Below are 113,497 nucleotides of genomic sequence, written 5' to 3'. Positions count from 1 at the left end.
GTGCGAATGCGCGTGTGCAGGAACTGATCGGCGACATCGGCAGCGAGCCGGCGGCTATGCGCGCGAGCAATCATGTCGAGCATCAGATCGATGGCGGCCGTGCCGCCGCCGCACGTGAGCCGGTCGCCGTCGATGCAATAGAGGTCGCGCGTCACCGTCAATGACGGAAACTCGTCGGCGAGCGCTTTCAACGCCTCCCAATGGATCGTGCAGCGGCGTTTGTCGAGCAGCCCCGCGCGCGCGAGGATCATCGTGCCGAGACTGATGCCGCCTAGCGGCCGGCCACTCGCCGCATAGCGGCGCAGAAAATCGAACACCGACGCGTTGCGGTAGTTCTCGACATCGATGCTTGCCACCACGAATAGCTGATCGACGGCAATCGACGACGTCATCGCCGATTCCGGCAGAAGCGAAAAACCCGAACTCGACGACACGGGCTCACCGTCCGCGCTGATCAGATGCCAGCTATAGAGCGGCTTGCCGCTCATCCGGTTGGCGGCGCGCAGAGGTTCGGTTGCCGAGCTGAGCGCCATCATCGAAAAGTTCGGCACTAGAAAAAAGCCGATACGTTGCGTGACGACGGGCCGCTCATGCGCACCGCGCGCGATGCCTTCCGCGCCCGCGTCCGCCGTCCGCCGTTCCAGATGCAGCGCCGCAGCCAGCTTCGGCGCCTCGTTGCTTTTCCTGCGCATGTCCATGGTGGATGAACCGAGATAGGGAGACTGTCGCATATCGCGCTGCGCGGGTCCATCGCGTCATGCGTGCCGTTCGGCGCTCAGGCCGGCGCCGGCATCATTCGCCCGTATAGTTGGGCGCGCGCTTCTCGAAGGTCGCGGCGATCGCCTCGCGGTGATCCGCCGTGCGATGCGCGATGCCCTGAAACGCAGCCGACAGTTCCAGCAGACTCGGCAGATCCATCCGCTGACCTTCGCGTATCAGGCGCTTGCTCATGCGCAGCACGTTGGGCGGATTGCTCGCGATCCGTTGCGCCAGTTCCTGTGCGGCGGGCAGCAACTGCGCATCGGGCACGACGCGCGACACGAGGCCCCATTCGAACGCGCATTGCGCGTCGATGGGCGTGCCCGTGAAAATCATTTCGGCGGCGCGCGACAGGCCGATCACACGCGGCAGCAGCCACGCGCCGCCGTCCCCGGGAATAATGCCGACTTTCGCGAAACTTTCCGCGAACAGCGCGCTTTGCGCGGCGATGCGGATATCGCACATCAACGCGAGATCGCAGCCCGCGCCATGCGCCGGGCCATTGACGGCGGCAATGCAGGGCACGTCCAGTTCATGAAACGCACGCGGGATGCGCTGGATGCCGCGCCGGTAGTTCTCCCGTATCTGCGCCGGGTTGCCGCCGAAGGTGCCGACCTCGTCGCGCATGTGCTTGATGTTGCCGCCCGACGAAAATGCCGGGCCTGCTCCCGTCAGCACGATCGCGCGCACGGACAGATCGGCTTGCGCGCGCTCGAGGCTCGCGACGAGCGCATCGACCACTTCCATCTCCGTCAACGCATTGCGCGTTTCCGGACGGTTCAGCGTGATGGTCGCCACGCCGCCGTCGAATTCGTACAGTACCGGTTCATTCATGATCACGTTCCCGTTTGCAAGAGGTCCTGAGCCGCGGAAGCCGCGAGCTCGCGCCGAAGCACCTTGCCGCTCGGATTCAGCGGCAACCGGTCGACGAACACGACTTTCTTCGGCCGCTTGTACGGCGCAAGGTCGTCGCTGGCCTTGCAGAATGCGATGACTGCGTCCTCCGTCAACTGCGTGTCACTACGCACGACGAACGCCGTCACGGCCTGCCCCCACTTCGCATCCGGCATGCCGATCACCGCGGCCTCCTGCACGCCGGGGCAGTGATACAGCACTTCCTCGACTTCGCGCGGATAGATGTTTTCGCCGCCTGAGACGATCATGTCGTCGGCGCGGCCGTGAAAGTGGAAGTACCCGCCCGCGTCGACGCTGAAGAGATCGCCCGTATAGAGCCAGCCGTCACGAAACTTCTTCGCGGTCTCGACGGGGTTGTTCCAGTATGCGCGCGCCAGTTGCGGGCCGCGCACGATCAACTGGCCGACTTCGCCCGCATCGACGCATTCGGTCGGAGGCACGGCGCGCTCCGGGTCGTTGGTCACGATGCGGCAGGTGCTGATCAACGTCGGCTTGCCGCACGAGCCGAGGCGCGACAGCGCATCGCGCGGATGGAGCAGCAACGTGAGGCTCGCTTCCGTCATTCCGTAACCGTTAAAGATGTTCGGACAGAACTCGTCGATCACGCGCTGCATCGTCGCGGCGGGAATGGCCGCGCCGCCCGTCGTGATCATGCGCAGGCTGCGGTGATCCGTCTGCGCGAACGTGGGGTGAAACAACATATCCTGAATCTGCGTCGGCACAGCGAAGAGCGTGGTGATGCGATGCCGTGCGATCGCGGCCAGCGTGCGCTGCGGGTCGTAGCGGGGCAGCACGATGTTCGCCGCGCCCACCATCAGATGCGGCATGAAATACGCCTGCATGCCGCCGACGTGATAGAGCGGGGCGATATGCAACGCGGCATCGGTGCTCGTCAGGCTGTACTCCATCACGCAGTTCGTGGCGATCGCGACATCGTTGCCATGCGTGTGGATCGCGCCTTTCGGGCGGCCCGTCGTGCCCGACGTGTAGACGAGCGCCGAGATGTCGTCGGGCGTGAGCGTGGGCAGCGGCGCGTCGCGGTGACGCGTGCTGTCGATCAACGCGTCGAAGTTGTGATGATGCAGGGGCGCGTACGCATCGACGGCTTCTTCGCCGTGTCCCGTCACGCAGATGTAGATGCGCAAATCGGGGAGCGCCTGCTCCGTTTTGGCAATGACGGGCAGCATCGATTCGTCGTAGATCAGCGCGCGTGCGCTGGAATCGCGAATGATGAACGCCGCTTCGTTCGCGGACAAACGATAGTTCATCGGCACGGCAATCGCACCGAGCAACTGGCACGCGAAATAAGCGGTTGCCGTTGCGTCCGAGGTCTTCTGGAAGATCGCGACGCGGTCCGTCTGCCGCACGCCCAGATCGAACAGTGCTTGCGCGAATCCGCGCACGCGCACGTCCCATTGCGCGTACGTGAGGCACGTGTCGCCGCAGACCAGCGCGAGACGCTCCGGGTACTTCGCGACCGTATTGTCGAACAGCGAGGTAATAGTCAGCATGATGGAAATGGAATACGGTCAAAGGTTGATCTTGAGTTCCGGCAGATCGCGCGAGGCGATCAGGTACTTCACCATTTCCGATGTGCCGCCGACGATCGTCAGCGCACGCGCGTCGCGATAGAGTTGCTCGGTGCGGCCGTATTCTTTCGTCAGGCCGTCGCCGCCAAGAATCTGCACCGCTTCGTTCACGCAGAAATTCGCGGTCTCGGTCGCGACGAGCTTGGCCATTGCCGCTTCCTTCATCAGCGCCTTGCCGTCCGTGCCCGCGTCGTACATCTTCGTTGCGCGATAGGTGATGAGCTCGGCTGCGTCGATGCGCCAGCTCATCTGCGCAATCTTGTCCCAGATGAGCTGCTTGCAACCGAGGAACTGGCCGAACGTTTTGCGGCTTTGCGCATGCCGGCGCGCAACCTCGAACGCGCTGCGCGCGACGCCGAGACCGGAGCCGCCGAGAATCGCGCGCTCGAAGTTGAACATGCCGCGCATGATCGCAAAGCCTTCGCCTTCGTTGCCCAGCAGATGATCGGCGCTGACGCGGCAATCGTCGAACTTCACTTCGCCGACGATGCAGCCGCGTCGTCCCATGAACGTGTAGTTACGCGGAAAGCCGATGCCCGGCGCGTCCTTCGGCACGGCGACGGCGGTGACGCGAGGCTCCGCGCCGTCATCGCGCGGCGTGACGCCGTACACGATATACACGTCCGCGACCGATGCGTTCGAGATGTAGCGCTTGAACCCGTTGATCACCCATTCGTTGGTGCGCGCATCGTATTCGACGCGTGTTTGCATGTCTGCCGAATCGCTGCCCGTGCCAGGCTCCGTCACGCAGATTGCGCCGATCGCATGGCCATCGAGGATCGGCTCGAGATACGCGTCTCGCAGCGGGGCGCTCGCATGGCGATGCAACGGATACGCGCAGCTCAATGCCGTCGCGATCGTCGTTTCGAAGGCGTAGTTGATCGCCGATGCTTCTTCGGAAAGAATCGTTGCGTGCGTGAGGCCCGGCTTCTTCAGCGAGCCTCGATAGAGATCCGCAAACATCAGCCGCAAGTAGCCTGCTTCGCCCAATGCGCGCACGACATGCCTGACGGCATTCCAGTCCTGGCGGTCTTCGATATCGGCGGCGCGCGGCGAAAGCTCGCGTTGCAGGAAGGCGCGCACTTCGCTGCGAAACGCGCAGTCTTCTTCGGTGAGGAGAAAGTCTCGCATGGCTGACGACGCTTCAGTTTGTGGCAGGTTGACGTGTGGTGCGAATGCCGCGCTCGGCGAATACGCGCGAGTCGCGTACGGTCGGCAGCAGAAAACGTGCCTCGCGTAGCGACGCGAAGTCGAGTTCGCCGACAACCAGTTCTTCTTCGGTGGTGGACCCCGTCGCGACAGTGTTGCCGAACGGATCGAGAATCCGTGAGCCGCCCCAGAAGCCGAGCATGCCTTCCGTGCCGATGCGGTTCGCCATCACGACGGCGACGCCGTACGTCACCGCGTAGAAGCGCAGGTTCAGTTCCCATGACGACGGATTGTCGAACCCTCCGCCCACGGCCTCGCGTGCCGAGCTGATCGGAGCCGCGAGCAGCGTGACGCCGTCGCACATCAGGTCGTGCACGAGGCCGGGGTTCCACAGGTCGTTGCAGATCGGCGTGGCGACGCGCCAGCGGCTGTCGATATCGAATGCGCCGAGCTCCGAGCCTGGCGCGTAATAGAGGCCGTCGCGCAGCTTGCCGTACGTCGCGAGTTGCACTTTGCGATGCACATGCACGATCCGTCCGCGCGTCACGGTTGCCTGGCTGTTGTAGAACTGGCCGCCGGGCGCTTCTTCGATAAAGCCGAACGACGTGTGCAGATCGACGCTCGCTTCGGCAAGCGCGGCGAGCGCCGGGTGGTCGAGTCGCATCGCGAGCCGCAATGCGTCTTTTCCCGCGCTATGGCCGCATAGCGACAGCTCGGGGAAAAGCAGCATCGAGACGCCGCGCTTGCGTGCATCGTCGATCATGCGCAGATGCTTCGCGAGATTCGCATCGAGATCGCCGTATGAACTGTCGATCTGCGCGGCGGCAATGGTCAACGTGCCGTCGCGCGCCGTATCGAATGAAGGGTAAGGCATGTTGTTGTCTCTCAGGTTTGCGTGTTCGCGATGCTTTAGAGCAGACCCGCTTCCTTCAGGAAGTCATGCGAGACCTCGCTGAACGACTTCTTTTGAACGTCGACCGAGGCGTTGAGACGCGCCATGGTCGGTGCGTCGAGCTTTGCCGAGAGCGCGTTCAGGATCGGGCCGAGCTTCGGGTTGGCATCGAGCGTTGCCTTGCGGATCACGGGCGTCAGCGCATACGACGGGAAAAAGCCCTTGTCGTCTTTGAGAATCACGAAGTTGAACGCGGGCACGCGACCATCGGTGGCGAACACGAGCGCGATGTCCACTTGACGGTCCTTGAGCGCCTGATACGTGAGGCCCGAATCCATCCGCTTGATTTCGTCCTGCGAGAAGTCGAAGCCATAGAGCTTTTGCAGCGGACGCAGACCGTCCGGGCGCGCATAGAACTCCGAGTTGCACGCGAAGGTGAGCGTCTTGCCCGCCTTGATCGCTTTCGCGAGATCGCTGAGTGTCGCAATGCCGAGCTTCTTCGCTTCGTCCTGATTCATCGCGAACGAGTACGTGTTATTCGCGCGCGACGGATCGAGCCATACGAGACCTTTCGCGGCATCGAGTTCTTTCACCTTCCTGTAGGTATCTTCCGGCGAAAGGCGGTCGTTGATCTTGTTGTACGTGATCAGCGACGTGCCCGTGTATTCCCAGTACACGTCGACCTGCCCGTTTTCCTGGGCCTGACGCAGCACGGCGCTGCCCATGCCGTCTTTTTTCGTGACGTTGAAGCCTTTGGCCTGCAAAAGCTCGGTCGTCATTTCGGCGAGCAGTTGCTGTTCGGTGAAGTTCTTGCCGCCGACGACGACATTCGCCGCCGCGCACGTGATGGCCCAGGAGGAGGCAAAAGAAAGGGCGACGAGCGCGCAGGCTCGCTTGAAAAAGGCAGTCTTCATGATGTCCTCGAAGAAACGCGTTAGCGTGTGGTTGAACTAGCGTTGCGGATTGACGCCGCGCGACACGAGATGCGCCTGCATCTGGCCGACGAGCAAGTCAGTGAGAATCGCGAGCAGCGCAGTGGGAATCGCGCCCGCCAACAGCATCGAAAAGTCGTTCATGTCGATGCCGGTGAAGATCAGTTCGCCAAGCCCGCCGCCGCCGACGAGAAAGGCGAGCGGCGCCGTGCCGACCGTGATCGCGAGCGCCGTGCGGATGCCCGCGAAGATCACATACAGCGCGTTCGGCAATTCGACGCGCAGCAGGATCTGCGTGGGCGTCATGCCCATGCCCGTCGCCGCTTCGATCAGCGCGGGAGGCACGGCGCGCAAACCTTCGAGCGTGTTCAGCACGATCGGCAGCAAGGTCGCCACCCAGAGCCCGAAGATCGACGGCCAGCGGCCGATGCCGAGTACGCTCATCGCGAGCGCGAGCAACGCGAGCTTCGGCACCGCCTGGCCCACGTTGATCGTCTGCAGGACGGCTTGCGCGACGCGCGCATGCTTGCCCGACGCGCGGCTCAGGTAGATGCCGAGCGGCACGGCGACGACAATCGCAAGGCCGCCTGCAATCGCGACCATCGTCATTTGCTGAATCGACTGGTAGACGATGTCGCCGCGATACTGGCCGATCGAGGCGAGCAGGTTGTCCGCGCGCGCGAGCGCGGGTGCGATGCATGCCGCGAGCGCGACGCAGCGTGAAAAGAGCGCTTTCTTGCAGGTGTTCATGCGCGTGTCTCCGAGGGCAGCCGCAGCATGTCGACGATATGCGCCTGATTCACGTAGCCGACAAAGCGGCCGTCGTCGTCGACAGTGGGCAGCCATGACTGGCCGAGCGCGAACATCGACGAAATCACGCTGCGCAGATCGTCGCTCTGACGCGCGAAGCCCTGCACGGGATTCGCGTGCGCGGCCAACAGATTGCCGTCGATCGTGCGCAGCCTGGCGGCGCTCAGATAGCCTTGCGGCTTGTCGGTGGCATCGAGCAATATGATCTGCTCGATGCCGTGCTGTTCGAGCAACGCACGCGCGCGATCGCTGCTTTCGCCGACGCGCGCCGCGCAATCGCACGCCGACAACGCATCCCTTGCACGCACGAGGCGCAGCCGCTTCAACGCGCGATCCGCGCCGACGAAGCCCGCGATGAACTGGCTCGCGGGCCGCGCGAGGATGGTATCCGGCGTATCGAACTGTTCGAGCCTGCCACTGCTGAAGATCGCGATGCGGTCGGCCATCTTCACCGCTTCGTCGATGTCGTGGCTCACGAACATGATCGTTTTCTTCACCTGTTGCTGGATACGCAGAAACTCGTCCTGGATCAGCTCACGGTTGATTGGGTCGATCGCGCCGAACGGTTCGTCCATCAGCATCACAGGCGGGTCGATGGCCAGCGCGCGCGCCACGCCGACGCGTTGCTGCTGCCCGCCCGACAGGTCCTTCGGGTAGCGCGACAGGTAGATCGACGGATCGAGCGCGACGATCTCCAGCAACTCGGCTGCGCGGCGCTTCGCCTTCGCCTTGTCCCAGCCGAGCAGACGCGGCACGACGCCGATGTTCTCCTCGACCGTCATGTTCGGAAAGAGACCGATCTGCTGGATCACATAGCCGATCTGCCGGCGCAGTTCGACGACATCGAACTCGTCGGTATCGCGGCCGTCGATGAAGATCTTGCCCGAGGTCGGCTGGATCAGACGGTTGATCATCTTCAGCGTGGTCGTCTTGCCGCAGCCGGAAGGGCCGAGCAGCACGCAGATTTCGCCCGCGCCGACTTCCATGTCGATGCCGTCGACCACCGGGGCGCTTGCGCCTTCATAGCGCTTCGTGATGTTGGAGAGCTTGATCATGGTTATTGCGCGTGACGAGGAGATTTACGGAGGGAAGCCCATGCGCCGAGACGCAGCGCGAGCGTGGCGGTGCGCGACGGTCCGCGCAGGCCTTTCGGCGTCAGCAGGCGCTGCACCCAGGCGAGGCCGTAGTCGGCGGCGATGGCGAGCAGGCTGACGAGAATCGCGCCGGCAATCAACTGGCGCGGGTCCGATTGCGAAATGCCGCGGCTGATCAGCTTGCCGAGCCCTCCCGCGCCGATGTACGCGGCGACGGCTGCAATGCCGACGTTGATCACGACGGCCATCCGCACGCCCGCCATGATGATGGGCAGCGCGATCGGGATCTCGACTTTCCACAGACGCTCACGCGTCGTCATGCCGATGCCGCGTGCAGCCTCGCGCAACGCAGGATCGATGTTCGTGATCGCCGTGTACGTGTTGCGCACGATGGGCAGTTGCGAATACAGGAAGAGCGCGATGACTGTCGGCAGAAAGCCGATGCCCTGGCCGATCACGGAAAGAATCGGGATCATCACGCCGAACAGCGCGACGGATGGAATCGTCATCACGATGGCGGCCGTGTACAGCACGATCTTCGCGGCGCGCGGACTGGCCGTGATCGCGATGCCGAGCGGCACGCCAGTGAGGATCGCGAACCCGACACCGACGCCGACGATCTCGATGTGCTCGATGGTGAGCCGGACGATCGACGCGAAGTTGTCGACGATAAAAGCAAGCGTTTCCACGTTGTCTCCTGTGTCGACCAGAGTTGGCGCTTTAGCGCCTTACTCTGGTCCCATGCAAAGCGGTCGACCAGAGTTGGCGCTTTAGCTGTCGGCGGGAGTTAGTGCTTTAGCACTTACTCGCGCCCCATGCAGAGCACTTACTCTGGTCCCATGCAAGGCTGTGGAACAGAGTTGGTGCTGAGCACCGGCTCTGGTCCCATGCAAGGCGGCGTATTCATCCGCTTCTTGTTCTGTTTGCGTTGAGCAAAAGATAGCCGGACAAAATGGACAGGCTCTCATCTGTAGTCGACCTTGTTTGTCACAAATGCGACATCGCGATTTTGCTGCGGTGCGATTCCCTTATAGGGAAAGGGGCAACAGCCCAGATGATTACGGGTTATCCCTTGCTTGAAAGCGACAGGGTGTTGAACGTTTGCATTTGCGCGGGAAACGTCTCACGTTGGCATTCGGGATTGGCGATCAACGCGTCTATTTCTTTTCTCTCAGGCGTTCTTTCAATCGCAAAGCAAACAAACCCTATAATTCGTTCTTTTAAATCGCGCGCTTGCCCCGCCGTGCTTATTCGGCACGTAACGGAAGGCAATGACGATGATGCGGGCGGCGAACGGGGTAGAACATCAAATGAAAATCGCAGAGATCATGACCCGTCGCGTCGTGACGGTTGGTTTTGACGACACATTGGCCACCGTAAAGGAGATCTTCGACTCAGTCGCTTTTCACCATTTGCTGGTGGTGGAAGACGGTCAACTGCAAGGCGTCGTCTCGGATCGGGATTTGTTGCGCGCGATGAGCCCGTTCATCGATAGCGTCGTCGAGTCGCCGCGAGACATCGCGACGCTCAACAAGCGGGTGCATCAGATCATGAGTCGCAAGCCTGTCACGCTTACGCCCGATGCCGAGGTTTCAGCGGCGATCAGCCTGTTTCTCGACAAGCCGATCTCGTGCATTCCCATTGTCGATGGCGAATTCAGGCCGGTCGGGATTGTCAGCTGGCGGGATATTTTCAAGGCCTGGCCAGCGGCAGATACGATCGAGGCGGGCGAAGGGGAATGAAGCCACGGCCGACGGGCGGTCGATGCCCGCAGCCGGCGCTCGTAGATGCACATGCAAGCGTTCCGGACCGGCGGCCGAAGCATCCGTCCGCCGACCCGTTCCACACCATCGTTATCCTGCGGCGACGGCCCCCGCGTCTTCGCAGGCGTAGCTCAATGCCGTCGCAACCTCCGGGCACGTCACCTTGCCGAAGGCCACGTTGAGGCCACGGCGCAAATGCTCGTCGTCGGTGAGCGCTGTACGCCAGCCCTTGTCCGCGATCTGGAGCACGAAGGGCAGCGTCGCGTTGTTCAGCGCGTACGTAGACGTGCGCGGCACGCCGCCGGGCATATTGGCGACGCAGTAGTGAACCACTTCGCCGACCTTGTACGTCGGTTCCGCGTGGGTCGTAGGCTTTGCTGTCTCGCAGCATCCGCCCTGGTCGATCGCGACGTCGACGATTGCCGAGCCCGGACGCATCGCTTCGACCATCTTGCGCGTCACGAGCCTGGGCGCGGCCGCGCCGGGAACCAGTACGCCGCCTATCACGAGATCGGCGTCGAGCACGTGTTGTTCGATGTTGTCCTGGTTCGAATACACGGTGACCACGCGCGCACCGAGCAGCCGGTCCATGCGCCGCAACACGTCGACGTTCCGGTCGATGACGACGACCTGCGCGCCCGTGCCGACGGCGATCTGCGCGGCGTTGGAGCCGACCACGCCGCCGCCGAGGATCACGATCTTCGCGGACGGAACGCCTGCCACGCCGCCGAGCAGAATGCCCTTGCCACCGTGCGCGCGCTCCAGGCAAAAGGCGCCCGCCTGAATCGACATGCGTCCCGCGACCTCGGACATCGGTGCGAGCAACGGCAGTCCGCCGCCCGGCTGCGTGACCGTCTCGTAGGCGATGCAGACGGCGTTGCTCGCCACGAGATCGGCGCATTGCTGCGGATCGGGCGCGAGGTGCAGGTAGGTGAAGAGAATCTGCCCTTCGCGCAGCATCGCGCGCTCGCGCGCTTGCGGCTCCTTCACCTTGACGATCATGTCGGCTGCGGAAAATATCGCGGCGGCGCTTGGCGCCACTTGCGCGCCGGCTGCACGGTAGGCGTCGTCGGATGCGCCGATGCCCGCGCCCGCGCCTGTTTCGACGCTCACTGTATGTCCGTGCGCAACGATCTCGCGCACGGACGACGGCGTGAGGCCGACGCGATATTCGTGGTTCTTGATTTCCTTCGGAACGCCTATGTGCATATAGCCTCCTGTGTGGAACTTCACGCTGGCCGCAAAGCCATCTGATTCGTCAGATGTTCACCACGGCAGCGAATAGGTCTTGGTATTGGTGAAGCTCTTCATCGCCTCCTGCACGCCTTCCTTATAGCCTAATCCCGAATCCTTCACGCCGCCGAACGGAGTGAGTTCGAGCCGGTATCCGGGCACCTCGCGCACGTTGACGCTGCCCACTTCCAGTTCCGAAATGAAGCGCGTGATGTAGTCGAAGCGATTCGTGCACACGGAAGACGATAGCGCATAGTCGGTGCTGTTCGACATGCGGATCGCTTCGTCGATATTGCGGAAACGCATGATCGGCGATACGGGACCGAACGTTTCATATTTGACGAGCGGCATATCCGGCGTGATACGGTCGACGACCGTCGGCGAGTAGAGCGCGCCGTCGCGCTGATTGCCGGCGAGCAGGCGCGCGCCGCGTGCGATCGCATCGTCGACCTGGCGTTCGCAGAAGCGCGCAGCGGCTTCGTCGATCACGGTGCCCATGTCGACCGATGTGTCGGCGGGATTGCCGTATTTCCACGCGCGCGTCTTGTCGACGACGAGATCGGTGAAGCGGTCGGCGACGGCTTCGTGCACCAGCATCCGCTTGATCGCAGTGCAGCGCTGTCCCGAGTTCTTGTACGAGCCCGAGACGGCGAGCGTGCTGGCTTCGTCGAGATCGGCGTCTTCCATCACGATGATGGGATCGTTGCCGCCCAGTTCGAGCACCGCGCGCCGGTAGCCCATGCGCGACGCGATCGATTTGCCGATCGATACGCCGCCCGTGAACGTGATCAGATCGATCGCGCGGTTCGTAATGAGTTCATCGGCGATCACGGTGGGGTCCCCCGTGATCACTTGCAGCATCTGAACGGGCAAGCCGGCTTCGTACAGGATGTCGGCGAGCAGATAGCACGACAGCGGCACTTTCTCCGAAGGCTTCACGACGATCCGGTTGTTCGTCGCGATGGACGGCACGATCTTGTGCGCGACCTGGTTCATCGGGTGATTGAACGGCGTGATGGCCGAAATCACGCCGAGCAGCGGATCGCGCTGCGTATAGACACGGCGCTTCTTGCCGTGAGGCGTGAGATCGCACGAGAAGATCTGCCCGTCGTCCTTCAGCACCTCACCCGCGCCGAACACGAGCACGTCCGCGACGCGGCCCGCTTCGTATGTCGAGTCCTTCATGCACAAGCCGGCTTCCGCCGTGATCAGCGCGGCGATTTCATGCGTGCGCGAACGCACGGCATCGGCCGCGCGCCGCAGGATCGCCGAGCGCTCGTAGCGCGTGAGCGTCGGACGATACGCGCGCGCAACGTCGAACGCGCGGCGCACGTCGTCGAGCGTCGCTTTTGGCACGGTGCCGACCAGCGTGCCGTCATACGGGTTGCGCACATCGATCACCTCGTCGCGATAAATCTTTTCGCCGTCGATCCGCAGCGCCTCGTGGCGAACCTGCGATTGTCCCTTCGTCGTGTCTGCAATGGCGTTCATGGGCGTGTCCTCGTTACTGAAGATGATTGAGCGCGATGTCGATGATGTCGAAGTTGCGCAGCCGTTCGCGTTGCGCAGCCGACTTTGCGACGGGCTTGCTGAAGATCAGCGGAACGGTCTGCTCGGCAAGACCGCCGTGCGAACGCAGCGGCGCGTCGAGCCCCGAAAGATCGTGTTTGATGCGCCGCGTGCCGAGCACGACGTCGCGCTTCGAGATCACGATCAGATCGCCCATTCGCGCGGGCGGCAATTCGAAGCGCGCGCATCCCTCGGCGCCCGTGAGGACCAGTTCAATGCCGGGCTCGGCGGCAAGCTTGCGGCGCAACGCATCGATATCGGTATCGGCGAGCGCGGGCAGATAGACGGTCGCGAACGATCCGAGCGCGCCGTGATGCACGACGTACGGGTCGGTGATCGGCAGGATCACGCGCGCCTTGTCCTCGCCGAGCCATTCGTCGAAGCGTTCCTGTAGATAGATCACGTTGGGTTCGCCGTCTTCGTTGTGCTTCGCGTTCATGCCGTGGTCGGCCGTGATCGCGACGATGGCGCCCAGTTCGTCCAGCCGCTGCAGATAGCCGTCCATCATCTGATAGAACGCGTTTGCGCCGGGCGTGCCGGGCGCGCACTTGTGCTGCACGTAGTCGGTGGTCGACAGATACATCAGGTCGATGTCGCGCGTCTCCAGCAGGCGCACGCCCGCCGCGAAAACGAACTCCGACAGGTCCGCGCTGTACACGCTCGGCACCGGCTTGCCGACCAGTTCGATCACATCGTCGATGCCGTTCTCGTCGAGCGTGGCTTCGTCCGCTTTCTCCGACGAGAAGCAGATGCCCTTCAAGCCTTTGCCGAGCAGGCGGCGCAGCTTGTCCTTGGCGGTGACGACGGCGACCTTCGCGCCCGCGTCGGCGAAACGCGCGAGCACCGTGGGCGCGACGAGGTACTTCGGATCGTTCATCAACACTTCCGTGCCGCTCTCGCGATCGAAGAAGTAGTTGCCGCTGATGCCGTGCACGGCGGGTGGCACACCCGTCACGATCGACAGGTTGTTCGGGTTCGTGAAGCTCGGCACGACGCAGTCGCCCTTGAGGGCGGTCGCCGGCTTCAACAGCTTCTTGATGAAGGGCGCGACGCCCGCCGCGGCGGCCATCTCCAGATATTCGTACGCGCAACCGTCGACGCAGACCACAACGACGGGGCGGCGCATCCAGTTGTAGCGACGGCCGTTCACTTCGATGGATACAGGGGATTCGCTCATGGGGCTTCTCCTTTTGATCAGGGTAATCCGGGGATCGGGGATGAGGCGTTGTGTGGCAAAGTGTGGCAATACTTGACATTAAAATTGAGCTTTTGTAGATTGTCAACAACAGACAACAACAAAGCAGTCGACGAGGGTTGCAGCATCGAGCCGCAGCAGAACCACCGCAGCGGAACTACAGCAGTGGAACCGCCGCAGTAGAAACGCATATCGCAGCACTGGCCGTTTCCGTCGCTAGCCGCGACGCCACTTATCAAGGGGTCTGGAGATGAAGCAACAAGCGGGATTCAACGGTAGCAAGGGTCTTCTGAACGTGGCCGCGCGCTGTGTCGTGGCGGCGTCGCTGGCGTTCGGCGCGGTGCAGCTGGCGCACGCGAAGACGCAATTGCTGGTCTACACGGCGCTCGAAGACGAGGCGATGAAGCCGTATAAGGATGCGTTCGAGAAAGCGAATCCGGACATCGAGATTCGTTGGGTGCGCGACTCGACGGGCGCCGTCACGGCGAAGCTGCTCGCCGAAAAGAACAATCCGCGCGCCGATGTCGTACTAGGTCTCGCCGCATCGAGCCTGACGCTGCTCGACCTGCAAGGCATGCTGATGCCGTATGCGCCGAAGGGCTTCGACAGCCTCACGCGCAAGTACAGCGACAGCAACAATCCGCCGCATTGGGTCGGCATGGACGTGTGGGGCGCAACCATCTGCTACAACCGCGTCGAGGCGGAGAAGCGCCACCTGCCGAAGCCGACCTCATGGGAAGACCTCGCGAAGCCCGTCTATAAAGGGATGATCGTGATGCCGAGCCCGGTGTCGTCGGGCACGGGCTATCTGGACGTCACCTCGTGGCTGCAGACCTTCGGCGAAGAGAAGGGCTGGCAGTACATGGATGCGCTCGACAAGAACGTCGCGCAATACGTGCATTCGGGTTCGAAGCCTTGCACGCTGGCGGGCACGGGCGAATTCCCGATCGGCATTTCATTCGAGTTCCGCGGGCATGAATTGCAGGCGCAAGGCGCGCCGATCGATCTGATCTTCCCGAAAGAAGGGCTCGGCTGGGACATGGAAGCGACGGGCGTGATGAAAACGACAAAGCACCCCGAGGAAGCGAAGAAGCTCGCGGACTTCATGGCAAGCCGGCAGGCGAATGAAATCACCGCGCAATGGTGGGCGATCGTCGCCTATCCGGGCGTCGCGAAGAAGCTCTCCGGTATCCCCGACAACTATTCGCAAATGCTCGTGAAAAACGACTTCGTGTGGTCCGCGAAGAACCGCCAGACCATTCTCGACGACTGGCAAAAGCGCTACGGCAGCAAGGAGCAGAAGTAACACCGGGTCTCGTGTGATGCGCGCGTAAATCGTGAGTGATTCGCGCGCTTCGACCGACGCAGCGGCGCGTGCCGCTGCGATGCAGGCAGAAGAAGCGAAGGCGGAGGAACAGATGACAGCCTATTTGAGCGTGCAGCAGGTTTCCAAGCGGTTCAACGACACGCCCGTTCTGACGGATATCGATCTCGGCGTGAAGAAGGGCGAGATGCTTTGTTTTCTGGGGCCATCGGGATGCGGCAAGACGACGTTGCTGCGCATCATCGCGGGACTGGAGACGCAGAGCACCGGCCGCATCATGCAGGACGGCCGCGACATCTCGCGTCTGCCGCCGCAGCTTCGCGACTACGGCATCGTGTTCCAGTCGTACGCGTTGTTTCCGAACCTCACGATATTCGACAACGTCGCGTACGGCCTCGTGAATCGCAAGATGAAGCGCGCGGCGATCGCCGAGCGGGTGCATGAACTGCTCGCGCTCGTTGGCTTGCCCGACGCGCATCGAAAGCATCCGAACCAGTTGTCGGGCGGCCAGCAGCAGCGCATCGCGCTCGCACGTGCGCTTGCAACTTCACCGGGGCTGTTGCTGCTCGACGAGCCGCTGTCCGCGCTCGATGCGCGCGTGCGCGTGCGGCTGCGCCAGGAGATTCGCCAGTTGCAGCAGCGCCTAGGCGTCACGACGATCATGGTCACGCACGATCAGGAAGAGGCGCTGTCGATGGCCGATCGCATCGTCGTGATGAACCATGGCGTGATCGAGCAGATCGGCACGCCGCATGAAATCTATCGCGAGCCCGCGTCGCCTTTCGTCGCGGATTTCATCGGCAAGGTCAACATGATTCCCGCCGAGGTGATGAACGACGGCACGCTGAAGGCGGGCGAGATCGGCTTGCGCTATGGATGCGGCACGGCGCAGCCCGTGCCGGGGTCGAAGGTTTCCGCATTCGTGCGTCCCGAAGACATTCACATCCGCATGCCAGGCGGCGCACCGGACAACCTGCTGGCCGCTCGCGTCGAAAAGCTCGAGTTCCTCGGCGCATTCTGCCGTGTGAGCTTCAAGATCGACGGACTGGCCGGGCAGGAGATCGTCGCGGATCTGTCGTTTCATGAGATGCGCCGCACGGGTCTGGAAACGGGCGCGCGCTTCGATCTCGCCATCAACCGCGAAAACGTGTGCGTGTTCACGGCCGCGAAGGAGCGTCTGCAATGAGCGCCGTTCTGATCGAACGCCGCGCCGGCGAACAAGCGCACGCCGAAGTGCGGCAAATCACGCATTGGCATGACCGGATCGGGCAGCTTGCGCTTCTGCTGATGTGCGCGCTGCTCGCCATGTTCCTGCTGTTGCCGCTTGCGCTCGTGATCGGCAAATGCTTCGTCGATGCGGACGGGCGCTTCATAGGGCTCGCGAACTTCAGCGGCTATCTGGCGAACAGTGCCGTGTGGACGTCGGCGGCCCATTCGGTCGCCGTCGCCTGCACGGTCACATCGATCGTCATTCCGATGGCGTTCACCTTTGCGTATGCGCTCACGCGCTCGTGCATGCCGATGAAAAACGCGGTGCGCACGGTCGCGTTGCTGCCGTTGCTCGCGCCGACGTTGCTATCCGCCGTGTCCTTCATCTACTGGTTCGGCAATTCGGGCATCCTGAAGCCGCTGCTGCACGGACACTCGATCTACGGTTTCGGGGGCATCGTATGCAGCCTCGTCTATGCAGCGTTTCCGCACGTGCTGATGATTCTCGTGACGGCGCTGTCGCTATCCGACGGACGCCTGTATGAAGCCGCCGACGCGATGGGCACGAGCCGTCTGCGCAAGTTCATGACGATCACGCTGCCGGGCGCGAAGTACGGCCTGATCAGCGCGACGATGGTGTCGTTCACGATCTGCATCAACGACTTCGGCGTTCCCGTCGTGATCGGCGGACCGTACACGGTGCTGTCGACGGATATCTACAAGCTCATCATCGGCTTGCAGGATTTCAATCGCAGCGCGGTGGTGAGCCTGCTTTTGCTGTGTCCCGCGCTGGTTGCATTCGCCGTCGACTTCTTCATTCGCCGCAAGCAGCAGTCGCGGCTCGGCGCGCGCTCGACGCCATTCCAGCCCAAGCCGTCGCGCGGCTTCGACACGGCGATGCTCGCGTATTGCGCCGTCGTGTGCCTGTTGATGATGGCCGTGGTGGGCATTTCGGTGTTCGCATCGTTCGTCAAGTTCTGGCCGTATCAGATGAGCCTCGGCTTGCAGCACTACAAGATGGGCCTGATCGCAGCCGCCATTTTCGATGCGTACAAGAACAGCCTCAAGATGGCGGCGTGCGTGGCGATCGGCGGCACGGCGATCGTGTTCGGCGGTGCGTATCTCGTGGAAAAAACGCGCGGTCCGCGCTGGCTGCGCGGCTTCATCAATCTCTGCGCGATTTTGCCGATGGGCGTGCCGGGGCTCGTGCTCGGCATCAGCTACATCTTTCTCTTCAATGCGCCCGCCAACCCGCTCAACGGCCTCTATGGGACGCTTGCGCTGCTCGCGATCGTGACGGTCGTGCACTACTACTCGTCGAGTCATCTGACGGCCGTGACTGCGTTGCGGCAAATCGACAACGAGTTCGAAGCCGTTTCGGCATCGCTGAAAGTGCCGTTCTACAAGACGTTCTGGCGCGTCACGGTGCCCGTGTGCCTGCCGTCGATCCTGCAGATCGCGCGCTATCTGTTCGTCAACGGCATGACGACGGTGTCGGCTGTCGCGTTCCTCTATTCACCCGACACGCAGCCTGCATCCGTTGCGATTTTGAATCTCGACGACGCCGGACAGATCGGACCGGCCGCCGCGATGGCGACGCTCGTGCTCGTGACGGCTTCGTTTGCATGTCTGCTGTTCGCCGGCGTCTCGCACGGCGTGTTGCGTAGAACCCAGGCATGGCGCACTACGCGCCGTGGCTGAATCGTACTTTCACCGCGTCTATCAAGGAGCTCACGTGAACCTGTCCAGCCAACCGATTCTGCTCACTCCCGGTCCGCTCACGACATCCGACCGCACGCGCGAGGCAATGCTGCGCGACTGGGGCTCGTGGGATGGCGATTTCAACGAGATCACCGCGCGCATTCGCCGCGAGACGCTGCGCATCGTGCACGGCGAAGGGACGCACGAGTGCGTGCCGTTGCAGGGCAGCGGCACGTTCTCCGTCGAAGCGGCGATCGGCACGATCGTTCCGCGCGACGGTCATGTGCTGGTGCCGAACAATGGCGCCTATTGCCAGCGCATCGCGAAGATCTGCCGCGCACTGGGGCGGCGTCACCAGACGATCGACTATCCGGAAGACACGCAGGTCAAGCCCGCCGACATCGACCGCGCGCTCGCGGCCGATCCGGGCATCACGCACGTTGCGCTGGTCCACTGCGAAACAGGCGCGGGCGTGCTCAATCCGCTGCACGAGATCGCGATGGTGGTCGCGAAGCACGGACGCAGTCTGATCGTCGACGCGATGAGTTCCTTCGGCGCGATCGATATCGACGCGCGGCAGACGCCGTTCGATGCCGTCGTCGCCGCGTCGGGAAAATGCCTGGAAGGCGTGCCCGGCATGGGCTTCGTGATCGTGAGGCGCAGCACGCTGGAGCGCTGCGAAGGCAATAGTCACTCGCTCGCAATGGACCTGTACGATCAATGGGTCTACATGAATCGCACGATGCAATGGCGCTTCACGCCGCCGACGCATGTCGTCGCCGCGCTCGATCAGGCCATCGCACAGTACAACGAGGAGGGCGGTCTCGAAGCGAGGGGCGCGCGTTATGCTGCCAACTGCCGCGCGCTGATCGAAGGCATGGGCAAACTGGGCTTCCGGCCATTTCTCGACCAGTCGATTCAGGCGCCCATCATCGTGACGTTCCATGCGCCCGACGATCCCGCCTACGACTTCAAGACCTTCTATCAGGAGGTGAAGAAGCGCGGATACATCCTCTATCCGGGCAAGCTGACGCAGATCGAAACGTTCCGCGTAGGATGCATCGGGCACTTCGGCAAAACGGGCATTCCCGGCGCGGTCGCCGCGATCGCCGATACGCTGAAGGCAATGGGCATCACGCAGGTGTCGCCGAAAGCGCTTGCGTGACACACGCGGCCACGCTCGAAGATTTCGTGCGCGTCATGGCGGCGAAATCTTCGAAGCGTCGATGTGGTTCGATCTCGCGACTTTCCGGTGAGCACTCGTGCGGCCAGTTCTATGGCCGCACGTAACGGGGCCATCAAGATCCGGTGACGGATGCGCGATCCTGACTGGGCGTAGTCTCGGCCCAGCGCTCATGCGCTCGCTGCATCCTTGCAAGACCGTGCGCGACATGTTCGCGCACGAGCGCGACTGCATGTTCTTCTTCGCCGCGAGCCAGCGCATTGACGATCTTCTCGTGTTCGGTGACGGATTCGCCGAGTGCGCTGTCATCCGTTTCGATCGCAGCCTGCCGCAACAGGCCCAGTTGGCGCACGAGATGCCGATAAGTCGAGATCAGATGCTGATTGCCGACGCCCGCGACCATCGCATCGTGCAACTGGATGTTCAGCTCGGTATAGCGCGCGAGATCGCGCGTTTTCTTCGCGGCCTTCATCGCAGCGATGATGCTTTTCAGCGTGTCGAGCGTTTCGGGCGTCATGTGATTCGCGAGCCAGCGCGCGACGGACTCGTCGAGCATTGCGCGGACCTGGTAGATCTCTTGCGCTTCGCGCAGCGAAACGACCCGCACCGTCACGCCACGGTTCTTTTCCGTTTTGAGCAGGCCTGCCTGTTCGAGCGCGCGAAAAGCTTCGCGTATGGGTCCCCGCGACACGTTCAGCCGCGTGGCGACTTCCACTTCATTGAGCTTTTCGCCGGGCGCAAGCTCGCCCGAAAGAATGCTGTGCTCGAGACTCTCCTGCACGAGCATCGCGAGCGAATGTCGTTGCAAGAGTTCAAAGGCGCCGGGCAGGTTAGAACTGGTCATGGCAGTCGATGGAAGCGAAGAGCGACGAATGAACGTCAGACCTGTCAAACACTAACGTACGCGTTTGTTTATTGTCAACAATGCCGAAGGCCGGATTTAACCGGGATCGCCTTGCAAGCCAGCATCGTCGTGCGGTTTGTTAGATGTGGGTCGACTCTTACGCTCTCGCATCGTGCCCAGGTCGCACGGCGCGTTCGCGCTGCGGCGGACGCGCCATGTGAAAACCGGGGAAAGCTGCATTCGCTCGGGCCTTGCATCATATGACGGCAGCGAGGCCCTGATGCCGCTGACTGCGTTATTTGTCCGGCTGCGGCGTATAGCGCAGATAGGGACGTTCCGCACGATAGCCCTTCGGAAACTTCTTCGCGATGACATTCTCGTCCTGGAACGTGAGCGGAATGATCACGTCGTCTCCGTTCTTCCAGTTGCCGGGCGTGGCGACCTGGTGAGCATCGCTCAGTTGCAGCGCGTCGACGACACGCAGGATTTCGTCGAAGTTCCGGCCGATGCTGAGCGGATAGGTGAGCGTCAAACGCAGCGTCTTCTGCGGATCGATGATGAAGACGGAGCGCACCGTTGCCGTTCCGGACTGGTTGGGGTGGATCATGTCGTACAGCGCGGCAACTCTTTTATTCTTGTCGGCGATGATCGGAAATCCGACCACGGTCTTTTGCGTATCCTCGATATCCTTCGCCCATGCCTTGTGCGATGCGACGTCATCCACCGAAAGGGCAATCGCCTTGACGTTGCGTTTCTCGAACTCCGGCTGCAATTTTCCCGTCAGCCCCAGTTCCGTCGTGCAGACGGGTGTGAAGTCGGCGGGATGGGAAAACAGAACGACCCATGCGTCACCCGCCCACTCATGAAAACGGATGTGGCCAATCGATGTTTCCTGCTCGAAGTCGGGCACGGTATCGCCCAGATGAAGGCTGCTCATTGCGTTGACCTCTCAAGTAAATTCGCCGGTTCAGTCATCTCTCGTGTCGGCTCCCGATGTGCGCGCCGCGCTGGCCCATGCCAGTACGAATCCACGCGCGTCTGCACAGTGCAGCATGCGTCGTTCCATGGTCATTTTCCGGCAGCCGTTCTCATTGAGCAAATTCATTGTCATTGCAAATGAATGCAAAAAAATTGATATGAAAGGATGGCTTTCTGGAGGTTCGTCGAGTGGGGCTTTATATAGGCCGCGCAGGCGCGCCGGCTTCGAATGCCGTATTCGTTCGCATCACGGCACTCCATGCAGGTGTCGCTGCGCCGCAGGAAACGGGACGCCATACCGCGCGCCGCATGCTTCGAGCGGCGCGATGATGGTGGCGTGCAGACACACGCCATGCGCGAGCTGCTGCGCGCGTTGGGACATCGCACGGTCGCCAGGCAGGCGGATGGGGGCATCGGCGACGCGCGGCGGATTACTTCGGCAAGCATCGCCTAGCCAGTCCATTTGCCGTCGCAACGCGTCGATGCCGCCCAACGCGCCCGGATCGTACAGTGTCATGAACACGGTGGCGCCCCAACCCTCGGCAGGGTCGGCGCGGCCGAAGCCGGCGAGTCCGCCCGTGAGCGCCTCGATCAGCAACGCGAGACCGAATCCCTTATGACCGGCCGACAGTCCGCCAAGCGGCAGGATCGTGCCGGGCGGGTCGGCGAACAGCACGCCCGGTTCGCGTGTCGCCTCGCCGTGCGCGTCGAGCATCCATGGTTCGTCGAACAGTTGGCCGCTCTGGTAGCGGCGCGCACACATGCCATTCGTCGTTGTGGATGACGAAATATCGATCAGGATCGGCGTGGTCGAAGTCGGCACGCCGAGTGCAATTGGATTAGGCGTAAACAATGGGCGCGTGCCGCCGAAGGGCGCGACGCTCTGCACGCTCGGATCGGAACTTGCCAGCATCATCACGAGATTCGACTCGGTGGCGCGCAACAGATAAGCGGCAAGGCACGCGATGTGATGACTGCGGCGGATGACGAGCGTCGCGCTGCCGAACTCGCGCGCCCGAGGGGCCAGCGTATCGATGCCGGCATGAACAAGTGCCGGTCCGGGTAGACGGCGGCCGTCCCACAGCAACGTCGAGAGGCGATCGGAGACGACTTCGGGCTTGCCGTCGCGCGTCATCGTGCCCGCTTCGAGTTGACTGAGGTAAGCGGGCAGCAGCGCGAGTCCGTGCGTATCGTGGCCCATCAGATCGCCTTCGACGAGCGTGCGCGCAACGTCCCCGGCATATCCATTGTCGAGGCCCGCTTTGCACAGCACGTTGCGCGCATAGTCACGCAGCGCGCTCGCGTCGTAGCGCATTCGTTCCATCGCGATCTCTCCCTTCGTCAATGTGATGCAGCGGCTCGCACACGAAGGCGGCCATTGCGGCATGAGACGGACGATAGTCGATCGAACGAATCGTGAGAAGACGTTGATTCAACGATCAAGTATTGTGCGCTGCACGGATGCTCACCTAGACTGGCCTCGCCGATGCAGCACGGTGCCCGCTGCATTTTCTCGCTGTCGACGGCCGGGATAGAGGAGAGACAACTGTGAGCAACGAGTACATCACCGACAAGGTCAAAGCCATCATCGGCGCGAAGACCGAGTGGGTTGCTTCGACACATCCGGTCGAAGCGAGCGAGGTGCGCCGCTTCCATCACGCGACGATGGACGACGCGCGTCGCTACTGGGACGAAGACTGGGCCGCGACGAGCCGCTACGGCAACGTGGTCGCGCCGCCGGGCTATCCGGTGCATGCGTTTCGCAGGCAGCCGGACTCGCCCGATCCCCTCGACGACATGAACAAGCCGGACTACGACGGACTGAGCCGCAGCTTCAGCGGCCTGCCCGCCGTCGAAGTGGAATTGCCGCGCGACCTCAACGGCGGCTACGAATACGAGCTGTATCGCTATGCGAGAGTCGGCGAGAAGGTGCTGCGCCAGGCGCGCTACAAGGACATCGTGCAGCGCGACGGCAAGAGCGGTCCGATGGTGTTCGTCATCATCGAGGAGACCTACACGACCGAGGCCGGCGAAAAGCTGCTCAAGGTCACCAATACGCAGATCATGCGCTAGGCGAGGACTGTCATGGCCGCACCATGTTTCGAAGATGTCGAAACCGGAATGGAGATTCCGCAGATCGTCAAGGGACCGATGACCACGGCGCACATCATGCGTTGGTCCGCGTCGATGGAGAACTGGCATCGCATCCACTACGACTGGCGATTCGCGACCGAGCACGACAAGCTGCCCGACGTGATGGTCAACGGCTCGTGGAAGCAGCACATCATGTTGCAACTGCTCACGGATTGGGTCGGCGAAAGCGGCTGGGCATGGAAGCTCCAGTTCCAGTTTCGCGGCATGAACGTGCCGGGCGATGTCATTACCGCCTGGGGCCGCGTGACGGGACGCGAGCAACGCGGTGGATTTGGTGTCGTGCATCTGGAGATCGGCCTGCGCAATCAGGAAGGCAAGGAGAGCACGCCAGGCACCGCGACGGTCGTCTTGCCGCTGCGGCACGGCGCGCGCGTGCCGTATCCGTTCGATCCCGCCGTTCTCGAAGAGGCCGCGTGAGCGCCGCCGCTGTCACGCCGCCGCGAGCCGTTACCCTTGCCGCGCCACTCGCGGGCGTGCGTGTGATCGAATGGAACGGATCGATGTCGGCGTCGTTCTGCGCGCGTCTGCTGTCCGATCTCGGCGCGGATGTGCTCAAGCTCGAACCGCCAGGTGCCGGCGATCCGCTGCGGCGCGTGGGCCCGTTCGCGCCGGACGCGTCCTATGGCGAAGATGCTGCGCTCTTCGCGTATCTGAATCACGGCAAGGACAGCGCGACGCTCGATCCGTCGTGTCAGGCGGGCGCTGCATTGCTCACGCGGCTGATCGAATCGGCTGATCTGCTGATCACGTCCGCGCATGCATCGCGCCTTGCCGAACTCGCGCTCGACGGCGACACGCTGAGGAAGATCCAGCCCGCGCTCGTGACGCTCGCAGTCACGCCGTTCGGCACGCTGCCCGCGCGCGACGCGTCGACGATGCAAGCGGATGCCGATACGCTGGCCGCGTTCACCGACTTCACGCTCACGCATCATGCGGGCTACGCGTTCCATCAGGCGCGGCCGGTCCATGCGCCCAGCGAGCAGCCGCCCGTCGCTTGCGCGGATCGCGAAGTCGCGCTCGCCACGGGCGTCGCGGCGGCGAACGCCGCGCTGTGGGGCCTGCTCGAAGCACAGTTGAACGGAGAGGGTCGCAGCATCGAATGCGCGGAGCTGGATGTCATCGCGCATCTGCTGATCGAGCCTGTCGCCGATTACGGACGCGGCGAGCGCACATTCAGCCGACGCCGCGAGGAACTGCAAGGCACGGAAGTCGCGGGCGGGCTGATCTGGCTTTTGCCCTGCAAGGACGGCTTTGTGATGATCTCGCCGCGCGAGGAGCATCAATGGGAACGCTGGGTCGAGCTGCTCGGCAATCCGCCGTGGTCGTGCGATGCCGCGCTGTGCGGCGAACGTAGCGCGCGCAACGAAAACTGGATGATCCTTCAGGATGAGATGTCGAAGTGGACGCGCGAGCACTCACGCGCGGATGTGTTCGAGCGCGCGCAGGCGGCGCGCGTGGCGTGCTTTCCGGTGAGCGGCGCGCGCGATCTGCTCGAAAACGCGCAACTGAACGCGCGCCGCTTCTTCGATAGCTGGGAGGGGACGCGCAACACCGCGCTGTCGATGCCGGGCCTGCCGTTCAGCTTGCGCACGCAGTCGGGCGCCGAGTTGCCGCGCGCGCGGAACGTGGTCTCGCCTCGCCTGGGCTCGGCCAATCGCGCGGTGTTCGAAAGGCACCTCGGGCTGTCGCCGGGTGAAATGGAAACATTGCGCCAGCAGGGAGTGGTGTGATGAGAGAAACGGGAAGGGCGGCGTTGTCGGGCCTGCGCGTCATCGATTTCAGCTGGGTGCTGGCCGGCCCGATGACCACCAAGATGCTCGCGGGCATGGGCGCGGAAGTGATCAAGATCGAATCGTCGACGCGGCGCGAGCACACGCAGCGTCAGCCATGGTGGGCCGTGGTGAACGCGGGCAAGAAGAGCTGCACGATCAATCTCAGCCGCCCGCAAGGGCCGGAGCTGCTGCGCCGTCTGATCGCGCAGAGCGACATGGTGGTCGAGAACTTCTCGAACGGCGTGCTGGCGAAGTTCGGGCTCGACTATCCGACGCTGGCCGCGATCCGGCCCGATCTGATCTTCGTCTCGGCATCCGGCACGGGCCGCGAGGGACCACAGCGCGACGCGCTCGCCTACGGCTCGCTGTTGCAGGCCTACAGCGGCCGTGCCAGCGTGATCGGCACGCCGAACGAGCGGGTCGAGGCGATGGGCATCCTGCCCGCGTGGACCGATCCGATCACGGCGCTGTGGGAGTGCTGCGCGGTGCTGGCAGCGATCCGCCACCGGCGCGTGACGGGCGAGGGCGCGTTCATCGATCTTTCGATGCTCGAGAGTACCGTCGCGCTGCTGCCCGAATTGCTGTTCCGCGAAGCGTTGGGCAGCGATACGCCCGCCGCGAGCGGCGCTCGCGAGTGGAGCGCCGCGCCGTCCGGATGCTTTCGCTGCGCGGGCGATGACGCGTGGCTCGCCGTGTCCGTCTGCGACGACGGGCAATGGCGCGCGCTGTGCGATGCGATGCGCAAGCCGGAACTCGCCACGGACTCGCGCTTCGCCGACGCACTGGCGCGCGCCGCGCATCGTCCGGAAGCGGACGATCTGCTCGCTGCGTGGCTCGCCGGCCAGCCGGCCGCGCGGGCGCTCGACGCGTTGCAATCGCGCGGCGTGCCGGCGGCGCGTTCGCGGCATATCGGCGCCGTGATGGAAGACCCTTATTTCGCCGGGCGCGGGTTGTTTCCCGAGCTTGCCGATGGCTCGCGCAACATCGCACTGTCGTGGCGCGACAGCGAAGGCTTTCGCGGCGACTTCGCGCCGCCGCCGCGCCTCGGCGAACACAACGACTACGTGTTCAGAGAGTTGCTGGGACTCGACGCGAGCGAAATCGAAACCTTGACAGAAGCGGGCGTGCTGCGCTGACTGTGCCGACAGGCGCATCGGCCCGCTGAACGAACTATCTGAAGGAGCGGTGCGATGAAAGAGAAGGTGGCGGTATGCGAAGTCGGGCCGCGCGATGGCCTGCAGATGGCGCATGAAATCATGCCGACGGAGCAGAAGACGCGCTGGATCGCGGCAATTGCGCAGGCGGGCGTCGGCGAGATCGAAGTCGGCAGTTTCGTGCCGCCCAGGCTCGTGCCGCAGATGGCCGACACGGAAGCGATCGTGAAAGCGGCGCTACAACAGCCGGGCTTGCGCGTCATGGCGCTCGTGCCCAATCTGCGCGGCGCGCAGGCGGCGTATGCGGCGGGCGCGCATGGCGTCGGCGTGCCCGTCTCGGTGAGCGAAGGACACAGCCGGTCGAACACGCGCAAGGGCACGATGGAGCAGGTCGCGGAAGTGCGCCGCATCGTCGAATGGGTCAGGGAACAGGAACGGCCGATGGCGATCGAGCCCGGCTGTGCGACTGCGTTCGGTTGCGCGATCGACGGCGTCATTGCGCTGGAGAAAGTGATCGAAACAGCCGTGGCGCTGGCCGAAGCAGGCGTCGATGCCGTCGCGCTGGCCGATACGGTCGGCTACGGCAATCCGGCGCAAGTGCGAAAGATGGTCAGAGCGGTGCGCGCCGAAATCGGCGGCAAGCTGACCAAGCTGCATCTGCACGACACGATGGGGCTCGGCCTCGCGAATGCGCTCGCAGGTCTCGAAGAGGGCATTCGCTCTTTCGATTCGGCGCTGGCGGGCCTTGGCGGCTGCCCGTTTGCGCCGGGCGCGTCGGGCAACATCGTCACCGAAGACCTTGTCTTCATGCTGGAAAGCATGGGCTTCGATACGGGCATCGACCTGGAAAGGCTGATCGCCGCGCGCGATCTGCTGCATGAAGGCGTGCCCGCCGAGCCGATGTACGGACAGGTGCCGAAGGCGGGCATTCCGAAGACGTATCGGGCGCAGGCACCCGTTCACGCGTAGCGACACCGTGAGACCGCATATGGCTACTGGCATCACCGGATTGTGAGCGCTCAGGCATTCGATTATCTTGTCGGTCACTGTGCCCCCGTACGGCGCCCTTGCGCCGGCAAGGAGATCGAGGTGCCACGCAACCGACAAGACGGCGCAGCGGCGCTCGCGCACGCGCCCGGCGACTACCTGACGCGCGCCGAAACGCTCGCGCTCCTCCAGATCAAGCTGCAAACGCTGTATGCCTATGTCAGCCGCGGCTGGATACGCAGCGTGCCGCAAGGCGACAAGGGACGTCGCCTGTACGCGCGCCAGGACGTCGAGCGCATGAAGTCGCGTGCCGATGCGCGCAGCGGTCATGCTCCCGTTGCGGCCGCCGCGATGCGCTGGGGCGAGCCCATCATTTCCAGCACGCTCACGGAGATCACCGCGCAAGGGCCGCGCTATCGCGGCGTGGCGGCGCTCGACATGGCCCGCGACGGACAGACGTTCGAAGCCGTCGTGAAAGCGCTGTGGAATACGGGCGACGACATCACGTTGTCCTGGCAACCGTGCGCCCGCACGCTGCGTTTCGCCGACGCATGGCCTGGCACCGCGGGCTTGCAGCCCCGACGCGAACTCGTGCGCTTCTTCGCCGACATCGCGTTGCGCTTCGGCAGCGAGCATCTGCGCGGCGTGCGCTCGTCCGATGTGCAGTTCGTCGCGGCGAGTCGCATGATCGCGACGATGGCGCATTGCCTCGGCCATCTGCGCCGGCCGCACGACGGCGCGGCGGCAACGTCCGCTCGCAAACGGAGCGGCGGGCTGTCCGCGACGCTGCTTGCGGTGCTGGGCGGCACGGTCTCGCCGCAGCATGTTGCCGCGCTCGACGCGGCCCTCGTGCTGTGCGCCGATCACGAACTCGCGCAGGCGACCTTCGTCGCGCGCATCGCCGCGTCGGCGGGCGCCGATGTCGGCGAATGCGTGGCAGCCGCGATCCTGACGCAAACGGGGCTCACGTCCGCGCGCTCGTACGAAGCCACGGAAGACCTGCTGCGCGCATGCAAGACGGTCGCGCAGGCGCAACGTCTCTTCGAAGAGCACTATGCGGCGCATCGCAATCTGCCGGGCTTCAATCATCCGCTGTACCCGGAAGGCGATCCGCGCGCCCGCTATCTGATCGACGTCGTGCGGCGGCTCGCGGGCCGTCATCCGTCCGTCGAGCCGCTGTATGCGGCGCTCGACATTGCCGCGAGGCACGGCTGTCTGCCGAGCCTCGAAATCGGCCTGACGTTGCTGACGATTGCATTGGGCCTGCCGCCGCGCAGCGCATTCGCGTTGTTCATCATCAGCCGCTCGGCGGGATGGGTTGCCCATATCGTCGAGCAACGCACGTCCGGCGCGCTGATCCGTCCGCGCGCCGATTACTTGCAGGCGTGTCCCGCTGCTTCGAACAGCGCAGCGGACGTGCTGCCCGTCGACGGCGCGATGCTCGCGTCGGAATCTCATCTCTGATTGCATCCCCGTTTGTATTTCCGTTTGCATCGCTGATCGCGCCCTCGTCAAACGACACCCGAATGAACGGCCCGGCGAGGGCCGTTTTTGTTGCATGCGCCGCGGCATCGACGGGCGATGGTCACGCGACGCATCGCATCGATGCGCGAACAAAGCGACGTTGATTCAACGATCAAGTATTGTGGGTCATCGTGCGCGTCACTAGACTGGGCGCTACTAATACTGAAAGGGAATCGCAGCCTGGCGAGTGGACGGAAGCGCGGCGTGTCGGTGAACCTGATAGCCCGGCGCTCGCGATCACTGCGACTCGCATGCGAATAATTAGTATCCCGACATTCACGTCCGCAACGATGCGGGCTCGACCATAGCGACCATTGAGACAGGCCGCACAGGAGGAAGACACGATGAGCACCCCGAACAGGGCGATCGGCGCGGATGTCGTCGGCTCGCCTGAAATGGCGGATTATTTGTCACGCCCCGTCACCGCCGGCACCGTGACCGCCCGTTTCGACCGTCTGCCGATGACGGCCACCATGTGGAAGCTGCTCACGCTTGTCGCGCTGGGCGGATTCTTCGAACTCTACGACGTGTATTTCGCGGGCTACATCGCACCGGGGCTGTTTCACTCGGGCATCCTCACGCCCACCACGCCGACCTTCTTCGCGATGAACGGCCTTGCAGGTTTTCTTGCATCGCTGTTCGTCGGTCTGTTCATCGGGACGATCGTCTTCGGCAGCCTCGCGGACCGCTTCGGCCGGCGCCGCGTGTTCGCCGCGTCGATGCTGTGGTACTGCGTCGCGACCATCGTCATCGCGTTTCAGGACACGGCGCTCGGCCTCAATGTATGGCGTCTCATCTGCGGCATCGGCGTGGGCGTGCAGTACGTGACCATCGACTCTTACGTGTCGGAGCTGACGCCGCGTCACGCGCGCGGGATGGCCTTCGGACTCGTGTACGGCGTCGCGCAGATTTGCGCACCGTTGATCGCGTTCCTCGCATGGGTGCTGGTGCCGATCGCGCCACTCGGCTTCGACGGCTGGCGCTGGGTGATCGCGCTCGGCTCGGCGGGCGCGCTGCTGGTCTGGTATCTGCAACTGCGTTTGCCGGAATCGCCCCGCTGGCTCGCGCAGAAAGGCCGCGCCGAGGAAGCCGAGCGAGTGATGCGGATGATCGAAGCGCGCGTGCGCAACGAATACGGCAAAGAGTTGCCAACACCCGCCGAAACGTCGGAAGCGGACGAGCAGAAGGGCACGCTGCGCGAAGCGTTCAGCCCGCAGTATCGCAGTCGCACGCTGATGCTCGTCGTCGTCAATTTCTTCCAGACCATCGGTTACTACGGCTTCGTCAGCTGGATTCCGACGCTGCTCATCGCGAAAGGCATCATGGTGACGCGCAGCCTCGAATACACGTTCCTGATCGTGCTGCTTTATCCGATTGCGCCGTTCATCGTCATGCTGGTCGCGGACCGCTTCGAGCGTAAATGGCAACTCGTCTGGAGCGCGATATCGGTGGCGGTGATCGGCGTGATCTTCTCGATGTTGAAGGCGCCAGGCTGGCTGATCGCCGTTGGCATCGTGCAGACGCTGGTGGTGAACTGGCTTTCGACGATCGTGCACACGTACCAGGCCGAATTGTTCCCGACCCGCATGCGCGCCGGCGCGGTGGGCTTCGTGTACTCGTGGAGCCGGCTGTCGTCGATCTTCGTCGGCTTCTTTATCGCGTTCTTCCTGCGCGAGTTCGGCGTCGGAGGGGTGTTCGCCTTCATCGGCGGCGCGATGACGATCGTCGTGCTGGCGGTCGCGCTGTTCGGGCCGCGCACCACGGGTCTTGCACTCGATGACATCGCTCGATGAATACGTGAGGGAGTAGCGCTACTCCCTCAAGCGCGTCTACCCATTCCGCGAATAACTCCTTTTGAGAAGTCCATCAGTCGACGCAGGTCAGATGCGGTGGGCTGGCGCCGCGCGATGCTGTTGCAGCACTCCACGTCGATCTCGACTTCCATCGCATTGAGTCGTTGCTCCTCCTCGACCACTTTCCCGACAAGGTCCATGTCGAAGTGGGTGAGTGCCTCCATCGCATTGTTCAGTTGAGTTACTCAACGAGTCCCCCAGCTCGAAAAATCTCGACGACAGGTGTTCGAGGTCAGCGTCGAACCCGCTGGCAATGTGCTTGTCTGACATTGAAAACTCCCTTTGCTCAATAGACGATAAACTGTTTGTACGGTTTGTCGAACTTGCGCAAAACCATGAATCCACAGGTCACCCGGAACAGAAGCCGCAAACGACCCTCTGCGCACACGGCTGCAGGTGCCCATGAGGCAGTTGCGGATATCGAGTCGGTTAATACGACGAAGGCTCGCCATTCGGCGACGATGGCGAAGATCCGGAAGGCAACAGCCGCTGGAAAGCCTCCGTTGCGGGTCGTTCGGGACCGCAAGGAGCAGGTCAAGCGGGAAAAGGTCGTACGGGACACTTTCACGATGCCGAGGACGGACAATGAAAAGATCGGGGTGCTCAAACAACGATGCCTCGATGCGGGCGTTGTAGTGAAAAAGAGCGAGCTCGTGCGCGCGGGCCTGCTTCTGCTGGAGTCTGAACCGACGAAACGCCTTCTCGCGGCCGTCACGGCGGTCGAACCGGTCAAGACTGGCCGGCCACCAAAATCGAAGTGAGCCGCACGTGGCCTGATATTTGCGCGCTATAGCGGCAATAACCGGGGCTTGCGAGAGGAAGTCGCGCTTACGCCGTCAGGGTTCAGCCGGTAACGGTCCGGGTTCTGATGCGAGCGTGCAGGCCAGGCGCGACACGCCCGTACGAAGAGTCACATGACCCGTCGTTCAGCACGGAGGGCGCTATGACATTGACGTTCACGCTGATTGATCTGGCTGGGTCCGTTGCGCTGCTGCTGTGGGGTACACACATGGTGCAGACCGGCATCCAGCGCGCATTCGGTGCCAGCCTTCGCTCACTGCTCGGTCGCGCTCTGCGCGGGCGACTGGGCGCCTTCATGGCCGGGATGGGCGTCACCGCGGTATTGCAGAGCAGTACGGCGACGGGACTGATGACGGCCGGCTTCGCTGCTGGCGGCCTCGTCGAGTTGATCCCCGCGCTCGCCGTCATGCTCGGCGCGAACGTCGGCACCACACTGATCGTCCAGGTGCTGTCGTTCGATGTTGCAGCGGCCTCGCCCGCGCTGATACTCGTCGGCGTGCTGATGTTCCGGAAGGCGTCGAATACACGGGCACACGATCTGGGTCGCGCGGTGATCGGGCTGGGCCTGATGCTGCTCGCGCTGCATCAGTTGCTCGGGCAGATGACAGACTACGAGGACGCGCCCAGTCTGCGCATGCTCCTGGGTGCCGCATCCACCGTGCCGCTGGTGGACGTGCTGCTGGCGGCGGGTCTGACGTGGGCCGCGCATTCGAGCGTGGCGATCGTCCTGCTCATCATGTCGCTGTGCGCGCAGAACGTGGTGCCGCCCGAGGCCGCATTTGCACTGGTGCTGGGCGCGAATCTCGGCACTGCCATTAACCCGTTGCTGGAGGGGACCACCGCAAGCGATCCGGCGTCGAAGCGGTTGCCGGTGGGCAATCTGCTGTCCCGGGCCGTGGGCGTCGTGATGGTGCTCGCCGTGCTCGGGCCGCTTGGCCAGCTCATGGTCGCGATGGAGCCGGACAATGCCCGGGTGGTGGCCGATTTCCATACGCTGTTCAACCTGGTGCTCGCCTGCCTGTTCCTGCCGGTGCTGTCTCCGTACGCGCGACTGCTGGCCCGGCTGCTGCCCCAGCGCGTCGACCCAGCCGACCCGTCGCGGCCACTGTATCTGGACCCGGCCGCACGGCAGATGCCGATGGTGGCGCTGGGCAATGCGGCACGTGAGGCACTGCGTCTGGCCGATGTGCTCGGCGAGATGCTGGCGGGTGCCCGCGCCGCGCTGGTGGACGGCGACCGGAAGCTGATCGTGGAAACCCGCCGGCGCGATGACATCCTGGATCACCTGAATACCGCGATCAAGACATACCTGACGTCGCTCGATCCCGAACAGCTTACGGAGACCGACCATCGGCGGGTGCACGAAATCCTGACGTTTGCTATCAACATCGAGCAGGCTGGCGATGTGGTAGGCGGGAACCTGCTGCCGCACGCCACCAAGCGCATGAAGCGCGGACTCGCGTTTTCAAAGGAAGGAGAAGCGGAACTGCTGGCCATGATGGACCGCCTGATGGCCAATCTGCGTACCGCCGCGTCGCTGTTCATGACGGAAGACCAACGCGCGGCGCGCATGCTGGCTGACGAGAAGGTGGCCTTCAGGGAAGCGGAATCCACCGCGACGGCTTCGCACTTTGAGCGGTTGCGCTCCGGCCGCATCGACTCTGCACAAACCAGCGCACTGCACCTCGATCTGCTGCGTGACCTGAAGCTCATCAATTCGCATATCGTGGCTGCCGCCGCGTACCCCGTCCTCGAACGGACGGGAGCCCTGTTGCCCAGCCGGATCGCCGAGAACGAAATGTAGTCCGAAAGAAGCGGGCTCACTCGCTGTATGGGATGGTCCGACAGCCCCGGGGAAAACAGGCCAACGTGAGGGCACGACGAGCGCAGGATGGGCTCGCGACGAGACGCTGATCGCGCCTTCGATCGCGGCGCATGCCTGCCGCTCGTTCCGCATGATCGGCTATCGGCTGGTCGTGGAGGATGCGTCGACAGGGCGCGCACAGAAAGGCCTGGCGCTGCCGCTTGCGTCCCACACCTCCGCGCCGCTGCCCTGCACACCCGTTGATCCAACTTCGTCGAATCGCACTGCGCCAGCGGCCGGGGCGTTTTCCGCTGCCCGAATTCCGCCGTCTGCACTCGGACAAAGTTTTGCGCTGTCTTCCGGCCACGTGGATCGCATGAGGGTTTTCCTGTGGTCATGCGCGACAGTCATGCGCGCCATGAAAACTTATCGATTGTTCGGAGTCGCACGAGCCCCAACAATAATCCGGACCACGCAGTGTCTTCACAGGTGACCGCTACCGTATCCGTTCGGGACGGTACCAACCAGGAACGTGACAGGCGATGAACTTTCCAGAAACTATTGCCCACTTCGATGAAGCTGGAACAAGGCCGCCCGCGCGGCCTGCGACGGATCTGACATGTGGCGAAGCGCTCGTCGCTTTGCTGGAGGGATACGGTGTCCAGTACGTGTTCGGTATCCCGGGCGTACATACGGTCGAACTCTATCGGGGACTCGGCGCTTCGACGATCCGGCACGTTACGCCGCGCCACGAACAGGGCGCGGGCTTCATGGCAGACGGATATGCGCGTGTGACCGGCAAGCCGGGCGTGTGTTTCATCATCACCGGGCCTGGCATGACCAACATGGCGACTGCGATGGCGCAGGCCTATGCGGACTCCATTCCGATGCTCGTTATCTCAAGTGTGAACGCGCGACGCCAACTGGGCACAGGGGACGGACGTCTACACGAATTGCCATCACAGCAGGATGTGTTCAGCGGTTTCACCGCGTTCTCGCACACGCTGCTCAATGCCGCGGAACTGCCGCAGGTGCTGGCCCGTGCTTTCGCGGTTTTTGGGAGTGCCCGACCGCGACCGGTGCACATCGAGATTCCGCTCGACGTGATCGTGGCGCCAGCGGGTGGCATGAATCTCACGCCCCCCGCGCTGCCCGCAAAACCCACTGCCTGCCCGAATGCCCTGGCTGCGGCTGCAGACCTGCTCGCCGGGGCGCGACGGCCACTGATCCTTGCCGGCGGCGGAGCGTCGGATGCACCCGTCGAGCTGCGTGAACTCGCCGAACGCCTGCAGGCGCCCGTCGCACTGACCATCAATGCCAAGGGCCTTCTGCCCGCCGGCCACCCGCTGCTCATCGGCTCAACACAGTCGCTGGCGCCAACGCGCGCAATGGTTCGCGAAGCGGATGTCGTGCTCGCGGTCGGGACCGAGCTGGGAGAAACCGATTATGACGTGATGTTCGACGGCGGCTTCGCGATCGAGGGCCTGCTGATCCGCATCGATATCGACGGTCAGCAACTGATGCGCAACATGCGCCCGGACGTGGCCATCGCAGGCGATGCGCGGCACGCGCTTGGCAGGCTCTCGACGCGACTGCACGAATGCGCCGCGCACGCGCCGCAGTCCGACTGGGGCGCTCCGCGTGTTGCGGCCGTACGGGAAACCCTGCTGGCAGGCTACGACCGGCCGACGCGCTCACAGATGCATCTGATTGACACGATTATCGACACGCTGCCGGATGCGATCATTGCGGGTGACTCGACGAGTCCCGTCTATGCGGGCAACTTCGCGTACGACGCTCGGGCCCCGCGTTCCTGGTTCAATTCGTCGACCGGCTATGGCACGCTCGGCTACGGTCTGCCCGCTGCAATCGGCGCGAAGCTCGCAGCGCCCGAGCGCCCCGTCGTATGTCTGATCGGCGACGGCGGTCTGCAGTTCACCTTGCCTGAGCTTGCGAGCGCCGTCGAAGCACGGGTTCCCGCGATCGTGCTGCTGTGGAACAACTTCGGCTACGGTGAGATCCGCAAGTACATGACGGCACGCGGCATTGTTCCTGTCGGCGTCGACATTCACACACCGGACTTTATGGCGCTGGCGCGCGGTTTCGGATGCGCAGCCTGTCGGGCCGACACTCCGCATGCGCTTGCGGCGCAACTGCGTCATGCCGTGCGGCGGGACAGCCCGACGGTGATCGAGATTGATGAAGCTGACTGGTTCGCACGGGTGCCTGCATGAAACCGGACAACCTTCTCCCGTCGGGCATCCCGTTGCGCACCGAACTGTACATCGATGGCTGCTGGCGGGCGGCAGAAGCGGGACGCCGTCTGTGCGTCGTCAACCCGTCGACGGAGCAGAAGATTGCGGAGGTAGCGGCGGCCGACGCCGCTGACGTCGACTGTGCGGTGCAGGCTGCGGCCCTGGCCCTGCGCAGCTGGAAGAATACGACGGGGGCCGCGCGTGCCGCTCTTCTCCGTGCAATCGCGCGCGGTGTCGAGGCGCGCCGCGCACATCTGGCTGCACTCCAGTCGCTCAATAACGGCAAGCCGCTTGCCGAAGCGCAGACCGATGTGGGCGATGTCATTGCCACCTTCGACTACTACGCGGACCTGGCCGACAGCATGGATCAGACGGGCCCATCCAGCGTGGCGATCCCGAGCAGCGACTATCACGCGCAGATCAGCCGCGAGCCGGCCGGCGTCGTTGCGCTGATCGTGCCATGGAATTTCCCGATGGTCACCACGGCCTGGAAGCTCGCGCCCGCGCTCGCGGCCGGGTGCACCGTCGTGCTCAAGCCTTCGGAAATAACGCCGCTGCCCGAACTCGAGCTCGCCGCCATTCTGGAGCAAGCAGGCGTGCCGCGCGGCGTGGTGAACGTTCTGACGGGCACAGGCACTGAGGTCGGCGCGCCGCTCGTTGCGCATCCGCTCGTCGCGAAGGTCTCGTTCACGGGCAGTACCGCGGTGGGCGCGCAGGTCATGAAGACGGCGGCGGACACCATCAAGGGTGTGGGGCTCGAGCTGGGCGGCAAGTCGGCCATTATCGTGTTCGCGGACGCGGACCTCGAATTGGCCGCCGATCTGGTCGCGGCGGGCGGATTCTTCAACGCGGGCCAGATGTGCTCCGCCACTTCGCGGGTACTGGTTGAGCGGCCAGTCGCCGACGAGCTTGTCGCACGTCTGGCGCAGCGCGTCACGCAGATCGTGGTGGGCGATCCGTTCGCGGCGGGAGTACAGATGGGGCCGCTCACCAACCGCGGCCAGTATGAACGCGTGCAGCGGTTCATCGCACAGGGCAAGGCCGCCGGCGCACGTCTGGTGATCGAGGGCTCGGCGCCGGCCGGGCCAGGTTACTTCGTGAAACCGACGTTGTTTGTCGATGTCCCGTCCGACAGCGTGTTGTGGCGCGAAGAGATCTTCGGTCCGGTACTTTGCGTGCGCAGTTTCGATACAGAGGAAGAGGCAGTCCGGGTCGCCAACGACACCGAGTTCGGCCTCGTTGCAACGGTCGTCACGGAGGACGCGGCGCGCGGCAGCAGAGTCGCCCGCGAACTGGAAGCGGGCGTCGTGTGGATCAATGCGCCGCAGCTGATCTTTCCGCAGACCTCGTGGGGTGGCTACAAGCGTAGCAGCATCGGCCGTGAACTCGGTCCGTTCGGCCTCGCTGCCTTCCCGGAAATCAAGCAGATCCTGATGCCAAATAGGCATACGCCTGCCGCGCAGCGCATCGGCTGCCCATGAGTTCACGTCATGACGCGCATGCAGAGATTTCGTTTGTTGCCCGTTTTTGACGAACCTACAGTTGATTCACCCACCACGCCGACACGCGGCCACGCGACTGAAACTGGAGACGACCATGCAAGACATCAAACGGGGCAGAAGGCAGGCTATCAAGACCATTGGTGCGGCGCTGGCGGCATCGGCACTGCCCATGCCGTTCATCAGTACTGCCAGGGCACAGGAAAAGAGCTTCGCGGGCAAGACGCTGCGGCTCTTGACGTGGTCCGACGACACGGGCGCGGCGGCGTTGCGCAACATCGCGAATACGTTTAGCCAGAAGACGGGTGCCCAGGTCGTCGCCGACCGCGCGGACGGCACCTCCGGCATGGTTGCGAAGGTGAAGGCTGCCGGCGAGCGGCCCACGTACGATGTGATCACGCTAGCGGGTGTCGGTGCGTCGGGTCTCGCGGACGCAGGCCTGCTGATGAAACCGGACCTGGACAAGCTTCCCAACCTGAAGGACGTTGCCCCGCAGTACCGCACGGGCGCCAATGGCTTTGGCGTCGGCTATCTGCTCTGGTCGGACGGCCTGATCTACAACACGTCGACCGTGAAGACGCCGCCCGCAAGCTATGAGGCGCTGTGGGACCCGAAGTACGCGGGCCGGCTTTTCCTGCCGCCGCCGGAATGGGCCGAGGCCGTCGATCTCGCGATCATCGCGGCGAAGATGGCAGGTGGCTCGCAGCAGAACATCGAGCCGGGATTCGCGCGGCTCGCGCAGTTGAAGGAGCGCGTGCTGACGCTTGGAGAAAACCCGAACCAGATCGCCGACCTGTTCCGTACGGGTTCGCTCGACATCGGCGGCATCTATGCTCCGGCATTCTTCCCCGACCAGATCCGCAAACCGGAATACCGGATGGGCGTGACCTACGGCATGAAGGAGGGCTTCGCGACGCAGTTGATGTTCACCGTGATTCCGAAAGCGCATCCCGGCGATCTCGATCTGATCCATGCGTTCATCAACCATTCGCTCGACGCGGGCGTCCAGGGGCGCATGGCCGCCGACGTGCTCAACGGTCCCGTCAACGCGAAGGCCGTCATCCCGGCCCAGAGCCGCGCGTTCGTGCCGTCGCCGCAGCAGATCGCCGAGAAGGCAATACTGCATGACGACAAGACGCTGGCCGCTGTCCAGCCCGGATGGATCAAGCGCTACACCGCGCTGTTCGCGGCGTGATGGACATGCCTACGCTCTCATCACGCCGCGCCGGGCAGGCGGCCTCCGCGGACGAGGCCGCCGCGCAACGCCGCGGTCCTCCGGCGCTGCCCCGCGTGCCGCCGTGGTTGCTGCTCGCGCCGATCTTCACGTTTCTCACGGTGCTGGTCGCGGCCGCCGTCGCGGTGCTGCGCATGAGTTTCGGCATGCCTGGCAACGAGTGGCATGCGTTCACGCTGCAAAACTATGTGGACCTTGCGGATGACTACTTTCTGCATTCTCTGTGGCTGACGCTGCGGCTCGCATTGCAGAGCATGGTCTGTGCGGTCGTGCTCGCGATTCCAGTGGCGCTCGCGCTGGCGCGTACGCAATCGCGCCTCGCGCGGCGGCTTCTGCTTGCGGGCGTGCTGTTGCCGCTGCTGGTTAACCTGCTGCTGCAAGGCTATGGATGGCTCGTGATGCTCGGACCCGCGGGGCTCGTCAATCACGCGCTACTCGCGGCAGGCGTCATCCGGCGGCCGTTGCAGTGGCTGTATCGCGAGAACGGCGTGCTGCTCGGCCTGATCCAGACGGCGTTTCCGCTCGCCGTGCTGCCGATATCGAGCGCGATGCGCGCGATATCGCACTCGTATGAAGAGGCGGCCGCCACACTTGGCGCAACACGCTGGCAGACGATGGGTCATGTGGTGCTGCCGCTGGCCATGCCAGGGCTTGTGTCCGGAGCGCTGCTCGTGTTCGCCTATAACGCGAGCGCATTTGCGGTGCCGCTGCTGCTCGGCGGACGCCGCGTGCCGATGCTCGCCGTACTGGTGCATGACCAGGTGGCGCCGTTGCTGAACTGGCCTGCTGCATCCGCATCGGGTGTCGTGCTGATGGTGGCGACACTCGCCGTGATGGCCATCTCGCAACGGCTCGTGCGCACGCTGCAACGTCACGGGGAGTCCCGCTCATGAGCACCTTGCGTATTCCCGCAGCCATGCCCGGTCGGCTCGGCCGGCTAACAGGGCTGTTCGCGACAGTCGTGCTCTTTCTCGCCGCGCTGCCGATCCTGACGATGATCACGATGTCATTCGGCAATTCGGACACGCTCGAATTTCCACCCCAAAGCTTCGGTCTGCACTGGTATCGCGCCGCATGGCATGCGTTCGTGTCGCCCGATGCGGGCGACGTACTGTCGATGGGCGCCGCGCTGACGACGAGCCTTGTCGTCGCCATCTCGACGATGCTGATCGCCACCGCGGTATCCGTGCCGGCCGCGTACGCCCTCTCGCGTTACCGCTTCCGGGGCAAGGCGATCATCGAGCAACTGGTTGCGCTGCCGCTCGTCTATCCGCTCGTCATGCTCGGGCTTTCGCTGCTGCTCGTCTTCAACGCATTGCCGGTGGAACTCGGCGTGTTGCGGCTCATCATCGCGCATGTGATTCTCGCGCTGCCGTTCACGGTGAAGAACTGCGCGGCGTCCGTCGCGTCCGTCGGCCCGGAGTTCGAAGAAGCCGCCTGCGTGATGGGCGCAAGCCCGCATCGCGCGCTCTTCGATGTCGTGCTGCCCCTCATGCGCCCGGGCATCCTCGCCGGGATGCTGTTCGCGTTCATCATCTCGTTCAACGAGTTCACGGTGACGTTTTTTCTCTACAGCATCAACACGATGACGCTGCCCGTCTGGCTCTACAGCCGCACGGTCTCGTCGCTGGACCCGACCGTGTTTTCGTTCGCGGTGGTCATTGTGATGATCGACTTTGCCCTGATCTGGCTGCTCGAAAAGCTCGTCGGCGACGAAGGCGTGGCGCTCTGATCTTCGCCGGCACAGGATCACAGGGATAAGGAATGCTCATGACTCATCTGACGCTTCAAGCCGTCACCAAGCGCTTTCACAACACGTTCGCCGTCGATCATGTCGATCTGAGCGTGCCCGACGGCAAGCTTGTCTGCTTTCTCGGGCCATCCGGTTGCGGCAAGACGACGCTGTTGCGCATGATTGCCGGGCTCGAAACGCCGACTTCCGGCTCGGTGATGTTTGCGGGCCGCGACCTCACCCATGTGCCGGCGAACCGCCGCGATTTTGGCATGGTGTTCCAGTCGCTCGCGTTGTTCCCGCACATGAGCGTCGCGGAAAACGTCGCGTATCCGTTGCGGTTGCGCCGTGTCGAGCGCGGCGCTCAGGCAAGGCGCGTTGCCGAACTGCTCGAACTGATCCAGTTGCCGCATATGGCCAACCGGCCGGTTACGCAGCTCTCGGGAGGACAGCGTCAGCGCGTCGCGATTGCGCGCGCCATTGCGTCATCGCCGAAATTGCTGCTGCTCGACGAGCCGCTCTCGGCGCTCGACGCGAAGCTGCGCGAAGCCATGCAGGTGGAGATCCGGATGCTGCAGCAGCGCCTGGGCATTACGACGATCATGGTCACGCATGATCAGCGCGAAGCCATGACGATGGCAGACGAGATTGTCGTGATGGAAAAAGGGCGCATCGCCCAGGTCGGCAGGCCGCTCGATATCTACCGTGATCCCGTGAGCGAGTTCGTGGCGGACTTCATCGGGCTCGGCAACATCCTGCCCGTGACCTTCGATGGCGAGGACAGAATCGGGTTGCCGGGCGGCCGGACGATCTCCGTGCATGCCGCTTCGCGCGTCGCGCGCACAGCGGGCGATATCCGTCTGCTGATCCGGCCGGAGGACGTGTGCGTGCGGCCCATCGACGCAACGCCTGGACCGAACGTTCTCGCCGGCAAGGTCACGTTCGTGCGCGACGTCGGGGCTTCGATCGAGGCCACCATCGACTGCGATGGCTTCACGCTGACAGCGGCTACGACGCCGCGCGAGACGCCTTCCCTTGCGGTCGGCATACGGGTGCTGGCGGAGATGCCGGCCCATGCCTGCCGGCTGATCGCGGCACGCACCGCGCACTGAATCAATTTCACGTCCTGGGCGGCGCGGCGATGCAAGCCGCGAACGCCGGAGTGAACGGATACGGCAGCAGCACGACATCACGAGAGACAGGTTTCAACATGATTTCCATCAGCAACGTATCGAAATGGTACGGTCAGTTCCAGGTGCTTGCCGATTGCAGCACCGAAGTGAAGAAAGGCGAAGTGGTGGTGGTATGCGGTCCGTCGGGCTCGGGCAAGTCGACGCTGATCAAGACCGTCAACGGACTCGAGCCGTTCCAGGGCGGCGAGATCACGATCAACGGTGAGTCGGTCGGTGACGCAAAAACGAACCTGTCGAAACTGCGCTCGAAGGTCGGCATGGTATTTCAGCATTTCGAGCTTTTCCCGCATATGTCGATCACAGACAACCTGACGCTCGCGCAGATGAAGGTGCTCGGGAGGCGGAGGGACGAGGCTGCCGACAAGGCACTGCGGCTGCTTCACCGGGTCGGCTTGCGTGCCCATGCCGACAAGTATCCCGGCCAACTTTCCGGCGGCCAGCAGCAGCGCGTGGCGATCGCCCGCGCGCTGTCGATGGACCCGGTCGCGATGCTGTTCGACGAGCCAACTTCGGCGCTCGATCCGGAGATGATCAACGAGGTGCTCGACGTGATGGTCGAACTCGCGCAGGAAGGCATGACGATGATGTGTGTGACGCACGAAATGGGCTTTGCCCGGAAGGTCGCGCACCGTGTGATATTCATGGATCACGGCCGCATTGTCGAAGATGACCTGAAGGAAGCGTTTTTCGCGAACCCCAGGTCCGACCGGGCGAGAGATTTTCTGGGCAAGATCCTGCATTAGACGCTTATGGATGGGCGCATGCGGAGTTCTGACGCCCTTTCGTACGGGACGGCTGCATCCATGAGACGACTTCCTCCATTACACGCACTCCAGGTTTTCGAAATGGTGGCTCGACACCGCAGTTTCACCCGTGCGGCCGAGTATCTATGCCTGACGCAAGGGGCCGTCAGCCGCCAGATTCTCGCGCTGGAAGACTATTACCAGTTTCCGCTCTTCATCCGGGGCCCGAAAGGACTCACACTGACGGCTGAAGGCGAAATGCTGTTGCCGACGGTCAGGGAGAGCTTTGGGCGCATCGAGGAGGTCTCGCTGCGACTCACACGCCAGCGCACGGATGTCGCATTGAAGGTGCCGACGTGCGTCATGCGCTGGATGCTGCCCAGGATCATGCGTTTTCAGGGCGAACATCCCGACCTGCAGCTTCAGATCACGACGACCTGGCAACATGACGTCGACTTCCAGGCCGAGCCATTCGATGCCGCTATCATCTACGGTTCGTCGCCCGGAGTCGATGTTCACGCCGTGCCGCTGTTCGAGGAGCAGATCACACCCGTCTGCGCTCCTGAATTGCTGGGCAAAGCGCCACTCCTCAGCGTTGACGATCTTGCGCAATTCACTCTGCTGCATCCGACGCGCGACCATCGGGACTGGAAGCTGTGGCTCGGTCATGCCGGCGCATCCGGGGTCGATGCGAACCTCGGGCCGAGTTTCGACACGCTCGATCTGGCAACAAACGCGGCCATGCAGGGCTTCGGGGTGGCCATCAGTGACCGGACACTGGTCAGTGAAGACGTGGCGGCCAGGCGCCTCGTCATGCCGTTCGATACCTTTGTCGAAACGGGGGCGCGCTACTATTTTGTATATCCTGACTGTGTTGCCTGTCAGCCAAAGATGAAGATCCTGAGCGAGTGGATTGCGCTGAACCGCGCGCAACCGGTGCATCCAGTTGACGTAGCTGCATCTCGCAGGGACGCTCACGCCTGAAGTGGCGGCAAGGAGAGACGGCAGGCGAGTCGCGTTGCGCCATGGCTGTGCGACGCGTTTCGATGCCGCTCACTTCCGCACGATGAAACGGGGGCGCCGTTTCTTCTGTTTGAGCGCCTCCCGCGCGCATTCTTCTCGAGTTGTCTCGCACGATCCGTTCATGTTGGCAACGTGTGAACGTCGCGCCGCCGCGGGCTATGCGGTGTGGTCACCGAGCACGATTTTATGAATGTTCGCGGCGTACACCCATTCGCGGGCCTGGCGCTCAATGCAATCCATGAAAGCCGGGGGACCACTGCAGTAAATCTGAGTGTTGGCATGAGTTGGACTCATTGCGTGGGAACACTTCTGCGCGAACAGATCGTCGGACAAGCCGAAGTAATGACTGACCTTGCCATGACTTCGCAGCGCATGAAGTTCTTCCCGTAGAACTGCGCGGTCGGCCGATCGGGCGAAGTTGTGCACCTCGAACCTTTGACCCGCCGTTGCAAGCCGCTTCGCGATTCCCGCGATCGGTGCCACGCCTATCCCAGCAGCAAAAAGGATAGATCGCACACGCTCGTCCACGATGGTTGGTGGGCTTTCGGGGATGCCGACAAATACTTCGTCTCGTTCATTCAACGGAAAATCGGACAGCAAATTATCCGTTCTGCCATCACCTCCTTGTCTCGTGCCGACCACGTAACCATCGGACAGGGACGAAAAACGGAGCAAAGGATAAAACCTTTCTTTGCCGCCAGCGCTATTCAGACAGAGGGTGACGCGTGACCCATCGTCAAATGGCGGAAGCACGGCTTTATGCGTTGGTCGAAGTTCAACGGCATGGTATCCCTCGGCAATTTGCCATTTCCGGCTTACGACGACGGGAATCAGGTTGTCGTGCATGTCTTCTCCGATAAGGCTGGCATCTTCCGCAATCGGAAGGCATGTCAGTGTGTGGATCGCAGAAAATGGCCGACCCGGCAACTATTGGAAGGGCGGCTATGGTCGAGAGTAGGACGGGCCGGAGTCGCCAGCAAGCCGCTGTAGCCGAATATCACTCATACAGTTGCGCTAATAGTCATTCAACGCTGCTCCGCGCGGACAGGAGACCGGGATCTTCCCAAACATCTTCATATCCTTCTGCAACACGGAACCGCCACCCTGCTGATAGCGCAAGGTAAGGCAAGACTGGGACTTCCGTGAGTCCGCGCCTGGCTGTGACAGCCGCGAGTTCATCGCCACCGAGCCGCACCCGAGAGCCGAGCAGTTGTTTGCGGGCGCCTGGTCGGCCTGTTACACCACCGTGTTCGGGATGGCGGCCCAGCTGGAGAAGGTCACGCTGCCGCCCGACTATTCCGTCGACATCCAGGTGAACATCGGGCAGACGGGTGCAGCGTGGCACCTCGGCGCCCAGTTCACGATCCGCGTCCCGGGTGTGGCAAAGGAAGTCGTCGAGGCAATCGCGCACCTGGCCCATCAGATGTGCCCGTACTCGAAGTCTGTGCGCGGCAACATCGAGGTCGGCATGAACATCGTCACTGCGTGATCCGCAAAGGCACGTGCCTCTCTCTGAGGCACGTGCCCCGCACTGATCATTTCCAGGGAATTTCCATCACGAAGACCCGGCTCGGCGTTGCACTGCTCGTCACGCCAATCACCGCCACCAATGTGATACCCGTCACGATGATGACGGTCGCGGCGGCATGCTCCTCGCGAACCGGGCGCGATGGTCCGGATGCCGCCAGGACACAGCGTGTCGATTCGCGATCGGGAACACCCGGCCTGTCTTCGGCATATTGAGAATGCGATTTTTCAGTATTTGGCGGCCTGCTCGTCGAGCCCGCGCTGGAAGCGCGCCACTGCGTCGCGATGGAACGCCTGCTCCGCCTCGCCGTAGCTCACGCGCGGGCGCGGTTCGTCGTCGTAGTAGCCAAACGTGTCCTCGCCGCGCACGAGCATCGCCGTCAGGCGAGTCGAGCCGTTGTTGCGCGCATGTGTCGGGATGTAGCTGAAGCCGAGGCCGACGCGCCGATGGTCGGACTGATTCGGGCCGGACGCGTGAATCAGATACGTGTCGTGGATCGAGAACTGGCCGGGCTTGACGGGCATGAACGCCGTTTTGCTGCTGTTGTAAGGCACGTCGATGGTTTGTCCTTTGGACAGCAGAATGTCCTTCGACGGCACTTCGCCGTGGTGCAACTGGCCGAGCTTGTGCGAGCCCGGCACGACCTCCATGCAGCCTGCCTCGATCGACGCGTCGGTCAGCGCGACCCAGATGGTGACCTGCGTGCTCGGCTCCAGCCCGAAGTACGTCGAATCCTGATGCCATGACACATACGCCGGATCGCGCGCTTTCTTCGGCCACACGGCGAGGTTGAACAGCAAAATGTCCGGCCCGATCAGGTCTTCGACGGCATCGAGCACGGCCGGATGACGGCCGATTTCGTCGACCCACGGAAACAGCAGATGCGGCTTGAAGTTGAAGCCTTTGCCCATCTGCTGATTAAGGGTGGCCTCGAAGGCTTCGAGTTGTTGCAGGTAGTTGCCTGCCTCGTCGGCGGAAAATGCGTCGACGGGACTCACGTAGCCGAAATCGCGGTAGTGCTGGATTTGTGCGTCGGTAAGTTTCTTGCCCATGGTGCGGAGTGTCCTTCGAATACTGATGGAGTCCGTACCGGTCTTCCGCACTGGGATTTCCAGATGTCATCGCCGGTCGTGTGTCGCACGGGTACGTGCACGATGTCGTAGTCGACGGCATGTTGCACGGCACTGTCGTATTGCCGCCGAAGCGCGGTATGAAGCTGGTTTCCGTCGACGGTTTTCCCCAGCCGGTGCCCGGCGTGGTCAAGGTCGTGACGCGCAAGAATTTTGTCGGCATCGTAGCGGAAACGGAACAGGCGGCCGTGCGCGCGCTCAATGCACTGCGGGTGACATGGGCGCCAGTCGCCGCAGAGCAGAACCTCGACGACGTGTACACGACAGTCCGCAACACGCCACTCATCAACGAGACAGTCGAAGGCAGAGTGGGCGATACGGCCAAAGCGTTCGCCGGCGCGACTTCGATCCTCGAGGCCACGTATCTGTTGCCCGTCAACTCCCATGGCATGATGGGGCCGTCTTGCGCGGTCGCTGACTTTCGTGACGGCAATCTGACATTGTGGTCCGGAACGCAGTGGCCCGAGGGCACGAGAGATGATGTCGCCGCGATGATGGGGCTGCCGGTGGATCAAGTGCATCTGATCTGGGTGCAAGGCTCGGGGTCGTATGGACGTCTCGGAGTAGACGACGCGGCAGGCGATGCGGCCTTGCTGTCGCAGGCTGTGGGCCGACCTGTGCGCGTACAGTGGCAGCGTGCCGATGAAAATCAATGGTCGCCGTTCTGTCCCGCCGCTGTTATTCGCGTGAAAGCGGGTCTCGATACGCACGGAACCATCGTCGCCTGGGAGTTCGAGAACCGTACGCCCGGACATTCGACTGCGGAGCGTGGCAACATCCTGGCCTGGCGCGCGCTCGGCACCAATCCAGGACATAAGCGCCTGAGCGGCGGCGCGGACAATCCCAGCTACGATATTGCCAATCTGCATGTCATCACGCGCTACACAGACGAGATCGTGCGCGCCATCTACATGCGCTCGGTAGCGGGCATCCAGAATACGTTTGCAATCGAATGCATGATGGACGAACTTGCGGCGAAAGCCGGGATGGACCCCGTCGCGTTCCGACTCAAGCACACGTCAAACGAGCGCTCGCGCACCGTGCTCGAGACGTTAGCCCGTAAAGCGGGCTGGAAGGCGTCGCAGAAGCCCGTGATAAACGGGGATCTGATCGAGGCGCGAGGCATCGGGTCGCTGTGCGCAGGCGACGGCAAGCTCGCGAACCACGGGGTGCATGGGGCAATCTCGCGACAATCGTCGACGTGGTGCTGAACCGCAAGACGGGCGCGATTCGCGTCAAGCGCGTCTTCGTTGCCTTTGACGCCGGGCGCATCGCCAATCCCGACGGGCTGCGCGCGCAGGCTGAGGGCGGCACCATCATGGGCATCAGCCGCGCACTGAAAGAAGAGGTGCTGTTTCGAGGAGCCGCTGTAGCTTCGTCGGACTGGTTGACCTACCCGGTACTTCAGTTTAACGACCTGCCCGAGTTTATCGACGTCACGCTAATCGATACCGATCACCCTCCGCTGGGCGCCGGAGAAGTCCCGAACGTCACGCCCGCTTGCGCGATTGGCAACGCGGTATTTGCGGCGACAGGCGTGCGCATACGCGAACTGCCGCTCACACCCGACAGGGTCAAGGCGGCGCTTGATGCTGCGTAGTCGGCTCTTGCTGGTCGGCTGGATCGTTTGACGTAAGGACGCGCCACGTGCCCTTCACCCTGCAAGACGGTATAAAAACAAAACATCGAGAAGGCAGGCATGAAACTTCCGAATTTTATTCGCATCTGCGCTGTGTACGCGTCGGTGATGCTTGCGATGTCCAGTCATGCTGTGTTGGCCCAGAGCAAGTCCGAGTCGAAGGGCGCATATCTGGCGAGGGCGGCGGACTGCGTCGCGTGTCACTCGGTGCCGAACGGGAAGCCGTTTGCGGGCGGTCTCAAGATGGGAACGCCTCTTGGCAATATCTTCAGCACCAACATCACGCCCGACAGGCAGACGGGTATCGGCAGCTACAGCCTCGCCGACTTCGACCGCGCAGTGCGCAAGGGCGTGGCGAAGGACGGACATAGGCTATATCCAGCCATGCCGTATCCGTCGTATGCAAAGATCAGCGACAGCGATCTCGCGGCCCTGTACGACTACTTCATGCACGACGTTGCACTCGTGCATCAAATGAACCGGGCGTCCGAGATCGAATGGCCCATGAACGCGCGATGGCCGCTTGCCGCGTGGAATGCGCTGTTCGTCGACAGCAAGCCGTACACGACGGAAGCGTCGCACGATGCCGTCTGGAATCGCGGGGCCTATCTCGTGCAAGGACTGGGGCATTGCGGCGCCTGTCATACCTCGCGCGGCCTGCTTTTCCAGGAGCGCGCACTCGACGAGAGCGACAGTCGCTTTCTAGGCGGCGCGACGCTCGACGGCTGGACCGCGAGCAATCTGCGCGGTAACGCCGACACAGGACTTGGCCGCTGGAGCGAGGACGAAATCGTTGCTTTCCTCAAGAATGGCGTAAATGGTCATGCGTCCGTTTTCGGCTCGATGATCGACGTTTACAACAACAGCTCACAGTTCCTCAGCGAAAGCGATCAGCACGCCATTGCCGTTTATCTGAAGTCCTTGACGGCGACTCCCGGTGGCAAGGATACGTACACCTATAGCGATGCAACGGCAAAGGCACTTCAGCGCGGCGATATCACGAAGCCGGGCGCGGCGGTGTTCCGCACGCAATGCGCAAGCTGTCACGGCATGGACGGCAAAGGCCTCGGCGATGGGCTGCCATCGCTGGCGGGCAATCCCAACGTGCTGTCGAACGATCCGTCGTCCGTCATCAACCTGATTCTGAACGGTGCGCAGCGGGTCGTGCGCAAGGGGATGCCGGACACCTATCGGATGGCGCCTTTCAGGTTGCAGCTCAATGACCAGCAGATCGCGGATGTCGCGACCTGGATACGGCAGGCCTGGGGCAACCAGGCGGGGGCGGTGACGAGAGCGGACGTCGGGAAATTGCGGGCCTCGACCAATATGAGCACTGAGCAGGTGGTGATCCTTAAGATGCGCTAGTGGCGGGCTTGCCGCCCTCGCGGGCGGCTGCTGCGTGCCAGGTTCGAGCCAGCAGTGGAAATGACCGCCCCAATCCCGACAAAGACGATAAGTAAAACCCTGACGAGCGGGGGCTAAAAATTAACCACGCGGTGACCGCTCAATCCGATTTGAGCGGTAGATCGCTGGGTTGACGTCTTTCAATCGTGTACCTCAGCAGGGCGGCGGCGTCCGAACGCAGCGCCGATCGAGATTCCTACTCCTGCCGTATAGCCTTTGCCGAGCACGTTGCCGGCCATCGTTTCTCCCGCGACGAAGAGGCGACGAAGGGCAATTCGTGCGGACCGTTGAAGAGTACACCGCCCCGGCACGTCCGCGTAAAGAGGCGGGTGGAAAGCCGTCCGCGCTTAGCCAGCAAATCAGCCGCCACGAGAGCGAGCTTTGACGAAGTAGCGCAGCTCGCGCGATTCCATGCGTCGCGTTCCCCGTTTTCCGCCTGCAATCGATCGATGTGAGTGCCATGTAGTTTTGCACATCACTTCGAAATCCATGAAGTCCCGACATGCTGCGTCGCTCTTCGCGATTTAGTAAGAGCATCGCGCCACGCAATTTATCTTTTAGAACGATCAATGAATAAAAACTAGTTGTTTGTGGTTATGAAATGGCGGACTTAGCATGCCTGTAACGAATCGGCGCCAGACACCGCCGACGTTTAGCGAGGCATCCAGAAGAGGAAACCGAATGTCTGTCCAAACACCCGTCAAGACCTGGTCCGATATCGTCGTGCAGGTCTTGAAAGCCAACGAAGTTCGGCTCGTGACCTATGTGCCGGACAATGTGCTCTCGCCGTTGATCACGGCCCTGCATGCGGACCCCTACTTTACGGTGATCTGTCCGGCGCGCGAGGAAGAAGCCGTGGGCATCACGGTCGGCGCCTATATGGCCGGCATGCGAGGCATCACGCTGATGCAGACGAGCGGCTTCGCCACACTGCCGAACGCGCTCGCTTCGCTGGTGCGTCCGTATCAGTTACCGCTCGTCATGCTGATTTCCGAGCGTGGAACGCTGGGCGACTTCCAACTCGGGCAGGCCGTGGTTTGCCGCACGATGCGCCCCGTGTTGACCTCGCTCGGCATCGAACACTTCGCGATCGAGCGGCTCGACGACGTCGAGTTCGTGACCGACCGCATGGTCAAGCAGGCGTTCACGACGCAGGAGCCTGCCGCCATCATTCTTTCCCCGCTGCTCACCAAGAAGAGCAACACGTCCCATTGAAGGCGGAGCAATCCATGAATTCACCCGAATCCAACGCAATGGAACGCAGCGCCGCCAAGGTGATGAACCGTTCCGATCTGACGCGACGGCTCGTTGCGATGCTCAGGCACGACGAGGCTGTGATAGGCGGCATCGGCAATACCAATTTCGATCTTTGGGCAAGCGGCCAGCGTCCGCAGAACTTCTACATGCTCGGCAGCATGGGACTTGCGATTCCGATCGCGCTCGGCGTTGCGACTGCGCAGCCGCAGCGCAAGGTGGTGGCGCTCGAAGGAGACGGTTCGATGCTGATGCAGCTTGGCGCATTGGGCACGGTTGCGATGCGTGCGCCGAGGAATCTGCTCATGGTGGTCTGGGACAACGGTATCTATCAGATTACCGGTTCGCAAAAGACGCTGACTTCGGCAACGGTCGATCTCGTGGCGATGGCGCGCGGCGCAGGCATCGCAAGCAGCGCATGGGCCGCCGACGAAGCGCACTTCGAAGCGCTGGTGGAGGACGCGCTTGCAGCGAACGGTCCTGCCTTCATCGGCGCGCGCATCGACGACGCAAAGCCGGCCGGTACGACGGAGCGCGATCCCGCGAAGATCCGCATGCGCTTCATGCAAGGCATTGCGTAGCGGCACATTTACGGAGGACACCCTATGTCAAAGCTGCTGATTGGCGGCGAGTGGGTCGATGGAGAATCGGCCCAGACGTTGACCGACAAATATCATGGCCGCGAATACGGCACCATGGCGATTGCTTCGCCCAGACAGGTCACGCAGGCAGTCGACGGTGCACTGGCCGGGTTCGAGGCATCGACGCTGTCGCCTTACGAGCGTTACCGCATCCTGATGGAAACGGCGCGCATCATCGAGGGCCGGTCCGGGAAGCTGATCGGACTGATGCGCGACGAGGCAGGTTTCACGCATGCCGACGGCGACAACGAAGTGCGCCGGTGCGTGCAGACGCTCGAACTGTCCGCCGAAGAGGGCAAGCATCTGGCGGGAGAACTGGTGCCCATGGAGGCGGCTGCGGGAGTCAAGAACCGGCTCGGCTTCACGATTCGCGTGCCTCGCGGCGTCGTCTGCGCGATCACGCCGTTCAATTCCCCGCTCAACACGCTCGCGCATAAAGTCGGGCCCGCCATCGCGGGAGGCAACGCGGTGGTGATCAAGCCGTCGAATGTCACGCCGCTATCGGCAGTCGAGCTGTGCAAGGCGTTGATCGATGCGGGCTTGCCCCCGCGTCTGCTCGCGCTCGTGCACGGGCCGGGCAGCGCCATCGGCAGGCAACTGCTCGCAGATCAGCGCATCGCCTTCTACGCGTTCACGGGTAGCACGCAGGTAGGGCGCGAGATACAGCAGGCAGCCGGGTTGCGCGGCATGCAACTGGAGCTCGGCAGCATCGCGAGCACGATCGTCTGCGCCGATGCCGATCTCGACCTGGCCATTCCGAAGATCATCAACGCCGGGTTCCGCAAGGCAGGGCAGGTGTGCACATCAGTGCAGCGGCTTTTCGTTGCGCGAAGCATCGCGGAGCGCTTCATACCAAAGTTCGTCGAAGCAGTGAGAGCGACGCCTTATGGCGATCCGGCGGACCCCAAAACGATCATCGGCCCGATGATTTCGACGCACCATGCAGAGCGCGCGGCGTCGTGGGTGCGCGAAGCAGTCGACGGCGGCGCGCGCGTGCTCACCGGTGGCCGTTGCGAGGGCGCGCTCTTCGAACCGACAGTGCTGCATGGCGTGCGAGCGAACATGAAGGTGATGTGCCAGGAGATCTTCGCGCCCGTCGTATCGGTCGTCGAGTTCGACGAGATCGACGAAGCGGTGGCGGGCGCCAACGCGAGCGACTTCGGCCTCGCCGCGGGCCTCTTCACATCGGACCTGAAGACCGCGTTGCGGACCGCGAAGCGGCTCGCCTTCGGCGGCGTGCATATCAACGAAGCGTCCAGCGCGCGCATCGACGCGATGCCGTTCGGCGGCGTGAAGGACAGCGGGTTCGGCCGCGAAGGTCCGTCCTACGCGATCCGCGAAATGACGGAAGAGCGCCTCATCACCGTGGCGTATTGATGCGCCGCAGGGCGGCCTTTGAACATCGGGAATCTGACATCTTGGACACATCCATCGCAGCGAACAATGTCCTGCGCATTGCCGTGGACATCGGAGGCACTTTCACCGACGGCGTCGCGACGCTGTCTCCGCTCGGTCGCATCTGGGTCGGCAAGACGCCGACGACACCAAACGATCCGGGCGAAGCCGTTTCGACCGTCGCACTGAATCTGCTTCAACAGGTGTCGGCGTCGCTGGGTGCGGCGGCTCCGAAACTCGGCGAGGTCGTTCACGGAACCACGCTCATCACCAACACGCTGATCGAACGCAAGGGCGCGAAGACCGCGCTCGTCACCACGAAGGGCATGCGCGACGTGCTCGACATCGGGCGCGAATGGCGCTACGACATCTACGATCTGGACATCGTGCTGCCGACACCGCTCGTGGCGCCCGATCTGCGCGTCGAGATCGACGAACGGTTGAACGCCGAAGGCGAGACCTTGACGCCACTTTCAGAAGCCGCGCTGGACGCGATGATCGGTGATCTCGCCGCGCTCGGCGTCGACTCCGTTGCGGTATCGCTGCTGCATGCGTATGTGAACGACGTCAACGAGAAGCGCATTGAAGCGGCCCTGAAGAACGCGTTGCCGAAGCTGAAGGTGTCGTTGTCCTCCGACCTTGCACGCGAGATCAAGGAGTTCGAGCGAACCTCCACGGCTGTCGCCAACGCATACGTCAAGCCGATCGTCGCGGAATATCTGCATGAACTGGAAAACCGCATCGCGCGGATTCAGGACGGCATCCCGCTGCGCGTGATGGTATCGAGCGGGGGCTTCACGTCGGCAAGCTCGGGCGCCGAATCGCCGATCCTGCTCCTCGAATCGGGGCCGGCGGCGGGCGTGCTGTCGGCGCTCAACACCGCTTGCCAGAACGATGTGAAACGCGTGCTCGCATTCGACATGGGCGGCACGACCGCGAAGGCATGCGTGGCCGTCGATGGCGAGCCGCCCGTGGCGCACAGCTTCGAGTGCGCGCGCGTCGAGAGGTTCAAGCGCGGTTCCGGCCTGCCGATTCTGATTCCCAGTATCGAGCTGATCGAAATCGGCGCGGGAGGTGGCTCGATCGCGCACTGCAATCGACTCGGGCTCTTGAACATCGGACCCGAGTCGTCCGGGTCCGTACCGGGCCCGGCATGTTACGACCGTGGCGGCACGGACGCGACGGTCACGGACGCCGACCTGCTGCTTGGCTATCTGAACCCGACCAACTTCCTCGGCGGCGAGATGGAGCTGAATGTGTTCCGGGCTCAATCAGCGATGGAGCGCCTCGCGGGGCAATTGCGCATGCCTGCCGCCGACGTCGCGTGGGGCATCTACAACATGGTCAACGAGAACATGGCGAGCGCCGCGCGGATTCACATTGCGGAGAACGGTCACGATCCGCGCGAGTTCGCGATGGTCGCGACAGGCGGCGCGGGGCCGGTGCATGCCGTCGAGGTGGCGCGCAAGCTGCGCATCCCGCGCGTGCTGATTCCGATTGCAGCGGGCGCAGGGTCGTGCCTCGGCATGCTGGCCGCGCCGGCGCGTGTGGACCGCGCGTTTTCCAGTCCTCGACTGCTCGCGGACACCGAGTGGGACCAGGTCGCCGCGAACCTGGAAAAGCTCAGGCGCGAAGGCGAAGCGGAACTCGACTCAGCGGGCGCCACCGATGTCGAATGGCGCATCGGTGCGGAGATGCGCTACTTCGGCCAGGGCGCTGACGTGTCCATCTCCATTCCATACGAAGCCGTTACGCAGGCTACGAGTGCAAAGGTGCTGAGCTCGTTCGAAGAACAATACGAAAAGCTGTACGGCCGGCTCGTGCCCAATGCCCGGCCTCAGGTGGTCACGTGGCGTCTGACGGGCAAGGCGCGCACGGCGGGGCACCACTTCGAATGGGGCGACGACCGCGTGAAGGACAGTGATGCGCTGCGCGGCAAACGCCCGATCTATCTGCCGCTGCGCGGGCGTTACGACGAAGTGCCTGTCTACGACCGCTATTCGGTGCGTCCGGGCAGGACCATGCAAGGGCCACTGATTCTCGAAGAGCGCGAATCGACGATCGTTGTCGCGGTGGCGTCGGACGTCACTGTGCTCCCCGATCTCACGACGTCCATCACCATCAGGGAATTCGAATAAATGAATCAAGTCTCTACGGCGACGTGCTCGCGAACCGCCAGTTTCGATCCGATCGAACTCGAAATTCTTTGGAAGCGGCTTATCAGCGTAGTCGATGAAGCGTCGGCAGCGTTCGTGCGAACCTGCTTCTCGACGCTGGTGCGCGACGGCAACGACTTCGCGATCGTGCTCACCGATGCGCAAGGCCGCTCGCTCGCGCAATCGACGATGAGTCTGCCCGGCTTCATCGGCTGCCTGCCGGCGACGGTGCGTCACGTGCTCGACAAGTATCCCGCTGCGACGATGCACGAGGGCGACGTATTCATCACCAACGACCCGTGGCAAGGCTCGGGCCATATTCACGACGTCACCACGGTTACGCCGATCTTTCGCAATGGAAGCGTCGTGGCGTTCGCGGCTGTTGTCTCGCACCTCGTCGACATCGGCGGCAAGCTGCGCAGCAACAGCAGCCGCGAAATCTACGAGGAAGGGCTGCAGATACCGATGATGAAACTGCTCGACAAGGGCAGGCCGAACGAAGTCCTGATCGAGATGATCATGCAGAACGTGCGCGCGCCCGAGCAAGGCATGGGCGACATCTGGGCGCAGGTGTCGGCTTGCCGGATGATGGGCGAGCGCCTGCAAGGCCTGCTCGATACGGTGGATCTCGATGCGCTCGGCGCGGAAGTGCGGCAGCGTTCGGAGAACGCGATGCGCGAGGCGATTCGGCGCATTCCCGATGGCGTGTACGAATCGACCGTGCTGCACGATGGGTTCGACAAGCCGATCGAGCTGCATTGCAAACTGACAGTGAGCGGCGACCGTATCGACATCGACTACGCGGGCACCAGTGCGCAGCTTCCGCGCGCGCTGAACGTCGTGCCGATCTACACGTTTGCCTATACCGTGTACGGCATCAAGACGCTGCTGTGTCCTGACATTCCCAACAACGAGGGCAGCTTCGTGCCGATCACCACGCAGGCGCCGCTCGGCTCGCTGCTCAATCCGACCTATCCGGCCGCGTCGGGCGGACGCAGCGCAATCGGACACCTGTTGCCGGCGTGCGTGTTCCGGGCGCTGGGCGACGTGCTGCCGGAAAAGGTATGGGCGGGCGGATCGCCGAATTCGTCGATGACGATGTCGGGCGAATATCGCGGCAAGCGCTTCGCCGTCGTCAATTTTCTGAACGCGGGGCAAGGGGCGAACTCGCGCCGCAAAGGCTTCTCGGCGCTGAGCTTTCCCGCGAATCTCGGTAACACGCCCGTCGAGATGATGGAGTCGCTCGCGCCGATCCGGGTGCTGCGCCGCGAGATTCGCCGCGGCAGTGGCGGTGCGGGCCGGCATCCCGGCGGCTGCGGGATCAGCTTCGAGTACGAACTGCTGTCCGGCGCAACCAACGTGACCGCTTCGTTCCTGATGACGCAGCTCAAGTCGGCGGCGCCCGGACTTGCGGGCGGCGGCGCGGGCCAGCCTGGGCGTCTGCTCGTCAACGGACAATCCGTCGATCCGACGGAGCCGCGCATCCTCGACGCGGGCGACCGCGTGCTGATGGAGACAGCGGGCGGTGGCGCGTGGGGCGCCGTCGCGTGACGTTGCACGACATTCTGTCCATTCACCCATCACGAGGAACACGCCAATGAACGACATCGTGCGCATCGACCAGAATGCGCGACGCAGCCGCGCGCTGATTCACAACGGCATTCTATACATCTCGGGTCAGGTGCCCGACGACCGCACGGGCGACGTGGCGGCTCAGACGCGCCAGGTCCTGGCGAAGATCGACGGGCTGTTGGCCGAAGCGGGCACGTCGAAGGAGCGCTTGCTCAGCGCGCAGATCTGGCTCAAGACCATGGACGACTTCGCCGCGATGAACGCCGTGTGGGACGCGTGGGTCGTCGCCGGAAAAACGCCGACGCGCTGCTGCGGCAAGGTGGAATTGAACGATCCTCAGTGCCGCGTGGAGATCGTTGCGTTGGCCGCCTGCTGATGGATCGAGCGGTTCATGGTGTTGTTCTCACGGGGAGATCGAAGCGATGGGCGTCAGCACAGTTGGGAAAGCATGGTTGATGGTGTCATTGATGACGGGCGCGGCACATGCATTCGCCTGGAATCTGCCTGCGGACAAAAGCACGGTGCCGGAAAAGGAAGTCGAGGAGATTCTTGCAGGTCGCGACTTTCCAGAAACGAGCGGCTTCACGAAGCGCCTCGAGTATGTGGACTACAAGTCGAACGGTGTGACGTTCACGCAAGTCGTGATGCGCCTCGATCCCGACAAGCCGCTGCTGCACGACGGCCGCAAGGTCGTGCTTGCAGCCACCGAAGAAGGCAGCTCCAGCGCCAACGGTTTCATCGTGACCGACGAGGGAAAGGAAGGCATCGGAGTCTGGCTCGCGAAGCGGGGCGTCACCTTCATCGCGCTGAACAGGATTGGCCGCTGGAATTTCCTAGCTCCTGATCGGACGGGAAGCTGGGAATCGATCCCGCTCAACGAGCGGATGCCGATCTTCTCGCAGCATCAGACGTCCTATTGGTCGAAGGACGACTTCACGATGCAGCCCGCCGGCAAGACATCGAGTTCCAGCGGAAGCGAATACGTCCGCTTTCCGAAGCCGGGGACCGAGCTCTACAAGGAGATCGTTGCGGCCACACCCGTTGCGATGGTCGATGGACTGGAGGCCGGTCTGCGCAAGGTGTTGCCGGATAGCGAGCGCAAGCATGCGCTTCTGCTGTACTGGGGCTTTTCCACGGGCGGCGCGCTCATGTGGCCGCTGGCCGAAAGAATCAGACCCGATGGCTACCTCAACTGGGGGTCGTCGCCGCCTGGCGTCGCGTACTACTACGGATCGACCGTCGGGGGCCGGTGGGACTGGCCGTACGAGAAATCGGCGCTTCGAGTGAGGGGGCGCGGGCGGGCGGACTTCGAGTTCTACAACACGCACGCCGATCCGCAAGACAAGGACGCGCGCTGGCAACGCGATCTCAGAGAGCCGCGTTTCAAGGCGGTCGAAGATGCCGTGATGTTCTACAACGCCGGCTCGCTCGCCGAAGATGCGATGCGCCTTTACTCCGCGGATTTCTTGCCCGCGGAACAGAAGAAGGCGGGCTTCAACAAGATCCTCACCGACATCATGGCGACATCGATGCCGGGGCCCGCGTTGCACGGACTGCCTGTATGGGACATGAACGGCACGCTCGATGAAGTGTATTCGCCTCAGGCCATGGAGGCCGCACGCGTGATGATGCAGCCTTATGTCGGGAAGCATGTTCTGATCCGCGTCGAAGGGCTGAACCACAGCATCGTCAACCGTCAGGTGAGGGTGATCGGTCCGATCTGGCTTCGCGCGATCGAGAACGGGTATTTCGACAGCTAACAGCGTCGACGATGAGCAGCGTCCAGCGTCGCAGCACAGCCGGCTCGCCAGGCCGGCTAGACGCGCTCGAGCGCGCGCGCATGCTCTTCACGTTCGGCACCCGCTTCGGCGAGAGCCCAATCGCGGAATGCCATAACCGCTTCGCGTCGCGCCATGTTCTCGTTTGAAACCAGGTAGTAGCTCGAACTCAGCGGCATCTCGAACGGAAACGGCTTGACGAGCTTGCCGTTCTGCAACGACTCACGCGCGAGAGCCGGCGTGCTGACGGTGATGCCGAGTCCGTCGACGGCCGCTTCGAGCGCGAGTATCGAATGGGAAAAGTGCGGTCCGGATGTCGTATCGATGTCGTTGACCTGCTGCGCCTGCAGCCATGTGTCCCAATACGACTGCTGGTCATACATGATGCCGCGGTCGTCGTGCAGCAACTGATGCTGGCCGAGTGTTTCGAGCGCGAGAGGCAGGGTCGTATCCAGCAGCCGGGGCGAGCACAGCGCGGTAATGGTGAGTGGAAAAAGCTGCGTGACCGCAAAGCCCGGATAGTTGCCCGAACCGAACGCAACGACCACGTCGAGTTCGTCGCACCATGCCTGCAGCGAATCCGTCGGCACGGGACGCACGCCGCCCAGCGAGCGGTACGCGAACTCACGCGTGCGTGTCGACACGCGAATATCGATGCCCGGGTAGTGGATCGCAAAACGGTGCAGGCGCGGCATCAGCCATCGCATCGCGAATGACGGCGGGGCCAGCACGGTCAATACATCGCCGTTGCTCACATTACCGATCAGATCGATCGCCTCCTTGAGCTTGCCGAAGCCTTCCTGCAGGCACGGCAGCGCCACTTCGCCCGCGCTAGTCAGTTCGAGGCCGCCCGGCAGACGGCGAAACAGCTTGGTTCCGAGCGTCTCTTCGAGGTTCTGGATCTGATGGCTGACGGCCGTCGGCGTCACGTTCAGTTCCTGAGCCGCGCGCTTGAAGCTCAACAGTCGCGCAGCGACTTCAAATGTCTTGAGTGCGGTCAGAGGAAGCGGTCGACTCATAACGGAGGTGAATTTTTCTCAGTCGGTGGGTGAAAAATGATCGGGTGACGACACTTTAATGTGTCAATAACCTAGCGCCAGCAGATGCGATTTTGAATCCAAAAAACGCTGCACGCACGTGGAGACGATGCGCCTGGGGTTTGCACTGAGCCGCCTTCAGCATGCGCCGGTCGCGCCACGCGGGAGTGCGCCGCGTGCATGACGCCTTCGTCACTGCTTCAAAGTCGGTCGAACCGCTGTAGACAATATTCAGTTTTATCGGAGAAGTATTGCACGTTCAACCAGAACCGCTGGAGCGCCCATGCTCGAGGACTTGCCGTTCGAATTCGAAGGCCATGCAGTGGCCGGCTACACGGGTGGACGAATGGGCCGGATGCCGCTGCTATTGATGCACGGCCTCGGTCCCGGCGCGTCTATCGCCAGCGCGTTTCAAGCGGTGTTGCCGTTTCTCACCAGGCACTTTCATGTCTTCGCGATGGACTGGATCGGCTTCGGCCGCTCCGCGCGCAAGCAGAGTGAACCGTACTTCGATTTCTCCTTCTGGGTGCGCCAGGCGCGCGCGTTGATCGAGCGGATGCCGACGGGACCCGTCGCCGTGTTCGGCCATTCGATGTCGGGCGCGGTGTCGTTGCGCCTTGCCGCAAGCGAGCCGCGCGTGGCGGCCGTCATGACGACGGGATCGGTCGGCACGCGTTTTCCCGTGAATGCACATTTGCAGCGGCTGTGGACCTATCCGCGCTCGCTCGACGATTTGCGCGTCAGCATGCGAAGCCTCATGTACGACGCGACGGGACTCGACGACGAACTGCTCGCGAAGCGCTGGGCGGTACTGGCCGACGGTGACTACGGCGATTACTTCACGCGCATGTTCGATCCTTCGCAGGCGCTCGCCGACACCTGGGAGATTTCCGCCGAAGAACTCGCGCGTATCAAGGTGCCCTACACCTTCGTGCATGGCCGCGACGATCTGGCATGTCCCGCAGAAGAAACGTCGATGCGGCTCGCCCAGCACATTCTGCACAGCGACCTCGCGCTCATTGCCCGCTGCGGGCATGCGCCATCGGTCGAGCATCCGCAAAAAATCTGCGCACTGGTGCGAAGCGCGTTCAGCAGCGTCGTGCAGTTCGAGCGCGAGATCTGAGCGCATCAAGGGAGGAGTTCGATGTCCGAGCTGGTTGCCGCTATCAGCATGTCGCACGCGCCGGGAATGCTCGGCTGGCCCGATCATCCGCCCGTCGAGATGCAGCGCGACATGCAGCGCGCCGTCGACGAAATCGCCTCATATCTGGAAGCCGCGAGGCCCGATCTGATCGTCGCGATCCTCGACGATCATTTCGAGAACCTTTATCGCAACCTGATGCCCGTGTTCGCGATCGGCGTGGCGGAACAGCATGTCGGCCCTGCCGCGTACTGGCTCGAGGCGCTGCGTCTCATGCGCCAGACGGTGTTCGGCGGCGCGCCGCGCGAAGCCGAGTGGCTGTTGCGCGAGATGGTCGGGCGCGGCTTCGACGTGGCGCGCATGGGCGAGATCGAATACGGCAACAACCTGATGGTCCCGATCCAGTTCATCCGCCCCGAAGCCGACATCCCGATCGTGCCCGTATTCGTCAACGTGTTCAGCGCGCCCGTGGCGACGACGCGGCGAGCCTATGCATTCGGCGAAGCATTGCGTGAAGCGATTGCCGCAATGCCCGGAAACCGGCGCGTCGCTGTGCTGGCAACGGGCGGGTTGTCGCACTGGCCGCCTTTCTGGCGCGACCGTCCGGAAGATCAGCAAGGCTTTCTGACGCGCATGAAGCGATTTCAGACGGAAGGCCGCGCCGTGCTCGCGACCGACCCCAACCTGATGACCGACCTCGGCGCCTACGAGATCGAGATGGCGCGCACGAGCAAGGTGCCGCTCGTCAACGAACGCTGGGATCGGGCGATCCTCGATGCCTACGCGCGCGGCGACGTCGGTTTCATCACGGGGCTCACGAACGACGAGATCGAATCGCAGGGCGGCCACGGCGGCCTGGAAATTCTCAACTGGACCGTGACGATGGGCGCAGCGGGCGGACGACGGGCGCGCGTGCTGGGCTATCAGCCCTGCGTCGAATGGATCTGCGGCATGGGCTTTCTCGTCTACGACTTCTGACTGGCAAGCAAACCGGAGAGCGCGCGATGGCGCGTGAGGGAACAAGGATGAGCTACGACAACGACTATCTGCGCTCGCTGGTGCGCGACGACCGCGTGCACGGCAGCATCTATACGGACCCGATGATCTTCGAGATCGAGATGGAGAAGATCTTCGGGCGTGTCTGGGTGTTCGTCGGACACGAAAGCCAGGTGCCGAATCCCGGCGACTACTTCTGTACCGACATCGCGCGCATGCCTGTCGTGATGACGCGCGGCATGAACGGCGCGATCAACGTGATCTTCAACCGCTGCAGTCATCGCGGAGCGAAAGTGGTGAACAGCGAATCGGGCAACGCGAAGGTGCTCGTGTGCATGTATCACGGCTGGGGCTTCGGACTCGACGGCGAACTGAAGGGCGTGCCGTTGCACAAGGACTTTCCGGAACAGTGCCTGGATCGCAGGGAAGCGGGCATGGGTGCGCTGCCGCGCGTCGAGAACTATCGCGGGTTCGTGTTCGCGAGCCTGAATCCCGAGGTCGGGCCGCTGGCCGATTATCTGGGCGAAGCGGCACGCGGCATCGACGAGATCGTCGATCGCTCGCCGGACGGCGCGATCGAGCTCTCGGCAGGCTGCCATCGTTACGTGTACGACGGCAACTGGAAACTGCAGATGGACAATCTCGCCGACATGTACCACCCGGTGGCCTGCCACATGTCCACCGTCGACGAAGACGGTCTGCAGTTCAAGCGCCGGCCCGGCGAGGCGGGCGGCCGCGCCGCGTTCCTTGGCGCCGACGGCGAACCCGTCGCGATCAAGACGGGCGTGCGCGGCTTCGCCAACGGACACAGCTCCGAAGCGAGCCTGTTCGGCGATACGCAGGGCGGCGCCGAAACGCATCAACGCGGCGGCGTGATCGACGAATACCGCGCAAGCCTGATCGCCCTGCATGGCCAGCAGAAAACCGACGACATCCTGAAGAACCGCCGTCACAGCATGACGCTGTTTCCGAACCTGGACATCCTGATGGTGCAGACGGCCGTGCGGGTCGTGATCCCGATCGCGTGGAACCGCACCGAAGTACGCGTATACCCGGTTCGTCTGAAAGGCGCACCCGAAGAATTGAACAAGCAGATCATCCAGTTCTGCAACATCACGCACTCGGCGGCCTCGTTCATCCAGACCGACGATCTCGAAGCGTTCCGGCGTCAGCAGGAGGGGCTTGCCGCACCCGGGCCCGAATGGGTGCTCGTCGCGCGCGGCTACGGCGATGAGATCGACGAAGGCAATGGGGTGTTCTTCGGCCCGCGCGCGAGCGAAGTGGGACAACGCATGCGTCACTATGCGTGGCGCGATCTGATGACTGCATAAGCGCAAGGAGCCAGTATGCCGACTCACATCACCGAAGCGCCCGCCATCGACGCGGCCTTGTCGCAGCGACTGATCCGTTTCGTCGAACACGAGGCTCGCCTGCTCGATGCGCGTGAATTCCGCGCGTGGCATGCGCTGTTTGGCGCCGACGGCTGCTACTGGGTGCCTGCGTCGCAAGCCCACACGGACCCGACCCGTTACGTATCGTTGTTCTACGACGAACCGGTGGCGCTTCAGACCCGCGTCCAGCGGCTGCTGCACCCTGAGATCCATAGCCAGATTCCCGCCTCGGCGACCGTGCGCGTGATCGGCAACTTCTGGGTAGAGCCAACGGATGAATTCGGCGCGGACTACCGCGTGCAGAGCAAGTTCGTCATGCTCGAGGATCGTGCTGCGACGGCACGCCACGTCTACGGAGGCACCTACACGCACTTCCTCAAACGCGATGGCGACGGGTGGCGCATTCGCATGAAGCGCGTCGACCTGACCAATTGCGATCACGCATTCACGACGCTAACGCAGCCCTTCTGAGGTCAGCCCATGTTCAAGCCACTGTTCCTGAAAACTGCCTGGCGTGCTGTGAGCGCAAGTGCCGGCGCAGTCGGGCCTGTAGGGCTGAGTAGCGGCGCGGCGCAGCGGGCGGGCGATGCGGCGGGGGCCGCCAGCGTCGCGGGCAATGCGCTCACTGTGCAGGATCTCGTGATTGGGTACGGTGGCAAGCCTGTCGTCAACGGCGTGAACTTCACGATCGGACACGGCGAGTTCGTTACGCTGCTCGGACCCTCGGGCTCCGGCAAGACGAGCGTGCTGCGCGCGGTGGCGGGTTACGTGCAGCCTGAAGCGGGCGACATCCGCATCGGCGCGCGCAGCATGATCGGCGTATCGCCCAGGCTGCGCAACTGCGGGATGGTGTTCCAGAGCTATGCGCTGTTTCCGCACATGACGCTCTTTCAGAACATCGCGTACGGCCTGAAGACGCGCGGTGTCGCGCAGGCCGAGTTGCAGGAGCGGGTTGCGGAGATCGTCGACGCGATGCACCTCGGCGGCTTCGAAGGGCGCTATCCACATGAAATGAGCGGGGGGCAGCAGCAGCGCGTCGCACTGGCTCGCGCACTCGTCGTGCGGCCCGACCTGCTGCTGATGGACGAACCGCTCGCTGCGCTGGACTTGCGCTTGCGCGAACAGATGCAGGTGGAGATTCGCCGCATCCAGCAGCAGTTCAACATCAGCACGCTCTATATCACGCACGATCAGGGCGAGGCCTTCACGATGTCGGACCGCATCATGGTGATGAACCGCGGCGACATCGTGTCGAGCGACCGGCCGCGTCAGGTCTATCTCGCGCCGAACTGCAGCTTCACGGCGCGCTTCGTGGGCAGCAGTTCGCTAATGGAGATTCCGCTCGACGAAGCACGCGCACAGTCGATCGCCCTGCCGGGACAGGCTGCGCGTTTCGCGCTGGATCGGCCGCTCCCGGCGGAGGTCGGCCATCTGTTCGTTTCCTTGCGGCCTGAGGTCGTGCAGGTGCGCGCCGACGCGGCGCCCGGCTGGAGCGAAGGCGTCGTGGTCTCGAGGCGCTTCGCCGGCATGAGCCTCATGGTGTCGATCCGCGCCGGCAAGCACGAAGTACTGGCTGTGGACCCGAGCGGCGAGATGGTCCCCGATCAGCCCGTGTGGATTCGCTGGGCGCTTGCCGAAGCGCACGTGATCGCCGAAAACACAGGCGGGCTTCCGTGCAAAGGCGTGCCACTGCGTCTGGTGCCGCTCGAATGCGGCGTCGAGCCGAACCGACAGGGAGCCGGCCATGCATAGCAAGCGCTGGCGTTACGGCATCGCCCCACTGATCGTCGCGTATCTGATCTTCTTTGTGTTCCCGCAGTTCACGTTTCTCGTGGTGAGCGTGTTTCGCTCGACAGGGCCGGGCAGCTTCGACAGCGCAGTGACGTTCGCGAATTATGCCGCGATTGCCAGCGACGGCTATTTCACGCGTGCGATCGTCAATACGCTGGAACTGAGCGCGCTGACGGGCGCCGCGAGCGTCGTCCTCGCGTTTCCGGTTGCCTATGCGATCGCACATTCGCCGCGCCTCGGGCGACCCCTGTTCGCGCTGGTGGTCGGCGTGATGTTCAGCAGCGCAGTGGCGCTTGCGCTTGGCTGGCAGACGCTGCTCGGTTCGAACGGAGCGTTCAACCGCGTGCTGCTCGGACTCGGCGTCATCGCGTCGCCGCTGCCGCTGGGTTCGAATTTCGCTGCCATCGCAGTCGGTACGATTCATGGCGCCGTCCCCGTCGCCGTGCTGGGATTGCTGCCCGCCTGCGAAGCCATACCGGCGCGCCAGCTCGAAGCGTCGACAGGTTTGGGCGCTTCGCAGTGGCGCACCTTTTGGTCGGTGATCGTGCCGCAGACGTATCGCAGCGCATTGTCGATCGCGCTCATCGTCTTTGCGACCACCACGTCGATCTTTACGACGCCCGCGTTGCTCGGCGGCGGACGCGTCGCACTGGTGTCGCTCGCGATTCGCGACCAGTTGCTGACGGTGTTCGACTATCCGCGCTCGGCGGCGCTATCGGCCGTGCTGATCGTGCTCACACTCGCCGTCACGGCGCTCGCCCGGCTGGTGATCCGCTCACGTCGCGCCAAACCCACACTTGCAGGAGCCGCATCGTGAGCACCGCGCCGCGTCTGCATCCGCTCTCGCGTGAACGCGTGCCGTTCAGGGTCGGCACGCTATCGCGCGCCGGCGATTTCGCGTGCCGCTGGGGCGTGCGCGTGCTCCTCGCCGCGACCGTGCTCTTTCTGATTGCGCCGCTCGTCTCCGTGATCGGCACGGCGTTCAACGCGCCGCCGCTCATCATGTTCCCGCCGCAGCATTGGAGCCTGGAATCGTTCCGGCAGATTCCGGACATCTGGTATCAGGCGTTCTACACCAGTATCGAGGTCGCGCTTGCCGCTGCGCTGATCGGCTCGCTGATCGCCGTGCCGGCGTCATTCGCGCTGGTGCGCGGCGCATTGCCCGGACGCGGCGTGTTCGAGGCGCTGTTTCGCAGCCCGTTGCAGGTGCCGCAAATCGTGTTGTCGGTCGGCATGTACCAGTACTACGCGGAGCTGTCGGCGTGGAACGAGCATCTGTCGATCGGCGGCTTCACCGGCCTCGTGATCGCGCACACGATACTCGTTGCGCCTTATATCGTCGGCACGACGCTCGCGCGCATCGCCGCGATTGACCCGGCGCTCGAAGAAGCGTCGACCGGACTCGGCGCATCGTCCCTGAAGACGTTCCGTTCGGTGACGCTGCCGCTGGTGCGGCCCGCGCTCACCGCGAGTTTCATTCTTGCGTTCGTCGTGTCGTTCGACAACGTGACGCTGTCGCTTTTCCTGTCGGCCGATTCGACAAGCTCGACCTTGCCCGTCACGTTGTTCTCGGCCATCGAACTATCGGCGTCACCCGTCATTTTCGCCGCGGCTGCGTTGACGGTCGCGCTCTCGGTCGCCGTCACGTTCGTGCTCGGCCGCGTGATCGGCATTCGCGCCGTCGCAACCCGTTAGTGCACTTATGCGTCATCTCAACCACATTCGCTGATTCGGAGAGTTTGCCAAATGTCCAGAGCAAGACGCCGGTTGTATTTGATGCTCACCTGCGCGTTTGCCGCCGGCGCCGCGCACGCCCAGGAGTTCAAGGGAATGACGTTGACCGTGCTCGGCGTGAACTCCGATCTGAACCAGATATACATGCAAACGTACGGCGCGCAATTCGAGAAAGAGACAGGGGCGAAGCTGGTGATCGCAACCGGTTCGTCGAACGACAATCTGTCGAAGGCGCTGGTCGCGAAGAACCGCACGCCGAGCTTCCAGGTGATCGCGCTGGAAGACCTCGCGCTCGCGCAGGCGATCAAGGCCGGTGCGGTGCAAAAGCTCGATTACACGCAGATGCCGCGTTCGAAGGACCTTGCCAAAGGCGCCGTGCCGGTGGCGGGCTACGGGCCAAGCTTCGACTTCTTCCGCTTCGGCACCTGCATCAACGTCGCGCAGTACAAGGCGCACAACATCAAGATTCCGACGGGCGTGGATGGCTGGTTCGACCCGGCCGTCGCGGGCCATACGATCCTGCCGACGCCGTCGAACTTCTGGTGGGCCACGGGCATGCAGGCGCTCGCCGAAAGCGACAAGCTGCCGCTTGCCGGGCCAAAGCCGCTTTTCACCCGGCTGCAGGCCATGAAGCCGACCAGCCTCTACACCGCGTCGGGCGACGCGCAGGCACAACTTCAATCCGGCGCCGCGTGGCTCGCGCCCACTTCGGACGGCCGCTGCTACGCGATGAAACTCGCAGGCCAGCCGGTCGAGTTCGTACCGCTGAATCTGCAGATCGACGGCAAGACCTATGGCTGGGCTTTCGGCGTCGATACGTGGCAGATCCCGTCCGGTGTGAGCGGCAAGGAACTGGCGCTCGCGCACAAGTTCATCGACGCCAGCCTGACGCCGGAGGCGCAACTCGTCATAGCTCGCAAGTTCGGCTATCCGCCCACCACGAATGCCGGCCTCAAGATGGCAATGGACTTGCCCGAAGCGAAGCGGGTGAACATGTATGGAGAACATTTCTCGTTCGATCAAATGTACTCGCCCGATCCGCAAAAGCTGTTGCCGTATCTGAATCAATGGATAGCGCAATGGAACACGATGTTCGCCCGCTGAGCATGCTGAGCGATCTCGCGGAGATCACGCCAGGGCTCTTGCCTTCGGTTATCTACCGGCAGTTGCACGCGGAGATCGTGGCGGGCGTGTTGCCGTCGGGACAGCCGCTGCGCCAGGAAGAACTCGCGCGCCGTTTCAACGTGAGCCGCGTGCCGCTGCGCGAGGCGCTGACGCGGCTGGAAGCCGAAGGACTGATCGAGCAGCGGCCGCGGCGCGGCTACGCGGTCGCGGAACTCGATGCCAGCGCCATCGTAGACGTGTTCGAGTTGCGCATGGTAATCGAGCAGCACGCGGGCGCGGTGGCCGCACGCGCCCGCAACCAGACGGATATCGCGGCCGTCGGCGAACTGCTCGACCGCATGCACCGGCTCGATGCGACGCGTGCGGACTACGCGCAGCAATGGACCTCGCTCAACTATCAGTTTCATCAGCGGATCATCGCGTCGAGCCATCGGCGCACGCTCGTGAGGGTGGCCAACAATCTGCGCGATTCGGTCGAACCCTACGTGAATATCGAGGTATCGATGACGCGTTCGTTCGAATCGTCCGAGGTGGAACATCGGCAAATCTTCGAGGCTTTCAAGGCAGGCGACGCCGATGGCCTCGCCGAACTGAGCCGGCGTCACGTCGAGAGCACCTCGCGCCGCCTGCTGCAGGTTCTGCGCGAACGGGCGCTCAAGCCGCGGATGTGAGATGCGCGGCGCTTTCAACTCAACCGCTAGTACAACCGACTCTACGACCATGACGACAACCAACCTGGAATATCTGAATCCCGAATCTGCATGTCCTGCTCAAGGGCTGTACTCGCATATGACGCGGGTGAAAGCCGGCGAGATGTATTACGTCGCCGGGCAACTCGCGGTGGGCGCGGACGGCGGCGTGGTAGGCGAGGGCGATTTCGATGCGCAGTTTCGCCAGGTATTCAAGAACCTGAGCGACGTGCTCGCGGCAGTCGGCTGCGACTTCAACGACATCGCGAAATTCACGACCTATCTGGTGAGCGCCGACGACATCCCGCACTTCATGCGGCTGCGCGCCGAATATTTTCCGACGAAGTTCCGCACAAAAGCATTCGCGCCGAACACGCTGCTGATCATCAATCGCCTGGTCAAGCCGGAGTTCCGGCTCGAAGTGGAAGCGATCGTGCGCGCCCGCGACTGAACCATTACATCATCGAGGAACTGGAGAAGCACATATGAAGTTGATAACGTTTAGGCATGCAGATGGGTCGCGTGTGGGCGCGCTTGCAGGCGATCGCGTGATCGATCTGCACGACGCAGCGGGCGGTCGCGACATGAACGGGCTGATCGACGACTGGCCGCGCCTTGCCGGTGAGATTGGCGCCGCGGTGCGGGAAGCTCGCACGACGCTGCCGCTTGCCGATACGAAGCTGCTCGCGCCGCTGCCGCAACCGCGCCGCAATGTGTGGTGCGTCGGCAAGAATTATCACGACCATGCACGCGAGTTCGCCGGAAGCGGCTTCGATTCGAGTGCGGCGCAAGGCGCGGTGCCCACGGTGCCGATCGTGTTCTCGAAGCCGCCGGGCGCGGTGAGCGGACCCGGCGACGCGATCGATTCGTCGCTCGATCCGATGGCGTCGGTGGATTACGAAGCCGAGCTTGCCGTGGTCATCGGCAAGGCAGGGCGCGTGAGCGCCAGCGACGATCCGATGTCGTTCGTGTTCGGTTATACGCTCGTGAACGATGTGACATCGCGCGGACTGCAGAAACAGCATAGCCAGTGGTTGCTGGGCAAGGGCATCGACGGCTTCTGCCCGATGGGCCCGACGCTCGTCACGGCCGACGAGGTGCACGACGTCGGCTCACTGACGATTGCCTGCGAGGTGAACGGCGAGCGTCGTCAGCATGCGAGCCTGGCGGACCTGATCTTCGATATCCCGACGCTCATCCGCACGATCGGCCGCTCGATCTCGCTCGTGCCCGGCGACATCATCGCGACGGGCACGCCGGCGGGTGTCGGCCTTGGCTTCGATCCGCCGCGCTATCTGCGGGCAGGCGATTCGGTGTGCGTGATGCTTGAGCCTGTCGGCGTGCTCGAGAACCCGGTCATCTGAGCGAGTCCGCGATGCTCGAGCGCACGTTGATCGCCGCACACCTGATGACCCTCGCCGTGGGCGTCATTGAATGCGTGCGCGGCGAAAGTGGCACGGGCACGCTGCTGCTGTGCATCGCCGTGCTGATGCTGATTCTGCTGAGAGTGCAGGAGCCCGCGGACGTGGCGGAATAGGGCGGAGGAAAAGGGAGCAATGATGAAAGCACAGTTTGCCCGCATCGACGGTTTGCTGACCCGTTATTTCATTGCGGGGAGCGGCCCGCTGTTGATGCTCGTGCATCCCGTCGGCTATCCCGCCGAGATCTACGCGCGCAATATCGATGCGCTGTCGCATGCGCGCACCGTGGTCGCCCTCGATCTGCCCGGCCAGGGCTTTTCTGAAGCGCCGGCGCAATGGCGCCCCGCGCCGCAGGTCGCGATGGCGCGTCATGTGAGCGCGCTCGCGTCGCATCTCGGTTTCGAGCGCTTCTCCATTCTCGGCAGTTCGCTCGGTGGAATCGTTGCCGCGCTGGTCGCATTGCACGAGCCCGCGCGGGTCGAACGCCTCGTGCTGATCGGCACGGGTTCGGTCTTCAACGAGCCGTCGGGACAACCTGCCGTCCTGCAACGCGTGTATGCGAACGGTTCGCGCGTCTACGCCGATCCGTCGATCGACACGCTGCGCTCGCGCATCGCCAATACGTGCTTCGCCGCGCCGGCGGCGGACGACATCCTGCTCGCGCATCTGAGCGCGTATGCGCTGCCCGGCGCGGGCGAGGCTTACCGGCGCATCGTCGAAGGACTCAGCGACACCATCGGCGACCCGGAGTGTTCCGCCTATCCGTTTCTCGAACGTTTGACGATGCCCACGCTCATCGTGATCGGCGACGAAGATACACGGACCTCGTATGCCGCACATCGCGCCGGCGGTCTGCGCATGCGCGATGCGCAAATGCTGCGTTTTGCGCAGTGCGGGCATTTGCCGTTTCTCGAATGCGCGGATGCATTCAACCGCGCGGTGAATACCTTTCTGGATGAAGGCGCGGTCGGCGAACGCATCGCATAGCCGCGTCGTAAGCGATCGGAGGACAACATGCAACAGGTAGTGAAGCTCGAACGTCCGCGCAGCACGACAGACGCGCGGACCACGATCGACGATCTCGTGCAAGACGACCGTGTACGCGCAAAGGTCTATACGGACGAAGCGATTTTCGATCTGGAGATGGAACGGGTGTTTGGCCGTGCGTGGATCTTCATGGCGCACGAAAGTCAGATTCCGCGAGCGGGCGATTTTGTGACGTCGGCGATCGGCAGGCAGCCGGTGATTGTCGTGCGTGCGGCGGATGGCTCGATCAACGTGCTGTACAACCGCTGTCCGCATCGCGGCGCGATCGTATGCCGGGAATCGGAGGGCAACACGCATCGCTTCGCTTGCCCCTATCACGGCTGGAACTTTCGCATCGACGGCGAGCTGTCGGGCATTCCGTTTCGCAACGCTTACGACGACGCATTTCTCGAAGGGGAGAATCTGTCGCTTGCGCGCGTGGCCCGCGTCGAGAACTATCGCGGTTTCGTATTTGCAAGCGCTGCCGAAAGCGGTCCTTCTCTGGTCGACTATATCGGACCGCTCAAGGACGGCATCGACAATCTGCTCGACCGCTCGCCCACGGGTGAAGTATTCGTCTCGGCTGGCGTGCACCGGTATCGCTACAAGGGCAACTGGAAAATGCAGCTGGAAAACGGCCTCGATGAATATCATCCGCCGTTCTCACATGCATCGACGGTGCGTCCGGGCGGACAGCAATTGCAGCGCGCCTACGCAGCGAAAACCGGCTACAAGGTGCTGAGCGACAAGGACCCGAATCAGGCTGACGCGAAATCGCACTACGATCACGGCGAAGTGCACGGCGCGCGTTACGGCCAGGCTTTTCTGACGATTCCGGACGCCACGCGGCGCAGCGAACTCGAAGTACCGGAATATCGTCAGGCGCTCATCGATCGTCATGGCGAGCAGAAGGCGCTCGACATCATCGCCAACAGCAACATGAGCAATGCGGTGTTCTATCCGAGCCTGATCGTGCGCGTAAGCGGCAACATGCACATTCGCGTGGTCCGCCCGATTGCCGTCGACGAAACCGAGGTGCTCGTGTGGCCGATGCAGGTGAAGGGCGTCCCCGATCAGGTCAACAAGGGGATCGTGCGCTATGCCAACGTTCACGTGTCCGTCAGCTCCTTCGTGCAGACCGACGATCTCGAGATCTTCGAGCGCGTCTTCGAGGGATTGCAGGCCGGCAAGCCGGACTGGGTCATGCTCGCGCGCGGCTACGGGCGCGAGTGGGAGGGGCCGTATCCCGACGAAAAAGTCGGTTACGCGACGTGGGAGACGGGGATGCGTGCGCAGTTCAGATACTGGAAAGCATTGATGTCGGAGGCGATGTGATGCAAACCGCTCTGCCCGAACAGAATGCGCAGCACGCGCCTGCGATGCACCGTCCGAAGCTGCCCGTTCCTGCGCCCGCCGACGTCCTGGCCTTTCTGATGCTCGAAGCCGATCTGCTCGATGCGCGTGAATTCGACGCGTGGCTCGCGCTCTACACGCGCGACGCCGTGTATTGGGTGCCCGCCGAAGCAGGCGATTCCAACCCGGAGGAGCGCATCTCGCTCTTCTACGACGATCGCTCGATTCTCGAGGATCGCGTGTGGCGTCTGGGTCATCCGAAGATGTTTTCGCAGAACCCGCCCGTGCGTCAGGTACGCGTGCTGGCCACGCCCGTGCAACAGGGCGAGCCCGCGCAGGACGACCGCATCGTTACCCGAACCAAGTTCGTGCTCTTCGAGCATCGTCTGCGCGAGCAGCGCATGTTCGGCGGCGAATACGAGCACACGCTAGTCAAACAGGACGGCGAGTGGTGCATCGAGCGCAAGGTGGTGCATCTGGTGAACTGCGACACGGTGCTATGGAACATCGGCGTGCCGCTCTGACACGAATCGAGGAACGGTCATGACGATCCAATTTCATCCACGGCGGCTCGGACACGTGAACCTTTGGGTCCACGATCTGGAGCGTTCCATCCGCTTTTACGAGACTGTGTGCGGCATCGCGCTGGTGCGGCGCGAGCGCGACATCCTGATCGGCTTTCATTCGAACGGCAACACGCATCACGATGTGGGGCTGATCGAGACGTCGAAGGGCTTCGATCGCATCGGGCGCGACGGCACTGTGCAGATCCCGAAGACGCGCGGCATGCGCGTCGGGCTCAATCATCTCGGCTGGGAAATGGAGAATGAGGCGGAGCTCGTATCAGCCTACCGGCGTGCGCTGGAAGTCGGCGCGCCGCAGTACCGCACACTCGATCATCTGATTTCACACAGTGTCTATGTCTCCGATCCGGACGGGAACGTTCACGAGTTCTACGCGGACGCGATACCGGACTGGCGCGTGGTCTACAACCTCGAGCGAGACGACGAGGTCACGGCACTATGGGACCCCTTGAAGGACGAGCCGAGCGATGCGCGCAACTACGTCGCTGAGCCGCGCATTTCGAAGGTGCCGGGTGCGCGGCTCAATCCGAGCCATCTCACGGGGGCGACCATGACCACATCCAGCTTCGATGCGATGACCACGTTCTTCCTGGACGTCGCTGGGCTGGTGCTGGTCGATCGGCGCGAGGATGGCGACGCGCGCGTCGCGACGTTTGCGGGCGGTATCGGCAGGCCTGACCTGACACTCGTGCAGGTGTCCAGGGACGCCAGAAATGGTCTGCAATCGTTCACCTTCGATCTGGTCGATATCGCGGATATGGATGCGTTGCGTGATGGCTTGCAGCGTATAGCAGGGGTCGAGGCGCAAATCGAGCGCGGCACGCGAGATGCGCTCGTGCTGCACGACCCGGACGGCTTCGAGTTGCGTTTCACGAACCCAGTGAGCGAGGCGTCGGCCGCGCCGCTCTGACGCGGGCGCGCGCCTCATGCTCATGCTCATGCTTTTGCGCGAGGAGAAAAAGCTGATGAACAGAAAGAATCTGTGGCGAGGCGTGCTCGCCGCGTCGATGGCGGCGTCGGCGCTGGGAGCGGCGGGCGGCGTGGCAGCGCAGGAATATAAAGGCATGACGCTGACCGTGCTCGGTGTGAACTCGGATATCAACGCGATCTACATGAAGACCGTTGGCGAACCGTTCGAGAAACAGACGGGTGCGAAGCTGCTGATCGTGACGGGATCGTCGACTGGCAACCTGTCGAAGGCGCTCGTCGCGAAAGGCAAGACGCCTTCGTTCTCCGTGATCGCGCTGGAGAATTTGACCCAAGCCCAGGCAATTGCCGCAGGCGCCATCCAGAAGCTCGACTATTCAAGGTTGCCGAATTCCAAAGATCTTGCGCAGGGTGCGGTGCCACTGCCCGGCTACGGGCCGGCTTTCGACTTTTTCCGCTTCGGCACATGCGTGAATGTTGCGCAATACAAGGCCCATAACATTCCGTTGCCGCAAAGCGTGGACGACTGGTTCAATCCGGCCATCGCCGGCCACAACATCTTGCCCACGCCGTCGAACTTCTGGTGGTCAACGGGCATGCAGGCGATCGCCGAACACTATCGAGTGCCGCTCTCAGATCCCACGCCGCTGTTTGCAAGGCTCAAGACGATGAAGCCACTTGCCCTCTATACCGCTTCGGGCGACGCGCAGACGCAGCTTCAATCGGGCGCAGCCTGGCTTGCGCCGACATCGGACGGCCGTTGCTTCGCACTCAAGCTCGCAGGGCAGCCGGTCGACTTCTTTCCACTGAACCTGCATATTGGCAACCGCATCTATGCGTATCCCGTCGGTGTCGATTCCTGGGAAATTCCATCGGGCGTCAGCGGCAAGCAACTCGAACTGGCGCACATCTTCATCAACATGAGTCTCGATCCGTCCGCGCAGCTTCCTGTTACGCATCAATTCGGGTATCCTCCGGCCACACTCAAGGGTATTCGGATGGCTGAGGCGTTACCCGAGGCAAAACGCGCCAACATGTATGGAGACAGCTTCAGTTTCGAGCAGCTATATACGCCAGAAGCCCAGCAGTTCCTTCCTGTGATGAATCATTGGATCGCCCTCTGGAATCAGGCCTTTGCGCGGTAGTTGCCAGTCGAATATGAACGAATGCGCGAGCGGGGGCGGTCGCGCATCGCGTTTACACACTAACGATTGGCAATCTGCATGGCCGGCGATGGCCTGTCGCCGCCGACAAACCTACAGCGTTGGAATTACGCTCGGCACGTCCAGGTGATATTCCACGCGCTTGATACCGGGCACACCCTCGGCTGCAATGCGAATCGCGCGCTTTTCCTCCTCGGATTCAATGACGCCCCACAGATGCGCGACACCGTCCCTGACGAGCACACCCTGTTTCGGCAGCCCCCAGGGTTTCCCATGCATTTCCAGAACGATCGCGTCGCGCAGGCTCGCATCGTCGTGTGAAGCTGAATTAACGGCTGGCGTGACGCTCGCCAGTGCGCGGATCAGGTTAGAACGGCTCACAATGCCGACGAGCTTGCCGTCCCTGAGAACCGGCACGCGTTTGAGGTGCCGTCGCTCCATGAGGTCGGCGATCTTGTCGAGCGGCAAGTCCTCTGAAATCGAGATCACCTGGTCGCACATCACGTCGCCGACGACATGACCGTGCTCCTTCACGTACCTCGCGGCCTGCTCGCGTGGCGACGACAACAGGAGTTCGAGCCACCACTGACGCTTCCCGTGGCCGGTGCCGTTCTCCACGCGATGCAGCAGGTCCCTCTGGCTGACGATGCCGATGACCTTTCCGTCCGCGTCGACGACGGGCATCGCGCTGATACCGTTGTCGACGAACAGTCTCGCGGCGTCGTGGATCGTCATGTCTGGTGTGGCGGTAACGACGGACGTAGTCATGATGTCGAGTGCGCGCATGATCGTTCCTTCAGCGTGTCGCGTCGGGTCCCCATCTGCTGCACCCGTCGCACAGTTTCGGCAGACGCACCGGTGGCGGACCGGCCGGTGCTGAGGCGTTGGTTCAATAAGACGTGGTATCCGGTTGCGGACGCTCACTGTGACCGGAATCTTCGTACTGTTATTCCAATGACGCGTGGCCACAGATGGTCGCTTCTACTCATGTCATCAGCCGGCCCAGCATGGCGATGAGGGCAGGAAGCACAAACGGCAACACGACTGCGGATACGATTCCATTCATGGCCATGCCGAGACCCGCGAATGCACCGGCCTCCTCGCTGATCTGGAACGCCCGTGCCGTGCCTATGCCGTGCGAGGCCACGCCAATCGCGAAGCCTCGCGCGTCGTCGCGGCGAACTCCCACCAGGCCGAGCATGAGTGTGGATATCACGGCTCCCGTAATGCCAGTGGCGATCACAATCGCCGCGGTCAACGAGGGAATGCCGCCGACCCTGATTGAAATCAGCATTGCGATGGCTGCCGTGACCGATTTGGGTGCAAGCGAGACGACCGTCGTTGCCTGGCAGTGAAACAGCAATGCGATTGCGACCGCCGACAACACGGCCACGGACGATCCCGCCAGCAACCCGCACAGTAGCGGGAAACACGCACTTCGCAGTTTGTGAATCTGCCGGTACAACGGAACCGCCAGCGCGACAATCGCCGGACCCAGCAGGAAATGAATGAACTGCGCCTGTGCGAAACAGACGCGATAGTCGATGTGCGTCAGCTTCAGCACGACGATCAACATCGTCACCGCGATGGCGACGGGGTTCGCGAACGGATGATTCCGGCACCGGGCATGAAGCCAGCACGCAAACAGATATGCTCCGATCGTCAGGGCGAGCGCCGGTACGGGAGATTCGCTCAGGTACGTGCGGGCGAGCGTGGTGATTTCTGGCGTGGACATGACCGCCCCTTTGCGGATGGTATGACGCGCCGTGTCTGCTAATGCTGCGCCTTGGCGGACGGGACAGCGGAGCGCTCGACGCGCTTGCGCCTTTGCAAAAGCGCACACGTCACAATTCCGGTAACCGCGACCGAGAGGGCCGTGCTAGCGACGATCGCCAGCAGGATGGCGATCAGTTGACCGTTCAAAGCCCCTGACAGTCCGACGACACCCACACCGGCTGGGATGAACAGAAGCGACAGGTGATTCAGAAGTCCAAGCGCGGGTTTTTCCAGACGATGTCCGACTGCCGGTGCCGTCGCCAATAGGGCAGTGAGCAGCACCATGCCGATGACAGGTCCCGGAATTGGCACGTGCAGGATGCGCGCGAGCAGTTCGCCGACGCCTTGAAATGCAATTAATGTCGCGAAGGTGCATACGACGCCGACATCACCGCTTACAACTGCGTTGGGTCGCGTATTGCGCAATGAAAGATTCATGTCAGCGCTCCGCATGGTGCGCCTGCCGGACGCACCGGAGAGCGCTTTCAATGAAGAACGATCAATACGGATATCGATTTCAGTCTGGCTGCATCTGATTGCGCATCCAGGATCGTCGAACACACCGGGGCGCGCCCGGCAAGCGCTGGCTCAAAACGCGCACCGTGCTGTTCTTGCAATCAGGCGTCGATTCAGTTTTCTCGCCTTCTGACAGGACCTGGGAAAATCGAAGTGACCATGTCTGCATCGACGCCAATTTGGACATCAAGGAACCAACGCTGCGAGGGCGTGCGCACTTGTGGCACAGATTGACAGGATGTCTTTCGGATCAGGCGTCAGTTTCCTCCGCCATAGAATTCGTTAATCCGATCCAGTGTCCCATCCTGCTTTGCCCGGATCAGCTCCTGATAGACCTGGGCGCGCGTCTTGCCGGCACTCGCTCCGCTGGTGGTGCCTGCCGTCGTTCCGCCGACGGAGTCGGTTGTCATCGCGGCATTGCTGTCGGAACTCGTACTCGACGTACTGGCGTCTTCGGCGTGGACCTGCATTGCATACAGTGACAATGCTGCGACGGGAATCAGAATCATGGCTTTCATGGCGTTCTCCAGCATGGTGCATTGACATTGCCGACGCGGCACGTCGGCATTGACGACTGTATGCGTTGGTCACATACGCATGAATAAGGCACCCGTCCTAAAAAAGGCTCGGGGATTGCCCTATTAAGCGGTCTAGCTCCGTTCTATTGACTTTCAATCAACTTAATAATTTGGAATCCAGAATATATTCCGTGATGCACTTCATGTACGTGATGATGCTTTCATATTTGCTACACGCTCTCAGCAACGGGGAAGGTGGTGAAGTGATCACTTCAGTGACAATCGTCCTCTCCAGGTGGCTTGGGTCGAATTCCGGATACGGAGTTGGCCGGGCAGAAAATGCGAGCGCTGCTTGTGCGGCATCGGGGCTGGATTGAAGATAAAGGCCGAATGCGGTCGCGGACACGTCCTGATCCGAGGCGCGCATAGCGCTCGAAAGAAGGAGAATCATAGTTAGTGTCAGAAGTTCGGCGATCAACCAGACGGTGATCTGTGCCTTGAGTCGCATTCTCCTGTCGACCCTACGCAAGCGAAAGCAAAAACGCGACACGTGGAACTCAAGACTGCCGGACGCAACAAACCACTAATGGAAAATATCGTTCTTCAAGCAATGACTTCACAACAAGACATCTCAGGCCTGTTTGCAGGCCGCGGTCCGCTGGCATCGCGAGTCGATCTGGGCAAGGAAGCGCGCAGAAAGGTTTCACGAGCGAAGCTTGCAATCTGCAAGATAGAGAGGCGAGACCCGATCGCGCTGCTCGAAGCATCCAACGTGGGCCGCGTGCCGGAGCTGATTCCCATCCGTTATGGGCGCATGCTTGCGAATCCGTTCGCGTTCTATCGCGGCTCGGCGCCGCTGATGGCATTTGATCTGTCGAGATTGCCGCGCACCGATGTCGTCGTGCAACTCGGCGGCGACGCGCATCTGGCGAACTTCGGGCTGTTCGCGAGTCCCGAGCGGCGGATTCTTTTCGGACCCAACGACTTCGACGAAACATTACCGGGACCCTTCGACTGGGATGTGCGCAGACTGGCCGCTTCGTTCGTGATCGCCGCTCGCGAACGTGGATTTGCAACAGGCGACCAGCGCAATATCGTCCGTCGGTTGAGCGAGACATTCCGGCAACGGCTCGCGGAGTTCAGCAAAATGGATACGCTCGACGTCTGGTACTACCAGTTCAGGTCGACCAGTCTGCTGGCCATCGCCGATTCCGCCGAGGAAAGGAGAAAGGAACTAACAGTCATCGACAAGGCGCGGTTGCAGTCGTCGCGTTCCGTGATGAGCCATTCGACCGAACTGGTCAACGGCAAGCTGCGTATCAGGGAGTTGCCGCCGCTCGTGTATCACATCCCGCTGGAAAACAAGCGCGAGCGCAAGCAGTACGACGACATGATCCGGCGTTTCTTCGCCGACTACCGGCTGACGCTGCCCGACGACAGGCGCGCACTGTTCGACCGTTATGAACTGGTCGATGTCGCGATTCGCGTCGTCGGCATTGGTTCGGTGGGAACGCGTTGTTATGAGGCGCTCTTCATGGCCGACGGAGAAAGCCCATTATTCCTGCAACTCAAGGAGGCAAGGGCTTCCGTGCTGGAAGGCTATCTTCCCGCAAGCCAGTACCCGAATCATGGCCAGCGCGTGGTGACTGGACAGCGGCTGTTGCAGTCGGCCAGCGACATCTTTTTGGGCTGGTCCAAGATGCATCACACGGGCAATGATTTCTATGTCAGGCAGTTGCGCGACATGAAAGGCGCATTCGATTTCACCACCTTCGACGTCGAAGATCTCGCCGAGTATGCAGTGTCGTGCGGCACCGCATTGGCCCAATCGATGGCGAAAGCAGGAGACCCCGCGCTGATCAGCGGATACGTGGGCAAGTCGGCCGCGTTCGACGAAGCTATAGAGCGGTTCGCGCTGGCCTACGCGGAGCAGAACGAGGCGGACTGGACCGTGCTGAAATCAGCCGTCAAGGCGGGGCGAATTCAGGCTACGCGTGAATGAGCATTTTGAGAACGGCTCGCGCGATGTCTCGCGAAACGCAGCCATCGTTGAAATCGAAACGGATACCACGCGGAGCGGCTTGCGTTGGCGTGACCGCCGGCGGCGGATAAGCCGGCTTAGGCGGCGGGAGTGTCGACGATGAAGCAGGCGTCGCGCTCACCGACGCTTAGGCGGCGGCCGACTGACACGCGTATCGGCAACAGCGCCGCCGGCTACCTCATACAAGCTTCCCGATGCGGTAGCCTACCCCACGCACATTGTGGATCGCATCTCCTCCCAATTTGCGCCGCAGATTGTGGACATGCACCTGGATGGCGTTACTTTCGACCGGATCGCCGCTGTCGACACCGGAGGCAAAACCCCCGACGGTGTGAATGTCGACACGAAGTCGGGCACGATTCTGATCGCGAACGACGACAGCAATAACGAAGCGATTTTGAGCCGACGTCGCCGTACAAGCTTACTGCAACGTTCAAGCTGAAGCCCGAAGACGACAAGGACGGACCGGACGTCGCGCTGTACGTTGCCTCCACCGACCGCCTGTATCAGCCGGTTTGCGGCAAGATCGACGTGATCAATCCGAATACCCACGAAATCGAGGCGGTGTGGGAGTTCGATTTGAAGAGCGCCGCGAAGGGCGGTGTCTACGACAGCAAAACGAATCACCTGATTTTCGGAACCAGCGACAAGAAGATGCTTGTCGTGGACCCGACAACGGGCAAGCTGGTCACGACCATCGGCGTCGCCGGCGCCGTCGACCAGACGGCGATCGACACTGACAAGCGTCGCGCGTTCATCGGCGACAAGACCGGCAACCTCGAGGTGATCGATCTGGATTCGAATCAGGTTGTCGATCACATCCGTACCGAGCCCAAGGTCCACACGCTGACGGTCGATACGGCAACCCATCGCGTCTACGTCTATCTCAACGAAAGCAACAAGGTTGGCGTGTACGAGCAGAAGTCCTGATATCGCACACCGTTTTCGGGTCGCGCGGCAGCATCCCGCCTGCGTGACCCGTACGGCGCCTACGCTGCGTGAAACAAGGTGCGGCGCGTACGATCGCAGCATCGCGCGCCGTCACCCGACCTTTATTTTGTAGGAGAAGTCGTCATGTCATCCGCTGCTTCGCCGGCAGGCAAACCCTTCCTGGGAAACCGGTGGACTCAACTGTTCATTGGCATTGCCTGCATGGCACTCGTCGCCAACCTGCAATATGCGTGGACACTTTTCGTTGTCCCGATGAAAACGCAAAATCTTTGGACCGCTGCTGAGGTTCAGACGGCGTTCTCCGTCTTCATTCTGGTCGAAACGTGGCTCGTGCCGATCGAGGGCTGGCTTGTCGACCGCTTCGGTCCGCGCCCCGTCGTCATGGCTGGCGCAATCTTCGTCGCGTTGAGCTGGGTGATCGATTCTTTCGCCACGACATTGCCCGTGCTCTATGCCGCTTCAGTCATTGCAGGCCTTGGAGCGGGCTGCGTGTACGGCACCTGCGTGGGCAATGCGCTGAAGTGGTTCCCGGACCGGCGCGGGCTCGCCGCCGGACTGACGGCAGCGGGCTTCGGCGCCGGTGCCGCGCTGACGGTAATTCCGATCGCGAACATGATTCACAATTCGGGGTATCGGCAGACGTTCTTCGTATTCGGCGTAATCCAAGGTATTGCGATCTTCATTCTGAGCATTGCGTTGATTCGCCCTGATCCGGGCCCCGGCATCAAGCCGGTCGCGCGCGTCGTGACGAGCAAGGTCGACTACACGCCGGGTCAGATGGTCAGAACACCGCTCTTCTGGATGATCTACCTGCTATTCGTGCTCGTAGCCGCCGGCGGCCTGATCGCTACGGCGCAGCTCGGCCCGATTGCAAAGGCATTTGGCTTTGCGAAGCTGCCTGTACAGTTCTTTGGCGCAACATTGCCTTTGCTGACGCTGGCGCTATCGATCGACAATCTGCTCAACGGGCTGACCCGACCCGTCTGCGGTCTTCTATCCGACAAGATCGGCCGGGAAAACACCATGCTGCTCGTGTTCGTCGGCGAGGGACTTGCGTTGCTCGGAATGAATGCTTACGGCCACGATCATTACGCATTCCTTATCTTCGCGCTACTGATCTTCTTGTGCTGGGGAGAGATTTTCTCGATCTTTCCGGCGATCTGCGCGGATACGTTCGGCAGCAAATACGCGTCGTCGAACGCCGGCACGCTCTATACGGCCAAGGGCACCGCGTCGTTGCTCGTCCCCATTGCGTCGCTGGTGGCGGCAGGCGGCTCATGGGAGCATGTGCTGATCGGCTCCGCCGTCGTGTCGGTCGTCGCGGGCGTGTCGGCCAAGTTCATTCTCGCGCCCATGCGAAAGCGCTGGTTCGCAGGCATGGGCGACGAGGTCGCTCCCGTCCTTCAGACTCAGTGAGCGAGCCGCCAGCTCCATTCTGGCGGCCTGGCAGTCGTGGGTGACGGAAAGCTGTCGTTCGCCATGCCGACAATTGCGCGAGCGTAATCAATCGTGTTGCCCATTCGGGGTCATCGTGGGTGCCGGTTGACGAGGCTCCTGCGAGTGGCCTGTGCCGGGGGCGCCGGCAGCAACGCGTGCCTGAGCCGCTTGAAGGTCCGAAGGATATTTGTTGTGGCGTCCAGTTGGCCTGTAGCCGGCTCTTACCAGCTGGGCCAACTGCTCGCGCACTTCGGCGCGCGTGGGCGAGCCATTGGATGATTGAGCGAAAGAAACGGCCGGTAAAAGCAATGCGGCCGCTACAGCGGCCAGTTCAAGGGTCCTGTTCATGGTCTGCGCCTCCAGCTAGTCAGGTGTCAGTGCTGCGGCCCGGGGTGGGGCAGTAGCTGGCACAGCTAGCTTGCCGGTGCAGACTTAAGGAAAAGTTAACGCCAGACGGGTTCTGTACTCTGATCGAAGGCCGAAAGCGATGATCGACAGCCAACCAATGTCATCCTTATCAACTTGAACAAAGCGCGCCGATCCGGAGGCGGAACATTTGATGCGCATATTGCTGGTGGAAGATAACGTCTCGATCGGCGGTGCGTTGCAGCATCGGTTACGCAGAAAGGGTTTTGCCGTCGACTGGACAATTGACGGGGCATCGGCCATGCGTGTGCTTCGAACGACGCCGTACGCGTTGGTGCTGCTCGATCTTGGGCTGCAAGGAAGCGACGCACTGACCCTGCTCACAGGGCTGCGGCATCGTAACGATCCGACGCCAGTCCTGGTCATTACGCCGAGAGACACGGTTCCGGACCACGCCACGGGTCTGGACAGAGGGGCGGACGATTATTTCGTCAAGCCGTTCGCGCTCAACGAGTTGCTTGCATCCATTCGAGTCGAGGATCGGCATCAAGCGAGACACGCAGATACAACGCTGCACGTAGGTGCCTTGTGGCTCGATTCTGTTCAGTGCCGTGTCTGGCTGCGTGACCACGAGATCTCAGTGACGAAACTAGAGTCCGCGTTGCTCCGTGAGTTGATGCGTGATCCGACAATAGTCGTCACCCACGAGCAACTTGAGCAGCGTCTTGAGATTATGAGTAACGCTGTTCAGGTGCATGTCCACAACCTGCGCCGCAAGCTCGGCGTCGACACAATCCGCAACGTGCGCGGTGTTGGTTACCGCATCGGAGATATCGCGTGAAGCCGTTGCATCACTGCTTGCTGCTGTGGCTGCTGTCGGCTACGCGCCGCTGTTAGATAGATGGTATGAACGCCGCCCTCCCTTCGGGGAGCGCACAACCAGGCTGAAATCGCGGGAATCGGGTCGTCTACCAATGCGACCTTCCCGGATGTGCCAAAGTGGCGCTGTTGGCTCCTATTTCCGAAGCGAGGTACGACGATGGCTACCACGACCTACGGGCTCGACATCTCGAAGCGAGTGTTCCAGATGTACTGGATCGAGGATGAAACCGGTGAGTTCGCTAACCGGCGCTTCAATAAACAGCAGCTGATAGAGTTCCTCGGCCTTCGCCAGACCGGGCGTGTTGCCCTTGAAGCTTGCGGGAGCGCGCACTGGTGGGCGCGCAAGATCGCCGCGCTTGGTCACACCGTCGTGCTCCTGCACGCGAGATTTATCCGCCCGTTCGTCCAGAACAACAAGACGGATGCTACCGATGCTCGCGCGATCTGGACGGCGGCGCAGCAACCCGGCATGCGTTTCGTCGCGCCAAAGACTGAAGAGCAGCAAACCATGCTGGCGTTGCATCGGATGCGCTCCCTGCTGATCAAGTCACGCACCATGCAGGTCAATCAGCTGCGTGGTCTGTTGTACGAGTTTGGCGTTACGCTTAAAGCTGGGCGCGTCGCCGGCCTGACGGAATTTCGCGAACATCTCCCTCAGATAGAGGAGTTGATGCCCCCGACGCTCTTCTGCGCGCTCGGCGATCAGCTTCGTCACATCAGCATGCTCGATGACGAGATCAAGAAACTCGAGCGACAGCTCGGAGTCTGGCGACGTCAGGAAGACGCATGTCGAAGAGTGGCTGCGATTCCGGGCATCGGGCCCCTGACCGCCACAGCGTTGGTTGCGACGATCGGTGATCCGACGGCATTCAAGTCTGGCCGTGAACTTGCAGCGTACCTTGGGCTGGTCCCAAGGCAAACCGGAACGGGCGGCAAGATACGTCTGGGCGGTATTACCAAGCGCGGCGACAGCTACCTACGAATGCTACTGATCCACGGGGCGCGCGCCGTGTTATTCAAGAGCCGACGGAAGACAGCCTGGTGCGAGCAAGTTCTGCAACGGCGGCCAGTCAACGTGGCCGCCGTTGCCCTCGCCAATAAAATGGCTCGAACCGCCCGGGCCGTTCTCGCTCATAACCGAACTTATCAAGCGGACTACGAAGGCCTCAAACCGTCGATGTAGGAAACTCGACAACAACCTCTGCTGGAAGGCTGCGAAGGCAAGTCGTGATGTGATGGCAAGACAGGTTGGACCGCAAGAACGCAAACCTGATTGACGCTGAGCGCTACGAGCGCGCTAGATAGCAGAGGTCGTTCCCGGCGAATTCCATCAGGGCGCGCAGGGCCATCCTGCAGACGCCGGATATAAGCCTGCAGCCAAACCCCGTCGTGCGTCACACCGCACTACCTTGCAAGCCGGGCGGCGTTCATATAAGCGCCAAAGGGACGGATTGCACGGGGCACCACCGCAGCCCCGCGATCAAAATGGCCGAACCAGCTTTCAATAATTGAAGGCCGTGCGGCCCATATTGGGGGCAAGTACGCGCGCATTGTGGCGATCGGCGACGGCGACGGTGCTGCACGTCGAAGCGGGACGCTCGAGCGCGCTCGCGAAAGCCGCGCGCGAATCCGGGCCGCGGGCATTCCGCGAGGAACTCGATGCGCATCGAGCAAGCCGGGCACATGCTGCATCACGATGCGCCCGAGGAAGTCGCGGCGATCGTCGAGAATCTGCTCTTCACGTGGCGGTAGCTGATCGCAGACGGTCCTGCGAAAATGAGCGGATTTTCCGCCTTCTCACCACGCCATGGAACTCCGACAGCTTCGCTACTTCCTGTCCGTCATCGAGCATGGAAGCATGGGTAAAGCCGCGCTCGAACTCGGCGTCGTCACCTCCGCGTTGAGTCAGCAGATCAGCCGTCTCGAAAGCGAACTGGCGACGCGGCTGTTGCAACGCACGTCGAACGGCGTGGTGCCCACCGACGCGGGCCTCGCATTCTGGCGGCAGGCGCAGCTCGCGCTGCGTCATGTCGACGATGCCGCGCTGGCCGCGCGCGCGGCGCGGCTGTCGGGCCACGTGAGCATCGGCATGGCGCCGAGCACGGCGAGCGTGCTTGGCGTTGCGTTCATGCAGGCGATGCGCGAACGCTATCCCGATGTGCGTCTGCGCATCGTCGAAAGCCTGTCGGGTTATCTGGGTTCGATGCTGAGTGCGCGGCAGATCGATCTCGCGGTGCTGTTCCGCGAAGAGCCCGCGCAACGCTGGAGCGTGCTGCCGCTGCTCGACGAGCGGCTGTTTGTGATCGGCGCAAACGGCCTGGACGGCATGCCGGAGGGCGAGTCCGTGCGTCTGGGCAAACTCGGCGGACTGGGGCTGATTCTGCCGAGCGGCCCGCACGGGCTGCGCACGCTGCTCGCCGCGGCGTTCAAGCGCGCGAAGTACGAACCGCGCATCGTCGCCGAAGTCGACGGCCTCGCGCTGCTGATGGACTTCGTGCGCTCGGGCATGGGCGCGACGATCCAGCCGGGCGCGGCGCTGGCGCGGCCTGAGAACGCGGCGCTGGCGAGCGTGTCCGTCGCCGATGTCTATGCAACGCGCCCCAACATGATCGCGAGCGTATCCGACGACGAACTGTCGCCGGCGGGACTGGCGGCGCGCGTCGTGCTCGCGGACGTCGCGCGCCAACTCGTGCGGGAAGGGCGCTGGCCCGGTGCACGGCTGCGCCGGCAGGAGTCTTCACGAAACCTGAAGGCCTCTTGACGACTCGCTGATGGCGACGCGCGCGGACTGTCGATACAGTGCGTCCGAAAGGAGGCATGTATGGTTGACGTACTGGTCATCGGAGGAGGCAATGCTGCGCTCTGCGCTGCATTGATGGCGAGCGAGGCGGGGGCGTCGGTGCTGATGCTCGAATCCGCGCCGCGCGAATGGCGTGGCGGCAACTCGCAGCACACACGCAATCTGCGCTGCATGCACGACGCGCCGCAAGACGTGCTGGTCGAGGCGTATCCCGAAGAAGAATACTGGCAGGATCTGCTGAAAGTCACGGGCGGACGCACCAACGAGCATCTCGCACGGCTGACGATCCGCGCATCGTCGACGTGCCGTCCGTGGATGCGCAAGCACGGCGTGCGCTTTCAACCGCCGCTGTCCGGCGCGTTGCACGTCGCGCGCACCAACGCGTTCTTCATGGGCGGCGGCAAGGCGCTCGTCAATGCGTATTACCGCAGCGCGGAAGCGCTCGGCGTGCAGGTCCGCTATGAAACGCCCGTCGATGCGATCGAACTCGACGGCGGCCGCTTCGTCGCGGCGAGGAGCGGCACGCAGCGTTTCGAGGCGCGCGCGTGCGTGCTGGCGGCGGGCGGTTTCGAATCGAACCGCGAATGGCTGCGCGAGGCGTGGGGCCAGAACCAGCGCGGCGAATGGCCCGCCGACAACTTTCTGATTCGCGGCACGCGCTTCAACATGGGTGTGCTGCTCAAATACATGATCGACGCGGGCGCGGACGCCATCGGCGAGCCGTCGCAGTCTCATTGCGTCGCCATCGATGCACGCGCGCCGCTCTACGACGGCGGCATCTGCACGCGCATCGACTGTGTGTCGCTGGGTGTCGTCGTCAATCGCGACGCTGAGCGTTTCTACGATGAAGGCGAGGACTTCTGGCCCAAGCGTTACGCGATCTGGGGCCGTCTCGTCGCGCAGCAGCCCGGCCAGATCGGCTATTCGATCATCGATTCGAAGGCGATCGGCCGCTTCATGCCGCCGGTGTTTCCGGGAGAGAGCGCCGACACGCTGGCTGAACTCGCGCGCAAGATGGCGCTGCCCGAAGCGCAGTTTACCGAGACGCTGCGCCGCTATAACGAAGCATGTCGTGTCGGCACGTTCGATCACACCGCGCTCGACGATTGCCATACCGAAGGGCTCGTGCCGCCGAAAACGCACTGGGCCCGCCCGATCGACACGCCGCCGTTCTACGGCTACGCATTGCGCCCGGGCATCACGTTCACGTATCTGGGTCTCGAGACCAACGATCGCGCGCAGGTGCATTTCGGCGGGGTGCCGAGCGACAACCTTTTCGTCGCCGGCGAAATGATGGCGGGCAACGTGCTCGGCAAGGGCTACACGGCGGGCGTCGGCATGTCGATCGGCACGGCGTTCGGGCGCATCGCCGGGACGGGAGCCGCGCGGCATGCGTTGCAAACATCGGGAGTCGAAAGTGCAGAAGTCTGACACGCTCGCGTCCGCGCGGACGCGCCACACGTCGCGCGACGATGCGTCTTGCGCGCCAGCATCGCACGAAGCGGCGTCACGCGTGATCCCCATCGTGCCGATGACGCAAAGCGAAAACGAAGTCGCGCGGCAGATGCAGATCTGCAACGCCTGCCGCTATTGCGAAGGCTTTTGCGCCGTGTTCCCGGCGATGACGCGCCGCCTCGAATTCGGCAAGGCTGATGTCAACTATCTGGCCAATCTTTGCCATAACTGCGGCGCGTGCTATCACGCGTGCCAGTACGCGCCGCCACACGAATTCGGCGTCAACGTGCCGCAGGCGATGGCGAAGGTGCGCCTCGAAACGTACACGGAATACGCGTGGCCCGCCGCGTTCGCCGCGCTGTACAAGCGCAACGGCGTGACGGTCTCCGTCGCGCTGGCGCTCGGCCTCGCGCTGTTCCTGCTGCTCGGCACGGCGATGCAAGGCGGCCTCGCGCGGAACGTCGGCGCCCACTTCTACGCGATCTTTCCGCATAACCTGCTCGCCGCGATGTTCGGCGCAGTGTTCCTGTTCGCGCTCGCGGCACTCGGCGTCGGCGTCACGCGTTTCTGGCGCGACGTCACGGAAGGCTCGGCGAGCGCGAGCGCACCCGCGATGGCCGAAGCCGCGAAGAACGCACTCACGCTCAAATATCTCGACGGAGGCCACGGCGACGGATGCAACGAATCCGACGATGCGTTCACGCTCGCCCGGCGGCGGTTTCATCATCTGACGTTCTACGGCTTCATGCTGTGTTTTGCCGCGACTGTGGTGGCAACGCTCTATCACTATGTGCTCGGAGTGCATGCGCCGTATCCGTTCATCAGCGTGCCGGTGCTGCTCGGCACGGCGGGCGGCATCGGCCTGCTGGTCGGGCCGGCGGGGCTGCTGTGGCTCAATCTGCGGCGTCATCCCGAGCAGGGCGATGCACGGCAGCGTCCGATGGATCGCGGCTTCATCGCGTTGTTGCTGCTGACGAGCGCATCGGGCCTTGCGCTGCTGGCTCTGCGCGATACTGCCGCGATGGCCGCGCTGCTCGCCGTGCATCTGGGCATCGTGATCGCGCTTTTCGCGACGCTGCCGTACGGGAAGTTCGCGCACGGCATCTACCGGTCGGCGGCGCTGCTGAAATCCTCGATCGAAAAGCGGCAACGCAACGATTTGAAGCTTGGCTCGGATTAGCCGAAAGAAAAGGACGCGGCGTACCGCGCCGCGCGAGAAATAAACAGGAGACACTCCCATGAACCCCACGACGCCCATCGCCGCCACGCCCGGCGGCTCGCGCAAGTCCAAGGCCGCAGCCGTGCTGCGCGTGACCAGCGGCAACTTCCTCGAACAGTTCGATTTCTTTCTGTTCGGTTTCTACGCCACGTCGATCTCGAAGATCTTCTTTCCTGCGTCGAGCGAATTCGCCTCGCTGATGCTGACTTTTGCCGTGTTCGGGGCGGGCTTTCTGATGCGCCCGCTCGGCGCGATCTTTCTCGGCGCGTACATCGACAAGGTGGGTCGTCGCACCGGCCTGATCGTCACGCTGGGCATCATGGCGAGCGGCACGATTCTTATCGCCTGTGTGCCGGGTTACGCGACCATCGGCTTGCTTGCGCCGTTGCTGGTGCTGATCGGCCGGCTGCTGCAGGGCTTCTCGGCAGGCGCGGAACTGGGCGGCGTGTCGGTCTATCTCGCGGAAATGGCCACGCCCGGCAATAAGGGTTTCTATACGAGCTGGCAATCGGGCAGCCAGCAGATCGCGATCGTCGTCGCGGCGGCGCTGGGCTACGCGCTGAACCAGTGGATGACCACGCAGCAGGTTGCCGCATGGGGCTGGCGCATTCCGTTTTTCATCGGCTGCGCGATCGTGCCGTTCCTGTTCCTGCTGCGCCGCTCGCTGCAGGAAACGGCGGCGTTCGAGGCGCGGCGGCATCATCCGCAATCGACCGAAGCGTTCGCGCTACTTGCGCGGAACTGGCGCATCGTCATCGCGGGCATGCTGCTCACGGCGATGACCACCACCACGTTCTATCTGATAACCGTCTATACGCCGACCTTCGGCAAGGCCGTGCTGAAGCTCTCGACCAGCGACAGCCTGATGGTGACGCTGCTCGTCGCGCTGTCGAATTTCGTGTGGCTGCCGATCGGCGGGGCGATCTCCGACCGCATCGGCCGCAAGCCGATTCTGATGATGATCGCGATTCTCGCAATCTGCACGTCGTATCCGGCGCTGTCGTGGCTCGCGAGTGCGCCGAGCTTCGGCCGCATGCTGATCGTGCTGCTGTGGTTTTCGTTCTTCTTCGGCATGTACAACGGAGCGATGGTCGCGGCGCTGACGGAAGTGATGCCGGTTGAGGTGCGCGTCGCTGGCTTCTCGCTCGCGTTCAGCCTCGCGACGGCGCTGTTCGGCGGTTTCACGCCCGCCGTATCGACGTACCTGATCGAAGTCACGCACGACAAGGCCGCGCCAGGTTATTGGCTCAGCTTCGCAGCGCTGTGCGGACTGTGCGCGACGCTCGGGCTGTATCGACGCGGCGCGGGACGCAATGCGTCGGCGGCTTCGTCGGCGTAGCCAGCGCGACTTGATCCGGCGTTGCGCGCGCGGTGCGGACCGACGCGCGCCTTCGTTTGCGGTTGCGGGTCGCTCGGCATGGTCTGACCTATGGCGCCGAAATCATTTTCACAGGCGATGCCCGCGTGGCTCTTGTCACCAATCCGGATCAGGCATGGGACGCGGTTGTACTGGTCCGTTAGCGTTTCGGGGTGGAGTGTCACCCACAGGAAATCTACCTGGTTCCATAGCAACTGAGCCAGGCAGCGAGCATCCGGGGCGAGACGATCCGGTTACGGAGGACATACCGAGGGGCTGGAGTCCGTCTGTGCGGTAGCGAACGCTCGAAAAATTTCGCTTCGCCTACTATGCCATCTGACGCTTCTTCACACGTCCCCCGGGAGCAATGATGGAAAGCACATCGAGCATGGTTCAACCGGAGCCCGGCGCTGACAACACGCGCCAGCGCGAACTCTCCCCTGAACGGCTACTCCAGCTGGGCATGGGGTTCTGGGCGTCCAAGACACTATTGTCCGCAGTCGAACTCGGTGTGTTCTCGTGCCTCGCGACCGGACCTCGCGACGCTGCGGAGCTTGCTGAGGCACTCGGACTGCATCCGAGATCGGCCCTTGATTTTCTTGACGCGCTGGTCGCATTGAATCTGCTGGAACGCGAAGACGGGAAATACCACAATGCGCCAGACACCGAGCTCTTTCTGGACATGGCCAAGCCCAGCTACGTGGGTGGACTACTGGAAATGGCCAACGCGCGCCTATATCCGTTCTGGGGCTCTCTGACGGAAGCCCTTCGCACGGGGCTGCCACAGAACGAGGCAAAAGCGGGTGGCAACCTCTTCGACGCGATGTATCGCGACGAACACAAACTACGAGGTTTCCTGCGGGCAATGAGCGGGGTCAGCCTGGGCGCGGCCAAGGCGATTGCGCAACAATTCCCCTGGCAAAACTACAGCACCTTCATTGACATCGGCGCGGCCCAAGGTGCCTTACCTGTGCAGGTCGCGCTCGCCCATCCCCACTTGCGCGGCGGCGGCTTCGATCTGCCCGTAGTGGGCCCTGTGTTTGACGAGTACGTAACGTCGCACGGCCTGCAGGAACGGCTGCATTTCTATCCGGGCGACTTCTTCAAGGACCCTTGTCCGGCGGCCGATGTGCTCGTGATGGGACACATCCTCCACGACTGGAATCTCGGGCAGAAGCTCGAGCTCCTCGCGAAGTGCTACGCGTCGCTACCTCCCGGCGGTTGCCTGATCGTCTACGACGCGGTGATCGACGATGACCGCAGGCGCAATGCCTTTGGCCTGCTGATGAGCCTGAACATGCTTATCGAGACACCTGGCGGTTTCGACTATACCGGCGCGCAGTGTCGCGAATGGATGCAGGAAGTCGGCTTCAAACAGGTACGCGTCGAGCCGCTTACCGGCCCCGATTCAATGGTGATTGGAACCAGGTAGAAACTCGCCGCGCGATTCGTGGGCATGGTTTCCGGCGCAGCACCACCACATTGCGGGCGGGTCGGCACAGATGCGAGAACGACTTTGCTCGCGGGGGCGGTCTTCCTGTCCTGTCGAAATCAGCGCTCGCCGTGCTGACGTCGGGTGTCTTCCGACGAAGCAACGCGCCACTGTCGCTGACGTACCAGATGGTCGAGCGACAAGGCTCCGGCGCCCCGGCACAACAGGACGAGCAGCATGGCCGCCCACTGAATATGCGTCGGCCATGCCTGCGGGTACACAAAGATCTCGATCACGGAGGTCATCCCGAGCAGGACCAATGCGGCGGGCCTGACGCCCAGACCGAGCACCAGCAACACCGGCATGCTCAGTTCTATCGATACGGCGATATGCGCTGCCACATCCGGCGGCAATACCGGCAGCCTGTATTCGTCGCGAAACAGTTCGAGCGCCGCATCCCAGTTTGCGAGCTTGGTCATCGCCGAATTCCAGAAAATCGTTGCGACCGCGAGGCGCAGCGGAATGGCCAGCAGCCAGTAAGGCACGCGGTCCAGCAACTGAACCGCGCGCTGAAAGACGTTGCGGCCGTCCGCAGAGTGGGTGAGGCGAATCATGTTGAAAATCCCTGGTCGATCCGGATGCAGCCGGCAATCTGCGACGTCTGCGCGAAGCATCCGCGCGCAAGGTATGCGCCGATAAGTGAAAAACCATCCGCTTCCGGCGCGCTGGCCAGCGCCGCGCCGAGTGGCTCGCCTGCAAAAAGCGCCTTGCTGACGCGCCACTCTCCGGTGCTCAGGCGCAGCGTATCGACGCCTTCGGTGACGCGTTGCACGAGCAGATGCACGGGGCCGTCCGCGAGTTCGATTGCGCGCAGCGCCGCGTCGTCCTGCTGGAGCACGGCGCGCCAGATAGCGTCGGCGGGAGCGTCGCAGCGCAGCAGCCGCGTGGCCGGATGAGGCGACAACCGCAGCGTGCCGAGCGCGTTCTCGTCGAGCCGTTCGAGACACGCGGGATCGAGAGGCGGGACGTCGGGGGCGTGCAGTACGCCATTCACCTGCCATTCGAGCTGCGCGACGTCGGCCACATACGGCACCGATGAGAGCTGCGGCATCTTCCCGAGGAAGGCCGGAAACTGTGCGCCATATTCGTCGAGCCATGCGCTGCGCGGCGGCTCGGCGCGCACGAACAGGCGCACCGCGCCCTCAAAGAAGTCCGCGCCGACCAGGCGCTGAACGGCGGGAAAGGCAAGCCGCAGCGCATTGACCAGCACACCTTCCGCTGTGTTCCGGTAAATGTTCAGGCGTGCTTGCGGATCGAGACCATCGGCCAGCACGGTGTCGGCTGCGTTTTCATCGGCACCTTCCAGCAGGTTGCGGCGCATGGCCTGTTGAAGATCAGCCAGCGATGGCGTGTGCATGTTCATTGCGAACCGCCTCCAGTGCCGATTCCGCCGTTGTGGCTTCCTCGATGAGAACATCGAGCGGCGGCACGTCGGTGTCCCATTCGATCAGCGTCGGCACGGGCCCGAAGCGTTGCAGCGCAGCCGCATAGAGAGCCCACACCTGCGGCGCGACACGCGAGCCGTGATCGTCGATTCGCAAGACCCAGCCGCCGTCGAGTTGTCTCAAGCTGTGGCCGGCAAGATGGATTTCGCCGATAGACACCGGCGGCAGCGCGTCGAGATACGTGAGCGCATTCCAGCCGTGATTGCACGCGCTGACGTAGATGTTGTTCACGTCACACAGGAGTCCGCAGCCCGTGCGTTGCGCGACGTGCGCGAGGAACTCCCACTCCGGAATCGTCGAATGCGAGAAGCGAAGATAGGTGGACGGGTTCTCCACGAGAATTCGCCGTCCTAGTGCCGTCTGCACCTGATCGACGTTACGGCACACGACGTCGAGCGCCTCTTCGGTCATCGGCAACGGCAGCAGATCGGCGAGATACGTGCCGCCCGCCACGCTCCACGCAAGATGCTCGGAGACGAGGCCGGGCTGCACGCGCGCGACGACCTCGCTCACGCGTGCGACATGCGTGGCGTCGAGACCGTCGGCGCTGCCGAGCGAGAGGCCCACGCCGTGCAGGGACACCGGATAGTCGCGGCGTATGGCATCCAGACAGCGTGTAGCGGGACCGCCGCCCATGTAGTTTTCAGTGTGCACCTCGAACCACGCCACTGCCGGACGTTCATCGAGCACGGCGTGATGATGGCGAAAACGCAGACCCACGCCGGCCGTTGCGGGAATCGCGCCGGCCGGCACGTGTACGCGGGAGACGGTTGCGCTCATGGCCGCAACGCCTCTCAACCTGCCGTGGTTTTGCCGCCTGCGATCTTGCTGCAATCGCCTGCCGGCAACAGCACGAACGACTTCGGATCGCGCGCCTGCGTGGACTGGCCGGCGCACGAGTGAGCCCCTTCGGCGCAGTCGTTCTTCGACACCGCGTTGATGCCGTAGCACTTTTCGAGGTGGTTCTGTGCCATTCTGGCCATGTTGTCCTTCACGACCTGCGGCGGATTGCCCGTACCCTGCGCCTGCGCGGGGAGCCCCTGCATTGCGAGGGCCATGCCGACCGCGGCGGACAGCGACGAAATGGTCAAAGCGGACTTGCTCATAGTATCTTCTCCGAGGGTTGGGATCGCGAAGGTGCGACCACACAACGAGATTCGGTCCGGCGCAGCCAAAGGTTACGCGGCGCGCCGAAAATATTTGGGCCACGTGCCTCATCGACTAACTGCAACGATGTCCGACTACCGACACCGCGGCGCCGCGCACATGCAGCCCGACCAATCCGCGACGGCCAGCAAGGAGCCGCGCGGCGCCGCGCTGGGCGACGCGATCCGGCCCGACGGCACGCCTGACTGGTCCGTTTTGATGGCGCGCGCGCAGCAAGGCGATCGCGAGGCCTACCGCCGGCTGCTGCAAAGCATGACGCCGTATCTGCGCAGCCTTGCGAGTCGCCATGGGGTCCGTCCGGACACAGTCGAGGACGTCGTGCAGGACGCTCTCACCACCGTGCACCTCGTACGCCATACCTACGACCCCGGGCGGCCGTTTGGCCCCTGGCTGCTGACCATCGCCATGCGCCGCATCGTCGATACGCTGCGCCACGATGGACGTCTTGACGCCCGCGAACTGCCGCTGGACGATGAGCATGAAACCTTCGCCGACCCCACAGCGAATCTGATGGAAGAGGCCACCGATGCGCGCATGCTGCGCGAGACGATCGAGCGCCTGCCGCCCGGGCAGCGCGAGGCGATACGCATGCTCAAACTCGAGGAAATGTCATTGAAAGAGGCGGCTGTGGCGAGTGGAATGACCGTTGCCGCGTTGAAGGTCGCGGTGCATCGCGGGCTGAAGGGCCTGCGCAAGCTCCTGACGCAGGGAGACCGCAAATGAGTCCGACTTCCGATCTGATCGAATCACTGGTTGCCGACGCGAAGCCGGTGCGCCCGCTGCGCGCGCCCGCCATGCGGGCGGCTGGCTGGCTGCTGTTCGCCGCACTCGTGCTGGTTCTGCTCGGCGTGGCGCACGGAGTGCGGCCCGACCTCGCGGTGAAGCTCCAGCAGCCAGTGTTCGTGATGGGCGTGGCGGCGGCCGCGTTGACGGGCATCCTCGCTGCCGTCGCGTCGTTCGTTGCCAGCGTGCCGGGAAGGTCGCTGCGCTGGCTGCTGTTGCCGCTGCCTGCGCTGGGGGCTTGGGTATCGACGATTGGCTATGGATGTCTGACGAACTGGGTGGATATCGGCCCGGACGGCATGTCACTGGGGGAAACCGCGCGCTGTTTTGCGACGCTCGGCCTCACGGGCATTCCTCTCTCGCTCGCCCTGCTGATCATGCTGCGTCACGTTGCGCGGCTCGCGCCTGCTCCTGTGGTGATGACAGGCAGCGTCGCCGTTGCCGCGCTCACGGCCGTGGCGCTGTCGATGTTTCATCCGCTCGACGCGACGGTCATGATCCTGATCTGGAATTTCGGCGTCGCAACGATTCTGTTGGTGATCAGCGCGCGGTACTCACAACGATTGTTCGCGTGGGTGATATCGCCTGTCCGGTGACGGCATTGGCGGATCTTGTCGTATCGAGCACACTCTCCGAGGCGATCGTTGGCTTGCTCAAATCTATCCGGCGTCGTGCTGGGGACTGCTCCCCGCGCCTCGATGAAGTTCGCGGCTGTGGCTCCTATAAGTTGTGCGGCTTCAGGAGAGCTTCTTTAGTTGCCAGGGTGTTCTACAGGTCGGTGTGCCGTTTAGCGCTTCTGCCGACACCGCTAGCGGAAATTGCGAGTTGTAACACTTATTGGAAGGCGCGTCAGATCAGTTCCAAGGACATAAAGAACGTCGAAGGAATCTGTGGCGCTCCACGCGGCTCGCTTACTATTCACAGCGTGCGTCGGGAGACGGATAGAGTCTGAAGGGTGAGAGTTGCCAACGTTGCAAAAGGCGTTCTCGCTGACAGCCGTGACGTTATGTTGCGTAACGACGTGCTGGAGCGGTTGGCGTGCCGGTAGCGTCGCCACTTGGCACAGGACGAAATCGGTTTGTGTTCAAACACCTTAACGAACGAGCAATCCCTCATGCATCAGATTGCTGCACAACGTGTCGAACTCGGCGCTGCGGGAGTGTGAGGCAAGGTCGATCTGGATCGGCCCGCCCATTTCGCCGCTCACATAGCTGATCAACGTATGAGCGATTCCGTTTCTTCTATACCCAGGCACGACATAGGCATCAAGCAACGTGACCGGCGCCTTGGCGGACGAGTTGGAGCAATGTTCGAACTCGATCCAGCCGACCGGCTCAGTGCGGTGCGATGCCACCGCGCGATTCCCGTCGTCGTCAATCTCGATGATGATCACATGAGCCGCGCGATCCTTGAAGATAAATGTGCGCATACACGATCAGTCGGGGCCGATGGAAATATACGGTAGATAACTGTGCGGTATCGTCGCGCAAAAACGGCGGGCGAACAAGTCATCTCATATACGAGGGAGCGCGCACTGTAGGGTGTCGTATATCTTCACTTTGGATGCCTCTGGATTTCTGGCGCATCGCGAAACGCGCTAATGGCCCGTCCTGGCTTGGTGCACGCGCAGGCAGGTTGTATTGCGAGGGTCACAGGCATTGCAGCGGAGATGCGGTACGTCTGGAAAACAGAAAAACATGCGGGGTACGAAGGCGTTCCATGGCATGTCTCCCGAAGGTCGCGCGCGTGGCACGCAAATCCTGTTCTTATCGACGGGGGCTTGTCCCAATCGCCCGAAACGGGTTGATTCGAGTATCGTCATTAAAAAGGTAGCAATTGGAGCCAGGCGCTGCCGATCGTTGAGTCCACGTTGACACGGCCTGGCGGGTTTTCCCGTGGTCCGGCGACTGGTTCTCAGCTTAGGAGCCGATGTCATCCGGTGCCAATCTGGTGGAAGCGCGCAGTCGGGGCGTCCCTCGCACCGCGTGCGCCACGCGCCGCACATCAGGAGAAAACATGGCCAGCCGGACCTCGCCGGCGCTTTGGACCCAACGTTTCCAGCGGTCGACCGAGTCGACCATGAGCCTGCAAGGGCAGATTCGACAGATGCTCGTCGCCGCGATTCTCGACGGCCAGTTGATGCCCGACAGTGCATTGCCGTCGAGCCGTGAACTGGCCGATCAGCTCGGTGTTGCGCGCAATACGGTTGTGCTCGCGTATCAGCAACTTGTCGAAGAGGGCTATCTGATTTCGCGTGAGCGCAGCGGCCATTTCGTGAATCCGGCGATGCAGGAAGGGCAACACGACTTCGTGTCGATACAGGCCGCGAACGCGCCGAGCGTCGCCGATGTCGTGCGTCCCGACTGGCGTCAGCGCGTGTCGCGTCCGCCGTCGATGCAGCGCAACATCGTGAAGCCCGGCAACTGGCAGAGCTATCAGTTCCCGTTCATCTACGGACAGTTCGATCAGACACTTTTTCCGACCAACGATTGGCGCGAGTGCTGCATCAAGGCGCTGTCCGTGATGGAGATTCGCAACTGGGCGCCCGATCTGATCGAACGCGACGACGAGACGCTGATCCAGCAGATCTGCACGCGCGTGCTTCCCAGGCGCGGCGTGTTCGCGAAGCCCGACGAGATCGTCGTGACGATTGGCGCCCAACAGGCGCTGTATCTCGTCGCGGATCTGCTCGCGAATGAGCGGACCACGGTTGGTTTCGAGAACCCCGGCTATCCCGATGCGCGCAATATCCTGCTGAACCGCAATGCGCGGCTGTTGCCGCTGCCTATCGATGCTGGCGGCGTTCGCACCGACGAAGACCGCGACGTGCTCGCGCAGTGCGACTACGTGTACGTGACGCCAAGCCACCAATGTCCGACGACTGCGACGATGCCGCTCGAACGGCGCCAGGCGCTGCTCGATCTCGCGCAGCAGCACGATTTCGTCGTGATCGAAGACGACTACGAGAGCGAAAACAATTTCTCGGGCGCGCCACATCCGGCATTGAAGAGCCTCGATACGGCGGACCGCGTGATCTACATCGGCAGCCTGACGAAGACCTTCGCACCCGGCTTGCGCCTGGGCTATGTGGTCGGGCCGCGCGATCTGATTCGCGAACTGCGCGCACTGCGGCGCCTGATGGTTCGCCATCCTGCCGCGTATATCCAGCGGGCGTTTGCGAACTTCCTCGCGCTCGGGCATCACGACACGCTGCTGCGCAAGCTCGCGCACGCGTATCGCGAGCGCGCACAACTGCTGATGGCCTCACTCGATGCGCACATGCCTGAAGCGCGCTATGTGCCCGTCACGGGCGGCGCATCGTGCTGGGTCGAAGGAGAACCCTGGCTCGACGCGACGCGTCTTGCCGAGGACGCGCAGGCACATGGCGTTCTGATCGAGCCCGGCAATGTGTTCTTCATGACAGGGCTCGAGCATCAGCAGTGCTTTCGCATGGGCTTTTCGGCGATCAAGCCGGAAAAAATCGACGCCGGCGTGCAGACGCTGGCGCGCGTCATTCGCGAGCACAAGCCGCGGGCACGCGCCTGAACGCACCCATCCGCCGATGCCGGCATTGCGCCGGCAGCGACATGGCCGCTTCCACTTCTGCTGGCCCAGGCGAAAGCCGCCAACTGGAACTACCGCGCAAGGCGGGCGTTATCTACCGTATCGACTGAGGATGCCACATACGCGACAAGGCGTCGCGTGGCCCAAGAAGTCATCTAACAGGAGACACGGTATGTCAGACACGCTCAAGACAGCGTCCGTCAGCGCGGATACGCTCGCCGCCTTTTCCGATGCGTTCAACCGCCACGACGCCGACGCGCTGATGGAGTTCATGACCGGCGATTGCATCTTCGATGCCGCTGGCGGGAACGAAGTCTACGGCACGCGCTTCGTCGGAAAAGACGCCGTGCGCGCGGCCTTCGAAGCCGTCTTCAAGACCTTCCCCGATGCGCATTGGGGCCATGGCAGGCACTACGTCGTGGGCGAGCGCGGGGTATCCGAATGGGTATTCAGCGGCACGCATGCCGAGGGCTGGCGCATCGAGGCCGAAGGCTGCGATCTTTTCGAGTTCCGCGACGGGCTGATCGCGGTCAAGCGCGCGTTCCGCAAGGAACGTCCGAAGCAAGTCGCGTGATGCCGATGAGGAGAGTCGCATGAAACACGGTGTGATTCATCTTGAGGGCGCGGAATCGTCGTTCGAGCGCAGGGGCGGCAACGACACCCGTTACGACCCGACCTACGATCCGCTCGTTTCGCCAGGCCCGGGCCAGGGCAAGCAGTACGCGCCGACATACTGGGCCGCGACGGCGGGCACGGCGCCGCCCGACGACGGTCCCGTCACGCAGGACATGGACGTCGACGTGGCGATCATCGGCGGCGGTTACACGGGCTTGTGCACGGCGCTCTTCCTGGCGCGCGAGCACGGCATCAAGGCCGTCGTGCTGGAAGCAAACCGCGTCAGTTGGGGATGCAGCAGCCGCAATGGCGGCCAGGGGCAGAACGCGTCGGGGCGTCTGTCGCGCTCGCAATGGGTCGAGCGCTGGGGCAAGGACGTCGCGCTCAAGATGCACGACGAAATCGCGCAGGGCTTCGAGACGTTCAAGTCGCTGGTCGCGATGATCGATTGCGATCCGCAGCCGGGCGGCCATTTTCTGATCGCGCATCGGCCGCGCATCATGGAAAAGCTCGCCGCGGAAGCGAAGGTGTGGAAGGACGTGTTCGGCTATCCGTCCGAGCTGATGAGCGCGGAAGCGTTTCGCAGCGAGTACGTGAACGATGCGGAAGCGGCGGGCGCACTGCATGAGCCCGAAGGCATCGGCATTCATCCGCTGAAGCTCGCTTATGGCTACGTGCGGCTCGCGCGCGAAGCGGGCGCGAAAGTGCATCCGGCAAGCCCCGTCATAGGGTGGGAAACGGTCAAGGGCGTGCATCACCTGCGCACGCCGGGCGGCATCGTGCGGGCGCGCGCGGTCGGCATCGCGACGGGGGCCTATACCGCGCCGGGGCTGCATCCGTCGCTGCACAGCAAGGTGATGCCGATCCTGTCGAACTCGATGGTGACGCGTCCGCTCACGAAAGCCGAACTGGACGCTTGCAATTTCCGCACGCACCAGGTGCTCACCGATACGCGCACGCTGCGCTTCTATTACCGTCTGCTGCCTGACAACCGCGTGCAAATCGGCAGCCGCAGCGCGATCACGGGCCGCGACGCGCCGAACCCACAGCACTACGAGCTGCTCGTGCACGGCTTGCAACGCAAGTTTCCGGCGCTGCAGGGCATCGATATCGATTACTCGTGGTGGGGTTGGGTCGACGTGAGCCATGACATGATGCCGCGCGTGTTCCAGCCCGATCCGAAGGAATCGGTGTTCTACGCGCTCGGTTATGGCGGCAATGGCGTGTCGTATTCGTCGCAGGCGGGTCGGCGGCTTGCCGAGCGCATTGCTGGCAAGGGCGCGCAGCAGACACTGCCCATCTTCACGTCGCCGCTGCCCCCGCACATGTTCGCGCCGTTCAGGCGCGTCGGTCAGCGCATGCTGTACCACTGGTATTTCCTGCGCGACGAGCAGCGTTAGGTGCGGCTTGGGCGGACACCAGACGCGCATTCTTTCTTCACACAACTTACGTCTTCAGCGGGGATGCGGCGGGCAGCCGGAGTCATCCGGCGTCCGCGCGCGCCGACGCGGCGCAGCAGCACAGGTGGGCCCATGCAGCCCGCGAGCGCCGTCCTGAACGGATACGGAGGTGACATGCAGCACGCAGACAATGGCAGTCAACTGAAGTGCAGTCTGAAGCAAAGGCACATGACGATGATCGCGCTAGGCGGCGTCATCGGAGCAGGGCTTTTCGTGGGAAGCGGCGTGGTGATCCAGCAGGCAGGACCTGCCGCGATCTTGTCGTTCCTGCTGACGGGCGGCCTTGTCGTGCTCGTGATGCGGATGCTCGGTGAAATGGCGTCCGCGATGCCCGCCGTCGGTTCTTTCTACGAGTATGCGCGGCTCGCGTTCGGCGAGCGCAAGCCATCGGGCGAACTGGCCGGCTTTCTGACGGGCTGGATGTACTGGTACTTCTGGGTCATCGTCGTCGCCGTCGAGACAGTGGCGGGTGCGCACCTCGTGCAGTTCTGGCTGCCGCAGGTGCCGGCATGGGCCATCGGACTCGCGCTGCTGCTCGTGCTGACGCTCACCAATCTGATTTCCGTCGGCAGTTATGGTGAGTTCGAGTTCTGGTTCGCGTCGGTGAAAGTGGCGGCCATCATCGTGTTCCTGTTCGTCGGCACGCTGTTCGTGCTCGGCATGTGGCCGCACGCGAATCATGCGGCGTTGCCCATTGCGCAGATCGCGGCGCACGGCGGCTTCATGCCGAAGGGCATCGGCCCGGTACTGAGCGGCGCCGTCGCGGCAACGGGCTTCTACTTCGGTGCGGAGATCGTCACGATTGCGGCCGCCGAAGCACGCGAGCCCGAACGCGCCGTGGCCAAAGCGACCAACTCGGTGATCACGCGTGTGCTGGTGTTCTACGCGGGCTCGATCCTGCTCGTCGTCGCGATCGTGCCGTGGAATTCACCGGCGATGTCGACGCCGTATGTGAGCGCGCTGGAAGCAATGCACATTCCCGCTGCCGCGCATCTGATGAACGCGATCATCCTGACGGCAGTGCTGTCCGCGCTCAACTCGGGCCTCTATGCCGCGTCGCGGATGATGTTCGCGCTGACGCGCCGCGGCGATGCACCGCGCTCGCTCGCGAAGGTCAACAGTCGGGGCGTGCCTGTGCGCGCGATTCTGATCGGCACGTTGTTTGGCTACGCGTCGGTGGTGATGTCGTATGTCTCACCGGATACGGTGTTCGCATTTCTCGTCAATTCCTATGGCACTGTCGCGATCTTCGTGTATGTGCTGATCGCGCTGTCGCAACTGAAGTTGCGCGCCCGGCTCGAACGCGAAGCGCCTGGCAAGCTGCGCGTGAAGATGTGGTGCTACCCGTATCTGACGTGGTTCGCGATCATCGGCATGGGCGCGATCATCGTGGCAATGGCGTTCATTCCTGATCAGCGCAAGCCGCTGTGGTTCGGTGTGGTCAGTCTCGCGGTGCTGATCGCGGTCTACTGGCAGCGCGGCCGCTGGCGCAAGGATGTCGGCCATGCGCAGCATTCGATCGATACTGAACGGATGCGCGTTTCCGGCCGGCGGTATTGAAGCGGAAGCTCAAGCAGAAACTCAGACAGAAGCGGGCCCCGGGCACTTTCGAGCGCCCGGGGCCATGTCGTATCCCCTGATTCTCAAAGCGACGTTGCGTGCTGATCCGAAGGTTCTCCAACGCCTTTGCACGATAGCGTCCCGGCAAACTGCAGCAACGGCGCGATCGCCAATGCCGTCTCCTTCATCTTCGGTACGGCCTCCAGCAAGTCGTTGAGATTCGCGCGCGCGGTCGGCGCATGAACGGCCAGCGCCGCCAGCACATTGCCATTCGCGGCGTCTCTCACGGGCACTGCGATGGCAACCATCCCCCGGACGAATTCCTCGTTGTCGATACCGATTCCGCGCACGCCAAGCCGGTCGAGTTCGGTTTCGAGCAGGCTGCGGTCCGTCAGCGTGCGATAGGTCATGCGCTTGAGCGTCAGACGCGACACGGCGAGCCGCCGCTCCGCCAGCGGCATCTGCGAGAGAAACAGCTTGCCGCTCGCGGTGCAGTGCAGCGGCACGCGCGTGCCGGGCTGCATGTGCAGCCGCAACGGCTCGGCCGTTTCCACGCGCTCGATATACAGCACCGTGTCGCCGTCGAGTGCCGTCAGGTTGCACGTTTCGCCGAGCGCGTCGACAAGCGAGCGCAACAGCGAACGGCATGCGCGTGTGAACGTGTTGTTCGCAAGCGTGGCGAGCGCAAGGCGCGCGGCGCGCGGACCTAATGCGATCGCGCGCTCCGCGCCGCGCGAATCCGGCATGTGAGTGACATATCCCTGTGTCTCGAGCGATTCGATGAGCCGCATCAGCGTGGCCTTCGGAATATGCAGCCGTACGGACAATTGCGACAGCGAGAACGGCTGTCCCGCCGAAGCCAGTTGTTCGAGCACGGCGAGCGGACGCAGCACGCGCGTGTTGTCATGCAGCGGATCGTTCGGCGGCAGCGCGGTGTCGTTTCGCATTCGGACCCCCGGTTCGGATGGGCAAAGTGAAACAAAAAGTTCGGTTGCTGGTCCAGATTCGACGATGCTATCGCCGTTTCCTTGAAGTCGGTGTCTTCTGTCAATAAATTTACACGAAACATTCCGGTTTTTGGTTTCACCAGAACACACGAGAAAACCAGGCTGGAGACTGCGGGAGACATTTGCTATGCCACGTCGTTTCGACTTTGTCGTCGTCGGCGCCGGTTCGGCCGGCTGCGTGCTCGCCAACCGTCTGTCGGAAGACGGGCGCTATTCCGTCTGTCTGCTCGAAGCGGGTCCCACCGATCGCTATGCGTGGATTCACATCCCGATCGGCTACGGCAAGACGATGTTTCATCCCGTCTACAACTGGGGCTTCTATACGGACCCCGATCCGAACATGAACAACCGCAAGCTGTATTGGCCGCGTGGCCGCACGCTTGGGGGATGCAGTTCGATCAACGGTCTCATCTACGTGCGTGGGCAGAAGGAGGACTACGATCGCTGGGCCGCCCTCGGCAATCGCGGCTGGAGCTGGGACGAATGCCTGCCGTACTTCCGTCGGCTCGAACACAACGAGCTGGGCGAGGGGCCGACGCGCGGAGTCGATGGGCCGCTGTGGGCGTCGACGATCCGGCAACGTCATGAACTCGTCGATGCGTTCATCGCCGCGTCGAACCGGCTCGGCATGCGCACCGTCGACGACTTCAACACGGGCGACCAGGAAGGCGTCGGCTACTACCAGTTGACGACCCGCCGCGGCTTGCGCTGCTCGACAGCCGTCGCCTATCTGAAACCTGCGCGGCAGCGCGCGAATCTGCACGTTGAAACGGATGCGCAGGCATCGAAGATTCTGTTCGACGGCACGCGCGCAATGGGCATTCAATACGTGCAGCGCGGCGAGACGCGTGAAGTGCATGCGGATCGCGAGGTGATACTGGCGGCGGGCGCATTGCAGTCGCCACAGTTGCTGCAACTGTCGGGCGTCGGCCCGGCGGCGCTGCTGCAAGAGCATGGCATTCCCGTCGTGGCCGCTCGCGCAGGCGTCGGCGAAAACCTGCAAGACCATCTGCAGATCCGCCTGATCTACGAGGTCACGAAGCCGATCACCACCAACGACCAGCTTCGTTCATGGACGGGCCGCGCAAAGATGGGCCTGCAATGGGCGTTGTTTCGCGGCGGTCCGCTCGCTGTCGGCATCAACCAGGGCGGCATGTTCTGCCGCGCGTTGCCCGACGAAGCGAAGACGCCCGACATCCAGTTCCACTTCTCGACGCTCTCCGCCGATTCTGCCGGCGGCGACGTGCACGCATTCCCCGGCTGCACGTATTCGGTCTGCCAGTTGCGGCCCGAATCGCGCGGCGCAGTGCGTATCCGCTCGACGAATCCGCTCGAAGCGCCGTCGATCCACCCGAACTATCTCGCCACCGATCTCGACCGGCGCACGGCCGTCGCGGGCGTGCGCTTTGCGCGGCGCGTCGCCGCCACGCAGCCGATGGCCTCGCTGATGAAGCGCGAAGTGCGCCCGGGCGCCGACGCGCAGACGGACGGCGAACTGCTGCAGTTTTGCCGCGAGTATGGGCAGACGATTTTTCATCCATCGGGCACGGCGAAGATGGGCACGACCGACGATCCGCTCGCGGTGGTCGACGAACGTCTGCGCGTGTACGGCACACGCGGGCTGCGTGTCGTCGATTGCTCGATCATGCCGACGCTCGTCTCCGGCAATACGAACGTGCCGATCGTGATGGTCGCGGAAAAAGCGTCCGACATGATTCTCGACGACGCGCGCACATCCCGTCTTCACGATCGCGCGAACGTGCCAGCGGAAGTCGCCGCCTGATTCACAGCGTTGCAGCGTCGGGCCCGGGAGGAGACCACGAGGGTCTTTGCAAATGCCGCCGTGCAAGGGCAGCACGGCCGTTCTATGGAGGAGCAGCTATGGCAATCGATCACCGCGTCGTCCGCCGTGTCGCACTCGCCAGCGTGATAGGCGCGACCGTCGAATGGTATGACTTCTTTCTGTACGGCGTGGTCGCCGGCATCGTCTTCAACCGGCTCTATTTCCCCGCCGGCGATCCGCTCGTGTCCACGATGCTCGCCTATACGACCTTCGCAGTCGGCTTCGTCACGCGGCCGCTTGGCGGCGTGCTGTTCGGCCACTTCGGCGACCGCGTCGGGCGCAAGTCCGCGCTGATTCTCACGCTGGTGATCATGGGCGTATCGACGGCAGGCGTCGCGTTTGTACCGACCTACGCGCAGATCGGCATCTGGGCGCCGATCCTGCTGCTGACGCTGCGCGTGCTGCAAGGCATCGGCCTTGGCGGCGAGTGGGGCGGCGCGGTGCTGATGGCCTACGAATACGCGCCGCCGCGCAAGCGTGGGCTGTATGCGAGCTTGCCGCAGATCGGCCTGTCGATCGGGCTGTGTCTCGCATCCGGCATGGTGGCGGGCGTCTCGCGGCTCTTGCCCGAAGCATCGTTCTTCGCGTGGGGCTGGCGCATCGCGTTCGGTGCGTCGCTGCTGCTCGTGTTGATCGGTCTGTACATTCGTCTGAAGGTGATGGAAACGCCGGAGTTTCTCGCGCTCAAACGCAGCCGCCGCGAAGCGAAGATTCCGTTTGTCGACATGATGAGCCGCTATCGCGGCGCGGTCCTGCTCGGCATGGGCGCACGCTATATCGACGGCGTGTTCTTCAACATCTTCGCCGTCTTCTCGATCGGCTATCTGACGCAGCACGTGTCGATGAGCCGTACCGACGCGCTGCTCGGCGTGATGATCGCGGCCATCGTGATGTGCTTCTTCATACCGCTTTTCGGCGCGCTCTCCGACCGGATCGGGCGAACGCGCGTGTATCGCTGGGGCTCGCTGATTTGCGGACTTTCGGTGCTGCCCGCGTTCTGGCTGATCGAGACGCAGCCGACGAGCACCCTGATGATCTGGCTCGCGATCGTGGTGCCGTTCGGCATCTTTTACGCGATGGTGTATGGCCCGGAAGCGGCACTGTTTTCCGAACTGTTCGATGCAAAGGTGCGCTATACGGGCATCTCGTTCGTCTATCAGTTCTCGGGCATCTTCGCGAGCGGGCTGACGCCGATCGTCGCCACGGCATTGCTGCGCATCAACGAGGGCAAGCCGTGGATGGTCTGCGCGTATGTGATGCTGTCGGCGCTGGTGTCGGCATGGTCCGCGCGCGCGATCGAGCGCCGCGCCGTGGCGTATGGCGCGCCGGCAAGCGCGCACTGAAGGTCGGATCAGGCGGAGCAGGGCGGGCGCACCGCGTGCCGGGCGACACTCTGCTCACTCGCGAAACGTCTTCGCGGTTTCGTCGGCCGCATGGCGCAGATCGGGCACGAACAACAGCAGATCGTCGAGCGTGACCCTGCCGACGGGCGCCTGAACCGCAATCGCCGCACAAGCGCGATTGCGGTTGAGCATGACCGGCACGGCGATCGCGATCAGCCCTTGCAAATGCTCCTGGTTGTTGATCGCGAGCAGCCGTTTGCGCGTCGCCATCAACTCCTGCCGCAGCGCATCACGATCGGTGATCGTGCGCTCCGAATATGCGCGCAGCGGCAGCGTATCGACCATCCGGTCGCGTCTTTCCTTCGGAAGAAAACTCAGCAGCAGCTTGCCGCTTGCCGAGCAGTGGAGCGGCACGTGCGAGCCCGGCTGCAGATGCATGCGCAGCGGCCATTCCGTTTCGACGCGGTCCACATACACGACGTCGTTGCCGGCGAGCATCGTCAGGTTGCAGGTCTCGCCGATCTTCGCGACCAGTTGTTCGAGCAGCACATGGCGCGCTGCGGCTGGTCCAGCGTGCATCAGCACATTGACGGCGAGCGTGCGCACGCGCGGCGAGCATTCGTAGAGACGGCTTCCCGCGCTGCGCGTGACGAGCCATGCATCCATCAGTTGCACGAGGATCCGATGCACGGTCTGCTTCGGCAGTCCGAGCGCATTGACGAGATCCATCATCGATAGAGGCTGGCCCGCTTCTGCGAGCGTCTCCAGTACGCGAAACGCGCGCACGGCTGCCGCGTTCGATTGATTCGAAGTCGACATCCTGTCTCCCTGTGCTTCTTGTGGACAGGATCGATTTTGCATCGATTCATACGGTTTTCGGGACTAAGGAAAGTCCCGAATTTCGCATTTTCCGATTCTTCGGAGCACGCAGCAAAGGATCGTTCGGAAAACGGGACTACGCGATGCGCAAGGCTGGCTAGATTCACTTCACAGCCAATCTTTTCCAGTCGGAGCGAACCGTATGAATGTCAGAGCCACATCCACCGAAGTGATGGGCGAACAACAGGACGCCGACGTCCGGCACGCAGTCGCGACGCTAGTCGAAAGGGCGCGCGCCGCGCAGCGCGAGTTCGAAAACGCGGGGCAGGAAGCACTCGACATGGCTGCCGCCGCTGCCGCATGGGCGATCATGGAGCCCGCGCGCAACCGGCAACTGGCCGAATTGTCGGTAGAGGACACGGGCCTTGGCAACGCGGACGACAAGTTTCGCAAGAACTTTCGCAAGACGCTCGGCCTGCTGCGCGATTTGCACGGCCAGAAGACCACGGGCGTGATCGCGCGCGATGCGTCAAAGGGCATCGTCGAAATCGCGCGAGCGGTGGGCGTGGTGGCAGCCATCACGCCGTCGACCAATCCCGCTGCGACGCCCGCGAACAAGATCGTCAACGCGCTCAAATGCGGCAATGCAGTGATCGTCGCGCCGTCACCGAAAGGGTATTCGTCGTGCGCGTTGCTGATCGGCTTCATCCATACGCAGCTCGCAAAAGCGGGGCTTTCCACTGATCTCGTGCAGATGCTGCCCGCCCCCATCAGCAAGGCGGCGACAGCGGAACTGATGCGGCAATGCGATCTCGTGGTCGCGACGGGCTCCCAGGCGAACGTGCGGATGGCGTATGCGAGCGGCACGCCCGCCTTCGGCGTCGGTGCTGGCAATGTCGCGTCGCTCGTCACGGCGTCGGCTGATCTGCGCGATGCGGCGCGCAAGATCGCGCGTTCGAAAACCTTCGATAACGCGACCAGCTGTTCATCGGAAAACAGCGTCGTGATCGAAGAAGCCGTCTACCAGCCGATGCTCGACGAACTGATCTCGTGCGGCGGCGTGCTGCTCGACGAAGCGCAAAAAGCGAAGCTGCAGGCGGCGATGTGGCACGACGGCAAGTTGTCCGCGCAATGCACCGCGCGCTCGGCGCAGACGATAGCGCGCGTGGCCGGTCTCGACGACGTCGCGATGCGCGAGCCTGCCTTCCTGATGGTCGAAGAAACGGGCTTCGGCGCGACGCATCCTTTTTCAGGCGAGAAACTGGCGCCCGTGCTGACGGTTTATCGCGCGCGCAACTTCGACGCCGCTGCGGAGATCGTCCGCAACATCTACGCGTATATGGGCGCGGGCCATTCGGTCGGCCTCCATTCCGCCGATACCGCGCAAGCCGTCCAACTCGGCACGACGCTGCCCGTCGCGCGCGTGATCGTCAATCAGGCGCACTGCCTCGCGACGGGCGGCAACTTCGACAACGGCCTGCCGTTTTCGCTGTCGATGGGCTGCGGCACCTGGGGACGCAATAACTTCTCCAGCAATCTCGGCTTTCACCAGTACCTGAACATCACGCGCGTCGCGTATCCGATCGAGGAGCACGTGCCCGACGCAGACGCGTTGCTCGGTGACTTCTTCCGGAGGTACGGCCGATGAATACGCCGTCGACGCTCCGCGCGCTGATCGACGAACGCGCCGCGCAGTATCCCGACAAGCCGTTCCTGCTCGCCTGCCCCGATGCAGACGACGCGGGCGGCACAACCACCCGTAACCGCGCGCTGACCTTCGGCGAACTGCGCGACGACTGTCGCACGCTCGAAGCGCGTTTTCGCGACGCTGGCCTGCATGCAGGCGACACGGTGTCGGTCTATATGAGCAATGGCATCCAGACCGCGCGGCTCTTGCTTGCCGCAATGTATAGCGGCCTCGTTGCGCATCCGCTCAATCTGCTGTGCCAGCCTTCACAGTTGCGCTACATCGTCGAGCATTCGGACACGCGTGCCGTGTTCGTCGAACGCGATACACGCCAGGCGATCGAGTCGTCGATTGCAGAGTTGCGGGCGCAGGGTCTATCGCGCGAAATCCATGTCGTGCAGACCGCGCCGGACGCATCTGCAATCCCGACGCTGCCGCGCGCGGAAACGGCACTTGCAGAAACGCTTACCGATGGCGATGCGCGGCTCGCGACGGCAGCGGCCGAACGCGCCGCCGAATCCGGCGACGCGGGTATGGCATCGAACGACATGCGCGCATCCGATGTCGCGCTGCTGATGTACACATCCGGCACGACGGGCGCCCCGAAAGGCGTATTGCTCACGCATCGCAATCTGCTCGCGAACGCGGCGAATATCACAGCGGAGCATCGTCTCGGCGCCGACGACCGCGTGCTCGCATCGCTGCCGCTTTACCACATCAACGGTCTTGTCGTGACGTTGCTCGCGCCGCTCTTTCACGCGGGCTCCGTCGTGATGCCCCCGCGCTTCTCCGCCCGCACGTTCTGGCGTGATGCGGCCCGTCACGGCTGCACATGGATCAACGTTGTGCCGACCATCGTCGCGTATCTGCTGAACAGCGACGAACCGTGCGCATACGACCTGTCGGCGCTGAAGTTCTGCCGCAGCGCGTCGGCGGCATTGCCTGCCGATCATCACCGTGCGTTCGAGTCGCGCTTTGGCATCGGCATCATCGAGACGATGGGCATGACCGAGACGGCCGCGCCCGTTTTCAGCAATCCGTACGAGGCGCAGGCGCGCAGGGTCGGCAGCATCGGCTTGCCTTCGGGCGGAGAAGCCAGGGTGATCGACCGGCAAGGACGCGAATGCGCGCCAAACGAATGCGGCGAGCTTGTGCTGCGCGGCGAGCAGGTGATGAGCGGCTACTACAAGCGCCCGGAAGACACGCTCGCCGCGTTTACTCCGGACGGCTGGCTACGCACAGGCGACCTCGGCTATCGCGACGATGAAGGCTACTTCTACATCAACGGCCGTGCGAAGGAACTGATCATCAAAGGCGGCGAAAACATCGCGCCGCGCGAAATCGACGAAGCGCTGCTCAGACATCCGGGCGTGCTCGACGCGGCCGCCGTCGGCGTGCCCGATAGCGCATATGGGCAGGACATCGTCGCGTTCATCGTCGCGCGCTCGCCGGAACAACAGGTGCTTGAAGCAGGGCAAGCGTGCGTTTCGCTCGATGTCGCCGATCTGCGCGCGCATTGCCTGCGCGAACTCGGCCGGTACAAGACGCCGAAGGAATTCCGGTTCGTCACGGAACTGCCGCGCGGGCCGTCGGGCAAGGTGCAGCGGCTCAAGCTGCTGAACACCTGAGCGCGACGCGGGCACAGCGCAACGAGGAGACACACAGAAGCGGACTCGATCCGCGTTGGCTATCGACACACCATCGACATCGTAGGCGTTCCATAACGAGAGACACAGGAGACAGCATGGAAAAGCATACGCGGCGCGTGAAGACGCGTCACATCATTCTGGCGGTCATGTGCGTGATGTATTTCATCTCATACATCGACCGCGTGAACATCGCGGTGGCGGGGCCGTTGATCCGTCATGAGATGGGGCTGACATCGGCGGAACTCGGTCTGGTGTTCTCCGCGTTCGCCTATCCGTACGCGATGATGCAGATCATCGGCGGATGGCTGTCCGACAAGTACGGGCCCAAGGCCGTGCTGACCGTGCTGTCGATCATATGGGGCGTGGCGACGCTCGCGACGGGCTTCGCCGGCAGTGTCGCGATGCTCGTCGCGCTGCGCTTTGCGCTCGGCATCGGCGAAGGCGGCGCGTTTCCGACGGCCACGCGCGCGTTCACGTACTGGATGCCCGTGGCCGAGCGGGGCTTCGCGCAGGGCATTACGCACAGTTTCGCGCGCCTGGGCGGCGCCGTGACGCCACCGCTCGTGCTCGCCGTCGTCGCGGCGGGCGGCTGGCGGGACGCGTTCATTCTGCTGGGCGTCGCGAGTCTTGCGTGGACCGTGCTCTATCTGTGCATCTTCACCAATTCGCCGGAGCAGAACAAGCGCATCACGCCGGAAGAAACCGCTGAAATCGGCTATCGCGTCGGCGACTGCGACCGTGCAAAGCGCATGGCTACACCGTGGCGCAAGCTGATTCGCCGCATGTGGCTCGTCACGTTCGTCGACTTCTGCTATGGCTGGCTGCTATGGGTCTATCTGACGTGGCTGCCGTCGTACCTGAAGGAATCGCGCGGCTTCGATCTGAAGCATCTCGCGCTCTTCACGGCGCTGCCGCTGCTCGCGGGCGTGATCGGCGATACGCTCGGCGGCGTCGTATCGGACAAGCTCTACAAGGCGACGGGACGTCTGCGTCTCGCGCGCTGCGCGGTGCTGGTGGTCGGCATGGGCGGGTCGCTTGCGTTTCTGCTGCCCATGGTCTCAGCCACCAATCCGCTGACGGCTGTGTGGTTCCTGTCGGCGTCGTTCTTCTTCCTGGAGATCACGAACCCGGTGCTGTGGACGCTGCCGCTCGATATCGCAGGCAAATACGCGGGCACGGCGGGCGGCATGATGAACACGGGCTTCGGCGTGGCGGGGATGGTGTCGCCCGTGGTGTTCGGCTATCTGATCCAGACGACGGGTAGCTACAACGTGCCGTTCACGATCTCGGCGGGACTGCTGGCCGTGGGCGTGGTGGCAGCGTGTTTCATAGATACGGGCAAGACGGTCGAGGCCGACGAGGAACGCGAGCGTCTGGAAGGCGTCGAGATTGGCGGAGTGCCTGCTTTCGCGCATGCGGCGCCGGGGCTGCGGTTCGAACGGCATCACTTGCGTCGCCCGTTGCGCTGGCGCAAGTGATGCATCGATGTGCGTGACGAATCCCGGCCGCGACGAACTTCAGCCGGCGGGATTCACTTTGCGCAACCGCCAGATCAGGCTGGACGTATCGAAGCGGTTGCCACCCAGCGCCTGCACGTCGCCGTAGAACTGATCGACGAGCGCCGTGACGGGCAGCGACGCGCCGTTGCGCTTCGCTTCGTCGAGGCACATGCCGAGGTCCTTGCGCATCCAGTCGACGGCAAAGCCGAAGTCGAATTTGCCGTCGAGCATGGTCGGGCCGCGGTTAGCCATCTGCCAGCTAGCCGCCGCGCCCTTGCCGATCACTTCCAGCACGCGCGCCATGTCGAGCCCGGCGCGCTGGCCGAAATGGAGCGCTTCCGACAGGCCCTGGACCAGGCCCGCGATGCAGATCTGGTTGACCATCTTCGCGAGCTGGCCGGCACCTGCGGGGCCAAGCAGCGTGACGGCCGCGGCGTAGTGCTCCAGCGTGCCGCGAGCGCGTTCGAATGCGTCGGCGTCGCCGCCGCACATGATGGTCAGCGTTCCATTCTGCGCGCCGGCTTCGCCGCCCGATACGGGCGCATCGATGAAATGCACGCCGCGTTGCTTTGCAAGCGCGAAGAGTTCGCGCGCCACATCGGCCGAGGCCGTCGTGTGATCGACTAACACGGCCCCCGATGCCATCCCGGCGAAAGCACCGTCATCACCGAGCGCGACGCTGCGCAGATCGTCGTCGTTGCCGACGCACGCGAGCACGAGGTCGGCGCCGTTCGCCGCGTCGCGTGGCGTCGGGGCCGCGCGTCCGCCATATTCCGACGCCCATTGCGCAGCCTTCGACGCGGTGCGGTTATAGACCGTCACGTCGAGGCCGGACTTCGACAGATGCCCTGCCATGGGATAACCCATGACACCGAGGCCGAGAAACGCAACGCGTGCGACACGCGGTGCCGCGCCGCCCGGAACCGGGGCTGATGTATCGCTCACTGTGACTCCTTGGAAGAAGACGGGGAAGGGAACAACGATTATCGCAGGACGGCGCGTGACTGAATTGACAGCGTACATGCGGCTGACTGCCAGTCACCGGATCGACTATCGGCTGCTGCGTTCGTCGTCCCCTTCTACCTGATCGTGTCGGGCGGAGCGCGCGCTCGATCTGGCTGTCGTTCGTGCTGCTTTGCGCGGCGCTGGTGATTCAGTAGGCGAGGCTTGTCGCCGAGCAGTGGTTCTTCTTCGCCGAGGCGCCGCACCCGCAGAATCTTCACTACCGGCAGGCGTAGGGGCGGGTGACGCAGAGGGCATCCGCGTCAGTAACCTTCGTGGCGGCAGGCGTATCGCGAACGCTGGTGCTAACGGAGCGAGTCAAAAAAGAAGCGTCGCAGACGCAACCACATCCCCGCGACCAGCTATCTCCGGCAGCCGGCTACAAGGAATCAAAACGTCTTGGCGAGTTCACTCGCCGCCTCCTGTAGGCGGGGGATAAATTCCAGAGCCCGTGAAAGCGGCGTCCGCGACACGGGAGCATGCACCGCGATAGCGGCAATACATTCCCCTTGTTCGTTTCTGACCGGCGCAGCCACGCAAGCAATTCCGACGACAAATTCCTCATTGTCCACAGCGATACCCTTATGCGCGATGCGGTCCAGCTCGCTTTCGAGCAACGCGGGGTCTGTGAGCGTATTTGGCGTGAAACGCTGCAATTGCAGCGCTCGCACGAGCGCTGCGCGCTCTTCGCGAGGTAGCATCGCAAGCAGCAACTTGCCGCTCGCGCTGCAATAGGCGGGCACATGCGAACCGGGCTTCAGGTCGAGGCGTAACGGCCACGGCGCCTCCATCCGATCGAGATAGAGTACTTCCGTTTCGTGAAGCATCGTGAGGTTGCACGTCTCGCCGAGATCCGAGACGAGGCGTCCGAGAATCGCGTGCCTCAGGCGCCGGGCGCTCGACTGCATCATCACGCCAAGCCCCAGTTGCGCGAGGCGCGGGCCGATCACGTAGGCGTTTTTCTGCCCCGGTTCGCGTATCACGAGGCCGCCGGCTTCGAGCGAAGTCAGCATGCGATGCAACGACGCCTTCGGAAGATCGATGTCGTGCGTGATGTCGGCAAGCGACACGGGGCCGTCCGCGGCGACGAGATGTTCGAGCAGAGCGAACGCGCGCAGCGTCGGAGTGTCAGCCTTTTTCATGTCCGCCGTTCCGGAAAATGGATCGGCCGTATTGTACTGAATGCGCTTGCCGTGTGGGCTGAGGGGAGGGTCCGGATCATACGAAGTGGACGCGTCAGAAGCCATTCGTTTTCGAATTTCGGAACGAACCGATGTGGTGGTTTCGCGCTTGTTTTCGGATGCTCGTGGCTCGATTGCTGCGTCGCCGAACGACCCTGTCGTGTCCATGATGCTTGCTCCCGGCCTCCCGGACGAAGATGTGATCGTTATTGCAGTGTGACAAGCGGCGTTCCCGGCACGGTGAAGTTGCCGGGGAACGCCGCGCTGCGGGACCGCTCGTTCAGACGTAGTCCTTGTACTTGTCGAGCAGGCGCACGGGTC

106 protein-coding genes and 2 pseudogenes (1 of these 108 cut by a window edge) are annotated in these 113,497 nt (G+C 63.0%); 73 read left to right on the top strand and 35 right to left on the bottom strand.

Going from position 1 to position 113,497, the window contains the following annotated elements; all coding sequences use genetic code 11:
• The 9 genes from BN2476_RS13475 to BN2476_RS13435 form a co-directional block, all read right to left on the bottom strand.
• On the bottom strand, positions 1 to 731 hold the 5' portion of the coding sequence (locus BN2476_RS13475) for a GlxA family transcriptional regulator (protein WP_235850811.1). The gene continues 373 nt to the left of window position 1, outside the view; the window shows 731 of its 1,104 coding nt (coding positions 1-731); the start codon lies at positions 729 to 731; its stop codon lies beyond the left edge, outside the window.
• Between the two features lie 61 nt (positions 732 to 792).
• On the bottom strand, positions 793 to 1,593 hold the full coding sequence (locus tag BN2476_RS13470) for a crotonase/enoyl-CoA hydratase family protein (RefSeq protein ID WP_087734671.1): 801 nt from the start codon (positions 1,591 to 1,593) through the stop codon (positions 793 to 795).
• Positions 1,594 to 1,595: 2 nt separating this feature from the next.
• Complete coding sequence (locus BN2476_RS13465) at positions 1,596 to 3,185, bottom strand: class I adenylate-forming enzyme family protein (RefSeq protein ID WP_087734670.1); 1,590 nt, start codon at positions 3,183 to 3,185, stop codon at positions 1,596 to 1,598.
• An 18-nt stretch (positions 3,186 to 3,203) separates the two neighbouring features.
• Positions 3,204 to 4,394: an acyl-CoA dehydrogenase family protein gene (locus tag BN2476_RS13460; RefSeq protein ID WP_087734669.1), complete on the bottom strand. Its 1,191-nt coding sequence runs from the start codon at positions 4,392 to 4,394 to the stop codon at positions 3,204 to 3,206.
• A gap of 13 nt (positions 4,395 to 4,407) precedes the next feature.
• Complete coding sequence (locus tag BN2476_RS13455; RefSeq protein WP_087734668.1) at positions 4,408 to 5,286, bottom strand: nitrilase-related carbon-nitrogen hydrolase; 879 nt, start codon at positions 5,284 to 5,286, stop codon at positions 4,408 to 4,410.
• A gap of 35 nt (positions 5,287 to 5,321) precedes the next feature.
• Positions 5,322 to 6,218 carry a glycine betaine ABC transporter substrate-binding protein gene (locus BN2476_RS13450; protein ID WP_087734667.1) on the bottom strand — a complete coding sequence of 299 codons (897 nt, stop codon included), beginning with the start codon at positions 6,216 to 6,218 and terminating at the stop codon, positions 5,322 to 5,324.
• Between the two features lie 36 nt (positions 6,219 to 6,254).
• Positions 6,255 to 6,986, bottom strand: a complete 732-nt coding sequence (locus tag BN2476_RS13445; RefSeq protein ID WP_087734666.1) for an ABC transporter permease — start codon at positions 6,984 to 6,986, stop codon at positions 6,255 to 6,257.
• Positions 6,983 to 8,101, bottom strand: a complete 1,119-nt coding sequence (locus BN2476_RS13440) for an ABC transporter ATP-binding protein (protein WP_087734665.1) — start codon at positions 8,099 to 8,101, stop codon at positions 6,983 to 6,985. Before BN2476_RS13440 ends, BN2476_RS13445 begins: the two co-directional genes overlap by 4 nt.
• A gap of 2 nt (positions 8,102 to 8,103) precedes the next feature.
• Positions 8,104 to 8,829 carry an ABC transporter permease gene (locus BN2476_RS13435; protein WP_087734664.1) on the bottom strand — a complete coding sequence of 242 codons (726 nt, stop codon included), beginning with the start codon at positions 8,827 to 8,829 and terminating at the stop codon, positions 8,104 to 8,106.
• Between the two features lie 621 nt (positions 8,830 to 9,450).
• Between BN2476_RS13435 and BN2476_RS13430 the strand changes: the two genes are divergently transcribed.
• A complete protein-coding gene (locus BN2476_RS13430; protein WP_087734728.1) occupies positions 9,451 to 9,882 on the top strand; it encodes a CBS domain-containing protein in 432 nt (143 codons plus the stop codon).
• 111 nt (positions 9,883 to 9,993) lie between these two features.
• Here BN2476_RS13430 and ald read toward each other — a convergent pair whose 3' ends face one another.
• From ald to phnA, 3 genes are read right to left on the bottom strand one after another with little or no spacing between them, the layout of a single operon-like run.
• The gene (gene ald / locus BN2476_RS13425) at positions 9,994 to 11,112 is read right to left on the bottom strand and encodes an alanine dehydrogenase (RefSeq protein WP_087734663.1); all 1,119 of its coding nucleotides are present in this window, start codon (positions 11,110 to 11,112) and stop codon (positions 9,994 to 9,996) included.
• A gap of 57 nt (positions 11,113 to 11,169) precedes the next feature.
• Positions 11,170 to 12,627 (bottom strand): phosphonoacetaldehyde dehydrogenase, encoded by a 1,458-nt coding sequence (gene phnY / locus BN2476_RS13420; RefSeq protein WP_087734662.1) that lies wholly within the window; start codon positions 12,625 to 12,627, stop codon positions 11,170 to 11,172.
• 13 nt (positions 12,628 to 12,640) lie between these two features.
• Entirely contained in the window at positions 12,641 to 13,882 is a 1,242-nt protein-coding gene (gene phnA, locus BN2476_RS13415) for a phosphonoacetate hydrolase (RefSeq protein WP_087734661.1), read from the bottom strand.
• Positions 13,883 to 14,150: 268 nt separating this feature from the next.
• Between phnA and BN2476_RS13410 the strand changes: the two genes are divergently transcribed.
• The 4 genes from BN2476_RS13410 (at position 14,151) to BN2476_RS13395 (ending at position 19,299) form a co-directional block, all read left to right on the top strand.
• Entirely contained in the window at positions 14,151 to 15,206 is a 1,056-nt protein-coding gene (locus BN2476_RS13410; RefSeq protein WP_087734660.1) for a putative 2-aminoethylphosphonate ABC transporter substrate-binding protein, read from the top strand.
• Between the two features lie 112 nt (positions 15,207 to 15,318).
• Positions 15,319 to 16,410 carry a putative 2-aminoethylphosphonate ABC transporter ATP-binding protein gene (locus BN2476_RS13405; protein WP_087734727.1) on the top strand — a complete coding sequence of 364 codons (1,092 nt, stop codon included), beginning with the start codon at positions 15,319 to 15,321 and terminating at the stop codon, positions 16,408 to 16,410.
• Positions 16,407 to 18,134, top strand: a complete 1,728-nt coding sequence (locus BN2476_RS13400) for a putative 2-aminoethylphosphonate ABC transporter permease subunit (RefSeq protein WP_087734659.1) — start codon at positions 16,407 to 16,409, stop codon at positions 18,132 to 18,134. The genes BN2476_RS13405 and BN2476_RS13400 overlap by 4 nt, the downstream gene beginning before the upstream one ends.
• A 34-nt stretch (positions 18,135 to 18,168) precedes the next feature.
• Positions 18,169 to 19,299 carry a 2-aminoethylphosphonate--pyruvate transaminase gene (locus BN2476_RS13395; RefSeq protein ID WP_087734658.1) on the top strand — a complete coding sequence of 377 codons (1,131 nt, stop codon included), beginning with the start codon at positions 18,169 to 18,171 and terminating at the stop codon, positions 19,297 to 19,299.
• Between the two features lie 133 nt (positions 19,300 to 19,432).
• Here the strand turns inward: BN2476_RS13395 and BN2476_RS13390 are convergent, their stop codons facing one another.
• The 3 genes from BN2476_RS13390 to BN2476_RS13380 form a co-directional block, all read right to left on the bottom strand.
• A complete protein-coding gene (locus BN2476_RS13390; RefSeq protein ID WP_087734657.1) occupies positions 19,433 to 20,161 on the bottom strand; it encodes a phosphonate utilization associated transcriptional regulator in 729 nt (242 codons plus the stop codon).
• 295 nt (positions 20,162 to 20,456) lie between these two features.
• Positions 20,457 to 21,098, bottom strand: coding sequence for a peroxiredoxin (locus BN2476_RS13385; protein ID WP_087734656.1), 642 nt, complete (start codon positions 21,096 to 21,098; stop codon positions 20,457 to 20,459).
• 288 nt (positions 21,099 to 21,386) lie between these two features.
• Positions 21,387 to 22,463 (bottom strand): Ldh family oxidoreductase, encoded by a 1,077-nt coding sequence (locus BN2476_RS13380; protein WP_173819617.1) that lies wholly within the window; start codon positions 22,461 to 22,463, stop codon positions 21,387 to 21,389.
• A gap of 224 nt (positions 22,464 to 22,687) precedes the next feature.
• On the opposite strand from BN2476_RS13380, the gene BN2476_RS13375 reads away from it, so the two are divergent.
• The 7 genes from BN2476_RS13375 (at position 22,688) to BN2476_RS13345 (ending at position 30,523) form a co-directional block, all read left to right on the top strand.
• Positions 22,688 to 23,212, top strand: a complete 525-nt coding sequence (locus tag BN2476_RS13375) for an FAS1-like dehydratase domain-containing protein (protein WP_087734655.1) — start codon at positions 22,688 to 22,690, stop codon at positions 23,210 to 23,212.
• 12 nt (positions 23,213 to 23,224) lie between these two features.
• Positions 23,225 to 23,710: a hotdog family protein gene (locus BN2476_RS13370; RefSeq protein ID WP_087734654.1), complete on the top strand. Its 486-nt coding sequence runs from the start codon at positions 23,225 to 23,227 to the stop codon at positions 23,708 to 23,710.
• Complete coding sequence (locus BN2476_RS13365; RefSeq protein WP_087734653.1) at positions 23,707 to 25,023, top strand: CaiB/BaiF CoA transferase family protein; 1,317 nt, start codon at positions 23,707 to 23,709, stop codon at positions 25,021 to 25,023. The genes BN2476_RS13370 and BN2476_RS13365 overlap by 4 nt, the downstream gene beginning before the upstream one ends.
• A complete protein-coding gene (locus BN2476_RS13360; protein ID WP_087734652.1) occupies positions 25,023 to 26,201 on the top strand; it encodes a CaiB/BaiF CoA transferase family protein in 1,179 nt (392 codons plus the stop codon). Before BN2476_RS13365 ends, BN2476_RS13360 begins: the two co-directional genes overlap by 1 nt.
• 54 nt (positions 26,202 to 26,255) lie before the next feature.
• Positions 26,256 to 27,188: a hydroxymethylglutaryl-CoA lyase gene (locus tag BN2476_RS13355; protein WP_087734651.1), complete on the top strand. Its 933-nt coding sequence runs from the start codon at positions 26,256 to 26,258 to the stop codon at positions 27,186 to 27,188.
• A 120-nt stretch (positions 27,189 to 27,308) separates the two neighbouring features.
• Complete coding sequence (locus BN2476_RS13350; protein ID WP_087734650.1) at positions 27,309 to 28,670, top strand: citrate/2-methylcitrate synthase; 1,362 nt, start codon at positions 27,309 to 27,311, stop codon at positions 28,668 to 28,670.
• A gap of 404 nt (positions 28,671 to 29,074) precedes the next feature.
• Positions 29,075 to 30,523, top strand: a complete 1,449-nt coding sequence (locus BN2476_RS13345; protein WP_087734725.1) for an MFS transporter — start codon at positions 29,075 to 29,077, stop codon at positions 30,521 to 30,523.
• A 26-nt stretch (positions 30,524 to 30,549) separates the two neighbouring features.
• On the opposite strand, the gene BN2476_RS13340 is transcribed toward BN2476_RS13345, so the two are convergent.
• Entirely contained in the window at positions 30,550 to 30,759 is a 210-nt protein-coding gene (locus BN2476_RS13340; protein ID WP_268957898.1) for a PhoU domain-containing protein, read from the bottom strand.
• 159 nt (positions 30,760 to 30,918) lie between these two features.
• Between BN2476_RS13340 and BN2476_RS47575 the strand changes: the two genes are divergently transcribed.
• The 10 genes from BN2476_RS47575 (at position 30,919) to BN2476_RS13290 (ending at position 42,828) form a co-directional block, all read left to right on the top strand.
• Positions 30,919 to 31,344: a hypothetical protein gene (locus tag BN2476_RS47575; protein WP_175607934.1), complete on the top strand. Its 426-nt coding sequence runs from the start codon at positions 30,919 to 30,921 to the stop codon at positions 31,342 to 31,344.
• A 182-nt stretch (positions 31,345 to 31,526) separates the two neighbouring features.
• On the top strand, positions 31,527 to 33,188 hold the full coding sequence (locus BN2476_RS13330; protein ID WP_087734648.1) for a Na/Pi cotransporter family protein: 1,662 nt from the start codon (positions 31,527 to 31,529) through the stop codon (positions 33,186 to 33,188).
• Between the two features lie 542 nt (positions 33,189 to 33,730).
• Entirely contained in the window at positions 33,731 to 35,422 is a 1,692-nt protein-coding gene (locus BN2476_RS13325) for a 5-guanidino-2-oxopentanoate decarboxylase (RefSeq protein WP_087734647.1), read from the top strand.
• On the top strand, positions 35,419 to 36,924 hold the full coding sequence (locus BN2476_RS13320) for an aldehyde dehydrogenase family protein (RefSeq protein ID WP_087734646.1): 1,506 nt from the start codon (positions 35,419 to 35,421) through the stop codon (positions 36,922 to 36,924). Before BN2476_RS13325 ends, BN2476_RS13320 begins: the two co-directional genes overlap by 4 nt.
• Positions 36,925 to 37,039: 115 nt before the next feature.
• A complete protein-coding gene (locus tag BN2476_RS13315) occupies positions 37,040 to 38,137 on the top strand; it encodes an ABC transporter substrate-binding protein (protein WP_087734645.1) in 1,098 nt (365 codons plus the stop codon).
• A 5-nt stretch (positions 38,138 to 38,142) separates the two neighbouring features.
• Positions 38,143 to 39,069: an ABC transporter permease gene (locus tag BN2476_RS13310; RefSeq protein ID WP_087734724.1), complete on the top strand. Its 927-nt coding sequence runs from the start codon at positions 38,143 to 38,145 to the stop codon at positions 39,067 to 39,069.
• Complete coding sequence (locus BN2476_RS13305) at positions 39,066 to 39,908, top strand: ABC transporter permease (protein WP_087734644.1); 843 nt, start codon at positions 39,066 to 39,068, stop codon at positions 39,906 to 39,908. Before BN2476_RS13310 ends, BN2476_RS13305 begins: the two co-directional genes overlap by 4 nt.
• Positions 39,909 to 39,946: 38 nt before the next feature.
• Positions 39,947 to 41,020 (top strand): ABC transporter ATP-binding protein, encoded by a 1,074-nt coding sequence (locus BN2476_RS13300; protein ID WP_087734723.1) that lies wholly within the window; start codon positions 39,947 to 39,949, stop codon positions 41,018 to 41,020.
• Positions 41,021 to 41,118: 98 nt separating this feature from the next.
• Complete coding sequence (locus tag BN2476_RS13295; RefSeq protein ID WP_087734722.1) at positions 41,119 to 41,844, top strand: amino acid ABC transporter ATP-binding protein; 726 nt, start codon at positions 41,119 to 41,121, stop codon at positions 41,842 to 41,844.
• A gap of 60 nt (positions 41,845 to 41,904) precedes the next feature.
• Positions 41,905 to 42,828, top strand: a complete 924-nt coding sequence (locus tag BN2476_RS13290; protein ID WP_087734643.1) for a LysR substrate-binding domain-containing protein — start codon at positions 41,905 to 41,907, stop codon at positions 42,826 to 42,828.
• A gap of 195 nt (positions 42,829 to 43,023) precedes the next feature.
• Here BN2476_RS13290 and BN2476_RS13285 read toward each other — a convergent pair whose 3' ends face one another.
• Positions 43,024 to 43,713, bottom strand: coding sequence for a ferredoxin reductase domain-containing protein (locus BN2476_RS13285; RefSeq protein ID WP_087734642.1), 690 nt, complete (start codon positions 43,711 to 43,713; stop codon positions 43,024 to 43,026).
• A 334-nt stretch (positions 43,714 to 44,047) separates the two neighbouring features.
• Between BN2476_RS13285 and BN2476_RS13280 the strand changes: the two are divergent.
• Positions 44,048 to 44,356 (top strand): annotated as a pseudogene (locus BN2476_RS13280) (OsmC family protein); the annotation flags it as partial.
• A 266-nt stretch (positions 44,357 to 44,622) separates the two neighbouring features.
• Here BN2476_RS13280 and BN2476_RS13275 read toward each other — a convergent pair.
• Entirely contained in the window at positions 44,623 to 45,447 is an 825-nt protein-coding gene (locus tag BN2476_RS13275) for a phytanoyl-CoA dioxygenase family protein (protein ID WP_087734640.1), read from the bottom strand.
• Positions 45,448 to 45,542: 95 nt separating this feature from the next.
• Between BN2476_RS13275 and BN2476_RS13270 the strand changes: the two genes are divergently transcribed.
• The 10 genes from BN2476_RS13270 (at position 45,543) to BN2476_RS13225 (ending at position 57,346) form a co-directional block, all read left to right on the top strand.
• Positions 45,543 to 46,736, top strand: coding sequence for a xanthine dehydrogenase family protein molybdopterin-binding subunit (locus BN2476_RS13270; RefSeq protein ID WP_143810958.1), 1,194 nt, complete (start codon positions 45,543 to 45,545; stop codon positions 46,734 to 46,736).
• Complete coding sequence (locus tag BN2476_RS13265) at positions 46,661 to 47,125, top strand: molybdopterin cofactor-binding domain-containing protein (RefSeq protein WP_160111711.1); 465 nt, start codon at positions 46,661 to 46,663, stop codon at positions 47,123 to 47,125. Before BN2476_RS13270 ends, BN2476_RS13265 begins: the two co-directional genes overlap by 76 nt.
• A 99-nt stretch (positions 47,126 to 47,224) precedes the next feature.
• Complete coding sequence (locus BN2476_RS13260; RefSeq protein ID WP_087734637.1) at positions 47,225 to 48,529, top strand: c-type cytochrome; 1,305 nt, start codon at positions 47,225 to 47,227, stop codon at positions 48,527 to 48,529.
• Positions 48,530 to 49,249: 720 nt separating this feature from the next.
• The gene (locus BN2476_RS13255; protein ID WP_173819616.1) at positions 49,250 to 49,783 is read left to right on the top strand and encodes a thiamine pyrophosphate-binding protein; all 534 of its coding nucleotides are present in this window, start codon (positions 49,250 to 49,252) and stop codon (positions 49,781 to 49,783) included.
• A 14-nt stretch (positions 49,784 to 49,797) separates the two neighbouring features.
• On the top strand, positions 49,798 to 50,403 hold the full coding sequence (locus BN2476_RS13250) for a thiamine pyrophosphate-dependent enzyme (RefSeq protein WP_087734635.1): 606 nt from the start codon (positions 49,798 to 49,800) through the stop codon (positions 50,401 to 50,403).
• A gap of 24 nt (positions 50,404 to 50,427) precedes the next feature.
• Positions 50,428 to 51,840 carry an aldehyde dehydrogenase family protein gene (locus BN2476_RS13245; RefSeq protein ID WP_087734634.1) on the top strand — a complete coding sequence of 471 codons (1,413 nt, stop codon included), beginning with the start codon at positions 50,428 to 50,430 and terminating at the stop codon, positions 51,838 to 51,840.
• Positions 51,841 to 51,881: 41 nt separating this feature from the next.
• A complete protein-coding gene (locus BN2476_RS13240; protein WP_235850810.1) occupies positions 51,882 to 53,996 on the top strand; it encodes a hydantoinase/oxoprolinase family protein in 2,115 nt (704 codons plus the stop codon).
• Positions 53,997 to 55,565, top strand: a complete 1,569-nt coding sequence (locus BN2476_RS13235) for a hydantoinase B/oxoprolinase family protein (RefSeq protein ID WP_087734632.1) — start codon at positions 53,997 to 53,999, stop codon at positions 55,563 to 55,565.
• Between the two features lie 46 nt (positions 55,566 to 55,611).
• Positions 55,612 to 55,962, top strand: coding sequence for a RidA family protein (locus BN2476_RS13230; protein ID WP_087734631.1), 351 nt, complete (start codon positions 55,612 to 55,614; stop codon positions 55,960 to 55,962).
• Positions 55,963 to 56,008: 46 nt separating this feature from the next.
• The gene (locus BN2476_RS13225; protein WP_143810957.1) at positions 56,009 to 57,346 is read left to right on the top strand and encodes a hypothetical protein; all 1,338 of its coding nucleotides are present in this window, start codon (positions 56,009 to 56,011) and stop codon (positions 57,344 to 57,346) included.
• Positions 57,347 to 57,402: 56 nt separating this feature from the next.
• Here the strand turns inward: BN2476_RS13225 and BN2476_RS13220 are convergent, their stop codons facing one another.
• A complete protein-coding gene (locus tag BN2476_RS13220) occupies positions 57,403 to 58,383 on the bottom strand; it encodes a LysR substrate-binding domain-containing protein (RefSeq protein ID WP_087734629.1) in 981 nt (326 codons plus the stop codon).
• Positions 58,384 to 58,684: 301 nt separating this feature from the next.
• On the opposite strand from BN2476_RS13220, the gene BN2476_RS13215 reads away from it, so the two are divergent.
• Genes BN2476_RS13215 through BN2476_RS13140 form a run of 17 tightly spaced genes read left to right on the top strand, consistent with a single transcriptional unit; the run spans position 58,685 to position 73,724 of the window.
• Positions 58,685 to 59,524 carry an alpha/beta fold hydrolase gene (locus BN2476_RS13215; protein WP_087734628.1) on the top strand — a complete coding sequence of 280 codons (840 nt, stop codon included), beginning with the start codon at positions 58,685 to 58,687 and terminating at the stop codon, positions 59,522 to 59,524.
• Between the two features lie 21 nt (positions 59,525 to 59,545).
• A complete protein-coding gene (locus BN2476_RS13210; protein ID WP_087734627.1) occupies positions 59,546 to 60,520 on the top strand; it encodes a DODA-type extradiol aromatic ring-opening family dioxygenase in 975 nt (324 codons plus the stop codon).
• Positions 60,521 to 60,567: 47 nt separating this feature from the next.
• Positions 60,568 to 61,869 carry an aromatic ring-hydroxylating oxygenase subunit alpha gene (locus BN2476_RS13205; RefSeq protein WP_087734626.1) on the top strand — a complete coding sequence of 434 codons (1,302 nt, stop codon included), beginning with the start codon at positions 60,568 to 60,570 and terminating at the stop codon, positions 61,867 to 61,869.
• 15 nt (positions 61,870 to 61,884) lie between these two features.
• Complete coding sequence (locus BN2476_RS13200; protein WP_087734625.1) at positions 61,885 to 62,400, top strand: aromatic-ring-hydroxylating dioxygenase subunit beta; 516 nt, start codon at positions 61,885 to 61,887, stop codon at positions 62,398 to 62,400.
• A 9-nt stretch (positions 62,401 to 62,409) separates the two neighbouring features.
• A complete protein-coding gene (locus BN2476_RS13195; protein ID WP_087734624.1) occupies positions 62,410 to 63,681 on the top strand; it encodes an ABC transporter ATP-binding protein in 1,272 nt (423 codons plus the stop codon).
• Positions 63,674 to 64,537 carry an ABC transporter permease gene (locus BN2476_RS13190; RefSeq protein WP_087734623.1) on the top strand — a complete coding sequence of 288 codons (864 nt, stop codon included), beginning with the start codon at positions 63,674 to 63,676 and terminating at the stop codon, positions 64,535 to 64,537. Before BN2476_RS13195 ends, BN2476_RS13190 begins: the two co-directional genes overlap by 8 nt.
• On the top strand, positions 64,534 to 65,415 hold the full coding sequence (locus BN2476_RS13185) for an ABC transporter permease (RefSeq protein WP_087734622.1): 882 nt from the start codon (positions 64,534 to 64,536) through the stop codon (positions 65,413 to 65,415). Before BN2476_RS13190 ends, BN2476_RS13185 begins: the two co-directional genes overlap by 4 nt.
• Before the next feature lie 51 nt (positions 65,416 to 65,466).
• Positions 65,467 to 66,558 carry an extracellular solute-binding protein gene (locus BN2476_RS13180; RefSeq protein WP_087734621.1) on the top strand — a complete coding sequence of 364 codons (1,092 nt, stop codon included), beginning with the start codon at positions 65,467 to 65,469 and terminating at the stop codon, positions 66,556 to 66,558.
• The gene (locus BN2476_RS13175) at positions 66,534 to 67,250 is read left to right on the top strand and encodes a GntR family transcriptional regulator (protein WP_160111708.1); all 717 of its coding nucleotides are present in this window, start codon (positions 66,534 to 66,536) and stop codon (positions 67,248 to 67,250) included. Before BN2476_RS13180 ends, BN2476_RS13175 begins: the two co-directional genes overlap by 25 nt.
• Before the next feature lie 49 nt (positions 67,251 to 67,299).
• On the top strand, positions 67,300 to 67,719 hold the full coding sequence (locus BN2476_RS13170; protein ID WP_087734619.1) for a RidA family protein: 420 nt from the start codon (positions 67,300 to 67,302) through the stop codon (positions 67,717 to 67,719).
• Positions 67,720 to 67,753: 34 nt separating this feature from the next.
• Complete coding sequence (locus tag BN2476_RS13165) at positions 67,754 to 68,632, top strand: fumarylacetoacetate hydrolase family protein (RefSeq protein WP_087734618.1); 879 nt, start codon at positions 67,754 to 67,756, stop codon at positions 68,630 to 68,632.
• Between the two features lie 11 nt (positions 68,633 to 68,643).
• On the top strand, positions 68,644 to 68,805 hold the full coding sequence (locus BN2476_RS46455) for a hypothetical protein (RefSeq protein WP_160111707.1): 162 nt from the start codon (positions 68,644 to 68,646) through the stop codon (positions 68,803 to 68,805).
• A gap of 19 nt (positions 68,806 to 68,824) precedes the next feature.
• Positions 68,825 to 69,676 carry an alpha/beta fold hydrolase gene (locus tag BN2476_RS13160; RefSeq protein WP_087734617.1) on the top strand — a complete coding sequence of 284 codons (852 nt, stop codon included), beginning with the start codon at positions 68,825 to 68,827 and terminating at the stop codon, positions 69,674 to 69,676.
• Positions 69,677 to 69,703: 27 nt separating this feature from the next.
• Complete coding sequence (locus tag BN2476_RS13155) at positions 69,704 to 71,050, top strand: aromatic ring-hydroxylating oxygenase subunit alpha (RefSeq protein WP_087734616.1); 1,347 nt, start codon at positions 69,704 to 69,706, stop codon at positions 71,048 to 71,050.
• Positions 71,050 to 71,592 (top strand): aromatic-ring-hydroxylating dioxygenase subunit beta, encoded by a 543-nt coding sequence (locus BN2476_RS13150; RefSeq protein WP_087734615.1) that lies wholly within the window; start codon positions 71,050 to 71,052, stop codon positions 71,590 to 71,592. Before BN2476_RS13155 ends, BN2476_RS13150 begins: the two co-directional genes overlap by 1 nt.
• A gap of 19 nt (positions 71,593 to 71,611) precedes the next feature.
• The gene (locus BN2476_RS13145) at positions 71,612 to 72,562 is read left to right on the top strand and encodes a VOC family protein (protein WP_087734614.1); all 951 of its coding nucleotides are present in this window, start codon (positions 71,612 to 71,614) and stop codon (positions 72,560 to 72,562) included.
• Positions 72,563 to 72,617: 55 nt separating this feature from the next.
• Complete coding sequence (locus tag BN2476_RS13140; protein WP_160111706.1) at positions 72,618 to 73,724, top strand: extracellular solute-binding protein; 1,107 nt, start codon at positions 72,618 to 72,620, stop codon at positions 73,722 to 73,724.
• 111 nt (positions 73,725 to 73,835) lie between these two features.
• On the opposite strand, the gene BN2476_RS13135 is transcribed toward BN2476_RS13140, so the two are convergent.
• The 3 genes from BN2476_RS13135 to BN2476_RS13125 form a co-directional block, all read right to left on the bottom strand.
• A complete protein-coding gene (locus BN2476_RS13135; RefSeq protein WP_087734612.1) occupies positions 73,836 to 74,528 on the bottom strand; it encodes a CBS domain-containing protein in 693 nt (230 codons plus the stop codon).
• Between the two features lie 199 nt (positions 74,529 to 74,727).
• Positions 74,728 to 75,477, bottom strand: coding sequence for an LrgB family protein (locus BN2476_RS13130; RefSeq protein WP_087734611.1), 750 nt, complete (start codon positions 75,475 to 75,477; stop codon positions 74,728 to 74,730).
• Positions 75,478 to 75,515: 38 nt separating this feature from the next.
• The gene (locus BN2476_RS13125) at positions 75,516 to 75,956 is read right to left on the bottom strand and encodes a CidA/LrgA family protein (protein WP_160111705.1); all 441 of its coding nucleotides are present in this window, start codon (positions 75,954 to 75,956) and stop codon (positions 75,516 to 75,518) included.
• Between BN2476_RS13125 and BN2476_RS46450 the strand changes: the two genes are divergently transcribed.
• Positions 75,955 to 76,167, top strand: a complete 213-nt coding sequence (locus BN2476_RS46450; RefSeq protein WP_160111704.1) for a hypothetical protein — start codon at positions 75,955 to 75,957, stop codon at positions 76,165 to 76,167. The genes BN2476_RS13125 and BN2476_RS46450 overlap by 2 nt on opposite strands.
• 124 nt (positions 76,168 to 76,291) lie before the next feature.
• Here the strand turns inward: BN2476_RS46450 and BN2476_RS13120 are convergent, their stop codons facing one another.
• Both BN2476_RS13120 and BN2476_RS13115 read right to left on the bottom strand, forming a co-directional pair.
• Positions 76,292 to 76,552 (bottom strand): DUF4148 domain-containing protein, encoded by a 261-nt coding sequence (locus BN2476_RS13120; RefSeq protein WP_160111703.1) that lies wholly within the window; start codon positions 76,550 to 76,552, stop codon positions 76,292 to 76,294.
• Between the two features lie 157 nt (positions 76,553 to 76,709).
• The gene (locus BN2476_RS13115; protein WP_087734608.1) at positions 76,710 to 77,060 is read right to left on the bottom strand and encodes a hypothetical protein; all 351 of its coding nucleotides are present in this window, start codon (positions 77,058 to 77,060) and stop codon (positions 76,710 to 76,712) included.
• A gap of 102 nt (positions 77,061 to 77,162) precedes the next feature.
• On the opposite strand from BN2476_RS13115, the gene BN2476_RS13110 reads away from it, so the two are divergent.
• The gene (locus tag BN2476_RS13110; protein WP_235850809.1) at positions 77,163 to 78,554 is read left to right on the top strand and encodes a DUF2252 domain-containing protein; all 1,392 of its coding nucleotides are present in this window, start codon (positions 77,163 to 77,165) and stop codon (positions 78,552 to 78,554) included.
• Between the two features lie 217 nt (positions 78,555 to 78,771).
• Here the strand turns inward: BN2476_RS13110 and BN2476_RS48140 are convergent.
• A pseudogene (locus tag BN2476_RS48140) lies at positions 78,772 to 78,891 on the bottom strand (winged helix-turn-helix domain-containing protein); the annotation flags it as partial.
• On the opposite strand from BN2476_RS48140, the gene BN2476_RS48135 reads away from it, so the two are divergent.
• From BN2476_RS48135 to oxlT, 3 genes are all read left to right on the top strand, one after another.
• Complete coding sequence (locus BN2476_RS48135; RefSeq protein ID WP_235850808.1) at positions 78,856 to 79,035, top strand: lactonase family protein; 180 nt, start codon at positions 78,856 to 78,858, stop codon at positions 79,033 to 79,035. The pseudogene BN2476_RS48140 and the gene BN2476_RS48135 overlap by 36 nt on opposite strands.
• 89 nt (positions 79,036 to 79,124) lie before the next feature.
• Positions 79,125 to 79,523: a YncE family protein gene (locus BN2476_RS13100; RefSeq protein ID WP_087734605.1), complete on the top strand. Its 399-nt coding sequence runs from the start codon at positions 79,125 to 79,127 to the stop codon at positions 79,521 to 79,523.
• 144 nt (positions 79,524 to 79,667) lie between these two features.
• Positions 79,668 to 80,960, top strand: a complete 1,293-nt coding sequence (gene oxlT, locus BN2476_RS13095) for an oxalate/formate MFS antiporter (protein ID WP_087734604.1) — start codon at positions 79,668 to 79,670, stop codon at positions 80,958 to 80,960.
• 87 nt (positions 80,961 to 81,047) lie between these two features.
• On the opposite strand, the gene BN2476_RS13090 is transcribed toward oxlT, so the two are convergent.
• Positions 81,048 to 81,329: a DUF4148 domain-containing protein gene (locus tag BN2476_RS13090; RefSeq protein WP_087734603.1), complete on the bottom strand. Its 282-nt coding sequence runs from the start codon at positions 81,327 to 81,329 to the stop codon at positions 81,048 to 81,050.
• A gap of 211 nt (positions 81,330 to 81,540) precedes the next feature.
• On the opposite strand from BN2476_RS13090, the gene BN2476_RS13085 reads away from it, so the two are divergent.
• The 7 genes from BN2476_RS13085 to BN2476_RS13055 all read left to right on the top strand — a co-directional run bounded on the left by BN2476_RS13085 (position 81,541) and on the right by BN2476_RS13055 (position 90,492).
• Positions 81,541 to 82,188, top strand: a complete 648-nt coding sequence (locus BN2476_RS13085; protein ID WP_087734602.1) for a response regulator — start codon at positions 81,541 to 81,543, stop codon at positions 82,186 to 82,188.
• Between the two features lie 198 nt (positions 82,189 to 82,386).
• A complete protein-coding gene (locus BN2476_RS13080) occupies positions 82,387 to 83,412 on the top strand; it encodes an IS110 family RNA-guided transposase (protein WP_087734601.1) in 1,026 nt (341 codons plus the stop codon).
• A gap of 624 nt (positions 83,413 to 84,036) precedes the next feature.
• Positions 84,037 to 84,990 carry a LysR family transcriptional regulator gene (locus BN2476_RS13075; RefSeq protein WP_087734600.1) on the top strand — a complete coding sequence of 318 codons (954 nt, stop codon included), beginning with the start codon at positions 84,037 to 84,039 and terminating at the stop codon, positions 84,988 to 84,990.
• A 60-nt stretch (positions 84,991 to 85,050) separates the two neighbouring features.
• A complete protein-coding gene (gene tcuA, locus BN2476_RS13070; RefSeq protein ID WP_087734599.1) occupies positions 85,051 to 86,460 on the top strand; it encodes an FAD-dependent tricarballylate dehydrogenase TcuA in 1,410 nt (469 codons plus the stop codon).
• On the top strand, positions 86,447 to 87,664 hold the full coding sequence (gene tcuB / locus BN2476_RS13065) for a tricarballylate utilization 4Fe-4S protein TcuB (RefSeq protein ID WP_268957896.1): 1,218 nt from the start codon (positions 86,447 to 86,449) through the stop codon (positions 87,662 to 87,664). Before tcuA ends, tcuB begins: the two co-directional genes overlap by 14 nt.
• 58 nt (positions 87,665 to 87,722) lie before the next feature.
• Positions 87,723 to 89,042: an MFS transporter gene (locus BN2476_RS13060; RefSeq protein WP_087734597.1), complete on the top strand. Its 1,320-nt coding sequence runs from the start codon at positions 87,723 to 87,725 to the stop codon at positions 89,040 to 89,042.
• Positions 89,043 to 89,448: 406 nt separating this feature from the next.
• Positions 89,449 to 90,492 carry a methyltransferase gene (locus tag BN2476_RS13055; protein WP_087734721.1) on the top strand — a complete coding sequence of 348 codons (1,044 nt, stop codon included), beginning with the start codon at positions 89,449 to 89,451 and terminating at the stop codon, positions 90,490 to 90,492.
• Between the two features lie 119 nt (positions 90,493 to 90,611).
• On the opposite strand, the gene BN2476_RS13050 is transcribed toward BN2476_RS13055, so the two are convergent.
• Genes BN2476_RS13050 through bufA1 form a run of 4 tightly spaced genes read right to left on the bottom strand, consistent with a single transcriptional unit; the run spans position 90,612 to position 93,103 of the window.
• Positions 90,612 to 91,106 (bottom strand): DoxX family protein, encoded by a 495-nt coding sequence (locus BN2476_RS13050; protein ID WP_087734596.1) that lies wholly within the window; start codon positions 91,104 to 91,106, stop codon positions 90,612 to 90,614.
• Complete coding sequence (locus BN2476_RS13045; protein ID WP_087734595.1) at positions 91,103 to 91,915, bottom strand: HvfC/BufC N-terminal domain-containing protein; 813 nt, start codon at positions 91,913 to 91,915, stop codon at positions 91,103 to 91,105. The genes BN2476_RS13050 and BN2476_RS13045 overlap by 4 nt, the downstream gene beginning before the upstream one ends.
• Positions 91,887 to 92,777, bottom strand: coding sequence for an MNIO family bufferin maturase (gene bufB / locus BN2476_RS13040; protein WP_087734594.1), 891 nt, complete (start codon positions 92,775 to 92,777; stop codon positions 91,887 to 91,889). The genes BN2476_RS13045 and bufB overlap by 29 nt, the downstream gene beginning before the upstream one ends.
• Before the next feature lie 14 nt (positions 92,778 to 92,791).
• On the bottom strand, positions 92,792 to 93,103 hold the full coding sequence (gene bufA1, locus BN2476_RS13035; protein ID WP_087734593.1) for a BufA1 family periplasmic bufferin-type metallophore: 312 nt from the start codon (positions 93,101 to 93,103) through the stop codon (positions 92,792 to 92,794).
• Between the two features lie 127 nt (positions 93,104 to 93,230).
• Between bufA1 and BN2476_RS13030 the strand changes: the two genes are divergently transcribed.
• On the top strand, positions 93,231 to 93,887 hold the full coding sequence (locus BN2476_RS13030; RefSeq protein ID WP_087734592.1) for a sigma-70 family RNA polymerase sigma factor: 657 nt from the start codon (positions 93,231 to 93,233) through the stop codon (positions 93,885 to 93,887).
• A complete protein-coding gene (locus BN2476_RS13025; protein ID WP_087734591.1) occupies positions 93,884 to 94,543 on the top strand; it encodes an NrsF family protein in 660 nt (219 codons plus the stop codon). The genes BN2476_RS13030 and BN2476_RS13025 overlap by 4 nt, the downstream gene beginning before the upstream one ends.
• Before the next feature lie 497 nt (positions 94,544 to 95,040).
• On the opposite strand, the gene BN2476_RS13020 is transcribed toward BN2476_RS13025, so the two are convergent.
• Positions 95,041 to 95,376: a GNAT family N-acetyltransferase gene (locus BN2476_RS13020; RefSeq protein WP_087734590.1), complete on the bottom strand. Its 336-nt coding sequence runs from the start codon at positions 95,374 to 95,376 to the stop codon at positions 95,041 to 95,043.
• Positions 95,377 to 95,963: 587 nt separating this feature from the next.
• On the opposite strand from BN2476_RS13020, the gene pdxR reads away from it, so the two are divergent.
• From pdxR to BN2476_RS13000, 4 genes are all read left to right on the top strand, one after another.
• The gene (pdxR, locus tag BN2476_RS13015; protein WP_087734589.1) at positions 95,964 to 97,493 is read left to right on the top strand and encodes a MocR-like pyridoxine biosynthesis transcription factor PdxR; all 1,530 of its coding nucleotides are present in this window, start codon (positions 95,964 to 95,966) and stop codon (positions 97,491 to 97,493) included.
• Between the two features lie 190 nt (positions 97,494 to 97,683).
• Positions 97,684 to 98,085 carry a nuclear transport factor 2 family protein gene (locus BN2476_RS13010; RefSeq protein ID WP_087734588.1) on the top strand — a complete coding sequence of 134 codons (402 nt, stop codon included), beginning with the start codon at positions 97,684 to 97,686 and terminating at the stop codon, positions 98,083 to 98,085.
• Between the two features lie 19 nt (positions 98,086 to 98,104).
• The gene (locus BN2476_RS13005; protein WP_173819615.1) at positions 98,105 to 99,526 is read left to right on the top strand and encodes an NAD(P)/FAD-dependent oxidoreductase; all 1,422 of its coding nucleotides are present in this window, start codon (positions 98,105 to 98,107) and stop codon (positions 99,524 to 99,526) included.
• Between the two features lie 174 nt (positions 99,527 to 99,700).
• On the top strand, positions 99,701 to 101,146 hold the full coding sequence (locus tag BN2476_RS13000) for an amino acid permease (protein WP_087734719.1): 1,446 nt from the start codon (positions 99,701 to 99,703) through the stop codon (positions 101,144 to 101,146).
• Between the two features lie 83 nt (positions 101,147 to 101,229).
• Here BN2476_RS13000 and BN2476_RS12995 read toward each other — a convergent pair whose 3' ends face one another.
• Positions 101,230 to 102,093 carry an IclR family transcriptional regulator gene (locus tag BN2476_RS12995; protein ID WP_087734587.1) on the bottom strand — a complete coding sequence of 288 codons (864 nt, stop codon included), beginning with the start codon at positions 102,091 to 102,093 and terminating at the stop codon, positions 101,230 to 101,232.
• A gap of 187 nt (positions 102,094 to 102,280) precedes the next feature.
• Between BN2476_RS12995 and BN2476_RS12990 the strand changes: the two genes are divergently transcribed.
• Positions 102,281 to 103,936 (top strand): GMC family oxidoreductase, encoded by a 1,656-nt coding sequence (locus BN2476_RS12990; protein ID WP_087734586.1) that lies wholly within the window; start codon positions 102,281 to 102,283, stop codon positions 103,934 to 103,936.
• A gap of 98 nt (positions 103,937 to 104,034) precedes the next feature.
• Positions 104,035 to 105,339, top strand: coding sequence for an MFS transporter (locus tag BN2476_RS12985; RefSeq protein ID WP_087734585.1), 1,305 nt, complete (start codon positions 104,035 to 104,037; stop codon positions 105,337 to 105,339).
• Positions 105,340 to 105,393: 54 nt separating this feature from the next.
• On the opposite strand, the gene BN2476_RS12980 is transcribed toward BN2476_RS12985, so the two are convergent.
• Complete coding sequence (locus BN2476_RS12980; protein WP_087734584.1) at positions 105,394 to 106,158, bottom strand: IclR family transcriptional regulator; 765 nt, start codon at positions 106,156 to 106,158, stop codon at positions 105,394 to 105,396.
• 202 nt (positions 106,159 to 106,360) lie between these two features.
• On the opposite strand from BN2476_RS12980, the gene sauS reads away from it, so the two are divergent.
• The 3 genes from sauS (at position 106,361) to BN2476_RS12965 (ending at position 110,972) form a co-directional block, all read left to right on the top strand.
• Positions 106,361 to 107,806, top strand: a complete 1,446-nt coding sequence (gene sauS, locus BN2476_RS12975; RefSeq protein WP_087734583.1) for an acylating sulfoacetaldehyde dehydrogenase — start codon at positions 106,361 to 106,363, stop codon at positions 107,804 to 107,806.
• Positions 107,803 to 109,473 carry an AMP-binding protein gene (locus tag BN2476_RS12970; protein WP_087734582.1) on the top strand — a complete coding sequence of 557 codons (1,671 nt, stop codon included), beginning with the start codon at positions 107,803 to 107,805 and terminating at the stop codon, positions 109,471 to 109,473. Before sauS ends, BN2476_RS12970 begins: the two co-directional genes overlap by 4 nt.
• 116 nt (positions 109,474 to 109,589) lie before the next feature.
• Positions 109,590 to 110,972, top strand: coding sequence for an MFS transporter (locus BN2476_RS12965; protein ID WP_087734581.1), 1,383 nt, complete (start codon positions 109,590 to 109,592; stop codon positions 110,970 to 110,972).
• Positions 110,973 to 111,011: 39 nt separating this feature from the next.
• Here the strand turns inward: BN2476_RS12965 and BN2476_RS12960 are convergent, their stop codons facing one another.
• The gene (locus tag BN2476_RS12960) at positions 111,012 to 111,938 is read right to left on the bottom strand and encodes an NAD(P)-dependent oxidoreductase (protein WP_235850806.1); all 927 of its coding nucleotides are present in this window, start codon (positions 111,936 to 111,938) and stop codon (positions 111,012 to 111,014) included.
• Between the two features lie 446 nt (positions 111,939 to 112,384).
• Positions 112,385 to 113,137, bottom strand: coding sequence for an IclR family transcriptional regulator (locus tag BN2476_RS12950; protein WP_087734718.1), 753 nt, complete (start codon positions 113,135 to 113,137; stop codon positions 112,385 to 112,387).
• Positions 113,138 to 113,497 lie beyond the last annotated feature (360 nt).

It is taken from the genome of Paraburkholderia piptadeniae, assembly GCF_900007165.1.
GTDB classification, from domain to species: domain Bacteria; phylum Pseudomonadota; class Gammaproteobacteria; order Burkholderiales; family Burkholderiaceae; genus Paraburkholderia; species Paraburkholderia piptadeniae.
This window is presented reverse-complemented; position numbering and strand designations above follow the sequence as displayed.

What these genes read in the sequence shown, in the direction of transcription:
- BN2476_RS13220 (WP_087734629.1), bottom strand. Translation starts at nt 58,383, where the DNA reads ATGAGTCGACCGCTTCCTCTGACCGCACTCAAGACATTTGAAGTCGCT.
- BN2476_RS12995 (WP_087734587.1), bottom strand. Translation starts at nt 102,093, where the DNA reads ATGCGAAACGACACCGCGCTGCCGCCGAACGATCCGCTGCATGACAAC.
- BN2476_RS13030 (WP_087734592.1), top strand. Translation starts at nt 93,231, where the DNA reads ATGTCCGACTACCGACACCGCGGCGCCGCGCACATGCAGCCCGACCAA.
- BN2476_RS13110 (WP_235850809.1), top strand. Translation starts at nt 77,163, where the DNA reads ATGACTTCACAACAAGACATCTCAGGCCTGTTTGCAGGCCGCGGTCCG.
- pdxR (WP_087734589.1), top strand. Translation starts at nt 95,964, where the DNA reads ATGGCCAGCCGGACCTCGCCGGCGCTTTGGACCCAACGTTTCCAGCGG.
- BN2476_RS12970 (WP_087734582.1), top strand. Translation starts at nt 107,803, where the DNA reads ATGAATACGCCGTCGACGCTCCGCGCGCTGATCGACGAACGCGCCGCG.
- BN2476_RS13315 (WP_087734645.1), top strand. Translation starts at nt 37,040, where the DNA reads ATGCAAGACATCAAACGGGGCAGAAGGCAGGCTATCAAGACCATTGGT.
- BN2476_RS13445 (WP_087734666.1), bottom strand. Translation starts at nt 6,986, where the DNA reads ATGAACACCTGCAAGAAAGCGCTCTTTTCACGCTGCGTCGCGCTCGCG.
- BN2476_RS13325 (WP_087734647.1), top strand. Translation starts at nt 33,731, where the DNA reads ATGAACTTTCCAGAAACTATTGCCCACTTCGATGAAGCTGGAACAAGG.
- BN2476_RS13075 (WP_087734600.1), top strand. Translation starts at nt 84,037, where the DNA reads ATGGAACTCCGACAGCTTCGCTACTTCCTGTCCGTCATCGAGCATGGA.
- BN2476_RS13460 (WP_087734669.1), bottom strand. Translation starts at nt 4,394, where the DNA reads ATGCGAGACTTTCTCCTCACCGAAGAAGACTGCGCGTTTCGCAGCGAA.
- BN2476_RS13045 (WP_087734595.1), bottom strand. Translation starts at nt 91,915, where the DNA reads ATGAACATGCACACGCCATCGCTGGCTGATCTTCAACAGGCCATGCGC.
- BN2476_RS13195 (WP_087734624.1), top strand. Translation starts at nt 62,410, where the DNA reads ATGTTCAAGCCACTGTTCCTGAAAACTGCCTGGCGTGCTGTGAGCGCA.
- BN2476_RS13085 (WP_087734602.1), top strand. Translation starts at nt 81,541, where the DNA reads ATGCGCATATTGCTGGTGGAAGATAACGTCTCGATCGGCGGTGCGTTG.
- BN2476_RS13235 (WP_087734632.1), top strand. Translation starts at nt 53,997, where the DNA reads ATGAATCAAGTCTCTACGGCGACGTGCTCGCGAACCGCCAGTTTCGAT.
- BN2476_RS13250 (WP_087734635.1), top strand. Translation starts at nt 49,798, where the DNA reads ATGAATTCACCCGAATCCAACGCAATGGAACGCAGCGCCGCCAAGGTG.
- BN2476_RS13390 (WP_087734657.1), bottom strand. Translation starts at nt 20,161, where the DNA reads ATGACCAGTTCTAACCTGCCCGGCGCCTTTGAACTCTTGCAACGACAT.
- BN2476_RS13000 (WP_087734719.1), top strand. Translation starts at nt 99,701, where the DNA reads ATGCAGCACGCAGACAATGGCAGTCAACTGAAGTGCAGTCTGAAGCAA.
- BN2476_RS13320 (WP_087734646.1), top strand. Translation starts at nt 35,419, where the DNA reads ATGAAACCGGACAACCTTCTCCCGTCGGGCATCCCGTTGCGCACCGAA.
- BN2476_RS13430 (WP_087734728.1), top strand. Translation starts at nt 9,451, where the DNA reads ATGAAAATCGCAGAGATCATGACCCGTCGCGTCGTGACGGTTGGTTTT.
- BN2476_RS12990 (WP_087734586.1), top strand. Translation starts at nt 102,281, where the DNA reads ATGCCACGTCGTTTCGACTTTGTCGTCGTCGGCGCCGGTTCGGCCGGC.
- BN2476_RS13025 (WP_087734591.1), top strand. Translation starts at nt 93,884, where the DNA reads ATGAGTCCGACTTCCGATCTGATCGAATCACTGGTTGCCGACGCGAAG.
- BN2476_RS47575 (WP_175607934.1), top strand. Translation starts at nt 30,919, where the DNA reads ATGAATCCACAGGTCACCCGGAACAGAAGCCGCAAACGACCCTCTGCG.
- BN2476_RS13330 (WP_087734648.1), top strand. Translation starts at nt 31,527, where the DNA reads ATGACATTGACGTTCACGCTGATTGATCTGGCTGGGTCCGTTGCGCTG.
- BN2476_RS13400 (WP_087734659.1), top strand. Translation starts at nt 16,407, where the DNA reads ATGAGCGCCGTTCTGATCGAACGCCGCGCCGGCGAACAAGCGCACGCC.
- BN2476_RS13170 (WP_087734619.1), top strand. Translation starts at nt 67,300, where the DNA reads ATGACGACAACCAACCTGGAATATCTGAATCCCGAATCTGCATGTCCT.
- BN2476_RS13125 (WP_160111705.1), bottom strand. Translation starts at nt 75,956, where the DNA reads ATGAATCTTTCATTGCGCAATACGCGACCCAACGCAGTTGTAAGCGGT.
- BN2476_RS13205 (WP_087734626.1), top strand. Translation starts at nt 60,568, where the DNA reads ATGAGCTACGACAACGACTATCTGCGCTCGCTGGTGCGCGACGACCGC.
- BN2476_RS12985 (WP_087734585.1), top strand. Translation starts at nt 104,035, where the DNA reads ATGGCAATCGATCACCGCGTCGTCCGCCGTGTCGCACTCGCCAGCGTG.
- BN2476_RS13145 (WP_087734614.1), top strand. Translation starts at nt 71,612, where the DNA reads ATGACGATCCAATTTCATCCACGGCGGCTCGGACACGTGAACCTTTGG.
- BN2476_RS48135 (WP_235850808.1), top strand. Translation starts at nt 78,856, where the DNA reads ATGCACCTGGATGGCGTTACTTTCGACCGGATCGCCGCTGTCGACACC.
- BN2476_RS12950 (WP_087734718.1), bottom strand. Translation starts at nt 113,137, where the DNA reads ATGAAAAAGGCTGACACTCCGACGCTGCGCGCGTTCGCTCTGCTCGAA.
- BN2476_RS13165 (WP_087734618.1), top strand. Translation starts at nt 67,754, where the DNA reads ATGAAGTTGATAACGTTTAGGCATGCAGATGGGTCGCGTGTGGGCGCG.
- BN2476_RS13360 (WP_087734652.1), top strand. Translation starts at nt 25,023, where the DNA reads ATGAGAGAAACGGGAAGGGCGGCGTTGTCGGGCCTGCGCGTCATCGAT.
- BN2476_RS13200 (WP_087734625.1), top strand. Translation starts at nt 61,885, where the DNA reads ATGCCGACTCACATCACCGAAGCGCCCGCCATCGACGCGGCCTTGTCG.
- phnA (WP_087734661.1), bottom strand. Translation starts at nt 13,882, where the DNA reads ATGAGCGAATCCCCTGTATCCATCGAAGTGAACGGCCGTCGCTACAAC.
- BN2476_RS13260 (WP_087734637.1), top strand. Translation starts at nt 47,225, where the DNA reads ATGAAACTTCCGAATTTTATTCGCATCTGCGCTGTGTACGCGTCGGTG.
- BN2476_RS13020 (WP_087734590.1), bottom strand. Translation starts at nt 95,376, where the DNA reads ATGCGCACATTTATCTTCAAGGATCGCGCGGCTCATGTGATCATCATC.
- BN2476_RS13285 (WP_087734642.1), bottom strand. Translation starts at nt 43,713, where the DNA reads ATGCACGACAACCTGATTCCCGTCGTCGTAAGCCGGAAATGGCAAATT.
- BN2476_RS46450 (WP_160111704.1), top strand. Translation starts at nt 75,955, where the DNA reads ATGTCAGCGCTCCGCATGGTGCGCCTGCCGGACGCACCGGAGAGCGCT.
- BN2476_RS13370 (WP_087734654.1), top strand. Translation starts at nt 23,225, where the DNA reads ATGGCCGCACCATGTTTCGAAGATGTCGAAACCGGAATGGAGATTCCG.
- BN2476_RS13450 (WP_087734667.1), bottom strand. Translation starts at nt 6,218, where the DNA reads ATGAAGACTGCCTTTTTCAAGCGAGCCTGCGCGCTCGTCGCCCTTTCT.
- BN2476_RS13295 (WP_087734722.1), top strand. Translation starts at nt 41,119, where the DNA reads ATGATTTCCATCAGCAACGTATCGAAATGGTACGGTCAGTTCCAGGTG.
- BN2476_RS13405 (WP_087734727.1), top strand. Translation starts at nt 15,319, where the DNA reads ATGACAGCCTATTTGAGCGTGCAGCAGGTTTCCAAGCGGTTCAACGAC.
- BN2476_RS13090 (WP_087734603.1), bottom strand. Translation starts at nt 81,329, where the DNA reads ATGAACAGGACCCTTGAACTGGCCGCTGTAGCGGCCGCATTGCTTTTA.
- BN2476_RS13120 (WP_160111703.1), bottom strand. Translation starts at nt 76,552, where the DNA reads ATGAAAGCCATGATTCTGATTCCCGTCGCAGCATTGTCACTGTATGCA.
- oxlT (WP_087734604.1), top strand. Translation starts at nt 79,668, where the DNA reads ATGTCATCCGCTGCTTCGCCGGCAGGCAAACCCTTCCTGGGAAACCGG.
- BN2476_RS13465 (WP_087734670.1), bottom strand. Translation starts at nt 3,185, where the DNA reads ATGCTGACTATTACCTCGCTGTTCGACAATACGGTCGCGAAGTACCCG.
- BN2476_RS13080 (WP_087734601.1), top strand. Translation starts at nt 82,387, where the DNA reads ATGGCTACCACGACCTACGGGCTCGACATCTCGAAGCGAGTGTTCCAG.
- BN2476_RS13255 (WP_173819616.1), top strand. Translation starts at nt 49,250, where the DNA reads ATGTCTGTCCAAACACCCGTCAAGACCTGGTCCGATATCGTCGTGCAG.
- BN2476_RS13050 (WP_087734596.1), bottom strand. Translation starts at nt 91,106, where the DNA reads ATGATTCGCCTCACCCACTCTGCGGACGGCCGCAACGTCTTTCAGCGC.
- BN2476_RS13385 (WP_087734656.1), bottom strand. Translation starts at nt 21,098, where the DNA reads ATGAGCAGCCTTCATCTGGGCGATACCGTGCCCGACTTCGAGCAGGAA.
- BN2476_RS13290 (WP_087734643.1), top strand. Translation starts at nt 41,905, where the DNA reads ATGAGACGACTTCCTCCATTACACGCACTCCAGGTTTTCGAAATGGTG.
- BN2476_RS46455 (WP_160111707.1), top strand. Translation starts at nt 68,644, where the DNA reads ATGCTCGAGCGCACGTTGATCGCCGCACACCTGATGACCCTCGCCGTG.
- BN2476_RS13215 (WP_087734628.1), top strand. Translation starts at nt 58,685, where the DNA reads ATGCTCGAGGACTTGCCGTTCGAATTCGAAGGCCATGCAGTGGCCGGC.
- BN2476_RS13175 (WP_160111708.1), top strand. Translation starts at nt 66,534, where the DNA reads ATGGAACACGATGTTCGCCCGCTGAGCATGCTGAGCGATCTCGCGGAG.
- BN2476_RS13160 (WP_087734617.1), top strand. Translation starts at nt 68,825, where the DNA reads ATGATGAAAGCACAGTTTGCCCGCATCGACGGTTTGCTGACCCGTTAT.
- BN2476_RS13455 (WP_087734668.1), bottom strand. Translation starts at nt 5,286, where the DNA reads ATGCCTTACCCTTCATTCGATACGGCGCGCGACGGCACGTTGACCATT.
- BN2476_RS13140 (WP_160111706.1), top strand. Translation starts at nt 72,618, where the DNA reads ATGAACAGAAAGAATCTGTGGCGAGGCGTGCTCGCCGCGTCGATGGCG.
- BN2476_RS13010 (WP_087734588.1), top strand. Translation starts at nt 97,684, where the DNA reads ATGTCAGACACGCTCAAGACAGCGTCCGTCAGCGCGGATACGCTCGCC.
- BN2476_RS13060 (WP_087734597.1), top strand. Translation starts at nt 87,723, where the DNA reads ATGAACCCCACGACGCCCATCGCCGCCACGCCCGGCGGCTCGCGCAAG.
- BN2476_RS13355 (WP_087734651.1), top strand. Translation starts at nt 26,256, where the DNA reads ATGAAAGAGAAGGTGGCGGTATGCGAAGTCGGGCCGCGCGATGGCCTG.
- BN2476_RS13155 (WP_087734616.1), top strand. Translation starts at nt 69,704, where the DNA reads ATGCAACAGGTAGTGAAGCTCGAACGTCCGCGCAGCACGACAGACGCG.
- BN2476_RS13230 (WP_087734631.1), top strand. Translation starts at nt 55,612, where the DNA reads ATGAACGACATCGTGCGCATCGACCAGAATGCGCGACGCAGCCGCGCG.
- BN2476_RS13310 (WP_087734724.1), top strand. Translation starts at nt 38,143, where the DNA reads ATGCCTACGCTCTCATCACGCCGCGCCGGGCAGGCGGCCTCCGCGGAC.
- ald (WP_087734663.1), bottom strand. Translation starts at nt 11,112, where the DNA reads ATGCACATAGGCGTTCCGAAGGAAATCAAGAACCACGAATATCGCGTC.
- BN2476_RS13410 (WP_087734660.1), top strand. Translation starts at nt 14,151, where the DNA reads ATGAAGCAACAAGCGGGATTCAACGGTAGCAAGGGTCTTCTGAACGTG.
- sauS (WP_087734583.1), top strand. Translation starts at nt 106,361, where the DNA reads ATGAATGTCAGAGCCACATCCACCGAAGTGATGGGCGAACAACAGGAC.
- BN2476_RS13305 (WP_087734644.1), top strand. Translation starts at nt 39,066, where the DNA reads ATGAGCACCTTGCGTATTCCCGCAGCCATGCCCGGTCGGCTCGGCCGG.
- bufA1 (WP_087734593.1), bottom strand. Translation starts at nt 93,103, where the DNA reads ATGAGCAAGTCCGCTTTGACCATTTCGTCGCTGTCCGCCGCGGTCGGC.
- BN2476_RS13005 (WP_173819615.1), top strand. Translation starts at nt 98,105, where the DNA reads ATGAAACACGGTGTGATTCATCTTGAGGGCGCGGAATCGTCGTTCGAG.
- BN2476_RS13135 (WP_087734612.1), bottom strand. Translation starts at nt 74,528, where the DNA reads ATGCGCGCACTCGACATCATGACTACGTCCGTCGTTACCGCCACACCA.
- BN2476_RS13225 (WP_143810957.1), top strand. Translation starts at nt 56,009, where the DNA reads ATGGGCGTCAGCACAGTTGGGAAAGCATGGTTGATGGTGTCATTGATG.
- phnY (WP_087734662.1), bottom strand. Translation starts at nt 12,627, where the DNA reads ATGAACGCCATTGCAGACACGACGAAGGGACAATCGCAGGTTCGCCAC.
- BN2476_RS13130 (WP_087734611.1), bottom strand. Translation starts at nt 75,477, where the DNA reads ATGTCCACGCCAGAAATCACCACGCTCGCCCGCACGTACCTGAGCGAA.
- BN2476_RS13190 (WP_087734623.1), top strand. Translation starts at nt 63,674, where the DNA reads ATGCATAGCAAGCGCTGGCGTTACGGCATCGCCCCACTGATCGTCGCG.
- BN2476_RS13150 (WP_087734615.1), top strand. Translation starts at nt 71,050, where the DNA reads ATGCAAACCGCTCTGCCCGAACAGAATGCGCAGCACGCGCCTGCGATG.
- BN2476_RS13245 (WP_087734634.1), top strand. Translation starts at nt 50,428, where the DNA reads ATGTCAAAGCTGCTGATTGGCGGCGAGTGGGTCGATGGAGAATCGGCC.
- BN2476_RS13440 (WP_087734665.1), bottom strand. Translation starts at nt 8,101, where the DNA reads ATGATCAAGCTCTCCAACATCACGAAGCGCTATGAAGGCGCAAGCGCC.
- BN2476_RS13345 (WP_087734725.1), top strand. Translation starts at nt 29,075, where the DNA reads ATGAGCACCCCGAACAGGGCGATCGGCGCGGATGTCGTCGGCTCGCCT.
- BN2476_RS13380 (WP_173819617.1), bottom strand. Translation starts at nt 22,463, where the DNA reads ATGGAACGAATGCGCTACGACGCGAGCGCGCTGCGTGACTATGCGCGC.
- bufB (WP_087734594.1), bottom strand. Translation starts at nt 92,777, where the DNA reads ATGAGCGCAACCGTCTCCCGCGTACACGTGCCGGCCGGCGCGATTCCC.
- BN2476_RS13470 (WP_087734671.1), bottom strand. Translation starts at nt 1,593, where the DNA reads ATGAATGAACCGGTACTGTACGAATTCGACGGCGGCGTGGCGACCATC.
- BN2476_RS13210 (WP_087734627.1), top strand. Translation starts at nt 59,546, where the DNA reads ATGTCCGAGCTGGTTGCCGCTATCAGCATGTCGCACGCGCCGGGAATG.
- BN2476_RS12980 (WP_087734584.1), bottom strand. Translation starts at nt 106,158, where the DNA reads ATGTCGACTTCGAATCAATCGAACGCGGCAGCCGTGCGCGCGTTTCGC.
- BN2476_RS13275 (WP_087734640.1), bottom strand. Translation starts at nt 45,447, where the DNA reads ATGGGCAAGAAACTTACCGACGCACAAATCCAGCACTACCGCGATTTC.
- BN2476_RS13180 (WP_087734621.1), top strand. Translation starts at nt 65,467, where the DNA reads ATGTCCAGAGCAAGACGCCGGTTGTATTTGATGCTCACCTGCGCGTTT.
- tcuA (WP_087734599.1), top strand. Translation starts at nt 85,051, where the DNA reads ATGGTTGACGTACTGGTCATCGGAGGAGGCAATGCTGCGCTCTGCGCT.
- BN2476_RS13115 (WP_087734608.1), bottom strand. Translation starts at nt 77,060, where the DNA reads ATGCGACTCAAGGCACAGATCACCGTCTGGTTGATCGCCGAACTTCTG.
- BN2476_RS13300 (WP_087734723.1), top strand. Translation starts at nt 39,947, where the DNA reads ATGACTCATCTGACGCTTCAAGCCGTCACCAAGCGCTTTCACAACACG.
- BN2476_RS13055 (WP_087734721.1), top strand. Translation starts at nt 89,449, where the DNA reads ATGGTTCAACCGGAGCCCGGCGCTGACAACACGCGCCAGCGCGAACTC.
- BN2476_RS12965 (WP_087734581.1), top strand. Translation starts at nt 109,590, where the DNA reads ATGGAAAAGCATACGCGGCGCGTGAAGACGCGTCACATCATTCTGGCG.